This window comes from Pseudomonas sp. FA-1 (assembly GCF_056856075.1).
Genome location: NZ_JBWXTH010000004.1, coordinates 1 through 114,491 on the forward strand (window position 1 = coordinate 1; position 114,491 = coordinate 114,491).

102 protein-coding genes and 1 pseudogene (1 of these 103 running past the window's edge) are annotated in these 114,491 nt (G+C 64.0%); 64 read left to right on the top strand and 39 right to left on the bottom strand.

Translation table 11 applies throughout. The features are described 5' to 3' along the window. Positions 1-261: 261 nt before the first annotated feature. On the top strand, positions 262-1,464 hold the full coding sequence (locus AC1MHZ_RS08760; protein ID WP_084856118.1) for a GAF domain-containing sensor histidine kinase: 1,203 nt from the start codon (positions 262-264) through the stop codon (positions 1,462-1,464). Between the two features lie 3 nt (positions 1,465-1,467). Here AC1MHZ_RS08760 and AC1MHZ_RS08765 read toward each other — a convergent pair whose 3' ends face one another. The 7 genes from AC1MHZ_RS08765 to AC1MHZ_RS08795 form a co-directional block, all read right to left on the bottom strand. After that, a complete protein-coding gene (locus AC1MHZ_RS08765) occupies positions 1,468-2,337 on the bottom strand; it encodes an efflux RND transporter periplasmic adaptor subunit (RefSeq protein ID WP_084856116.1) in 870 nt (289 codons plus the stop codon). 12 nt (positions 2,338-2,349) lie between these two features. Beyond that, the gene (locus AC1MHZ_RS08770) at positions 2,350-2,556 is read right to left on the bottom strand and encodes a DUF1656 domain-containing protein (protein WP_084856114.1); all 207 of its coding nucleotides are present in this window, start codon (positions 2,554-2,556) and stop codon (positions 2,350-2,352) included. Beyond that, positions 2,543-4,531, bottom strand: a complete 1,989-nt coding sequence (locus tag AC1MHZ_RS08775; protein ID WP_084856112.1) for an FUSC family protein — start codon at positions 4,529-4,531, stop codon at positions 2,543-2,545. The genes AC1MHZ_RS08770 and AC1MHZ_RS08775 overlap by 14 nt, the downstream gene beginning before the upstream one ends. Positions 4,532-4,755: 224 nt before the next feature. Continuing rightward, entirely contained in the window at positions 4,756-4,872 is a 117-nt protein-coding gene (gene ccoM / locus AC1MHZ_RS08780; RefSeq protein ID WP_301178464.1) for a cytochrome c oxidase subunit CcoM, read from the bottom strand. 135 nt (positions 4,873-5,007) lie between these two features. Continuing rightward, positions 5,008-5,166, bottom strand: coding sequence for a hypothetical protein (locus tag AC1MHZ_RS08785; protein ID WP_172402998.1), 159 nt, complete (start codon positions 5,164-5,166; stop codon positions 5,008-5,010). A gap of 61 nt (positions 5,167-5,227) precedes the next feature. Further along, the gene (locus AC1MHZ_RS08790) at positions 5,228-5,554 is read right to left on the bottom strand and encodes an aspartate-semialdehyde dehydrogenase (protein ID WP_084856110.1); all 327 of its coding nucleotides are present in this window, start codon (positions 5,552-5,554) and stop codon (positions 5,228-5,230) included. A gap of 99 nt (positions 5,555-5,653) precedes the next feature. Continuing rightward, the gene (locus AC1MHZ_RS08795; RefSeq protein WP_482966272.1) at positions 5,654-6,349 is read right to left on the bottom strand and encodes a M949_RS01915 family surface polysaccharide biosynthesis protein; all 696 of its coding nucleotides are present in this window, start codon (positions 6,347-6,349) and stop codon (positions 5,654-5,656) included. A 123-nt stretch (positions 6,350-6,472) separates the two neighbouring features. Between AC1MHZ_RS08795 and rapA the strand changes: the two genes are divergently transcribed. Further along, on the top strand, positions 6,473-9,319 hold the full coding sequence (rapA, locus tag AC1MHZ_RS08800; RefSeq protein WP_324816603.1) for an RNA polymerase-associated protein RapA: 2,847 nt from the start codon (positions 6,473-6,475) through the stop codon (positions 9,317-9,319). 227 nt (positions 9,320-9,546) lie between these two features. Further along, positions 9,547-11,811, top strand: coding sequence for a putative bifunctional diguanylate cyclase/phosphodiesterase (locus AC1MHZ_RS08805; RefSeq protein ID WP_084856105.1), 2,265 nt, complete (start codon positions 9,547-9,549; stop codon positions 11,809-11,811). Here the strand turns inward: AC1MHZ_RS08805 and AC1MHZ_RS08810 are convergent. Further along, positions 11,711-12,598, bottom strand: a complete 888-nt coding sequence (locus AC1MHZ_RS08810) for an NAD(P)-dependent oxidoreductase (RefSeq protein WP_482966273.1) — start codon at positions 12,596-12,598, stop codon at positions 11,711-11,713. The genes AC1MHZ_RS08805 and AC1MHZ_RS08810 overlap by 101 nt on opposite strands. Positions 12,599-12,832: 234 nt before the next feature. Continuing rightward, entirely contained in the window at positions 12,833-13,138 is a 306-nt protein-coding gene (locus AC1MHZ_RS08815; protein WP_084856102.1) for a DUF2288 domain-containing protein, read from the bottom strand. Positions 13,139-13,494: 356 nt separating this feature from the next. Between AC1MHZ_RS08815 and AC1MHZ_RS08820 the strand changes: the two genes are divergently transcribed. The 8 genes from AC1MHZ_RS08820 to nhaA all read left to right on the top strand — a co-directional run bounded on the left by AC1MHZ_RS08820 (position 13,495) and on the right by nhaA (position 22,557). Then, on the top strand, positions 13,495-14,613 hold the full coding sequence (locus AC1MHZ_RS08820) for a branched-chain amino acid ABC transporter substrate-binding protein (protein WP_084856096.1): 1,119 nt from the start codon (positions 13,495-13,497) through the stop codon (positions 14,611-14,613). 186 nt (positions 14,614-14,799) lie between these two features. Further along, a complete protein-coding gene (gene livH, locus AC1MHZ_RS08825) occupies positions 14,800-15,723 on the top strand; it encodes a high-affinity branched-chain amino acid ABC transporter permease LivH (protein ID WP_084856094.1) in 924 nt (307 codons plus the stop codon). Then, on the top strand, positions 15,720-16,976 hold the full coding sequence (locus AC1MHZ_RS08830; protein WP_084856091.1) for a high-affinity branched-chain amino acid ABC transporter permease LivM: 1,257 nt from the start codon (positions 15,720-15,722) through the stop codon (positions 16,974-16,976). Before livH ends, AC1MHZ_RS08830 begins: the two co-directional genes overlap by 4 nt. Further along, positions 16,973-17,740 carry a high-affinity branched-chain amino acid ABC transporter ATP-binding protein LivG gene (gene livG, locus AC1MHZ_RS08835; RefSeq protein ID WP_084856089.1) on the top strand — a complete coding sequence of 256 codons (768 nt, stop codon included), beginning with the start codon at positions 16,973-16,975 and terminating at the stop codon, positions 17,738-17,740. Before AC1MHZ_RS08830 ends, livG begins: the two co-directional genes overlap by 4 nt. Next, positions 17,741-18,442, top strand: coding sequence for an ABC transporter ATP-binding protein (locus AC1MHZ_RS08840; RefSeq protein WP_043215137.1), 702 nt, complete (start codon positions 17,741-17,743; stop codon positions 18,440-18,442). 192 nt (positions 18,443-18,634) lie between these two features. Beyond that, a complete protein-coding gene (locus tag AC1MHZ_RS08845) occupies positions 18,635-19,309 on the top strand; it encodes a COG3650 family protein (RefSeq protein WP_084856087.1) in 675 nt (224 codons plus the stop codon). 103 nt (positions 19,310-19,412) lie between these two features. Then, a complete protein-coding gene (locus tag AC1MHZ_RS08850) occupies positions 19,413-21,026 on the top strand; it encodes an NAD(P)/FAD-dependent oxidoreductase (protein WP_465001788.1) in 1,614 nt (537 codons plus the stop codon). 355 nt (positions 21,027-21,381) lie between these two features. Then, positions 21,382-22,557, top strand: coding sequence for a Na+/H+ antiporter NhaA (nhaA, locus tag AC1MHZ_RS08855; RefSeq protein ID WP_253249325.1), 1,176 nt, complete (start codon positions 21,382-21,384; stop codon positions 22,555-22,557). Positions 22,558-22,623: 66 nt separating this feature from the next. On the opposite strand, the gene AC1MHZ_RS08860 is transcribed toward nhaA, so the two are convergent. The 6 genes from AC1MHZ_RS08860 to dinG form a co-directional block, all read right to left on the bottom strand. Continuing rightward, on the bottom strand, positions 22,624-23,088 hold the full coding sequence (locus AC1MHZ_RS08860; RefSeq protein ID WP_084856081.1) for an outer membrane lipoprotein: 465 nt from the start codon (positions 23,086-23,088) through the stop codon (positions 22,624-22,626). A gap of 109 nt (positions 23,089-23,197) precedes the next feature. Then, positions 23,198-23,845 carry a pyridoxamine 5'-phosphate oxidase gene (gene pdxH, locus AC1MHZ_RS08865; RefSeq protein WP_084856079.1) on the bottom strand — a complete coding sequence of 216 codons (648 nt, stop codon included), beginning with the start codon at positions 23,843-23,845 and terminating at the stop codon, positions 23,198-23,200. 19 nt (positions 23,846-23,864) lie between these two features. Next, positions 23,865-24,821 (bottom strand): OmpA family protein, encoded by a 957-nt coding sequence (locus AC1MHZ_RS08870; protein ID WP_084856078.1) that lies wholly within the window; start codon positions 24,819-24,821, stop codon positions 23,865-23,867. Positions 24,822-24,920: 99 nt separating this feature from the next. Beyond that, a complete protein-coding gene (locus AC1MHZ_RS08875) occupies positions 24,921-26,066 on the bottom strand; it encodes a serine hydrolase domain-containing protein (RefSeq protein WP_324813318.1) in 1,146 nt (381 codons plus the stop codon). Between the two features lie 159 nt (positions 26,067-26,225). Further along, a complete protein-coding gene (locus tag AC1MHZ_RS08880) occupies positions 26,226-28,466 on the bottom strand; it encodes a beta-galactosidase (protein WP_465001786.1) in 2,241 nt (746 codons plus the stop codon). A gap of 79 nt (positions 28,467-28,545) precedes the next feature. Next, entirely contained in the window at positions 28,546-30,690 is a 2,145-nt protein-coding gene (dinG, locus tag AC1MHZ_RS08885; protein WP_324813312.1) for an ATP-dependent DNA helicase DinG, read from the bottom strand. A gap of 98 nt (positions 30,691-30,788) precedes the next feature. Here dinG and AC1MHZ_RS08890 point away from each other — a divergent pair, with 98 nt between their 5' ends. Then, positions 30,789-31,253 (top strand): CopD family protein, encoded by a 465-nt coding sequence (locus tag AC1MHZ_RS08890; RefSeq protein ID WP_482966274.1) that lies wholly within the window; start codon positions 30,789-30,791, stop codon positions 31,251-31,253. Positions 31,254-31,342: 89 nt separating this feature from the next. Here the strand turns inward: AC1MHZ_RS08890 and AC1MHZ_RS08895 are convergent, their stop codons facing one another. The 4 genes from AC1MHZ_RS08895 to AC1MHZ_RS08910 all read right to left on the bottom strand — a co-directional run bounded on the left by AC1MHZ_RS08895 (position 31,343) and on the right by AC1MHZ_RS08910 (position 33,961). Further along, on the bottom strand, positions 31,343-32,101 hold the full coding sequence (locus AC1MHZ_RS08895; protein WP_084856069.1) for a collagen pro alpha-chain precursor: 759 nt from the start codon (positions 32,099-32,101) through the stop codon (positions 31,343-31,345). Then, positions 32,094-32,369: a DUF1145 domain-containing protein gene (locus tag AC1MHZ_RS08900; RefSeq protein WP_482966275.1), complete on the bottom strand. Its 276-nt coding sequence runs from the start codon at positions 32,367-32,369 to the stop codon at positions 32,094-32,096. Before AC1MHZ_RS08900 ends, AC1MHZ_RS08895 begins: the two co-directional genes overlap by 8 nt. Positions 32,370-32,466: 97 nt before the next feature. After that, a complete protein-coding gene (locus AC1MHZ_RS08905) occupies positions 32,467-33,183 on the bottom strand; it encodes a PA1041 family peptidoglycan-binding anchor lipoprotein (RefSeq protein ID WP_084856065.1) in 717 nt (238 codons plus the stop codon). Between the two features lie 85 nt (positions 33,184-33,268). Beyond that, positions 33,269-33,961, bottom strand: a complete 693-nt coding sequence (locus AC1MHZ_RS08910; RefSeq protein ID WP_084856063.1) for a PA1041 family peptidoglycan-binding anchor lipoprotein — start codon at positions 33,959-33,961, stop codon at positions 33,269-33,271. Positions 33,962-34,108: 147 nt separating this feature from the next. Between AC1MHZ_RS08910 and AC1MHZ_RS08915 the strand changes: the two genes are divergently transcribed. From AC1MHZ_RS08915 to AC1MHZ_RS08950, 8 genes are all read left to right on the top strand, one after another. Then, a complete protein-coding gene (locus AC1MHZ_RS08915) occupies positions 34,109-34,603 on the top strand; it encodes a DUF6231 family protein (RefSeq protein ID WP_084856061.1) in 495 nt (164 codons plus the stop codon). Positions 34,604-34,607: 4 nt separating this feature from the next. After that, a complete protein-coding gene (locus tag AC1MHZ_RS08920) occupies positions 34,608-35,084 on the top strand; it encodes a YchJ family protein (RefSeq protein ID WP_084856060.1) in 477 nt (158 codons plus the stop codon). 2 nt (positions 35,085-35,086) lie between these two features. Then, positions 35,087-35,563 (top strand): LEA/WHy family protein, encoded by a 477-nt coding sequence (locus AC1MHZ_RS08925; RefSeq protein WP_084856058.1) that lies wholly within the window; start codon positions 35,087-35,089, stop codon positions 35,561-35,563. A 7-nt stretch (positions 35,564-35,570) separates the two neighbouring features. Continuing rightward, entirely contained in the window at positions 35,571-35,771 is a 201-nt protein-coding gene (locus AC1MHZ_RS08930) for an SEC-C metal-binding domain-containing protein (RefSeq protein ID WP_023379046.1), read from the top strand. Between the two features lie 218 nt (positions 35,772-35,989). Next, positions 35,990-38,431: a penicillin acylase family protein gene (locus tag AC1MHZ_RS08935; protein WP_482966276.1), complete on the top strand. Its 2,442-nt coding sequence runs from the start codon at positions 35,990-35,992 to the stop codon at positions 38,429-38,431. Between the two features lie 122 nt (positions 38,432-38,553). After that, complete coding sequence (locus tag AC1MHZ_RS08940) at positions 38,554-39,564, top strand: ligase-associated DNA damage response exonuclease (RefSeq protein WP_084856055.1); 1,011 nt, start codon at positions 38,554-38,556, stop codon at positions 39,562-39,564. After that, positions 39,561-41,219 (top strand): ATP-dependent DNA ligase, encoded by a 1,659-nt coding sequence (locus AC1MHZ_RS08945; protein ID WP_482966277.1) that lies wholly within the window; start codon positions 39,561-39,563, stop codon positions 41,217-41,219. The genes AC1MHZ_RS08940 and AC1MHZ_RS08945 overlap by 4 nt, the downstream gene beginning before the upstream one ends. 106 nt (positions 41,220-41,325) lie before the next feature. Next, on the top strand, positions 41,326-42,441 hold the full coding sequence (locus tag AC1MHZ_RS08950) for a succinylglutamate desuccinylase/aspartoacylase family protein (protein WP_084856052.1): 1,116 nt from the start codon (positions 41,326-41,328) through the stop codon (positions 42,439-42,441). Positions 42,442-42,454: 13 nt separating this feature from the next. Here AC1MHZ_RS08950 and AC1MHZ_RS08955 read toward each other — a convergent pair whose 3' ends face one another. Both AC1MHZ_RS08955 and dcd read right to left on the bottom strand, forming a co-directional pair. Beyond that, the gene (locus tag AC1MHZ_RS08955) at positions 42,455-42,685 is read right to left on the bottom strand and encodes a hypothetical protein (RefSeq protein WP_084856050.1); all 231 of its coding nucleotides are present in this window, start codon (positions 42,683-42,685) and stop codon (positions 42,455-42,457) included. A 96-nt stretch (positions 42,686-42,781) separates the two neighbouring features. Continuing rightward, a complete protein-coding gene (gene dcd, locus AC1MHZ_RS08960) occupies positions 42,782-43,348 on the bottom strand; it encodes a dCTP deaminase (RefSeq protein ID WP_043213075.1) in 567 nt (188 codons plus the stop codon). A gap of 329 nt (positions 43,349-43,677) precedes the next feature. Between dcd and AC1MHZ_RS08965 the strand changes: the two genes are divergently transcribed. Further along, positions 43,678-43,887, top strand: a complete 210-nt coding sequence (locus AC1MHZ_RS08965; protein WP_003254922.1) for a cold-shock protein — start codon at positions 43,678-43,680, stop codon at positions 43,885-43,887. A 189-nt stretch (positions 43,888-44,076) separates the two neighbouring features. Here the strand turns inward: AC1MHZ_RS08965 and apbC are convergent, their stop codons facing one another. Continuing rightward, the gene (gene apbC / locus AC1MHZ_RS08970; RefSeq protein WP_084856048.1) at positions 44,077-45,171 is read right to left on the bottom strand and encodes an iron-sulfur cluster carrier protein ApbC; all 1,095 of its coding nucleotides are present in this window, start codon (positions 45,169-45,171) and stop codon (positions 44,077-44,079) included. Between the two features lie 158 nt (positions 45,172-45,329). On the opposite strand from apbC, the gene metG reads away from it, so the two are divergent. The 8 genes and pseudogenes from metG to AC1MHZ_RS09010 all read left to right on the top strand — a co-directional run bounded on the left by metG (position 45,330) and on the right by AC1MHZ_RS09010 (position 51,842). Next, complete coding sequence (gene metG / locus AC1MHZ_RS08975; RefSeq protein WP_084856046.1) at positions 45,330-47,369, top strand: methionine--tRNA ligase; 2,040 nt, start codon at positions 45,330-45,332, stop codon at positions 47,367-47,369. A 90-nt stretch (positions 47,370-47,459) separates the two neighbouring features. Further along, positions 47,460-48,002, top strand: a complete 543-nt coding sequence (locus AC1MHZ_RS08980) for an Rnf-Nqr domain containing protein (protein WP_465001784.1) — start codon at positions 47,460-47,462, stop codon at positions 48,000-48,002. Next, positions 47,999-48,841: pseudogene (locus tag AC1MHZ_RS08985) on the top strand (RnfABCDGE type electron transport complex subunit B); the annotation flags it as partial. The gene AC1MHZ_RS08980 and the pseudogene AC1MHZ_RS08985, both read left to right, overlap by 4 nt. Continuing rightward, positions 48,831-49,802 (top strand): RnfABCDGE type electron transport complex subunit D, encoded by a 972-nt coding sequence (locus tag AC1MHZ_RS08990; RefSeq protein ID WP_482966278.1) that lies wholly within the window; start codon positions 48,831-48,833, stop codon positions 49,800-49,802. The pseudogene AC1MHZ_RS08985 and the gene AC1MHZ_RS08990, both read left to right, overlap by 11 nt. Beyond that, entirely contained in the window at positions 49,799-50,401 is a 603-nt protein-coding gene (locus AC1MHZ_RS08995; protein ID WP_084856039.1) for an RnfABCDGE type electron transport complex subunit G, read from the top strand. The genes AC1MHZ_RS08990 and AC1MHZ_RS08995 overlap by 4 nt, the downstream gene beginning before the upstream one ends. After that, positions 50,394-50,918: an Rnf-Nqr domain containing protein gene (locus tag AC1MHZ_RS09000; protein ID WP_084856038.1), complete on the top strand. Its 525-nt coding sequence runs from the start codon at positions 50,394-50,396 to the stop codon at positions 50,916-50,918. The genes AC1MHZ_RS08995 and AC1MHZ_RS09000 overlap by 8 nt, the downstream gene beginning before the upstream one ends. 4 nt (positions 50,919-50,922) lie before the next feature. Beyond that, positions 50,923-51,561: an endonuclease III gene (nth, locus tag AC1MHZ_RS09005; protein WP_324813242.1), complete on the top strand. Its 639-nt coding sequence runs from the start codon at positions 50,923-50,925 to the stop codon at positions 51,559-51,561. A gap of 104 nt (positions 51,562-51,665) precedes the next feature. After that, positions 51,666-51,842, top strand: coding sequence for a PA3496 family putative envelope integrity protein (locus AC1MHZ_RS09010; protein WP_172402996.1), 177 nt, complete (start codon positions 51,666-51,668; stop codon positions 51,840-51,842). A 45-nt stretch (positions 51,843-51,887) separates the two neighbouring features. Here the strand turns inward: AC1MHZ_RS09010 and AC1MHZ_RS09015 are convergent, their stop codons facing one another. Further along, positions 51,888-52,520, bottom strand: coding sequence for a response regulator transcription factor (locus tag AC1MHZ_RS09015; RefSeq protein WP_084856033.1), 633 nt, complete (start codon positions 52,518-52,520; stop codon positions 51,888-51,890). A 370-nt stretch (positions 52,521-52,890) separates the two neighbouring features. Between AC1MHZ_RS09015 and AC1MHZ_RS09020 the strand changes: the two genes are divergently transcribed. Then, the gene (locus tag AC1MHZ_RS09020) at positions 52,891-53,352 is read left to right on the top strand and encodes a hypothetical protein (protein WP_084856032.1); all 462 of its coding nucleotides are present in this window, start codon (positions 52,891-52,893) and stop codon (positions 53,350-53,352) included. 57 nt (positions 53,353-53,409) lie between these two features. Here AC1MHZ_RS09020 and AC1MHZ_RS09025 read toward each other — a convergent pair whose 3' ends face one another. Continuing rightward, positions 53,410-54,627 carry an argininosuccinate synthase gene (locus tag AC1MHZ_RS09025; protein WP_013973956.1) on the bottom strand — a complete coding sequence of 406 codons (1,218 nt, stop codon included), beginning with the start codon at positions 54,625-54,627 and terminating at the stop codon, positions 53,410-53,412. A gap of 127 nt (positions 54,628-54,754) precedes the next feature. Beyond that, complete coding sequence (locus tag AC1MHZ_RS09030) at positions 54,755-55,720, bottom strand: flagellar protein MotY (protein WP_084856030.1); 966 nt, start codon at positions 55,718-55,720, stop codon at positions 54,755-54,757. A 130-nt stretch (positions 55,721-55,850) separates the two neighbouring features. Here AC1MHZ_RS09030 and pyrC point away from each other — a divergent pair, with 130 nt between their 5' ends. Then, on the top strand, positions 55,851-56,897 hold the full coding sequence (pyrC, locus tag AC1MHZ_RS09035) for a dihydroorotase (protein WP_084856029.1): 1,047 nt from the start codon (positions 55,851-55,853) through the stop codon (positions 56,895-56,897). Positions 56,898-56,953: 56 nt separating this feature from the next. Beyond that, positions 56,954-57,565 (top strand): ribonuclease T, encoded by a 612-nt coding sequence (gene rnt / locus AC1MHZ_RS09040; RefSeq protein ID WP_230381177.1) that lies wholly within the window; start codon positions 56,954-56,956, stop codon positions 57,563-57,565. Between the two features lie 184 nt (positions 57,566-57,749). Here rnt and AC1MHZ_RS09045 read toward each other — a convergent pair whose 3' ends face one another. Further along, a complete protein-coding gene (locus tag AC1MHZ_RS09045; protein ID WP_084856025.1) occupies positions 57,750-58,352 on the bottom strand; it encodes a peroxiredoxin in 603 nt (200 codons plus the stop codon). 215 nt (positions 58,353-58,567) lie between these two features. Here AC1MHZ_RS09045 and AC1MHZ_RS09050 point away from each other — a divergent pair, with 215 nt between their 5' ends. Both AC1MHZ_RS09050 and bfr read left to right on the top strand, forming a co-directional pair. Continuing rightward, a complete protein-coding gene (locus tag AC1MHZ_RS09050; protein ID WP_084856023.1) occupies positions 58,568-58,789 on the top strand; it encodes a bacterioferritin-associated ferredoxin in 222 nt (73 codons plus the stop codon). Between the two features lie 199 nt (positions 58,790-58,988). Continuing rightward, a complete protein-coding gene (gene bfr / locus AC1MHZ_RS09055; protein WP_084856022.1) occupies positions 58,989-59,462 on the top strand; it encodes a bacterioferritin in 474 nt (157 codons plus the stop codon). An 86-nt stretch (positions 59,463-59,548) separates the two neighbouring features. Here the strand turns inward: bfr and grxD are convergent, their stop codons facing one another. Then, entirely contained in the window at positions 59,549-59,884 is a 336-nt protein-coding gene (grxD, locus tag AC1MHZ_RS09060) for a Grx4 family monothiol glutaredoxin (protein ID WP_043206518.1), read from the bottom strand. Positions 59,885-60,323: 439 nt separating this feature from the next. Between grxD and argF the strand changes: the two genes are divergently transcribed. Next, entirely contained in the window at positions 60,324-61,244 is a 921-nt protein-coding gene (gene argF, locus AC1MHZ_RS09065; protein WP_084856018.1) for an ornithine carbamoyltransferase, read from the top strand. Next, positions 61,241-62,350, top strand: a complete 1,110-nt coding sequence (locus AC1MHZ_RS09070; RefSeq protein WP_084856016.1) for an ABC transporter ATP-binding protein — start codon at positions 61,241-61,243, stop codon at positions 62,348-62,350. Before argF ends, AC1MHZ_RS09070 begins: the two co-directional genes overlap by 4 nt. Before the next feature lie 179 nt (positions 62,351-62,529). Here the strand turns inward: AC1MHZ_RS09070 and ybaK are convergent, their stop codons facing one another. Then, entirely contained in the window at positions 62,530-63,000 is a 471-nt protein-coding gene (ybaK, locus tag AC1MHZ_RS09075; RefSeq protein WP_084856014.1) for a Cys-tRNA(Pro) deacylase, read from the bottom strand. Positions 63,001-63,302: 302 nt separating this feature from the next. Between ybaK and AC1MHZ_RS09080 the strand changes: the two genes are divergently transcribed. The 12 genes from AC1MHZ_RS09080 (at position 63,303) to AC1MHZ_RS09135 (ending at position 79,880) form a co-directional block, all read left to right on the top strand. After that, on the top strand, positions 63,303-64,154 hold the full coding sequence (locus tag AC1MHZ_RS09080; RefSeq protein ID WP_084856012.1) for an MIP/aquaporin family protein: 852 nt from the start codon (positions 63,303-63,305) through the stop codon (positions 64,152-64,154). 67 nt (positions 64,155-64,221) lie between these two features. Further along, positions 64,222-65,721, top strand: a complete 1,500-nt coding sequence (gene glpK, locus AC1MHZ_RS09085) for a glycerol kinase GlpK (protein ID WP_084856010.1) — start codon at positions 64,222-64,224, stop codon at positions 65,719-65,721. A gap of 218 nt (positions 65,722-65,939) precedes the next feature. Continuing rightward, positions 65,940-66,695 carry a DNA-binding transcriptional repressor GlpR gene (glpR, locus tag AC1MHZ_RS09090; RefSeq protein ID WP_084856008.1) on the top strand — a complete coding sequence of 252 codons (756 nt, stop codon included), beginning with the start codon at positions 65,940-65,942 and terminating at the stop codon, positions 66,693-66,695. Between the two features lie 159 nt (positions 66,696-66,854). Next, positions 66,855-68,429 (top strand): glycerol-3-phosphate dehydrogenase, encoded by a 1,575-nt coding sequence (gene glpD, locus AC1MHZ_RS09095; RefSeq protein WP_253249324.1) that lies wholly within the window; start codon positions 66,855-66,857, stop codon positions 68,427-68,429. A 131-nt stretch (positions 68,430-68,560) separates the two neighbouring features. Then, positions 68,561-72,700, top strand: coding sequence for an NEL-type E3 ubiquitin ligase domain-containing protein (locus AC1MHZ_RS09100; protein ID WP_482966279.1), 4,140 nt, complete (start codon positions 68,561-68,563; stop codon positions 72,698-72,700). A 304-nt stretch (positions 72,701-73,004) separates the two neighbouring features. Next, positions 73,005-73,925 carry a glutamate/aspartate ABC transporter substrate-binding protein gene (locus AC1MHZ_RS09105; RefSeq protein WP_084856003.1) on the top strand — a complete coding sequence of 307 codons (921 nt, stop codon included), beginning with the start codon at positions 73,005-73,007 and terminating at the stop codon, positions 73,923-73,925. Between the two features lie 145 nt (positions 73,926-74,070). Further along, on the top strand, positions 74,071-74,817 hold the full coding sequence (locus AC1MHZ_RS09110) for an amino acid ABC transporter permease (RefSeq protein WP_084856001.1): 747 nt from the start codon (positions 74,071-74,073) through the stop codon (positions 74,815-74,817). Next, the gene (locus tag AC1MHZ_RS09115; protein ID WP_084855999.1) at positions 74,818-75,489 is read left to right on the top strand and encodes an amino acid ABC transporter permease; all 672 of its coding nucleotides are present in this window, start codon (positions 74,818-74,820) and stop codon (positions 75,487-75,489) included. Continuing rightward, on the top strand, positions 75,486-76,220 hold the full coding sequence (locus tag AC1MHZ_RS09120; protein WP_043206506.1) for an amino acid ABC transporter ATP-binding protein: 735 nt from the start codon (positions 75,486-75,488) through the stop codon (positions 76,218-76,220). Before AC1MHZ_RS09115 ends, AC1MHZ_RS09120 begins: the two co-directional genes overlap by 4 nt. Positions 76,221-76,284: 64 nt before the next feature. Next, the gene (gene aauS / locus AC1MHZ_RS09125) at positions 76,285-78,189 is read left to right on the top strand and encodes a two-component sensor histidine kinase AauS (protein WP_084855997.1); all 1,905 of its coding nucleotides are present in this window, start codon (positions 76,285-76,287) and stop codon (positions 78,187-78,189) included. 13 nt (positions 78,190-78,202) lie between these two features. Further along, positions 78,203-79,528 (top strand): two-component response regulator AauR, encoded by a 1,326-nt coding sequence (aauR, locus tag AC1MHZ_RS09130; protein WP_482966280.1) that lies wholly within the window; start codon positions 78,203-78,205, stop codon positions 79,526-79,528. Between the two features lie 25 nt (positions 79,529-79,553). After that, positions 79,554-79,880, top strand: coding sequence for a GlpM family protein (locus AC1MHZ_RS09135; protein ID WP_368829702.1), 327 nt, complete (start codon positions 79,554-79,556; stop codon positions 79,878-79,880). Between the two features lie 69 nt (positions 79,881-79,949). On the opposite strand, the gene AC1MHZ_RS09140 is transcribed toward AC1MHZ_RS09135, so the two are convergent. Continuing rightward, the gene (locus AC1MHZ_RS09140; protein ID WP_482966281.1) at positions 79,950-80,948 is read right to left on the bottom strand and encodes an alpha/beta fold hydrolase; all 999 of its coding nucleotides are present in this window, start codon (positions 80,946-80,948) and stop codon (positions 79,950-79,952) included. A gap of 195 nt (positions 80,949-81,143) precedes the next feature. On the opposite strand from AC1MHZ_RS09140, the gene metR reads away from it, so the two are divergent. After that, a complete protein-coding gene (metR, locus tag AC1MHZ_RS09145; RefSeq protein ID WP_084855990.1) occupies positions 81,144-82,061 on the top strand; it encodes a transcriptional regulator MetR in 918 nt (305 codons plus the stop codon). Here metR and AC1MHZ_RS09150 read toward each other — a convergent pair. Next, positions 82,045-82,458 carry an NUDIX hydrolase gene (locus tag AC1MHZ_RS09150; protein WP_084855988.1) on the bottom strand — a complete coding sequence of 138 codons (414 nt, stop codon included), beginning with the start codon at positions 82,456-82,458 and terminating at the stop codon, positions 82,045-82,047. The two genes, metR and AC1MHZ_RS09150, sit on opposite strands and share 17 nt — an antisense overlap. A gap of 152 nt (positions 82,459-82,610) precedes the next feature. On the opposite strand from AC1MHZ_RS09150, the gene AC1MHZ_RS09155 reads away from it, so the two are divergent. The 3 genes from AC1MHZ_RS09155 to AC1MHZ_RS09165 all read left to right on the top strand — a co-directional run bounded on the left by AC1MHZ_RS09155 (position 82,611) and on the right by AC1MHZ_RS09165 (position 89,352). Next, positions 82,611-86,897: a DEAD/DEAH box helicase gene (locus AC1MHZ_RS09155; protein ID WP_482966282.1), complete on the top strand. Its 4,287-nt coding sequence runs from the start codon at positions 82,611-82,613 to the stop codon at positions 86,895-86,897. A gap of 167 nt (positions 86,898-87,064) precedes the next feature. Then, entirely contained in the window at positions 87,065-88,684 is a 1,620-nt protein-coding gene (locus tag AC1MHZ_RS09160) for an FMN-binding glutamate synthase family protein (RefSeq protein ID WP_084855985.1), read from the top strand. 155 nt (positions 88,685-88,839) lie between these two features. Next, positions 88,840-89,352 (top strand): YkgB family protein, encoded by a 513-nt coding sequence (locus AC1MHZ_RS09165; protein ID WP_482966283.1) that lies wholly within the window; start codon positions 88,840-88,842, stop codon positions 89,350-89,352. Between the two features lie 103 nt (positions 89,353-89,455). On the opposite strand, the gene AC1MHZ_RS09170 is transcribed toward AC1MHZ_RS09165, so the two are convergent. Further along, complete coding sequence (locus AC1MHZ_RS09170; protein ID WP_084855981.1) at positions 89,456-90,874, bottom strand: amino acid permease; 1,419 nt, start codon at positions 90,872-90,874, stop codon at positions 89,456-89,458. 420 nt (positions 90,875-91,294) lie between these two features. Between AC1MHZ_RS09170 and AC1MHZ_RS09175 the strand changes: the two genes are divergently transcribed. The 3 genes from AC1MHZ_RS09175 to AC1MHZ_RS09185 all read left to right on the top strand — a co-directional run bounded on the left by AC1MHZ_RS09175 (position 91,295) and on the right by AC1MHZ_RS09185 (position 95,906). Next, complete coding sequence (locus AC1MHZ_RS09175) at positions 91,295-94,417, top strand: transglycosylase domain-containing protein (RefSeq protein ID WP_084855979.1); 3,123 nt, start codon at positions 91,295-91,297, stop codon at positions 94,415-94,417. Between the two features lie 197 nt (positions 94,418-94,614). Continuing rightward, on the top strand, positions 94,615-95,148 hold the full coding sequence (locus AC1MHZ_RS09180) for a PadR family transcriptional regulator (RefSeq protein ID WP_084855977.1): 534 nt from the start codon (positions 94,615-94,617) through the stop codon (positions 95,146-95,148). Then, the gene (locus AC1MHZ_RS09185; protein ID WP_084855975.1) at positions 95,145-95,906 is read left to right on the top strand and encodes a siderophore-interacting protein; all 762 of its coding nucleotides are present in this window, start codon (positions 95,145-95,147) and stop codon (positions 95,904-95,906) included. Before AC1MHZ_RS09180 ends, AC1MHZ_RS09185 begins: the two co-directional genes overlap by 4 nt. 61 nt (positions 95,907-95,967) lie before the next feature. Here AC1MHZ_RS09185 and AC1MHZ_RS09190 read toward each other — a convergent pair whose 3' ends face one another. Together AC1MHZ_RS09190 and AC1MHZ_RS09195 are read right to left on the bottom strand one after the other, a co-directional pair. Beyond that, positions 95,968-96,609: a Pr6Pr family membrane protein gene (locus tag AC1MHZ_RS09190; RefSeq protein WP_084855973.1), complete on the bottom strand. Its 642-nt coding sequence runs from the start codon at positions 96,607-96,609 to the stop codon at positions 95,968-95,970. Continuing rightward, positions 96,610-96,831 carry a VF530 family protein gene (locus AC1MHZ_RS09195; protein ID WP_084855971.1) on the bottom strand — a complete coding sequence of 74 codons (222 nt, stop codon included), beginning with the start codon at positions 96,829-96,831 and terminating at the stop codon, positions 96,610-96,612. It abuts the gene before it with no gap. A gap of 181 nt (positions 96,832-97,012) precedes the next feature. Between AC1MHZ_RS09195 and AC1MHZ_RS09200 the strand changes: the two genes are divergently transcribed. The 7 genes from AC1MHZ_RS09200 (at position 97,013) to cmoB (ending at position 108,214) form a co-directional block, all read left to right on the top strand. Then, positions 97,013-99,052, top strand: a complete 2,040-nt coding sequence (locus AC1MHZ_RS09200) for a TonB-dependent receptor (RefSeq protein ID WP_482966284.1) — start codon at positions 97,013-97,015, stop codon at positions 99,050-99,052. A gap of 323 nt (positions 99,053-99,375) precedes the next feature. Further along, positions 99,376-100,722, top strand: a complete 1,347-nt coding sequence (locus tag AC1MHZ_RS09205; protein WP_482966285.1) for a carbohydrate porin — start codon at positions 99,376-99,378, stop codon at positions 100,720-100,722. 30 nt (positions 100,723-100,752) lie between these two features. Continuing rightward, positions 100,753-103,164, top strand: a complete 2,412-nt coding sequence (locus AC1MHZ_RS09210; RefSeq protein ID WP_465001775.1) for a glucose/quinate/shikimate family membrane-bound PQQ-dependent dehydrogenase — start codon at positions 100,753-100,755, stop codon at positions 103,162-103,164. A 234-nt stretch (positions 103,165-103,398) separates the two neighbouring features. Beyond that, on the top strand, positions 103,399-105,819 hold the full coding sequence (gene lon, locus AC1MHZ_RS09215; protein WP_084855963.1) for an endopeptidase La: 2,421 nt from the start codon (positions 103,399-103,401) through the stop codon (positions 105,817-105,819). A 217-nt stretch (positions 105,820-106,036) separates the two neighbouring features. Further along, positions 106,037-106,429, top strand: coding sequence for a protease inhibitor I42 family protein (locus AC1MHZ_RS09220; protein ID WP_084855962.1), 393 nt, complete (start codon positions 106,037-106,039; stop codon positions 106,427-106,429). An 88-nt stretch (positions 106,430-106,517) separates the two neighbouring features. After that, a complete protein-coding gene (gene cmoA, locus AC1MHZ_RS09225; RefSeq protein ID WP_084855960.1) occupies positions 106,518-107,261 on the top strand; it encodes a carboxy-S-adenosyl-L-methionine synthase CmoA in 744 nt (247 codons plus the stop codon). Continuing rightward, positions 107,258-108,214, top strand: coding sequence for a tRNA 5-methoxyuridine(34)/uridine 5-oxyacetic acid(34) synthase CmoB (gene cmoB / locus AC1MHZ_RS09230; protein WP_368829663.1), 957 nt, complete (start codon positions 107,258-107,260; stop codon positions 108,212-108,214). Before cmoA ends, cmoB begins: the two co-directional genes overlap by 4 nt. 98 nt (positions 108,215-108,312) lie before the next feature. On the opposite strand, the gene AC1MHZ_RS09235 is transcribed toward cmoB, so the two are convergent. Then, positions 108,313-108,516 carry a DUF2790 domain-containing protein gene (locus AC1MHZ_RS09235; protein ID WP_084855957.1) on the bottom strand — a complete coding sequence of 68 codons (204 nt, stop codon included), beginning with the start codon at positions 108,514-108,516 and terminating at the stop codon, positions 108,313-108,315. Between the two features lie 265 nt (positions 108,517-108,781). Between AC1MHZ_RS09235 and AC1MHZ_RS09240 the strand changes: the two genes are divergently transcribed. Next, entirely contained in the window at positions 108,782-109,456 is a 675-nt protein-coding gene (locus tag AC1MHZ_RS09240; RefSeq protein WP_084855955.1) for a heavy metal response regulator transcription factor, read from the top strand. Next, positions 109,453-110,835: a heavy metal sensor histidine kinase gene (locus tag AC1MHZ_RS09245; protein ID WP_368829662.1), complete on the top strand. Its 1,383-nt coding sequence runs from the start codon at positions 109,453-109,455 to the stop codon at positions 110,833-110,835. The genes AC1MHZ_RS09240 and AC1MHZ_RS09245 overlap by 4 nt, the downstream gene beginning before the upstream one ends. Positions 110,836-110,890: 55 nt before the next feature. Here AC1MHZ_RS09245 and pdxJ read toward each other — a convergent pair whose 3' ends face one another. From pdxJ to lepB, 5 genes are all read right to left on the bottom strand, one after another. Next, positions 110,891-111,613 (bottom strand): pyridoxine 5'-phosphate synthase, encoded by a 723-nt coding sequence (gene pdxJ / locus AC1MHZ_RS09250; RefSeq protein ID WP_411969630.1) that lies wholly within the window; start codon positions 111,611-111,613, stop codon positions 110,891-110,893. A gap of 62 nt (positions 111,614-111,675) precedes the next feature. Continuing rightward, on the bottom strand, positions 111,676-112,359 hold the full coding sequence (gene recO / locus AC1MHZ_RS09255; RefSeq protein WP_482966286.1) for a DNA repair protein RecO: 684 nt from the start codon (positions 112,357-112,359) through the stop codon (positions 111,676-111,678). Between the two features lie 151 nt (positions 112,360-112,510). Continuing rightward, positions 112,511-113,413 (bottom strand): GTPase Era, encoded by a 903-nt coding sequence (gene era, locus AC1MHZ_RS09260; protein WP_084855948.1) that lies wholly within the window; start codon positions 113,411-113,413, stop codon positions 112,511-112,513. Then, the gene (rnc, locus tag AC1MHZ_RS09265) at positions 113,406-114,095 is read right to left on the bottom strand and encodes a ribonuclease III (protein WP_084855946.1); all 690 of its coding nucleotides are present in this window, start codon (positions 114,093-114,095) and stop codon (positions 113,406-113,408) included. The genes era and rnc overlap by 8 nt, the downstream gene beginning before the upstream one ends. Before the next feature lie 164 nt (positions 114,096-114,259). Then, positions 114,260-114,491, bottom strand: the end of a protein-coding gene (gene lepB / locus AC1MHZ_RS09270; RefSeq protein WP_084855944.1) for a signal peptidase I. The gene runs 623 nt beyond the window's last position; 232 of the gene's 855 nt are visible here — the last part of the coding sequence; its start codon lies beyond the right edge, outside the window — the gene reads right to left on this strand; its stop codon occupies positions 114,260-114,262.

Sequence of the window (114,491 nt, forward strand, 5' to 3'; positions counted from 1 at the left end):
TGAATCTCAAGGAGTTTTGCGTTTCGACTGCGTCGGAAGTGGGGCGCATTATAGGCCCCTGAAACGGCACGTCAACCCTTTATTTCAATTATTTGAAATATTTAGATTGAAGGCCGCATTTAAAGGCGAACAGGTACCGGCCTTCAGAACTTCGGCATCTACCTGATCCAGACAACCCAAGACCGTTCGCCCACTTTTTCCATCCCGCCCCAGGCGCCCCGCTAGACTGATGCTTCTTACCGCCACGGACACTGCTCTGTCATGGCCAACGCCATCAGCGCCGACATCGCCACCATCGGCCGCATCAACGCAGTCCCTGCCCTTCTCCAGGTCATCTGCGAGACCACCGGCATGCGCTTTGCCGCCGTGGCACGGGTGACCGAGAACAGCTGGACCGCCTGCGCCGTACTGGACAACCTGGGTCTGGGCCTCAAGCCTGGCGACGAACTCGACGTCACCACAACCCTGTGCCAGGAAATCCGCAGCAGCCACCAGACCATCGTGATCGACCAGGCCAGTGAGGACGACCAGTACGCCCGGCATCACGCACCACGGGTCTACCGTTTCGAAAGCTATATCTCGGTGCCGGTGCTACGCACCGACGGCAGTTTCTTCGGCACCATCAGCGCCCTGGACCCCAGGCCCACCTCACTCAAGGGCAGCGCCATCCAACCCATGATGGAATCGTTCGCCCGCCTGCTGTCGATCCAGATAGAAAGCGAGGAAAGCGCACAGCGCACCGAACAGGCCCTACAGAAAGAGCGCGCCATGGCGGAGGTACGCGAGCAGTTCATCGCGGTACTCGGCCACGACCTGCGCAACCCATTGTTCGCCATCACGGCCGGGGCGGAGTTGCTCGTCCAGCGCTTGCAGGACGAGCGCAACCGAGCCATCGCCCGGCACATACATACCTCCGGCAGCCGCGCCGCCCAGCTGGTGCGCGATATGCTGGACTTCGCCCGCGGCCGCCTGGGCAGCGGCATCCCCATCAACCAGCAGCCCTGCCACGACCTGGCCGAGGCTCTGACCCATGTGGCCTCGGAGTTGCAACGGGTGCATCCACAACGGCAGATCCTGCTGAACATCGGCGACATCGGTGGGCTGCACTGCGATCGCGAACGCATCGCCCAACTGCTCTCCAACCTGATCGCCAACGCCCTGGCCCATGGCGCCGCCGAAGAGCCGGTCACCGTCACCGCGACCCTGCACGACGGGATCTTCGTACTCAGCGTGCACAACCTGGGCGAGCCGATCCCCGCGCAAGTCCTGGCACAGCTGTTCCAGCCCTTTTCCCGGCCACTCTCCAGCAGACCACAGCAAGGGCTGGGACTGGGGCTTTATATAGCCAACCAGATCGCCTTGGCCCATGGCGGCTCCATGGAGGTCGTATCGAATGCCCAGGTGGGGACGTTGTTCAGCTTCCGCCTGCCCGTCGACCGATCAAAGGTCAACGTGCGTCCATGACGCTCAATGTTCGGCCGGCGCCTCGTGCACCTGCACGCTGGCAGTCATCCCGGCACTGAGGTTGATGTCCTTGGGAATATGATCCAGGCGGATGCGCACCGGGATGCGCTGGGCCAGGCGTACCCAGTTGAATGTCGGTTCAACCTCAGGCAACAGTTGGCTGTCAGGATTGCTGTTGCTGTCGGTGATGCCGCGGCTGATGCTTTGCACATGGCCGTCGATCGCCTCGCCGGCGCCCATCAGCCAGACTTTCACCGGGTCTCCGACATGGATGCGCGGCAGCTTGGTCTCTTCGAAATAGGCCTGGATATAGAAGGTGGCATCATCCACCAGGGCCATGACCGATTGGCCGGTGTTGACATAGTTGCCCTGGGCCAGGCGCAGGTTGGTGATGTGCCCGCTGCGCGGGGCCCGGACTTCGCTGCGCTCAAGGTTGATCCTCGCCACCTGCAGCTGCGCCTGGGCTTCATGCAGCTCACCCCGTGCGACGGCAGCGTTGATCTGGGCATTCTCGCGCAGCTCGGCGCTGATCGCATCGGGGCCCAGGGCCGTGCGCCGCGCCGCCTCGCGCTCACGCAGGCGCAATTGGTGGGCGCGGGTCTCGGCCACGGCACTGGCTTGGTCGAAAGCGGCCTGGAAGCGCTCGCGGTCGATGCTCATGAGCAGATCGCCGGCCTTTACCTGCTGGTTGTCGCGCACCTTGAGCTCGCGCACCCAACCGGACACGTCCGGGGCGATGACCACCACGTCTGCACGCACCCGTGCATCACGGGTCCAGGGCGTGAGCATGTAGTACTGCCAAAGGTGATAGCCGGCGAATATGGCCAGAGCCACCACACAGAGGGTAACGAAGGCACGTACGGCTGTACGCATGGGTATCACTCCTTACAAAGGCCCCAGGACATGCACCACCAGGGACAGAACACAAACGAACAATGCCGCATCGAACAACGCCTCGTGCCAGATCCACCGACCCAGCGGCGTGGCCTGCACCACCAGGCGCAGCAGACCGGTGAGCAGCAGCGCCAGCAACGCATAGATCAGAAACGGACTGAGCAGCACACCGCCCAGTGCCCATTCACGCAACCCCATGGATCTCCTCCTGCCGATGGCACCACTTGCCCCAACTGCTGCGCAGTTGCAGCACCGCGCCAACGGCCAGGCGTAGCGGGTCGCTCGGCGGCTGACGGCGCAACGCCTCGATGAATTGCTCGGTCGCCGCGTCCAGGCGTTGGCTGCGCCCTGGTGCCGGCCCACTGGCCAGGACGGCCTCCAACTGCTGCAGGTAATGGCGTTCGGCTGGCCCCAGGGGTGCCTGGGCCACGGCCAGGCACATGCGCAAGTGCACCAGCTCGTCACCGATATCCAGTGCGTGCACGCCATCGTCCCAACGTTTGCGCTCGGCCTCCGGCAATTCACTGGCGTGCCTGGCCAACTGCATCAAGCGGTCGGCCATACGCCCACCGAACCAGCTGTCGGCACCACGCAGGTCGCGCCGGGTCAGGCGCACCAGGTCGCTCTGGGTCGCCGCCCGCAGGCGACGGCCGAGCCAGGCCGGGTGGCGTAGCACCACCAGGCGGAAGGCCATGACCGCGGCTCCAACGCCTAGCAACATGGCTTGGGCGCTATTGAGCATGGCCGCGACATCGAACTGCATGGTATTGAGCGGGGCCACCAACACGATGAAGTGCAGGCAATAGGACGTGGCAGTCGCACCAGTGCGCGGATGCGCCATGCCCAGGGCCCCCAGGAACAGCGGCACTCCCATCCCCAGGCAGAGCATGGCGAAACTGCTCCATTGCGGCAGGAGGATCTGCCCGACCAAAAAGGCCACGGGAATGGCCAGCAGGATGCCCCTCAGGAAGCTCAGGCCGATCTGCGCGCCATTCTCGCGGCTGGCGAACAGGCTGCAGACCACACAGGTCAGCACCAGCCCGCCCGGCGCCGCCGGCCACGCGGTGGCCAGCCAGAAACTGGCCATGGCCAGGAAGGCCAGGGCACTGCGTGAGCCAAACAGCAAGGCCAGCGGCAGGTCGCGATGGACTGCCAGGCCTTGGGGCACGTCCTTCGGCGCCCTGCCCTGTTCGGCGTCCTGCAAGGCCTGGGTCGCAGCCATGGCGACGTCCAGCAACAGGGCCATGCGCGCCAGGCAATAATGCTCGGCCGAGCTGATCTGCTCGTCATGGGCGGCATCCCAGATTCGCTGGCGCAACAACAACAGGCTGGGTGGGTCGGGCTCGGCCAGTTGCGCGCGCACCTCGTTCAACCAGGGCGCCAGCCGATCGGCCTCGGCTTCATCGAGCTGACGCCATTGGCGGCGCACCGAACGCGAGATACGCAGCAACACCATGAGCTTCTGGCTCAGCCCACGAATCGCCCTGGCCCGTTGGCGGCCACGGTTGCCTTCGAACCAAGCGTGTTCACGCTGGGCATCGATGGCGACGATCCGCCCGAGGATTTCAAGCAAACCCTTGCGCCCCTCGTCTTCGCCGCCCAGCATGGCGCTGGAGGCCTGCAAGCCGTTCTGCCAGGCCTGGCGCGCCTGGTCTGCGAGCTGCTGCTCGACGCGCATCGGCCAGAGCAAGGCGCTGGTGGCCGTGGCGCAGACGATCCCCAGGCAGATCTCGGTGCAGCGCGCTACGGCTTGGTCGAACACCTGCAAAGGATGGTTGATCGAGGGCAAAGCAATGATCGCCACGGTGTAACCCGCCAGTACGAACGAATAGGCCCAGGCACTGCGCAACTGGGTGGAGGCTGCGGTACACAACGCAAGCCACAACGCCAGGGTCAGCAGAAACAGCCAGGGCGCCTGGGCGAACAGGGCGATGAAGACCACCGACATGAACGTACCGACCAAGGTGCCGGCCAGGCGGGCCAGGCCCTTCTGCACCACCATGCCCGACAGCGGCTGGGCGACGATGAAAGCGGTCATCAGCGCCCATGAAGGCTGCTCCAAGCCCCAACGCATGGCCAACCACAACGCCAGGCCACCCCCAAGCACGGTCTTGATGGCGAACTTGAGGGCGAGGTTGCTGGGTGCGAACAGGGCCTGGAAGGTGATGGGCACGAATCGGACCTTGCGGGGGTGATGATTAAAAAGATAGACAACGGCGCAAGGATAAAGCGTGGCGAATTAATTAGCTAGCTAAGCATCATTCAAGGAAACACATCCCACACAAGCCCGCACCTACACAGGAATGCGTTGCCGCGAAGGCGTTGGGAAATTCCAGGCAAAAAAATGGGCGACCGAAGTCGCCCTAAATGCCTTGCGTGCTCGTGAACCTGGAAGGCTCAGCGCGGCTTGCGCTTGCTCGAATCCTTCCAGATGAAAATGCCCAGACCGGCGAAGAACACCAACATCAACCCGACCGTTACCACACCGGCGATAACCACATTGTCGAAGAACATGTCGGCCTCCCGTTTCGTCTGCCGTTGTCCGATGGGTGCAAGGTAGCGAATACGGGGGGAGGGAAAATTGACCGGAGTCAATGGTGGCCAGGGGCGGGCATGCGAGGCGGACGCAGGGTTGATCTACATCAAGTTTCAGCGCTTCTTCGGCTTGCCCTTGGGCTTTTTCTTCGGCTTGGCCAGCGGCATGGCCTGCTCGAACGCCTGGCGGACTTCATTCAGGCGCTTTTCCTTGAGGTCATGGATGCGTTTGGTGCGCTCGGCACCGAAATCGATCAGGTTGTCTTGGCTCATGGGCGGGCTCGACTGACAGCAGAGACTTGCATGATGAAGCCTGACGCCCGTGCTGACCAGCTCAGACTTCGATGTCCACCAACAACCCCTGGCGGGTACGCTCGCCCAGGGGCGCCACAGGCACGGTGTTGTCGGCATTGAGTTCGTCGCCGGGCAAGGCGCTGTAGCGCTCGTCCTGGTCCTTCTGCCGACGTTGCTGCTGGCGACGCTGCTCCTCGCGCAGCAACAGCGCCTGCTCCTGGGGATCGCGCTGGTGCTTGAGGTCGACGGTGCCGTCGCTGGAAGCAGGCTGGGCCGGGACCACCGGAGGAATATCCGGGGTCGGTTTGACCGGGTCCTGTTGCGAAGTCACCGGTGCGGCACTGAGCGGGATGATCGGCGGCAGCATGGAATGGTCTCCTGTGGCCACTGTATCGGCCGGCGATCACTTGCACTTGAGCACCGACCCACCGGATTGTGCAGCGCATCACAACATGCTGTACAACCGCTACTCGAGGTCTTCGTCCAACGGCTCGTCAGGTGGCGGACTGACTTCGCTCCAAGGCCGCTTGTAGACCTGCTGCCACACCGCCTCCATGTGCTCGCGTATTACCTGCGGTGCATTTTTCAACGATGCGCTGTCCTCCCGTTCGCCGCCGACAGGCTCCTCGCCAGCCGGAGTGATCAGCGATTGGCCGGTGATGGTGTAGGTCGCCTGGCCTTCACGCATCTCGATAGCGATGTCGTGCGGGTCGATGCCACCGCCGCAGAAGGCATGGCTGACCACGGTGAGCTCGGCGACGCCATCCTTGTTCAGGTCGCTGGCGTCACTGACATCGGTGTAGAAGTCTACGTCCAGGTCCAGCCCCGGGCAGCTGGTTTCCTGCTCGATCTGCCAGCGTGGGGCGAACACGTCCGCCTCGGCGCCGCGCCCGTACAGGGTGGCTTTGAGCATGACCTTGTCCACCTCCTGTTCGGTCTCGGCATCGGTGGCCTGGCCATCGATGCGGCTGAGCACCAGCAACCCTTCGCCGTCACGGTCACGGAAATGTACGCTCTTGAGCGGCGTCCGCACACCCAGTACTTCCAGCTGTTCAGTCGGAATCGGTGGCAGGGTTTCGAAGTTCTTCTGTTCACAGGCGGCCAGCAGCAGCACGCTGCCCATAGCCAGGGAGGCGTTCAACCAGCGGTGCTTTGCAGCCATGTGGTGTGGGCCCTCGTCGCAGGACGTTGTTCGTCGATGAAGCAGCTAGACTCTAGATTCTTTGGTCTACCGGCCCCTATCCGTTAACATAGTCGGCTTTTTCATCGCGGGAGTTCAGGCAGTATGGCGCAGCAGTATCAACCGGGGCAACGCTGGATCAGCGACAGCGAAGCCGAGCTCGGCCTGGGTACCATCCTGGCGCAGGATGGCCGCCTGTTGACCGTGCTCTACCCGGCCACTGGCGACACCCGCCAGTATTCCCTGCGCAATGCGCCGCTGACCCGTGTGCGTTTCTCGCCAGGCGACCAGATCACGCATTTCGAAGGCTGGAAGCTGACCGTGCGCGAAGTCGAGGATGCCGATGGGCTGCTGGTCTACCATGGCCTCGACGGGCAGAACCAAGCCCGCGTACTGCCGGAGACCCAGCTCTCCAACTTCATCCAGTTCCGCCTGGCCAGCGACCGCCTGTTCGCCGGGCAGATCGACCCGTTGTCCTGGTTCTCCCTGCGCTACAACACCCTGCAACACACCAGCAAGCAGATGCTGTCGACGCTCTGGGGCCTGGGTGGCTGCCGCGCGCAACCTATCGCCCACCAGTTGCACATCGCCCGCGAGGTCGCCGACCGGATCGCCCCGCGCGTATTGCTGGCCGACGAAGTGGGCCTGGGCAAGACCATCGAAGCCGGCCTGGTGATCCATCGCCAGTTGCTCAATGGCCGCGCCAGCCGCGTGCTGATCCTGGTACCGGAAAACCTCCAGCACCAGTGGCTGGTGGAAATGCGCCGCCGCTTCAACCTGCAGGTGGCACTGTTCGATGCCGAGCGCTTCATCGAAAGCGATGCCAGCAACCCCTTCGAGGATGCCCAGCTCGCCCTGGTGGCGCTGGAGTGGCTGGTGGACGACGAGAAAGCCCAGGACGCCCTGTTCGCGGCGGGCTGGGACCTGATGGTGGTCGACGAAGCCCACCACCTGGTCTGGCACGAAGAACAGGCCAGCCCGGAATATGCCCTGGTCGAACAACTGGCCCAGGTCATCCCCGGCGTGCTGCTGCTCACCGCCACGCCCGAGCAGCTGGGCCAAGACAGCCATTTCGCCCGCCTGCGCCTGCTCGACCCCAACCGCTTCCATGACCTGGCCGCCTTCCGCGCCGAAAGCGAGCACTACCGCCCGGTGGCCGAGGCCGTCCAGGAGCTGCTCGACGAAGGCCGCTTGTCGCCCAAGGCCCACGCCACCATTGCCGGTTTCCTCGGCGCCGAGGGCGAAGCCCTGCTGGGCGCGGTCAGCGACGGCGACAGCCAGGCCAGCGCTCGCCTGATCCGCGAACTGCTCGACCGCCACGGCACCGGCCGCGTGCTGTTCCGTAACACCCGTGCCGCGATCCAGGGCTTCCCCGAGCGCCAGTTGCACCCCTACCCGCTGCCCAACCCGCAGCAATACGTCGACCTGCCGAGCGGCGAGCGAGCCGAGCTGTACCCGGAAGTGGCCTTCCAGGCCCAGGGCGAAGCTGGCGACGACGAACGTTGGTGGCGTTTCGACCCGCGGGTGGACTGGTTGATCGACACCCTGAAGATGCTCAAGCGCACCAAGGTCCTGGTGATCTGCGCCCATGCCGAAACCGCCATGGATCTGGAAGACGCGCTGCGCGTGCGCTCCGGTATTCCGGCCACGGTCTTCCATGAAGGCATGAGCATCCTCGAGCGCGACCGCGCCGCAGCCTACTTCGCCGACGAGGAATTCGGTGCCCAGGTCCTGATCTGTTCGGAAATCGGCAGCGAAGGCCGCAACTTCCAGTTCGCCCATCACTTGGTGATGTTCGACCTGCCGGCACACCCGGACCTGCTCGAACAGCGTATCGGCCGCCTTGACCGGATCGGCCAGAAGCACACCATCGAGCTGCACATCCCCTACCTGCAGGACAGCCCGCAAGAGCGCCTGTTCCAGTGGTACCACCTGGGCCTGAACGCGTTCCTCAATACCTGCCCGACCGGCAATGCGCTGCAACACCAGTTCGGCCCTCGCCTGCTGGCGTTGCTCGAGGGCGGCGAGGCCAAGGCCTGGGATACGCTGGTGGGCGAGGCACGAAGCGAGCGCGAACGCCTGGAAGCCGAGTTGCATACCGGCCGCGACCGCTTGCTGGAGCTCAACTCCGGCGGTGCTGGCGAAGGCCAGGCGCTGGTCGAGGCGATCCTCGAGCAGGACGACCAGTTCGCCCTGCCGATCTACATGGAAACCCTGTTCGACGCCTTCGGCATCGACAGCGAAGACCATTCGGAAAACGCCCTGATCCTCAAGCCGAGCGAGAAGATGCTCGACGCCAGCTTCCCGCTGGGCGACGACGAAGGCGTGACCATCACCTACGACCGCAACCAGGCACTGTCGCGCGAGGACATGCAGTTCCTGACCTGGGAACACCCGATGGTCCAGGGCGGCATGGACTTGGTGCTGTCCGGCTCCATGGGCAACACTGCCGTAGCGCTGATCAAGAACAAGGCGCTCAAACCCGGCACTGTGCTGCTCGAGCTGCTCTATGTCAGCGAGGTGGTAGCCCCGCGCAGCCTGCAGTTGGGCCGCTACCTGCCTCCGGCCGCCCTGCGCTGCCTACTCGATGCCAACGGCAACGACCTGGCCCCACGCGTGGCGTTCGAAACCCTCAACGACCAATTGGAAAGCGTGCCCAAGGCCAGCGCCAACAAGTTCGTCCAGGCCCAGCGCGACGTGCTGGCCAAGCGTATCGCCGACGGCGAGGCCAAGGTCCTGCCGACCCACATCGAACGCGTGGCCGAGGCCCAGCGCCGCCTGGCAGCGCAGGCCGACGAGGAGCTTGCCCGCCTGACTGCGCTCAAGGCCGTCAACCCAAGCGTGCGCGACAGCGAGATCGAGGCCCTGCGCAAGCAACGTGAAGACGGGCTGGCCATGCTCGACAAGGCCGCCCTGCGCCTGGAGGCGATCCGCGTATTGGTCGCGGGCTGATGGCACGGTAACAAGGGCTGCTTTGCACCCCATCGCGGCCTTGTGCCGCGAGAGGGGCGCAACGCGCCCCTTCGGCCTTAGAACACCGCGCTATCGAGCCAATATCCAAATGGTTGAAATCAAAATGCCATTAACCAGGCTGGCTTGAACTCCCATTTCTATACTGCTGCTGAACGGTCTCCTCCGGCTTTTTGGGGACGAGTGAGAACTCGACGAAGAGGCGAGCAATGGAGTGGTTGGGACTGCACCTGTTCGACACCCTGCCGACAACCGGCCAAATCATCCTGGACTGCCGCCACGACCCCCTCCTGGTGTTGCTGGCCTATGGGATCGCATGCATCGCCTGCTTCGCGACCTTGGACATGACCGAGCGTCAGAGCCAGAGCGAAGACCCCACCGCTCGTCGACAGTGGCGCGTACTGGGTGCTTGCTGCCTGGCGGCGGGCATCTGGGCGCTGCACTTCACCAGTACCCTGGCCCTGCAAGCACCGGTGGAAGTGCGTTATGACGTTCCCCTGACCGGCTTGTCGCTGCTCGTCGCCCTGCTCGCTGCCTGGCTGGCGATGAACAGCCTCGACCGTGTCGACATGCGCCCTCGCCATTATGTGCAAGGCGCACTGCTCATCGGGCTGGGCATCACGGTGATGCACTACGTGGGCATGGCTGCGCTGAATACCAGCGCTCGCCCGTACTACCACCCGGAACTATCGTTGGCTTCGCTGGGCATCGCCATCGCCGCCAGCCTGGCGGCCTTGCTGATGGCGCGTGCTATCAGCAAGGGCAGCGGTACCCTGCACCTGGCCGGCAAATACGCGGCCAGCCTGCTCCTGGGCGGCGGCCTGCTGCTGACCCACTTCTCCAGCATGGCCGCCATGACCTTGGTGGCGCCCGCCGGCAGCCCCCTGCACTTGCCCACTACCGACAACAGCCTGCAATTGGCCCTGACTGTGGCCTTCATTACGCTGTTGATCAGCGGCAGCAGCATCAGTGCCGCCCTGGCAGACCGTAAGCTGCAAAGCAAGGAACATGACCTGCGCCGGGTCAACGTGCTGCTCAGCCAACTGGACCAGGCGCGCGCATCCCTGCAACAGGCGGCTCACTACGATGCCCTGACCAACCTGGTCAATCGTCGCGGGTTCAACCAGGTATTCGCCGAGCGCCTGGCCGAACTTTCCGCCAATGAGCGCATGCTGGCGGTGATGTTCCTGGATATCGACCACTTCAAGCGCATCAATGACAGCTTGGGCCATGCGGCGGGCGATGAGTTGCTCAAAGTGATTGCCGGCCATATCAAGGCCGCCACCCGCAACCACGACGTGGTGGCGCGCTTCGGTGGCGACGAGTTCTGCATCGTCACCAGCCTCAACAGCCGTGACGAAGCACGCCACCTGGCGCAACGCATCATGCAGCGGATGAAGGACCCGATCGACCTGGGGGGGCGGCGCATGGTCATGACCACCAGCATCGGCATCAGCATCTTCCCCGATGACGGGCGCACCGCCGAAGAGCTGCTCAAACACGCCGACCTCGCGCTGTACCAGTCCAAAGGCTGCGGTCGCAACAGCCTGAACTTCTTCAATAACAGCCTGAAGACCCGCGCGACCCTGGAGTTGCAACTGGAGGAGGAGTTGCGGGTCGCCCTGCTCGAGGAGCGCGGCCTGTGCGTGCACTACCAGCCGATCTTCGACCTGCACAACGGCCAGGTGGCCAAGCTGGAAGCCCTGGTACGCTGGCAACACCCCCAACACGGCCTGCTGAGCCCGGATCGCTTCATCGGTATCGCCGAGACCAATGGCCTGATCGCCGACCTCGACTTGTGGGTGTTGCGCCGTGCCTGCCAGGACCTGGCCTCGCTCCATCGCCAAGGCCATGCCGAGCTCAAGGTCACGGTCAACTGTTCGGCCGTGACCCTGGGCCGGGAGGAACTGCCCAACGAAGTGGAAATGGCCTTGTTCGAGGCGGGCCTGGCCCCAAGGCACCTGGAGTTGGAGGTCACCGAGAATGCGCTGATGGGCGATATCCAGCGGGTCGTCAGCTTGCTCAAGCGGGTACGCGCACAGGGTGTTGCCTTGTCGATCGATGATTTCGGCACCGGGTACTCATCGCTGGCCTACCTCAAGCGCCTGCCTCTGGATGTGCTGAAGATCGATCGTTCGTTCATCCAGGAAGTGCCCGGCAGCCAGAAAGACCGCGAGATCGTCCAGGCCATCATCGTCATGGCCCATACCCTGCACCTGCAAGTGGTAACCGAAGGCGTCGAGACCCTCGAACAACACGCGTTCCTCGCCGCCCATGGTTGCGACTACCTGCAGGGCTACCTGCTCAGCCGCCCGGTGGCGCTGGCCGAGCTGCGCTCGACCCTCGACCGCCTCGAGCGCCAGGCCGTAGGCTTCAACCCTTGTTGCGATACAGTTCGACCAGGGTCGCTGGATCTTTTTGCAGATACCCCTGGCTACCATGCAAGCGCATCAGTTGCGCGGCAAGGCCACTGACCGGCGTCGCCGAACCCTGCTCGCGGGAAAACTTCACCGCAGTATCCAGATCCTTGAGCAAGGTGCGTACATGCCACTTGATCGGTTCGAAGCGGCTCTCGGCCATCTGCGGCGCCAGGATCTGCAATGGCTTGGAATCGGCGAAACCGCCGGCCAGGGCTTCGGCGATCAGTCGTGCATTCACGCCAGACTGCTCGGCCAGGGCCACCACCTCGGCAATCACCAACGCATTGCAGGCGACGATCATCTGGTTGCAGGCCTTGGTCACTTGGCCTGCGCCGACTGCACCCATATGGGTCACCCGCTGCCCGAGCGTCAGCAGCACCGGGCGAGCCCGTTCCAGGTCACCCGCCTCGCCGCCCACCATGATCGCCAGGGTGCCCGCCTCGGCCCCAGGCGTGCCTCCGGAAACCGGGGCATCCAGCCAGGCCATGCCGCACAACGCCGCCAGTTCGGCCGCCATTTCGCGGGTAGCGGTTGGCTCCAGGCTGGAGAAGTCCACCAGCAACTGCCCCTGGCGCCCACCTTCGGCCACCCCTCCCTCACCGAACACCACTTCGCGCACCACCGACGTATCGGCCAGGCACAACAACACCATGTCAGTGTCGCGGCACAAGTCGGCAGGGGTTGCGGCCAGCCGTGCCCCGGCCGCTACCAGCCCGGCACATTTTTCAGGGCTGCGGTTCCATACCACCAAGGGGTAACCCGCCGCCAGCAAGCGCCGACACATCGGCAAACCCATCAGGCCGATCCCGGCAAACCCCAGCGTAGGCAATGCAGTACTCATGAGCGACTCCATAACAGATGAACAGGAAGCACGGAGGCCGATCATACATCGCTGCGCTGTCGCGCATGGCACACAGGGCGCAAGCGCAACGAGCCAGCTTCATTACGCATACCGTAAACTGTTACCGCAGTGCCGAATTCCCAGCGATTGTTACCAACGGCCACCTTGGCTGAACGTCGGCAAGCATTCGCCCCCACTGCGCTGTGCGTTTTTACGCACCAAAACGGCGCAGCGTCACTGGGTTTTCTTTTCTTGCATCACCACGAACGGCGAAACCACCACCGCCCAGATCACCGGATCACGGCTCTGAAGGTCTAGCGCCTGCTCCGCGGATACCGGCGCGACAGTGCCATCATTACGCCACTTGGCGAAGATCTCGCTGCGATTCTCGGCCATTGCCTCGGCAACTGCGATGAGGTCCAGGCTCGGGTCCACCCAAATCAGATCACCCTTCGCCCAGAAACGTTCCAGTGCCTTCCACTCGATGGTCGCCGTTTCGCCGAGCAATTTGGCATAGAGGGTGCTTGCTTGATCGGTCATGGGGTTCTCCACAAAAATTCGGCCATGAAAAAAGGCCGGCATTTTTGCAGAAAAACCCGGTTTCAAATATGTAATTTGATCGATTAACCCCGAAGTTGTGGGGCGGGGCCAAGGATGCAGGCAAAGTAATGGCGCTTTTCTGTATCTTTGTTTCGATCAGGCGACACCCTGGGAAACTGGCACTTTTCGCCCGCTTTTCAAGCGCTCGAAGGGCGCTCTACACTGTACCGGTACAGTTCCGGGACATGTTCCGGGGAAGGTGGGCTTGCGACATGGCGTAGCCGTGCCGGAGACCGCCCGATCTGTAGCCCTGGCCGCCAGGACTATAAGAATTACAACAGAATGAGTGGAGCACTATGATCAAGATTTCCAAGCTGTTCGCCGCAATGGTACTGGCCGGGGTTGCCAGCCATTCGTTTGCCGCCGATACCATCAAGATCGGTATCGCCGGGCCCAAGACCGGCCCGGTCACCCAGTATGGCGACATGCAGTTCGTTGGCGCCAAGCAGGCCATCGATGACATCAACGCCAAGGGCGGCATCGACGGCAAGATGCTCGAAGCCAAGGAATACGACGACGCGTGCGACCCTAAACAGGCCGTGGCCGTCGCCAACAAAGTGGTCAACGATGGCGTCAAGTTCGTGGTCGGCCACCTGTGCTCCAGCTCCACCCAGCCTGCGTCCGACATCTACGAAGACGAAGGCGTGATCATGATCACCCCGGCCGCCACCAGCCCGGAAATCACCGCTCGTGGCTACAAGCTGGTGTTCCGCACCATCGGCCTGGACAGCGCCCAGGGCCCGGCCGCCGGCAATTACATCGCCGACCACGTCAAGCCGAAGGTCGTCGCGGTCCTGCACGACAAGCAGCAGTACGGCGAGGGCATCGCCACCGCGGTCAAGCAGACCCTGGAAGGCAAGAACGTCAAGGTCGCGGTCTTCGAAGGCCTGAACGCCGGTGACAAGGACTTCTCCTCGATCATCCAGAAGCTCAAACAGAACAACGTCGACTTCGTCTACTACGGCGGCTACCACCCAGAGCTGGGCCTGATCCTGCGCCAAGCCCAGGAGAAAGGCCTGAAAGCCAAGTTCATGGGCCCGGAAGGCGTCGGCAACGACTCCATCTCGCAGATCGCCCAGAACGCCTCCGAAGGCCTGCTGGTCACCCTGCCCAAGTCCTTCGACGCCGACCCGGCGAACAAGGCCATCGTCGATGCCATCAAGGCCGACGGCAAGGACCCGAGCGGTCCGTTCGTGTTCCCGGCCTACTCCGCGGTCCAGGTGATCGCTGACGGCATCAAGGCCGCTGGCACCAGCGACGACGCCGAGAAAGTGGCCGCGGAAATCCACAAGGGCACCTTCAAGACCCCGACCGGCGACCTGTCGTTCGATGACAAGGGCGACCTCAAAGACTTCAAGTTCGTGGTCTACGAATGGCACTTCGGCAAGCCGAAGACCGAAGTCTCCCCTCAGTAACTGCGTGACTAATAGCTGACCGAGAAGCCCACTGTGCGAGCAGTGGGCTTTGTTTTACGAGGTTCATGGGCCTGATCCCCGCGATCCGGGGGCGGGTTCACCTGAAAATCTTAAAACCGTCACCCGCGGTTTCCTGGCCGTACCCCCTGCCAGTGAAATGCAAATCAGGTTTTTAGGAGCGCTGTAATGCCTGAGATCTACCATTTCTTCCAACAACTGGTTAATGGATTGACCATCGGCAGCACCTATGCCTTGATCGCCATCGGCTACACCATGGTGTACGGCATCATCGGCATGATCAACTTCGCCCACGGCGAGGTGTACATGATCGGTTCCTACGTGGCCTTCATCGCCCTGGCGGGCCTGGCCATGATGGGTATCGATTCGCTGCCCCTGCTGATGACCGTGGCCTTCATCGCCACCATCGTCGTTACCAGTGCCTATGGCTATAGTATCGAACGGGTTGCCTACCGCCCCCTGCGTAACAGCAACCGCCTGATCCCGCTGATTTCCGCCATCGGCATGTCGATCTTCCTGCAGAACACCGTCCTGCTTTCGCAAGATTCCAAGGACAAGTCCATCCCCAACCTGATCCCCGGCTCCATCTCCTTCGGGCCAGGCGGTGCCGAGGAAGTCCTGGTGTCCTACATGCAGATCCTGGTGTTCGTGGTCACCTTGGTGGCCATGACCTGCCTCACCCTGTTCATCTCCCGTTCCCGCCTGGGCCGCGCCTGCCGTGCCTGCGCCGAGGACATCAAGATGGCCAACCTGCTGGGCATCAACACCAACAACATCATCGCCCTGACCTTCGTCATCGGTGCCGCACTGGCGGCGGTGGCGGCCGTGCTGCTGAGCATGCAGTACGGCGTGATCAACCCCAACGCCGGTTTCCTGGTGGGCCTGAAGGCCTTCACCGCGGCGGTCCTGGGCGGCATCGGCAGTATCCCGGGCGCCATGCTCGGTGGCCTGGTGCTGGGCGTGGCCGAAGCCTTCGGCGCCGACATCTTCGGCGACCAGTACAAAGACGTGGTGGCATTCGGGCTCTTGGTTCTTGTCCTGCTGTTCCGGCCGACCGGCATCCTGGGCCGTCCGGAGGTTGAAAAAGTATGAACAGAAATCTCAAACAGGCGCTGTTCAGCGTCGCCCTGGTCTGGGCCGTGGCGTTCCCGGTGCTTGGCCTGAAACTCAGCATCGACGGCATCAACCTGGTGGTACACAGCCAGGGGCCGTTCACCCTCTCGATCATCGCCATCTGCTCGGTGTTGATGTTCCTACGCGTGCTGTTCGACAAACAGTGGAGCGCAGCGATGCGCGGTCGCTCGGAGCGCAAGTTGATCCCCGCGTCGGTCACCAACTACCTGACCCTGCCCAAGACCCAGCGTTGGGTCATCATGGGCCTGATCGTGGTGGCACTGGTCTGGCCGTTCTTCGGTTCGCGGGGCGCGGTCGACATCGCCACGCTGATCCTCATCTACGTGTTGCTGGGCCTTGGCCTGAACATCGTGGTAGGGCTGGCGGGCCTGCTGGACCTGGGCTACGTCGGTTTCTACGCCGTCGGCGCCTACAGCTACGCCCTGCTGTCGCACTACTTCGGCCTGAGCTTCTGGATCTGCCTGCCGATCGCCGGCCTGATGGCCGCGACCTTCGGCTTCCTGCTCGGCTTCCCGGTGCTGCGCCTGCGGGGTGACTACCTGGCGATCGTGACCTTGGGCTTTGGCGAGATCATCCGCCTGTTCCTGCGTAACCTCACCGGTCTGACCGGTGGCCCCAACGGCATCAGCAACATCGAGAAGCCGACCTTCTTCGGCCTGACCTTCGAACGTCGCGCTGCCGAAGGGATGCAGACCTTCCACGAGTTCTTCGGCCTGCAGTACAACTCGATCAACAAGGTCATCTTCCTCTACCTGGTCGCCCTGTTGCTGGCGTTGCTGGCGCTGTTCGTGATCAACCGCCTGCTGCGCATGCCGATCGGCCGCGCCTGGGAAGCGCTGCGCGAGGACGAGATCGCCTGCCGTGCACTGGGCCTGAACCCGACCGTGATCAAGCTGTCGGCCTTCACCCTGGGTGCCTGCTTCGCCGGTTTCGCCGGCAGCTTCTTCGCTGCCCGCCAAGGGCTGGTGACACCAGAGTCGTTCACCTTCATCGAGTCGGCGATCATCCTCGCCATCGTCGTGCTCGGCGGCATGGGCTCTCAGCTGGGCGTGATCCTCGCGGCCATCGTGATGATCCTGCTGCCGGAGCTGATGCGTGAATTCAGCGAGTACCGCATGCTGATGTTCGGTGCGCTGATGGTATTGATGATGATCTGGCGTCCGCAGGGCCTGCTGCCCATGCAACGCCCCCATATGGAGCTGCGTCGATGAGCCGCGAAATTCTGCAAGTCAGCGGCCTGAGCATGCGCTTCGGCGGCTTGTTGGCGGTGAATGGCGTGGGCCTGACCGTCAAGGAAAAACAGGTGGTGGCATTGATCGGCCCCAACGGTGCCGGCAAGACCACCGTGTTCAACTGCCTGACCGGCTTCTACAAGCCCAGCGGCGGCACCATCCTGCTCGATGGCCAGCCGATCCAGGGCCTGGCCGGGCACCAGATCGCCCGCAAGGGCGTGGTGCGGACCTTCCAGAACGTGCGCCTGTTCAAGGAGATGACCGCGCTGGAGAACCTGCTGATCGCCCAGCACCGCCACCTGAACACCAACTTCTTCGCCGGCCTGTTCAAGACGCCGAGCTTCCGCCGCAGCGAGAAAGAGGCCATGGAGCGCGCGCAGTACTGGCTGGAGAAGGTCAACCTGACCGAGTTCGCCAACCGTACCGCCGGCACCCTGGCCTACGGCCAGCAGCGCCGCCTGGAAATCGCCCGCTGCATGATGACCCAGCCCCGGATCATCATGCTCGACGAGCCAGCCGCCGGCCTGAACCCCAAGGAGACCGAGGACCTCAAGGCCCTGATCGCCTATCTGCGCGAATCCCACAACGTGACCGTGCTGCTGATCGAGCACGACATGAAGCTGGTGATGAGCATTTCCGACCACATCGTGGTGATCAACCAGGGCACGCCCCTGGCCGACGGCACGCCGGAAGAGATTCGCGGCAACCCTGATGTGATCAAGGCCTACCTGGGGGAGGCGTAAATGCTGAAGTTCGAGAACGTTTCCACCTTCTACGGCAAGATCCAGGCGCTGCACAGCGTCAACGTGGAGATCAACCAGGGCGAGATCGTCACCCTGATCGGCGCCAACGGCGCCGGCAAGTCGACATTGCTGATGACCCTCTGCGGCTCGCCCCAGGCACACAGCGGCAGCATCAAGTACCTGGGTGAGGAACTGGTCGGCCAGCCCTCCTCGCACATCATGCGCAAGAGCATCGCGGTCGTGCCGGAAGGCCGCCGTGTGTTCGCCCGCCTGACCGTGGAGGAGAACCTCGCGATGGGCGGCTTCTTCACCAACAAGGGCGACTATCAGGAGCAGTTGGACAAGGTCCTGCAGCTGTTCCCTCGCCTGAAGGAGCGCTACGTGCAGCGTGGCGGCACCATGTCCGGCGGCGAGCAGCAGATGCTGGCCATCGGCCGGGCGCTGATGAGCAAGCCCAAGCTGTTGTTGCTGGACGAACCCTCCCTCGGCCTTGCGCCGATCATCATCCAGCAGATCTTCGACATCATCGAACAACTGCGCCGCGACGGCGTGACGGTGTTCCTGGTGGAGCAGAATGCCAATCAGGCGTTGAAGATCGCCGACCGTGCCTATGTACTGGAAAACGGCAAGGTGGTGATGCAGGGTACCGGCGAGGCACTGCTGGTCGACCCGAAAGTGCGCGACGCCTATCTAGGGGGGTGACCGGGAAAAGGGCCTTCGGGCTAATGCCAGTCATTTAAGCCTTTGCATTTGGGGCTGCTTCGCAGCCCATCGCCTTCGGGCCCTTTTTCTGCCTGCCGCTATATCACCTATGCTGGCCGAAAACTTGTGATCCCGGCAAAGCCTGAGTAACGTGGCCAGCTCCTTGGCAAAAGATCCCCCGGAGTCCACCCCATGCGCCTCACCCCTCCCCTGCTGCTCGCCACCCTGCTGCCGCTGTTCGCGGGCTGCCAGTTGCTGGCGGACAAGCCTGCCGACCCGAACATCGGCACCCTGCGCATGCAGGGCGAGCTGAGCGCCGGGGGTGGCAAGCTGCTGTTCAAGCCGTGCACCGAAGCCCGCCGTTTCGTGGTCAATGACGTCGGTGCCACAGGCCTGTTGCAGGAGGCCGCCAACCTGGCCGACGACGCAGGCGACAAACTTTTCGCGGACGTGCGTGGGCGCCTGGCCGGCAGCAGGCAGGCCGACAATGATGGCCGTCTCGACGTGCAACGCCTGTATCGTCTGGAACCCTCCACCCGCGCCTGCGAAGACCCCAACTTCAAGCAGCTGACCTTGCGCGCCGATGGCCAGGAACCGTTCTGGTCGGTGAAGGCCAGCGGCAACGGCATGATCATCGAGCGCCCCGGCAAAGACCCACTGCCCCTGCCCTTCCTCGAAGAAGAAGTGCCCGGCGGCGGCCTGACCCTGAGCAGCGAAGCCAACGGCCAGCACGTGGAGCTGTGGGTCGCGCCGCAACGCTGCGTCGACAGCATGAGCGGCGCCGTGCGCCACCTGCGCGCCGAGCTACGCATCGACGGCCAGACCCTGCAAGGCTGCGGCTATTACGGCGGTGCCCGCGACAACTGATCGCCTGGGTACTTTTATCCTCCAGTCGGGGCAGCTAACAGCTTATACTTGGCGGTTTGTGTAAAGCCGCCGGCCGCCCATGGCCGGGATACTGGACCCTGCCATGCTACGAATCACCGAACTGAAGCTGCCCCTGGATCACGCCGACGAAGCGCTGCGCGAGGCCATCGTGCAACGCCTGGGCATCACCGATGAGCAGCTGCTCGGCTTCACCCTGTTCAAGCGCAGCTACGACGCGCGCAAGAAGAACAGCGAACTGCTGTTCATCTATACCATCGACCTGGAAGCGAGCAACGAAGCCGAGCTGCTACGCAAGTTCGCCGATGATCGCAACATCGGCCCGGCCCCGGACGTGACCTACAAGTTCGTCGGCCAGGCCCCGGCCGACCTGCAGGAGCGCCCGATCGTGGTCGGCTTCGGCCCGTGCGGCATCTTCGCAGGCCTGTTGCTGGCGCAAATGGGCTTCAGGCCGATCATTCTCGAACGCGGCAAGGAAGTGCGCCAGCGCACCAAGGACACCTGGGGCCTGTGGCGCAAGAGCGTGCTCAACCCCGAGTCCAACGTGCAGTTCGGCGAAGGCGGCGCCGGGACGTTCTCCGACGGCAAGCTGTACAGCCAGATCAAGGACCCGAACCATCACGGGCGCAAGGTCCTGGAAGAATTCGTCAAGGCCGGTGCGCCAGAGGAAATCCTCTACATCAACAAGCCGCACATCGGTACCTTCCGCCTGACCGGCATGGTCGAGCAGATGCGCCAGGACATGATCGCCTTGGGCGCCGAAGTGCGCTTCCAGCAGAAGGTCACCGACCTGCTGGTCGAAAATGGCCAGCTGACCGGCGTGGTATTGGAGAGTGGTGAGCAACTGCACTCGCGCCACGTGGTCCTGGCCTTGGGTCACAGTGCCCGCGACACCTTCCGCATGCTGCATGCCAAGGGTGTGTACATGGAAGCCAAGCCGTTCTCGGTCGGTTTCCGCATCGAGCACCCTCAGACGCTGATCGACAAGGCGCGCCTGGGCAAGTACGCCGGCCACCCGAAACTGGGCGCTGCCGACTACAAGCTGGTGTACCACGCCAAGAACGGTCGGTCGGTATACAGCTTCTGCATGTGTCCGGGCGGCACCGTGGTAGCGGCCACCAGCGAGCCAGGCCGGGTCGTCACCAACGGCATGAGCCAGTATTCGCGGAACGAGCGCAACGCCAACTCCGGCATCGTCGTCGGCATCGACCCGGAGCGCGACTACCCGGGCGGCCCGCTGGCTGGGATCGAGCTGCAGGAACGCCTGGAAGCCCATGCCTATGTCATGGGCGGCAGCAACTACCAGGCACCGGCACAACTGGTCGGCGATTTCGTCGCAGGGCGCGCCTCCACCGAACTGGGCAGCGTCGAGCCCTCCTACAAGCCAGGGGTCACCCTGGGCGACCTGGCACCCAGCCTGCCGGACTTCGCCATCGAAGCCATCCGCGAGGCCCTGCCGGCGTTCGACCGCCAGATCAAAGGCTACAACCTGCACGACGCGGTGCTGACCGGCATCGAGACGCGCACCTCATCGCCGGTACGCATCACCCGTGGCGCGGACTACCAGAGCCTGAACCTCAAAGGCCTGTACCCGGCCGGTGAAGGGGCCGGTTATGCGGGTGGCATTCTGTCCGCCGGCGTCGATGGCATCCGCATCGCTGAAGCCGTGGCCCGTGACATGCTGGGGCTCGATGGCTGAGTACCTGGCCATCGAACATGCAACCCGCTCCTCATAGAACAACGCAAGACTATTTGGTTTTGCGGACCCTGTGGGAGCGGCGGTGCGGCGGTCCGACTTGTCCCGCGATCAGGCCCGACCCGATGTCACCGTCGCCAAGCAAGGGCTTCGCCCTTGATCGCGGGGCAAGCCCGTGCCTACAAAACTACACAAAAATCAGAAAATTCCCCTCATCACACTTCCCAAAGTTCTCTAGGCTTCGCGAATCGGGCCGTAAAACCCTATGACAAAAGCGCAGGGCATCTGGGTTTCAAAGCCGTCACGCTAGGGTTTATCTTTTTCAACACCAAACCTGCTCATGGAGACCCGTTTGGCCGTGCGTAACCTTATTTCCCGTTTCCTCCAACTGGAAGCCGCCGGAGGCCTGTTGCTGATCGCCGCTGCCGTACTTGCGTTGATCATCAACAACTCCCCGCTTGCCTACCTCTATGGCGGGCTGCTCGATGTGCCGGTCGCGGTCCAGGTCGGCACCCTGCAGATCGCCAAGCCACTGCTGTTGTGGATCAACGATGGCCTGATGGCGCTGTTCTTCCTGCTGATTGGTCTGGAGGTCAAGCGTGAGATCGTCGAAGGCCACCTGTCCAAGCCGTCGCAGGTGGTGCTGCCCGCCACCGCCGCTATCGGCGGCATGCTGGTGCCGGCGCTGATCTACTGGTACATCAACCGCGACAACCCTACCGCCATCGCTGGCTGGGCCATCCCCACCGCCACCGATATCGCCTTCGCCCTCGGCGTGCTGGCACTGCTCGGCAAGCGGGTGCCGGTGTCATTGAAGCTGTTCCTGATGACCCTGGCGATCATCGATGACCTGGGCGCCATCGTCATCATCGCCCTGTTCTACTCCGGCAGCCTGTCGAGCCTGTCGTTGATGCTGGCCGGGGCGTGCCTGCTGGCGCTGCTGGCCATGAACCGGCTCGGCGTGGTGAAGCTGGCGCCCTACCTGCTGGTGGGCCTTGTGCTGTGGGTCTGCGTGCTCAAGAGCGGTGTGCATGCGACCCTGGCGGGTGTCGCCCTGGCGCTGTGCATTCCTCTGCGCACCCAGCATGCCGAGCCGTCGCCTCTGCTGCGCCTCGAACATGCCCTGCACCCCTGGGTCGCCTATGCCATCCTGCCCTTGTTCGCCTTCGCCAACGCCGGTGTATCCCTGGCTGGCATGACCGTGGACAGCTTCACCCACCCGGTGCCCATGGGCATCGCCATCGGCCTGCTGCTGGGCAAGACGGTCGGTGTGTTCGGCCTGACCTGGATCGCCATCAAGCTGCGCCTGGCGGCACTGCCCACTGGTGCGAATTGGGGGCAGGTGCTGGGCGTGGCCGTTCTGTGCGGCATCGGCTTCACCATGAGCCTGTTCGTCGGCTCCCTGGCCTTCGTGCCCGGCGCCAGCGACTTCGCCGGCATGGACCGCATGGGCATCCTCACCGGCTCGCTGTTCGCCGCGCTGATCGGTTATGGGATCACCGCGATGGCCAGTCGCAAGTTGCCAGGCAACTGATCGCCCGGGCAACAAAAAACCCCGACCGGCCTGGGCCGTGTCGGGGTTTTTTGTTGCCTTCGCCGATCAGTGGGTGACGCGGCTGGTGCCATCGACCGTCAGGATGCGTACACGCTCGCCGACGCGGAAGATCTCGTTCTGCTGCACTTGCTGCACATAGGCGCGCATGCTGCCGTCGTCTTCACGTACGGTGATCTCTACGCCTTGGGTGCGGGTCAGGCCTTCCTCGGCAGCGGAACCTGCCAGGCCGCCAGCAACAGCGCCGATCACCGCGGCAACGATGCTGCCGCGACCGCCACCGATGGCGCTACCGGCCACACCACCGACCACGGCACCTGCACCGCCGCCGATAGGGGTCTTGGTGCCCTCGATCTTCACAGGGCGCAGGGATTCGATGGTGCCCATGCGCACGGTCTGTACACGGCGGGCCTCGTCTCGGGAATAGCTGTCGCCGGACAGGTTCGACGCACAACCGCCGAGCAACAGCGACAGGGTGGTGAAGCTGGCCACCAGCAAAACGGATTTACGCATGGGAAACTCTCCATAAGTCAGGTGTCCATTAGACCCCGTGCGTTGACGACTGTCACGACACATACGTTATAAAACTGTGTTTATTCAGCGTTGGTACAGCCTACGAAGGTTAAGGCGCCAGGCGCTCACGCAGCCACTGGCCGTCCAGCTTGCGGTAGTTCAGGCGGTCGTGCAGCCGGCTGGCGCGCCCTTGCCAGAACTCGATGCGCTCAGGCAGCAGGCGGTACCCGCCCCAATGCTCGGGGCAATGGGGTTGGCTATCGGAGAAACGCGCTTCGGTGGCCTTGACCAGCCCTTCGAGCTCCTCACGACCAGCGATGACCCGGCTCTGGGGCGAGGCCCAGGCCCCCAGGCGGCTGCCCAGCGGGCGTACCTGGTAGTAGTCGTCGGACTCCTTGGCCGTGACCTTTTCCACCCGCCCTTCGATCCGCACCTGGCGCTCCAGTGCCGGCCAGAAGAACGTCATGGCGGCAAAAGGGTTGGCCAGCAAATGCTGGCCCTTGGCGCTGTCGTAGTTGGTGAAGAAGGTGAAACCACGCTCGTCGAGCCCCTTGAGCAGCAGCACCCGGCAATGCGGGCGACCTTCGCCATCGACAGTGGCGAGCGTCATGGCATTGGCCTCCACTGGCGCCTGCTCGGTCTTCACCGCCTCGCCGAACCATTGGTGGAACAGGGCGAACGGCTCTCCCGGGGCCTGGTCTTCGGTCAGGCCATCGCGGGTGTAGTCGCGGCGCATATCGGCCAGGGACTGGGTCATGACAGCGTATCCTTAACGGTCAGTTGGTCTTGGCAGAAGCCACTTTCTTCTCGGTGGTGGCCTTCTTGGCTGCCGGTTTTGCCGTGGCCTTCTTCTTCGCAGTGGTCTTGGCCGGCGCCTTGGCCTTGGCGGTGGTTTTTTTCGCCGCAGGCTTGGCCGCAGCCTTCGCTGCTGGCTTGGCAGCAGGTGCCTTGTCCTGGACCGCGACCATCGAGGCCGGCGCAGGGGCCGGAGCAGCCTGCTGGTACTTGGCCAGCAGCGCAACCATGGTGTTCTGCGGGGTCAGCAACATTTCCACGCGGCGGTTAAGGGCGCGGCCTTCAGCGCTGTCGTTGGCAGCACGAGGCATGACCGAGCCCATGCCCTTGAGGGTCAGGCGGTCACGCTGCAGGCCGCTGAGACGGAAGATCGCCGACACCGAGGCGGCGCGCTCGAGGCTGAGCTTCTGGTTGGCAGCGGCGGCGCCGCTGGTGTCGGCATGGCCCAGCACCAGCACGGCGGTCTTGGGGTCTGTTTCGACGGTCTTGGCCACGCGGGTGATCGGGCCCAGGGTCATCGGCAAAAGCATGTTCGGGCGGTCCGGGTTGTACGAACCATCCACCGGGATGGTCACCGCCAACACGTTGTCACGGCGTTCGAGCTCGAACTTGCTGCCCTTGATCGCTTCGCGCACCTTGGGCTCGTACTCGTCCAGCCAAGCCTGGGTGGCCTTCTGGTCGATCTTCGGCACCACCGGGCCCTTGGCCTGCTTATCGTCACCGCCGAATGGCCACCACCAGCGGCTGGAGCTCTCGGACTTGGCGTCGGCCTTGGCCACCTTCTCGGTCACGGCCTCCTTCACTTCCTGCTCGGCGACTTTGTCCGAGCCGAAGGGCCACCAGCTGAGGCCCGCGTCGCTCGACGCGTTCTGCGAGTGCTGGGCGCAACCGGTCGCGGCCAGGCACAGGGCGAGTGCTAAGGTTTTATGTGAAGACATCAGCGATACACCATGAATTAGAAAGAGATTTTGCCCACACACACCAGGCGTTGGCATTGAGGATAGTCAAAGGGTCCGGGCAATACCCGCATTACCCGATCAAAGGCAACTGGCAAGGACGCGCACCAGTTTCTGGGCCCGGGGGTCCATCAACACGTAGGGGCCAAGGGTATTGGTGACGAAACCGAAGGCCACGTCGTGCTCCGGGTCGGCGAACCCGACCGAACCACCGGCTCCCGGGTGACCAAAGGCACGCGGCCCCAGGCCGAAGGTGGCATTGGCCACGTCGGGCTGGTCGAGCATGCAGCCCAGGCCGAAGCGGGTCTGGGTCAACAGGGTGCGATCCTGGCCGAGGCTGTGTTCACGGGTCAGCTCATCGAGCAGCTCCGACTCCAAGAGGCTGCCGTCGAGCAGGCCGGCATAGAAGCCCGCCAGGCTACGGGCATTGCCATGGCCATTGGCTGCCGGTTGCTGCATGCGCCGCCATTCGGGCTTGTTGGTGCTGGTGAGGATGGCCGGCGGGTTGGTGAACGCCCGGGTCGACAGGGCCTCGGGCTCGCGCAGGGTGACCTGCAGCAGACGCTGGGCGGCCGCGTCGCCGGGGTTACCCTTGCCACGGGCGATGTGCGCCACGCGGTGGAATTCTTCGTCGGCCAGGCCCACATGGAAGTCCAGGCCCAGGGGCCGGGCGGTACGCGCCACGATGGATTCGCCAGGGCCGCGCCCATCGACGCGGCGGATCAGCTCGCCGATCAGCCAGCCGTAGGTGATCGCGGCATAGCCATGCTCGGTACCGGGCACCCACCAGGGCGCCTCGGCCGCGAGGGCATCGACCATGGCCTGCCAGTCGTACAGCGCCTCGGCCGGCAGCAGCTCACGGATAGCCGGCAGGCCGGCACGGTGGCTGAGCAGTTGGCGCAGGGTCACGGCCTCTTTGCCGGCCTGGGCGAATTCAGGCCAGTAGCGGGCCACGGGGGCGTCCAGGGCCAGCTTGCCCTCGCCTACCAGTTGCAAGGCCGTCACGGCGGTGAAGGTCTTGGTGCAGGAGAACAGGTTGGCAATGGTGTCGCTGTGCCAGGCTTCCCGTCCGTCCTTGTCGGCGCTACCGGCCCACAAGTCGACCACGGTTTCGCCGCCGACCTGGATGCACAACGCCGCACCCCGTTCCTGGGCATCTTCGAACAACGCGGCGAAGGCCTCGCGCACCGCCTCGAACTTCAGCTCATAGTGACCCTGGATCTGCACCCGACCGCTCTCCGTACGACTTTTCTCAACAAAGTCGTGCATTGTTCCAGTAGTTGGCCGATTTGCAAACTGAATGTGGCCGGATGGTCGTGCTTGATGGCAGACCAGTGTCTGCCCTCATTGCAGGGCAAGCCCCTCCTACAAGGGGCTGCGCCGTGTTCATCGTTGCGCCGGCTGCTCCAGTGCCTTGCGCAACTGATCCATGGCCTGCAGGTTGCTCTTGCGCACCGCTTCCACGAACCCGGCATAGGGCACATCGGTGATGGCCACCAGGCCAAGGTGCCCGTTCTCGCCGTCCAGCAGGCGGCCGGTGGCCGGCTGATCGAGGTACTGGAACCAGTGCGCCCCGACGATCATCGGCTGGGCCAGGGCCGCCTTGAGGAAATTGCCGTAGGCAGGCCCACGGTCCTCTTCGCGGGCGACTTCCAGCGGCCCTGGCCAGAACGGCCCACGGTCACGGGAACCGAACTGGAACTCCGACACCAGCACCGGCTTGTCCAGCTCGGCCAGGCGGGCGAAGTCGTAGCCATCTTCAGGCTTGAGGGTATAGAAGTTGAAGCTCAGCACGTCGCAGAACTCGGCGCAGGCCTTGACCGCCTCCGGTGTGCTGACCGCGTAACGGCCACCCAACAGCAGGTGGTTGGGGGCGTGCCATTTCAAGGCATCGGAAATGGTCTTGAAGTAGGTCTGGGCGAATACCTGCTGGAAATGCTGGTAGTCACGCTCGATTTCAGGGTGCTCGGGGCTGGGCAATGGCGCTTCGAAGCCTGGGTCCTCCATCAGCTCCCATGCCTGCAGGTCGATCCCCCAGGCCTTGGACAGCCCTTGCTGGTTGCGGTACTTGTCGCGCAACTGCTTGAGGAAGGCGCGTTTGGCAGGTACGTCGGTGGTCAGGCGCAGGGTGCCGTAGGCCAGGCCGTAGCGGGCCTTGGGGTCATCACCGGGCGCGGCCCAGGCCAATTCGTTGTCGGCGAAGTAGCCGATCAGCCAGGGGTCGTCACGGTGGTCACGGGCGGCGATGGCCACGGCGCGCTCGGTGGCCATGGCGAAACGCGGATCGAACGGGTCGGGCATGCGTCCCCACCAATCCATACCGGTGCTGATGCTGGTGTAGTCGCCGACGATCGACAGCGGCAAAGTGTAGGGCACCCGCCGGGCCTGCCCCAGGGCCGGATCGCTCCAGTTGCCCAGGGTATTGAAACCCCACGCCTGCAGGCGGTCCAGGGCGTGCCCCTGCCACCGGGCTGCATCCAGCGCCGCTGGCGGGCAGGCGGGCGCTGGCTGGCCCTGGGGGCTTGCCGGGCACGGCTGGCCGTAGGTGCGCTGCAGGTTCGCGGCATAGAAGTCGAACCAGCGGCCCTGCTTGAAGTTGCGCCCCTGGGACGAAGCATTGCCATCGTCGTTGTTGCCCTGGCCGTAGAAGGCAGCCAGCGGCTCGCCCTCGCCCGGTAAGGCCTTGAACATGCCCTCGCGGCCTTGCACATAGGTTCGCCCACCGTCGGCGGCCACGGCATTGACACCCAGCGAATAGAAAGGATGGCCATCCGGGGTGACCAGGTACCAGCGACCGTCGCGCTTCTCGGTGCGGAAGAAGCCCTTGGCTTCGAATGCAGGCCCGGCCAGCAGGCCGCCATAGGCATCCAGCTTGAATTTGCCACGCTCGGCGAGCCAGCCCTTGAGCTGTTGTTGCTCACGGCTGTCGGCAGCCTTGAGCTGTTCGTCGCGGGTGATTTTTTCCGGCCAGCGCCCTCGCGTCGACTGGCCATAGGCATCGAGCAAGCCTTCGTAGGCGGCCTTGAACGCCTGGTCGTCATCCTGGATGCCGACCTTCTCGATGAGCAGGCTCTGGGCGACCTTGGGGTCGGGAATGCTCAGGCTGACGGCAACCACCTGCTTGAGGTCGATGTCCCCGGCGCTGCTGGCCAGCAACAGGCGCTGCCCTTCGTATACCCATGGCATGGGCGGCCCTGCGCGCATGCCCTGGCTCAACGGCGAGCGCGCCTGCAGCGGCACCATCACCGTCTGCGCAGGCCCCGCGGGCAGGTCGACCCGGCTGGTCAGGGTGCGCCCGTCGCTGCTCTGTACCGTGACATCCACCGTCAAGGCCCAGTCCATGGCGCTTTGCAGGCGCAAGGTCAGTGCTTGGCCAGCCGACCAGTCCCAGGCGCCACTTTGCGGGCTCAGGCGCAAGGTCGGCCGTTGCACCGGGTCGAACACCACGCGCCGCAGCACCTCGCCCTCGGCGGTCTGCTCGGCGTTGTACTGCGGCATACGGGCATCGACGGTGGTCACGTTGACCACGGAGGCCGGGCGCACGAAGCTGAACAACGTCTGCTGCCCAGCCAGCAAGGGCGGGCTGAGCAACAGGGCAAACACGGCAGGCAGGGTACGGCGGATCATAGGGTTGCAGCTCTCCTTCAGGGCACTGGGGCCCGCGACAGGTCATAGACAACGGGGGCGGAGCTTCGTGCTCCGCCCGTCAGGAAATCTCTCGCCGGAACGGCGGCAGCGCATTGAGGATAGCCTTGCCGTAGCGCTGGGTGACCAGGCGGCGGTCAAGCAAAGTGATGACGCCACGGTCCTGCTCGGTCCGCAGCAAACGGCCGCAAGCCTGGATCAGACGCAGCGAGGCGTCGGGCACGGCGATCTCCATGAACGGATTGCCACCACGGGCCTCGATCCACTCGGCCAGTGCTGCTTCGACCGGGTCGTCCGGCACGGCGAAGGGGATCTTGGCGATCACCACGTGCTCGCAATACGCGCCTGGAAGGTCAACCCCTTCGGCGAAGCTGGCCAGGCCGAACAGCACGCTGTGCTGGCCATCGTCCACCCGCGCCTTGTGCTTGTTCAGGGTTTCCTGCTTGGACAGGTTGCCCTGGATCAGTACCAGCTTGCGCCAGTCCCGGTCCAGGCCGTCGAAGACGTCCTGCATCTGCTTGCGCGAAGAGAACAGTACCAACGCACCGCGGGCCTCCTCGAGCATCTTCGGCAGCTCGCGAATGATCGCCGCGGTGTGGCCCGGTACATCCCGCGGGTCGGCCCCCAGGTCAGGGACCCGCAGCAGCCCGGCGTCGCCATGGACGAAGGGGCTGGGCACCACGCAGGTGACCGCGTCGCGGGGCAGCCCCGAACGCATGCGGAACCGGTCGAACTTGCCCAGTGCGGTCAGGGTCGCAGATGTCACCAGGGCGCCATGGGCCACGTTCCACAGGCTGCGCCGGAGCATCTCGGCCGCCAGGATGGGGCTGGCATTGACTTCGATATCGAACAGCGCACCGCTCTCGGCCAGGGTGAGCCAGCGGGCCATGGGGGGGCTGTCTTCCGGGTCTTCGGCGGTGAAGGCAGTCCACAGTTCCCAGTTGCCTTGGGCACGGGTCACCAGGCTACCGAACAGTGGGTACCATTCTTCGGCCTGGTGGCTGGCGATACCGATGTTGACCTCACCATCCATGCCTTCCTTGAGCAGATCGGCCAAACGGGTGAACAGGTCGTTGAGACGGGCGAAGCCTTTCTTCAGCTCGATACCGACTTCGCGGATCTGCTCCGGCACCACGCCACCTTCGAAGCGGTAGCGAGGGCGCTCGCGCCCCTCCATGTCCTCGCCGGGGCGGAAGTCCGCCACCTGCTCGCACAGGGTGAACATGAACTGCTGCTGGGTGCGGACCTCCCGCGCCAGCTCCGGCACCTGTTCGATCAGCTTGCCCAGGTCGCCGGGCAACGGGTGCTGGGCCAGCAGCTTGGTCAGGTTCTTGGCCGTCTGCTCCAGCCAGTCGGCGGTGGAGCGCAGGCGCGAATAATGGGCGAAATGGCCGATGGCCTTGTCGGGCAAGTGGTGGCCTTCGTCGAAGACGTACATAGTGTCGCGCGGGTCGGGCAACACAGCCCCACCGCCCAGCGCCAGGTCGGCCAGAACCATGTCGTGGTTGGTGACGATGACGTCGACCTTGCCCATGCCCTCGCGGGCCTTGTAGAACACGCACTGCTGGAAGTTCGGGCAATGCCGGCCGGTGCATTGGCTGTGGTCAGTGGTCAGGCGAGCCCAGTCCTGGTCTTCCAGCGCCTCGGGCCAGCTGTCACGGTCGCCGTCCCAGCGGTTGCCGGCGAGCTTTTCGATCATGCTGTTGAACAGCTTCTGGCTCTTTTCATCGACTTCGATGCGAAAGCCTTCTTCCTCGAAGAGCTGGGCGGTGGCCGACTGAGCGTGGCCTTCCTGCAGCAGGATGTCGAGCTTGGACAGGCACAGGTAGCGTCCGCGGCCCTTGGCCAGGGCGAAGCTGAAGTTCAGGCCGCTGCTGCGCATGAGGTCGGGCAGGTCCTTGAAGACGATCTGCTCCTGCAGGGCGACGGTGGCGGTAGCGATCACCAGGCGCTTGCCGGCTGCCTTGGCGGCCGGGATCGCAGCCAGGCTGTAGGCGACCGTCTTGCCGGTACCGGTACCGGCTTCCACCGCGACCACGGCGGGCTCACCGGCACGGCGCCCTTCGTCGTCACAGGCGATGTCGCCGAGGACCTTGGCCACTTCGGCGATCATCAGGCGCTGGCCGTAGCGGGGCTTGAGGCTCTTGGCTTCGAGAAAACGCGAATAGGCGCCCTGGATGGTGGCTTTGAGTTCGTTGCTGATCATGGTCTGCAGGCGCCCGAAGGGCTGGATGAATTTTCAGTGTTTCGCATGGGCCGGCTATCATACCCCTCTATCGACCTTTATGCCCCATGGAGAACCATATGCTTGCCTTTGCCCTGCCCTACACACTGCACGTCCTGGCAGCCCTGGTCTGGGTCGGCGGCATGTTCTTCGCCTGGCTGGTGCTGCGTCCGGCAACGGTTGCAGCGCTGGAAGGGCCGGCACGGCTGAAGCTGTGGGTGGAAGTTTTCCGACGCTTCTTCGGATGGGTCTGGCTGGCAGTGGCGGTCCTGGCGATCAGTGGTATCGGGATGTTGCACATGCGGTTCAACGGCTTCGAGACGGCGCCCCGCTATATCCAGGTGATGATCGGCGGGGCGATCGTCATGTTTGCGTTGTTCATGCGGGTCCAGGCGCTCTTGCTGCCGGAACTGCGGGCGGCGGTGCAGGCCCAGGACTGGGCAGCGGGGGCGTCGGTGCTGGGGCGGATTCGACGGATGGTCGGGATCAACCTGTTGATGGGGATGCTGGTCGTGGCAGTGGCGAGTTCGCGGGTTCTGGTTTGAGGGAGTCGGCAGGGTCATGTTGATGGAATGACTGCCCAGGCCCTATCGCGGGACAAGCCCGCGATTGCGCCCCAAGGGCCCACACCTGCTTACAACCGCTGCAGAATCAGCTCCCCGGCAGCCCCAGCCAACCCCGGCTGCCCAGCGACGCCAGGCCGACCATCGGCCCCCGCCTCGGTGCGGTAGACCAGGCACCCTTTGCTGCTGCCGCCCAACCCTGCCTTGCCGGCAGCCCCTGGTTTACCGGGCGCGCCACCCTCCAGGCGAACCTCGATACGTGCCTGTGGGAAGCCTGCCGGCACGGCCAGGAGGATCCGACCGCCCGAGGCACCGTCGTGCCCGTCGCCCCCGTCGTCGCCATCCGCACCACGGCCCGCCTGGCCCCAAGTGCAACCACCGGCTTTGCCATTGGCGCCATCGAGCCCGGCATAGCCCGGCGCCCCTGCCCCGCCTCGGGCGTCGATGGACAACCGCTCGGCCTGCAAGCCGTTCAGGCGCAGGTCCAGGTCACGCCCCGGCCGGGCGGCCCGTTCATAGGTACCCGGCGCTCCGGTGGCAGTGATTTCGCTTCCTTGCCCCAGCACGGCGGCGCCGGTCTCGATCCGCAAGGGCTTCTCGGCAGGGGTGACGGCGATCCGCGCATCGCGCCCCAGCACCAAGTGGTCGACTTTCAATTCGCTCAGTGTCGCCGGCAACAACAAGGTCGCCGAGTCCGCCACCTGCAGGCGCTCCAGGTGCACGCTGCCCGTCTTGTTCGGCAGGCGCAGCACCGAGTGGGCGGCAACGTCCAGGCTCTGGGCCTGGGCCAGGGGGCTGGCCAGCGCCAGCCAAAGCATCAACTTACGCATGGCGGGGCGCCTCCAGGGGCTTGGGAATGGACATCACATGGAAAATGCCGGTGAGCAGGATCTGCAAGCGATCGAACCAGCGATGGCTGCGCCCGCGCAGGCTGCCGTTGAAAAACAACATCTCCAGGCAATGCAGCCCCAGCAGGACGATGCCCGCAGCGTTGATCAGCAAATTGAACGGCAGTGGCTGTGGCATGAACAGATTCACCAGCACCACCCACCAGAACACCACCGTCAGAGCCTTGCCCAGGCCCAGGATGAATTTCATGCCCCGCCCCCTGTCTTGTCTTGTTGTTATGGCTGCGGCCCGTTCGGGCAGGCCGCCGGCCAACAGTAAACCCATGCCAGGATAGGCGCCAGAGGTGTCAGTTCAGGTGCAGCTCCACCCGCCGGTTCCGCGCCTGGCCTTCGTCGGTGTCGTTGTCGGCCACAGGCTCCGCTTCCCCACGCCCTTGGCTGGTCACCTTGGCTGGGGCAAGGCCCTGGCTGATCAGATATTCGGCAACGCTGCTGGCACGGCGTTCGGACAGCGCCTGGTTGTAGCTGTCCGAGCCGACGCTGTCGGTGTGGCCGATGACCTTGACGCTGATCACCGTCGGGTCGTTGAGCTTGGGCAACAGGCTTTGCAGACGCTGCTGGGCGCCAGCAGTCAGCTCGGCGGAGTCGAAGGCGAACAGGACCTGCCCCTGGTCATCGAGGGTGATCACCTCAGGCGCCGGCGCTGGTGCCTCGGCCTTGGCGGGCGGGTACTGCGGCAATGGGCAACCCATATGGTCGACCCGGGTATCGGCCGGCGTGTCCAGGCAGCGGTCGCGGCGGTCGAACACACCATCACCATCCTCGTCGCCGTCTTGGGCATAGCAGATCAAGCCACCGGCGATCGCACCGGCAGCGCCGGCTCCAGCCGCCCAGGCGGAACTCTCGATGGCGCCCAGGCCACCGCCGACCAACCCGCCCAGCAGGCTGCACAGCGGCCATGTTCGTTGATTGAGGGGCGCGCTGCCATCGCTGTGGGTGGCACACCCGCCCAGCAAGCTCGTGGCCACCAGCAGCGGCAATGCCGCCTTCGACATGACACCCATGATGAATGCTCCTGTGTCACCGGCCACGGCCGGTCACTCGAATTGGGAGCGCCCATGCCACTGCTCAAGGCATGGGCGCAGGCCGTCAGCGCTGGATCTTGATCTCGGTACGACGGTTCATGGCACGGCCATCGGCGGTCGCGTTGTCGGCCACCGGCTGGGTCTCGCCAGCACCTACCACCGAGACGAAGCTGCTGCGCGGTACGCCGCTTTCGACCAGGTAGTCGGTCACCGAGTGGGCACGGCGCTCGGACAGTTTCTGGTTGTAGCTGTCGGAGCCGACACTGTCGGTATGCCCGGTCACAGTCAGGCGGGCGCTCGGCGCTTCCTGTTTCAGGCGCGTGGCGATGGTGTTCAAGCGCTCCTTGTCGGCTGCGGTCAGACGTGCGGAGTCGAATTCGAAGTGCACGTCACGGATGACGATGACTTCTTCCTTCTGCACCACCACTTCCTCGACCACCGGGGCCGGCTCCGGCGGGCAGCCATTGGCATCGACCTGCACCCCGGGCGGGGTACCCGGGCACTTGTCGCGGCTGTCCGGCACGCCGTCGCCATCCTCGTCGCCATCGCCATGGGCCCAGCAGTAGCCCGCCGCCAGGCCACCGCCCAGCAGCGCGCCCCACCCAGCCCAGCTGGAGCTCTCGATGGCGCCCAGGGCAGCGCCGCCCACACCCCCGACGGCAGCACACTTCGGCCAGTCGGTTTTTTGCAAACCTGCACATCCAGTCAACACACTGGTGAGCAGGACCAGGGGTATCGCTGTGCGTACTATGCTCATCTTGTTGCTTCTCCTAGGGGGAATCGGCATAAGACCGATCCTTCGGAGTAAAGACCGCGCATTCCCTCTCTGCCAGCAATAAGCCATGCCTCTTTGCCGACCGCCCCGGGCCCGCTAGTCTAGGGCCCACCTGAACGAGGATTGGCAATGACCGACGGTTTCTCCCAGCGCACCCCACAGCAGGCCCTCGCCGCCCTGCTCGAGCGTTTCACGCCCCAGCGCCTGTTGCTGGTGGGCACGCGTTTTCCGGCCCTGGAGGCATTTGCCCAGGCCCACCCCGAGGTGCACATCGAAACGGTCGCACCGGGCCCGCTGCCGCCCGAGGCCGCCGCCCAGCGTTTCGACCTCGCGGTCCTGGTGGACTGCCTCGAACACCTGCCCAAGCGCACCGGCCTGGAGCTGCTCGGCGGCATCCGCAACCTCAATGCCAGCCGGGTCGCCGTGCTGGCGGACCTGCAGGCCTGCGGCTGGCATGACACCGACTTCTTCGCCCTGGCGCTGTCAGCCAGCGAGAAATTCCGCCGCGACGACCAAGTGCTGAGCCTGTTCACCTATGATCTACATGACTACAAGCAGGTCCCGGACTGGCTCAACGCCAAGTTCTGGGCCAACCCTGAAAACTTCGGCAAGTATTGGTGGTGATGCAATGAGTGTCTCGGTCTGCCCTTGCGGCAGCGGCAACCTGCTCGACGCGTGCTGCGGGCGTTATCACGCCGGCACCCCGGCACCCGACGCCCAGACGCTGATGCGCTCGCGCTACAGCGCCTATGTGCTGGGCCTGGTGGACTACCTGGTGGCGACCACCCTGCCCGCCCAGCAGGCAGGCCTGGATCGCGCGGCCATTGCTGCGTGGAGCGCCCAGAGTACCTGGCTGGGCCTGGAGGTCGAGCACGCCGAGGTGCTCGGCGGCCAGCCCGAGCACGCCTTCGTAAGCTTCACCGCCCGTTGGCACGACCAGCAAGGCGACCACCAGCACCATGAACGCTCCGCGTTCGTCCAGCACGACGGCCGCTGGTACTTCATCGATCCGACCGTAGGTCTGAAGGCCGGCCGCAACGACCCCTGCCCCTGCGCCAGCGGGCAGAAATTCAAGAAATGCTGCGCCAGTTACATCGGTAGCTGACCATGATCCCCTCGGCCCGCCTGCTCCTCCTCACCCTTTCATTGGCACTGGTGGCGGGCTGTGCCGGCTGGGGCGGCGACAGCTGGCGCCAGCCGCAGATCCAGCTGGTCAAGGTCGAGACCGTCAAGGCCCGCCTGCACCAGCAGGAGTTCGTGCTCCACCTGCGGGTGGACAACCCCAACGACAGCCGCCTGTTCATTCGCAACCTGGCCTACTCGGTGAAACTCAACGAACTGCTGCTGGCCCAGGACGAGGCCAGCCTCTGGCGCAGTGTCGGCGGCCATGCCACGCGCACCTTCAAGATCACCGCGCGGACCAACCTGTGGCAGCACCTCAAGCCGCTGGCCAAGCTGCTCAAGAGCGAACAACCCCTGCATTACCGCCTGCAGGGTGAGCTGAACACCGGGCTGATCGTCCCTCGGGACCTGCACTTGTCGCGCAGTGGTGAGATAATCCCCGGCGATCTTCAACCGGAGTAACCCCGCAATGACCCAACAACCCCATGTCCATGGCCCCGACTGCAACCACGGTCACGACCACCACGACCACGACCACGGCCATGTGCACGGCCCGCACTGCAACCACGGCCACCAAGAGCCGGTGCGCAACGCCCTGAAGGACGTCGGCCGCAACGACCCGTGCCCGTGCGGTAGCCAGAAGAAATTCAAGAAGTGCCACGGGGCCTGACGTCAGCAGACATGTCCTGCGGGCCGCTTCGCGGCCATCGCGGGACAAGCCCGTGGGGGAGCAGGCCGGCCCGGCGATAGCCATGGCACCTGTTCCTGCAGACTTCGGCCATTGGGCAGCCCCCCGAAAATAAAAGGCTCCAGGCACCTTGCATGGCGACTGCGCGCTCACTAACGTAGCGCCTTTGAACCCCCGCCACGCCTAGCAGGAGCCTCGTCATGGCCGCCGCCGCCCTTCCTCCCTTCCGCCCTCGGTTCGGTACTGCCGCCGCGTTGTTCGGCATGCTCGGCCTTGCCGGCTGCCAGACGGGCGGCTACCAGGACAGCCTGCCTCCGAGCACGGGCGTACAACCGCTCAAGGGCCTGGCACAGAACGTCTCGGTACGCCGCAACGCCATGGGCGCGCCACTGATCGAAAGCAGCAGCTTCCATGACGCGCTATTCAGCCTGGGCTATATCCATGCCGGTGACCGCATCGAACAGATGGTCGCCATGCGCCTGCTCGCACAGGGCCGCCTGGCCGAGCTGGCAGGCCCCGAGGCGCTGGGCGTCGACCGTTTGATGCGCGCCGCCAACCTCAAGCAAAGCGCCGGGCAGCTGTATGCCGATGCCTCGCCGCGCCTGAAGCGCTTCTTCGAGGTCTACGCTCGCGGGGTCAATGCCTACCTGTTCCGCTACCGCGACCGGCTGCCGGCACAGCTCGCCCGCAGCGGCTACCGCCCGGAGTACTGGAAGCCCGAGGACTCGGCACTGGTGTTCAGCCTCTATGCCTTCAGCCAATCGGTGAACCTCCAGGAAGAGCTCGCCGCCCTGGCCCTGGCGCAAAAGGTCGGCACCGACAAGCTGGCCTGGCTGCTGCCGGGCGCGCCGGACGAACCGCTGGCCGAAGCCGAGCTGGACAAACTCAAGGGCCTGAACCTGGCGAGCCAGCTGCCGGGCCTGGATGCCCTGGCCAGTGCAAGCCAGAAACTCGCCGACCTGGGCCTGCTCGGCAGCCCGGGCTCGGCCAACCTGGCCCTGGGCCCACAGCGCAGTCGCAGCGGCAAGAGCCTGTTGGCCAGCGACAGTCGCGCCAACTGGGCCCTGGCCCCCGTGCAGATCCATACCAGCAAGTACCAGGTCGCCGGCCTGTCGCTGCCAGGCCTGCCCATCGTACTGGCTGGCTACAACGGCAAGCTGGCCTGGAGCAGCAGCGCGGTCATGGCCGACAACCAGGACCTGTACCTGGAACAACTGCGCCGCCAAGGCAACCAGATGAGCTACCTGGCCGATGGCAAGTGGCAGCCGGCGCGGGCTCGCAGCGAGACCTTCTTCATACGTGGCCAGCGCCCGCAGCGCGAAGTGATGTACGAAACTCGCCACGGCACCCTGCTCAGCCAGCCGACCAACGCCGGCCTGGGGCTTGCCCTGAACCTGCCGCAGCTCAAGGGTGACGCCAGCCTGGATGCCTTGTTCAACCTGACCCGCGCGCCGTCGGTGGAGCGCGCCTTCGACACCACCCGCGAAGTCGGTGCCGCAGCGCTGAACTTCGTTTTCGCCGAACCCCAGCACATCGGCTGGCAGGTCAGCGGCCGCTACCCCAACCGCCGTGAAGGCCAGGGCCTGCTGCCCTCGCCAGGCTGGGACGGGCGCTACGACTGGGACGGCTTTGCCGACCCGATGCTCCACCCCTACGACCAGGACCCTACCGCCGGCTGGATCGGCCATGCCAACCAGCGCAGCCTGCCCCGTGGCTACGGCATGCAATTGTCCAACACCTGGTACTACCCCGAGCGCGCCGAGCGCCTGGCCCAGCTGGCGGGCAACGGTCGTCATGACAGCCGCAGCCTGATGGCCTTGCAGAATGACCAGGTCACCCTGCTAGCGGACAAGCTTAAGCAAATGTTCGACGCGCCGGGCATGGCCCAGTCCCTGGCCCAGGCCATCGATGCGCTGCCCGCCGCCCAGCGTACCCAGGCTCGCGAGGCCTTGGCGACGCTCAAGGCATTCGATGGCCGCCTGAGCCCGGTCTCGGCCGATGCCGCGCTGTACCAACTGTTCCTCCAGGCCGTAGCGCGCCAGACCTTCCTCGACGAACTCGGCCCGGAATCCAGCCCGGCCTGGCAGGCGTTCGTCGGCAATGCGCGCCTGTCCTACTCGGCCCAGGCCGACCATCTGCTCGGGCGCGAAGACAGCCCGTTCTGGGATGATCGCAGCACGGCGCAAACAGAAGACAAGCCCACCATCCTCGCCCGCAGCCTGGCGGCAGCGATGGAAGCCGGCAACACGCAACTGGGGCCCGACCGTCGCGCCTGGCAATGGGGCCGGTTGCACCAGTACCGCTGGCCGGCACCAGCCTACCATGGGCTGGGCGATGCCATCAGCCGGGGGCCCATGGCTGCAGGCGGCGACTTCAGCACCCTGGCCCTGACGCCCTATGCCTGGGGCAGCAGCTTCGACACCAGCCTGCCGGCCTCGGCACGCATGATCGTCGACTTCGGCCAGGCCGAACCGCTGCAGGTGCTGACCAGCAATGGCCAGTCCGGTAACCCGGTCAGCCGCCATTTCAGCGACGGCCTGGACGCCTGGTTCAAGGGCCGCTTCATGAGCCTGCCCCTGCAACAGCAGAACTTCTCCCGCGCCTATGGCAGCCAACGCCTCACCTTGGTGCCTGGCCGCTGAAGCCACTCTTCCCCGATCGCAGACGCGTACGGGCAGCCCAGCTGGGCTGCCCGTATTCTTTCGAACTTCCCACACCACCTCGCGCTCTGAGCTAGCAAGCCCTCAGCCAGCCGACGCGCCCCATGGACCTTGTCATCGCCCGTCCCGAAGGCCTGTACTGCCCGCCCGGTGACTTCTACATCGACCCCTGGCAGCCGGTGGACCGAGCCGTCATCACCCACGGCCACGGCGACCACGCCCGCCCGGGCAATCGCCGCTACCTGGCTGCCGAGCCCAGCGCCGGCATCCTGCACAGCCGCCTAGGGAACATCGACCTGCAGACCCTGCCCTATGGCGAGCGGCTCGAGCACAATGGCGTGACCTTGAGCTTCCACCCAGCCGGCCATGTGCTGGGCTCGGCCCAGGTACGCTTGGAATACCAGGGGGAAGTCTGGGTCGCGTCGGGCGACTACAAGGTCGAGCCCGATGGCACCTGCGCGCCGTTCGAGCCAGTGCGCTGCCATACATTCATCAGCGAGTCGACGTTCGGCTTGCCGATCTACCGCTGGCCACCCCAGGCCGAGGTGTTCGCACAGATCAACGCCTGGTGGAGGGCCAATCGCGACCAGGGCAAAGCCAGCGTGCTGCTGTGCTACGCCTTCGGCAAGGCCCAGCGCATCCTTCACGGCCTGGATGCCGGCATTGGCCCGATCCTCGTGCATGGCGCCATGGAGCCGCTGAACCGGGTCTATCGCGAGGCCGGCATACGCCTGCCGGATACCCACTACGCCGGGGACATTCCACGTAACGACCCACGCTTGCGCCAGGCCCTGGTCCTGGCCCCGCCCTCGGCCGCCGGCAGCAGCTGGATGAAACGCTTCGGCGACTACAGCGACGGCTTCGCCAGCGGCTGGATGCGCCTGCGTGGCACCCGGCGCCGGCGCGGGGTGGACCGAGGCTTCGTGCTCTCCGACCATGCCGACTGGCCAGGACTGCTGTGGGCGATCGAGCAAACCGGCGCCGAGCGGGTCATGGTCACCCATGGCTCGGTCAATACCCTGGTGCGCTACCTCGGTGAGCAAGGCCTGGACGCACGGGCCTTCGTGACCGAATACGGCGACGAAGACGATCCGATCGGCGAGGCGGCACCATGAAGGCCTTCGCCAACCTCTATCTGCAGCTGGACGCCACCACTTCCAGCAATGCCAAGCTCGCGGCCCTGCAAGCCTACTTCGCCCAGGCACCCGCGCAAGATGCGGCCTGGGCCGTATATTTCCTGGCGGGCGGGCGCCCGAGGCAAATGGTACCGACCCGTCTGCTGCGCGAGCTCACGCTGACAATGTCCGGCCTGCCGGACTGGCTGTTCGAGGAAAGCTACCAGGCGGTGGGCGACCTGGCCGAGACGCTCTCGCTGCTGCTGCCGGAAAACCCACACGGCAATGACGAGGGTCTGGCCCATTGGGTCGAGGTGCACCTGCTGCCGTTGCGCGGGCAGCCGCCAGAGGTGATCCGTCAACGCCTGCCCGTCTTGTGGGCGCAGTTGGACCGGCCAAGCCTGATGTTATGCGTGAAGCTCATCACCGGGAGCTTCCGGGTGGGGGTGTCCAAACTGCTGGTCACTCGGGCCCTGGCCCAGTTAGCAGGCCTGGATGCCAAGCGCGTGGCCCAGCGTCTGGTCGGCTACACCGACCTTAGCCATCGCCCAACGCCGCAGCGCTACCTGCAGTTGGTGGCTGCCGAATCGGCCGATGAACACCAGCAGCGCGGTGGCCAGCCCTACCCGTTCTTCCTGGCCCATGCGCTGCAGGCCCCCCTCGAGCAATTCGACGCTCTGCTCGGCCCGGTGGATGCCTGGCAGGTGGAATGGAAGTGGGATGGCATCCGCGCCCAGGTGGTCAAGCGCGACGGCCAGTTGTGGATATGGTCCAGGGGCGAGGAACTGGTCACCGAGCGCTTCCCCGAACTGCATAGCCTCGCCGCTACGTTGCCTGATGGTGTGGTGCTCGATGGCGAAATCCTGGTCTGGAAGCCCCGTGCCAGCGCCGCTGACATTGCCGTGCAGCCTTTCGCCCTGCTGCAGCAGCGCCTGGGGCGAAAGACCCTGGGCAAGAAACTGCTCGCCGACGCCCCGGTGGTGCTGCAAGCCTACGACCTGCTCGAATGGCAAGGCGAAGACTGGCGCAACCGACCGCAGCATGTACGCCGGGCGCAACTGGAGGCGCTGTTGCGCGAACATCCCCTGACGCCGGTCGTGCTCTCCCCTTTGCTGCTGGCCGACGACTGGTCGGCGCTGGCGCGCCAACGCGAGCGCTCTCGCAGCCTCGGCGTCGAAGGCTTGATGCTCAAGCAGCGCGATGCCCTCTATGGCGTGGGCCGGACCAAGGACATGGGCCTGTGGTGGAAATGGAAAATCGACCCCTTCAGCGTCGATGCGGTGCTGATCTACGCCCAGCGCGGCCATGGTCGGCGCGCCAGCCTGTACAGCGACTACACCTTTGCCGTCTGGGATGGTCCGCCGGATACGCCGGGGCGCACCTTGGTGCCATTCGCCAAGGCCTATTCCGGCCTGAGCGACGAAGAGATGCGCCAGGTCGATGCGATCATCCGCAAGACCACCGTGGAAACCTTCGGCCCGGTGCGCAGCGTGACCCCGACCCTGGTGTTCGAACTCGGCTTCGAGGGTATCGCCCTGTCCAAGCGCCACAAGAGCGGCATCGCCGTACGCTTTCCTCGCATGCTGCGTTGGCGCCACGACAAGCCGGTCGAGCAAGCCGACGACCTGGCCACCTTGCAGGCACTGCTGACCTGAACGGGGATAGCGCCGGACAAGGAGGCTGCGCAACAGCCGAAGTTATGCTTCTATCTTTGTGCCGACTGTTATCGCAGACCGTTTTCGCCACTCAGCCAGGACCACCATGCATCATTCGACCCACGACCTGCTGTCTCCCGTCCCGGGCATCGCCCGCCAGCTCCATAGCTTCCACTTCGGCCCGCGCGGTGGCGGCAAGGTCTACATCCAGGCCTCGCTGCACGCCGACGAACTGCCCGGCATGCTGGTGGCCTGGCACCTCAAGCGCCGCCTGGTCGAGCTGGAACAGCAAGGCCGGCTGAACCAAGAGGTGATCCTGGTTCCCGTGGCCAACCCGGTCGGCCTGGAGCAGGTGCTGCTGGATGCGCCCCTGGGGCGTTTCGAATTGCAAAGCGGGGAAAACTTCAACCGCAACTTCGTCGACCTGTCGGACAGCATCGGTGACCAGATCGAAGGCCACCTGACCCAGGACCCGGAACACAACCGGGCGTTGATCCGCGAATACCTGCGCCGCGGGCTGGACGCCCATCCTGCTCGCACCCCGTTGCAATCCCAGCGCCTGACCTTGCAGCGCCTGGCCTGCGATGCCGACATCGTGCTCGACCTGCACTGCGACTTCGAGGCGGTGGAACACCTGTACACCACACCTGAAGCCTGGCCCCAGGTCGAGCCACTGGCCCGCTACCTGGGTGTCCAGGCCAGCCTGCTGGCCACCGATTCAGGGGGCCAATCGTTCGATGAGTGCTTCAGCCTGGTGTGGTGGCAGTTGCAGCAGCGCTTCGGCAAGCACTTCCCAATCCCCATGGGCAGTTTCTCGGTGACGGTAGAGCTGCGCGGCCAGGCCGATGTCTGCCACGACCTGGCAGCCAAGGATTGCCAGGGCATCCTCGATTTCCTGACCCATGCGGGGGTCATCGAGGGCCAGGCCAAAGCGTTGCCGCCCCTGGCCTACCCGGCAACACCACTGGCTGCCGTCGAACCGGTGATGGCACCGTTGGGCGGTTTGCTGGTATTCCACGCCAAACCCGGGCAATACCTGGAAGCCGGCCAGTTGATCGCCGAAGTCATCGACCCGCTGAGCGACCGGGTGACTGCGGTGCACAATGTCCAGGCAGGCTTGCTCTATGCGCGCAGCGTAAGACGCATGGCCACGGCAGGCATGGTCATTGCGCACGTGGCGGGCGAGCAGGTCTGCCGCAGCGGTTACCTGCTGGCCAACTGAGACGGCGTGGGGCTCAAGCCACCGGCGAGGGAGGCGGTTCGTCCGGCAAGGTGGGTTCGCCCGGCTCCATGGGTGGCGATTCGCCTGGTTCGGGTGGTTGCGGGGTATCAGGGTCGGGCTGGTGGGGCACGCCACCGGCCTGCACCGGCGTCGGCGGATGCGCCAGCAGGGACCATGCCAGCAACCCGATCTGGTTGGGCTGGAGGACGGCCAGCTTCGCGCTGATAGCGGGATGGAGTTTCATTGGCTGCTCCTGGCGATAGCCGGCACGCGCCATGCGCACCGGACCGTTCTAACCATTGGAGTGCCTGGCGCGCGAGGAATTCCCCGCGCTCGTCACTCAGGTGCGTGGCAGGGTGACGCCGCGCTGGCCCTGGTACTTGCCGCCACGATCCTTATAGGACACTTCGCATTCTTCATCGGATTCGAGGAAGAGCATCTGCGCCACGCCTTCGTTGGCATAGATCTTGGCCGGCAGGGTGGTGGTATTGGAGAACTCCAGGGTTACGTGGCCTTCCCACTCAGGTTCCAGCGGGGTGACGTTGACGATGATGCCGCAGCGGGCATAGGTGCTCTTGCCCAGGCAGATGGTCAATACGTTGCGCGGAATGCGGAAGTATTCGACGGTGCGGGCCAGGGCGAAGGAGTTCGGCGGGATGATGCATACGTCGCTCTTGACGTCGACGAAGCTGCCGGCATCGAAGTTCTTCGGGTCGACGGTGGCCGAATTGATATTGGTGAACACCTTGAATTCGTCGGCGCAGCGCACGTCGTAGCCGTAGCTGGAGACGCCGAAGGAAATGACCCGGCTGTCTTCGCCGCCGCGCACCTGGCGCTCGACGAACGGTTCGATCATGCCGTGTTCCTGCGCCATGCGGCGAATCCACTTGTCCGATTTGATGCTCATCGCGGGAGTGTCCTGAGAGTGCAAGGTGAAAAACGAGACGCGCATCTTACCGGTCCCGGCGCCCGCGGCAAAGTTCCATCCTGCAATCCCGCGCCGGACGGGAGCTGTAGCCACCGTCGATCCGAATTTCGACAAAGCCGTCATTGACCATTGGCAGGTCGGGGAAAGTGGGTTAAGGTGGCGCCACTGTGCTGCACGTGACACCGAGAATCTCTAGTTTGATGCACGATTCCTATCGGCCCATCGCTGAATTTTCTGCTCTCTTTGCGCTCAGTCCCGGCCAGGGCGTTTCCTGTGCCGAAATCTACTTTGTCCAAGGAGACAGAAACATGTCCAATCGCCAATCCGGTGTTGTCAAGTGGTTCAACGATGAGAAGGGCTACGGCTTCATCACCCCTCAGTCGGGTGACGACCTGTTCGTACACTTCAAAGCCATCCAGGCTGACGGCTTCAAAACCCTGAAAGAAGGCCAGGCTGTTACTTTCGTCGCTACCCGCGGCCAGAAAGGCATGCAGGCTGAAGAAGTTCAAATCGCCTAAGTCGATTTGCTTCCTCGCTTTCAAAAAAACCCGCCTCCGGCGGGTTTTTTTATGCCTGGCCGATCGATAAATCGGTGCTGGCTCCTTCGCGGGTAAACCCGCTCCCACAACGGGCGCGCACTATCGCCAGCATGTGCCGACCTTGTGGGAGCGGGTTTACCTGCGAAGCAGACGACTCACCCTTGCGGGTCAGTCCTCGCTGATGGTGATGTTCGGCATCGCCGGCGCCGCCGCTTCCTGCAGCACGATCCGCGCCCCCACCTGGCGGGCCAGTTCCTGGTAGATCATGGCGATCTGGCTTTCCGGCTCGGCGATGGCCGTAGGCTTGCCGTTATCGGCCTGCTCGCGGATCAGCATCGACAGCGGCAGGGAGGCCAGCAGTTCGACACCATACTGGGCCGCGAGCTTCTGGCCACCACCTTCGCCGAACAGGTGCTCGGCATGGCCGCAGTTCGAGCAAATGTGCACGGCCATGTTCTCGACCACGCCCAACACCGGGATGTTGACCTTGCGGAACATCTCCACGCCCTTCTTCGCATCCAGCAACGCCAGGTCCTGCGGGGTGGTGACGATCACCGAACCGGCGACGGGCACCTTTTGCGCCAGGGTCAGCTGGATGTCGCCGGTGCCAGGTGGCATGTCGATCACCAGGTAGTCGAGGTCATCCCAGGCGGTCTGGGTCACCAGTTGCAGCAACGCCCCGGAGACCATCGGGCCGCGCCAGACCATCGGCGTGTTGTCATCGGTGAGAAACGCCATGGACATGACTTCCACGCCGTGGGCCTTGATCGGCACGAACCACTTCTGCTCGCGCACCTGCGGCCGGGTCCCCTCGGCGATGCCGAACATCACGCCCTGGCTCGGGCCGTAGATATCGGCATCGAGGATGCCCACCCGGGCCCCCTCGCGGGCCAGGGCCAGGGCCAGGTTGGCGGCGGTGGTCGACTTGCCGACCCCGCCCTTGCCCGAGGCCACGGCGATGATGTTCTTGACGTTGGCCATGGCCGGCACCTGGGCCTGGCCCTTGTGGGTGCCGACCACGCAATCGATCGAAACCGTGGCCGCGCTCACGCCGTCGAGGTTTTCGATGGCGGTGCCCAGCACCTGCGCCCAACCGTTCTTGAACAAACCGGCGGCATAGCCCAGCTGCAAGCGTACGTTGACCTGCCCGCCCTGGATGTCGATGGCGCGCACGCAACCGGCGCTGACCGGGTCCTGGTTCAGGTAGGGGTCGGTGTACTGGCGAAGCACGCCTTCGACGGCGGCATGTGTGACGGCACTCATGGACACTCCCAATGGCAAACGAATATGGAACAGGCGCCTATGCTAACCGTCAATCGTCAGCAGATGCGTCCTTGGGGTGAAATATATTCGCCAGCCCTTTATAGTGGCCGATCTTCTTCATTTTCCATCCCGTTGCCAGATCAAGTAGCCAAGCCACCATGTCCGAGCCACGCCAGATTCTCGTCACCAGCGCCCTGCCCTATGCCAATGGTTCCATCCACCTTGGCCATATGCTCGAGTACATCCAGACGGACATGTGGGTTCGCTTCCAGAAGCTGCGCGGCAATCAGTGCATCTATGTCTGCGCCGACGACGCCCACGGCTCGGCCATCATGCTGCGTGCAGAGAAGGAAGGCATCACCCCCGAGCAATTGATCGCCAACGTCCAGGCCGAGCACAGCAGCGACTTCGCCGATTTCCTGGTCGATTTCGATAACTTCCACTCGACTCACTGCGAAGAGAACCGCGAGCTGTCGAGCCTGATCTACACCCGCCTGCGTGAAGCAGGGCACATCGCCACCCGTTCGGTCACCCAGTACTACGACCCCGAGAAGGGCATGTTCCTGGCCGACCGCTTCATCAAGGGCACCTGCCCCAAGTGCGCGGCCGAAGACCAGTACGGCGACAACTGCGAGAAATGCGGTGCCACCTACGCGCCCACCGAGCTGAAGAACCCCAAGTCGGCCATTTCCGGTGCCACGCCGGAGCTGCGCGACTCCCAGCACTTCTTCTTCAAGCTGCCTGACTTCCAGGCGATGCTGCAGCAGTGGACCCGCAGCGGCACCCTGCAGGACGCCGTTGCCAACAAGCTGGCCGAGTGGCTGGACTCGGGCCTGCAGGAGTGGGACATCTCCCGCGACGCACCGTACTTCGGCTTCGAGATCCCGGGCGAGCCGGGCAAGTACTTCTACGTCTGGCTGGACGCACCGATCGGCTACATGGCCAGCTTCAAGAACCTGTGTGCACGCCGCCCGGAGCTGGACTTCGACGCGTTCTGGAAAGAAGACTCCAAGGCCGAGCTGTACCACTTCATCGGCAAGGACATCGTCAACTTCCACGCCCTGTTCTGGCCGGCCATGCTCGAAGGCGCAGGCTTCCGCAAGCCGACCGCCATCAACGTGCACGGCTACCTGACGGTCAATGGCGCCAAGATGTCCAAGTCGCGCGGCACCTTCATCAAGGCGCGCACTTACCTGGACCATCTGCAGCCGGAATACCTGCGTTACTACTACGCCTCCAAGCTGGGCCGTGGCGTCGATGACCTGGACCTGAACCTCGACGACTTCGTGCAGAAGGTCAACTCCGACCTGGTCGGCAAGGTGGTCAACATCGCCAGCCGCTGCGCAGGGTTCATCCACAAGGGCAATGCAGGCGTTCTGGTCGCCGGCGATGCCGCCCCCGAGCTGAGCGAAGCCTTCCTGGCCGCCGCCCCGTCCATCGCCGAAGCCTACGAAAACCGCGACTTCGCCCGTGCCATGCGTGAAATCATGGCCCTGGCCGACCGGGCCAACGCCTGGATCGCCGACAAGGCGCCGTGGTCGCTGGCCAAGCAGGAAGGCAAGCAGGACGAGGTCCAGGCCATCTGCGCCCAAGGCATCAACCTGTTCCGCCAACTGGTGATCTTCCTCAAGCCGGTACTGCCGGTCCTGGCGGCCGATGCCGAGGCCTTCCTCAATGTCGCGCCGCTGACCTGGAACGACCACCTGTCGCGCCTGGAAAACCACACGCTCAACCCGTTCAAGGCCCTGATGAGCCGTATCGAGCCGGCCAAGATCGAAGCCATGGTCACCGCCAGCAAGGAAGACCTTGCCGCCGCCGAAGCCGCAGCTCCCGCCGGCAACGGTGAACTGGCCAAGGATCCGCTGTCGCCGGAAGTGGAGTTCGACACCTTTGCCGCGGTCGACCTGCGCGTGGCACTCATCGTCAAGGCCGAGGCGGTCGAGGGTGCCGACAAGCTGCTGCGCCTGACCCTGGACATCGGTGACGAACGCCGCAACGTGTTCTCCGGCATCAAGTCGGCCTACCCCGACCCCGCCAAGCTCGAAGGCCGCCTGACCATGATGGTGGCCAATCTCAAGCCACGGAAGATGCGCTTCGGCGTGTCCGAAGGCATGGTCATGGCGGCCGGCCCTGGCGGTGAAGAAATCTACCTGCTGAGCCCCGACAGCGGCGCCAAGCCAGGTCAGCGCATCAAATAAGCAGCGCGTCTTGCCCCGGCCTTCGGCCGGGGCATTTCCATCTGCGGGCGCGTGCCATACTGTCGGCACCTCCCAGCCATCGGCCTTCCCATGAGCGACTACGTCCTGGTACTGGTCAGCGCTGCGCTGGTCAACCACCTGATCCTGCAGCGGTCGCCGCTTTCCCGCCCGCAGCTTCACGTAGTGGGTGCCTGCAGCGCCCTGGCGGTGATGCTGGGCCTGATCGTTGGGCAACTGCTGCAAGACCTGATATTTATCCTGCAATGGCAGGACCTGCAGTTGTTCCTGTTGTTGCCCTTGCTGGCATTGCAAGCCTTAGGCCTGCCCAAACTGTTCGGGCAGTTGCGGCCCGCTTGGCGGGTGGACAACCTGCCGTCCCTGCTGCTGGGCAACACCCTGGTGCTAGGCTTGCTATTGCAACTGGGCACGCTTGGCCAATGGCTCCCGTCACTCGGCTGGGGCCTGGCCGGGGGGCTGGGGTTCTGGCTTGCCCTGGCCCTGTTCGATGACCTGCGCCAACGCACGGATAACGACGACATGCCCATTGCCCTGCGCGGCCTGCCCATCGAACTGATCGGCGCAGGCGTGATGGTCATGGCGTTCTCCGGCTTCAACGGATTATTCACACAATGAGTCTGATTCAACGCATCGACGCCCTGCTTCCACAAACCCAGTGCGGCAAATGCGGCCACGCCGGTTGCCGGCCCTATGCCGAAGGACTGGCCGCTGGCGAAGCGATCAACAAATGCCCACCGGGCGGCGCAGAAACCATTGCCGCCCTGGCTCACCTGCTCGATACCCCGGTCATCGACCTAGACCCGGGGCGAGGCAGCGCACCGCCCCAGGTGGCCTATATCCGCGAGGCCGAATGCATCGGCTGCACCAAGTGCATCCAGGCCTGCCCAGTGGACGCCATCGTCGGTGCCGCGAAGCTGATGCATACGGTCATCGCCAACGAATGCACAGGCTGCGACCTGTGCCTGGCGCCCTGCCCGGTCGACTGCATCGACCTGCTGCCTCTGCCGGACAACATCATCCCGATCGTTGGCGGGCTGGCCCAGACGCCACACCAGCAGGCTGCGCGCACCCAGCGCCGCGACCACGCGCGACGGCGTCATGAACAACGCAACGCCCGGCTGCAACGCGATGAAGCACGTCGCCAGGCCGAGCGATTGGCGCGCAACCCACGGCCGGCCGCCCCTACGGTAGGTGATGGCGACGCCGCGCCGGATCCGATCAAAGCTGCCATCGAACGGGTCAAGGCGCAAAAAGCCGCCAGCAGTGACGCCGCCTTGAAGCAGGCGAAGATCGCCGCCGCCATGAGCCGCGCCCAGCTGAGCAAGGCCCGCAGTGCGTTCGGCAGCTCACCGAGCGAAGCCCAGCTCGACCAGTTGCGCACCCTGGAGAAGGCGGCCGAGCAGGCTCAACGACACCTCGACGCCCTGCAGGCCGGGCCGGGCCATGCCAGCGCCTGACCCGCGGCTGCGCAGGGCCATGGGCCTGGTGCTGCTGGCCTGTGCGCCCGGCTTGCTGGCCCTGTTCTGGCTGCACGGCTGGGGCGTGTTGTTCAACCTGCTGCTCTGTGCCGGCACCGCCTTGGGCTGCGAAGCCTTGCTGCTGGCCCTGCGCGGTCAAGCGCCGCTGCCTGCGTTGGCAGATGGCAGCGCGCTGGTCAGCGCCGTGCTGTTGGCCGCAGCCCTGCCCAGCCTGGCACCGTGGTGGTTGCCGGTCATCGCCACGAGCGTGGCGATCGGTATTGGCAAGCAAGCCTTCGGCGGTGTCGGGCGCAACCTGTTCAACCCGGCGATGGTCGGCTATGCCTTCGTCCTGCTGAGTTTCCCCCTGCAGATGAACCAATGGCCAGGCCAGCCGGCAGATTTTATGGAGGCGGTGCAGCATCTGTTCGGCGCGCCGGTGCACGTCGATGCCTGGGCCACTCCGACGGCGCTGGACGGGCTACGCCACAATCGCAGCCTCACCCTTGAGGAACTGTTCGCCCAACACCCAGGCTTTGGCACGATCGGCGGGCGCGGCAGCGAGTCGGTGAACCTCGCATTCCTGGTCGGCGGGCTGTTCCTCTGGCAACGCAAGGTCATCGCCTGGCATGCCCCTGCAGGCCTGCTGGCCGGTATATTCCTGTTCAGCCTGCTGTGCTGGAACGGCTCGGGCTCCGATTCCAATGGCTCGCCGCTACTGCATCTATTCTCCGGCTCGACCATGCTGGCGGCGTTCTTCATCGCCACCGAACCGGTATCCGGGCCCCGCAGCGCCTTGGCGCGCCTGGTGTTCGGCTTCGGCGCGGGGCTGCTGATCTATCTGATCCGCACCTGGGGCAGCTATCCCGACGGCACGGCGTTCGCCATCCTCCTGATGAACCTCGCCGTACCGGCCCTGGAACGCCAGGCCGCACGCCATTCACAGGCCAGCCCATGAACCCTTCGGCGCGCAGTGCCGTACTGCTGGTGCTGATTGGCATCTTTTCGCTGGGCAGTACCCTGGCCTGGCGACATTGGACAGCGCCAAGCCGCCTGGAGGCCGAGCGACAGTTGCATAACCTGCGCTGGTTGCAGGCACTGCCTGCGGGTAGCTTCGACAACCAACCCCTGCAAGCTCCCGTGGCCTTGGGCGACACACACCTGCCCCACAGCCGCTTGCTGGCTGGCTACAGGGCGACCCTGGACGGCAAGCCGAGCGCTGTGCTGCTGCACAGCCAGACACAGGGGTATGCGGGGCCGATCACCTTGGCGATCGCCATAGACCCAGCCGGACGCCTGGTCGGCACTCACGTCCTTGAACAACAGGAAAGCCCAGGCCTCGGGGACCAGTTGGTCGATCCACGCATCCATTGGTTGGACCAGTTCACAGGCCGCACCCAGGAAGGCGCCTGGGCCATCAAGCGCGACAATGGCGACTATGACCAACTAGCCGGTGCCACGGTCACCTCCCGCGCGGTGATCGACGCCCTGCAGGATGCCCTGCGCTATTTCGATGCTCACCGCGCCACCCTACTGGAGGCACATACCGATGAATAGATTCTGGCTACCCGGCATCAGCGTACTTGCCTTGGCTGGTGCGACGTCGACCTTGGCACAGGCCACTACCATCGGGTTGTGTAGCGTGCTGCTCCTGAGCCTGCACCAGGCGTTGCTGATACCACTGCGCCGCTGGCTCGCTGGGCCCTGGCGTTTGCTGGCCAGCCTGTTGCTGCTCGCAGCGCTTGCCAGCAGTCTGCAACTGGGCCTGCAGACCTGGGCCCTGCCGCTGGCCCATTCACTTGGCCACTATCCAGCCCTGCTCTGCATACAATGCCTGATGGCGGACCAGTTGTGGCCGGACGGGCTCGGCTGGCGGCGCCTGGGCCTTTTGCTGAGCAGCCTGCTGATGCTGTGCATACTGCTCGGTGCCTGCCGTCAATGGTTGGCGACCGGGGTCGGCGTGCATTTGGCAAGCCTGGCACCGGGTGGATTGATGCTGCTCGGCGGCTTGCTGGCCCTGTACAATCGCTTGCGTCCGGGGCCAGCCCCCTCACGTCGTCAAGGAAGCCTTTGAGCCCATGAATGCCGCCAAACGCCTGGAGATCTTTCGCAGGCTGCACGAAGACAACCCCGACCCAAAGACCGAACTGGCCTACACCACCCCTTTCGAATTGCTCATCGCCGTCATCCTGTCCGCCCAGGCGACGGATGTCGGGGTGAACAAAGCCACCGCACGGCTGTACCCCGTGGCCAACACACCGCAGGCCATCCATGCCTTGGGCGTCGAAGGGCTGAGCGAATACATCAGGACCATCGGCCTCTACAACAGCAAGGCCAAGAATGTCATCGAGACCTGCCGCCTGCTGATCGAACGCCACGGCGGTGAAGTGCCGCAAACCCGCGAAGCCCTCGAGGCGCTGCCAGGGGTTGGCCGCAAGACCGCGAACGTCGTGCTCAACACCGCCTTTCGCCAGCCGGCCATGGCGGTCGATACGCATATCTTCCGGGTCAGCAACCGGACGGGTATCGCGCCCGGCAAGACGGTACTGGAGGTGGAAAAGAAATTGCTCAAGTTCGTACCCAAGGACTACCTGCTCGACGCCCACCATTGGCTGATCCTGCACGGCCGCTATGTATGCCAGGCGCGCAAGCCCCGTTGTGGCGCCTGCCGTATCGAGGACCTGTGCGAGTATAAACAGAAGACTTCTGACGATTGAGACAATAGAAGGAAATGGTTGTATACGATTGAAAAAATCTTTTTTACCGGAATCGGGTTTCTCGCTATAAGGACGGCCAATGGCCCCTTGGCTTGGAGTAACTCATGAGCACCGATAAAGACGAACTGTCGATCGACGATGAATTTCCTACCTCGGAAGACGATATCGAGCCCCAGGTGGAAACGGCGAAAACCAACCTGAGCAAACGCCGTACCATCGACAACCTCCTCGAGGAGCGGCGTCTGCAGAAACAACTCGCCGACTTCGACTACGACCTGTAGCCCGCCGGGCATCTTGAAAGCCTCCCTTGCGGAGGCTTTCCTGTTTCAGGGCCGCGACAGGCCGTGGCGCTGGGCAAGTTCGATGAGGTCGACCAGGGAACGGGCATTGAGCTTGAGCAACAGGCGTGTCTTGTAGGTACTGACCGTCTTGTTGCTGAGGAACATGCTGTTGGCGATCTCCTTGTTGCTCTTGCCGCTGGCCAGCTCCTTCAACACCATGACCTCTCTGCCGGAAAGACGCTGGACCATTTCCTCCTCGGTGCCGCCCTTGGCACACCCACGCGTCTTGTGCAGGGCCTGGTTGGGGAAATAGCTGTACCCGGACAGTACGGCCTTGATCGCGCTGAGCAGTTCGGTCAGGTCCTGCTGCTTGCACACATAGCCCGCCGCGCCCGCCTGCATGCAACGCATGGAGAAATGCCCCGCGGCCTGAGACGTCAGAACCAGCACCTTGCTGGCTGGGCTGATGCTCGACAGCCGACCAATGACCTCCAGCCCATCGAGTTTCGGAATACCGATATCCAACACTACGATGTCGGGTTGGTATTCCCGGATCAACTGCAAGGCATCCACACCGTTATCGGTTTCCGCCACGACGTCATACCCATGCCGTTCCATCAACATGCGTACGGCCAGACGAATAACCGGATGATCATCCACGATAAGCACTTTATTCATGCGATATCCATTGATTCATTATTCTTGCTCCGAGCTAACACGATAACCGAGCACGCCACGCCATGGCGCGGCGGATTGCGGCATATGACCAAGCAGAGACGAGACCTACATCAATTGCGGAAATTTCCTACAATCGAACACTTTATAAGTTGTCGAGTTATGTAGGTGTGAGACCAAAAGTTAACAACGATAAATAAACATTTCCTAGTCGCAAGCCGGCGAGACGCACGAACGACTAATCTATGTTTCAGGGTAACTAGACGCAGCGGCAAAGGTGATTTTGGCGTTATGGCTTCCAGGGAAATATCTCTATCTTCAGCCGACCGCGAAAACAGGCGAGAGATAAGCAAATATTTGCGGGCCAAGCACCATGCAACAGACAGACTCCATCAGTCCCTTGGCGATCATCGCCATATTCGCAGGCATCATCGAAGCCTCCGCCCTTGCGTCCCTGCCCTTTCTCAGCGAGAACAGCCAGAAGACCTATACATGGTTTCTGGTGGGCTTTCCGTTCTTCCTGACCATGCTGTTTTTCCTGACCTTGAACTTCAACTATCACTCCCTGTACCAGCCCAACAGAACCGCTCGCCGAAGCAAGCCCCACGCACAAGTGCCCAGTACGCCGCCTGCGGAAAAGGCGAGCACATCGACGATGACCATCACGCTCTCAGGGCCCGACACGCGCAAGATGATCGAGCAGCATATATTGCGTACCCTCACCCGCCGCCATCCCCATGCTCGCCGTTGGGTGCTCTACAACCTCGACACCCGGACCCGTATCCAGCTGTCGGTCAAGGCGCTGGGCGAGCCCGACGAGGCGATCGACCGCTGATAAATAAAAAACCCGGCGCCAAGGCCGGGTTTTCAGGTAACGCTCGCCAGGATGAGATCAGAGCAGCGAGCGGCCCTTGTTGGCGGCGATGCGCATACGCAGGGCGTTGAGCTTGATGAAGCCCGCAGCATCGGCCTGGTTGTAGGCGCCGCCGTCTTCCTCGAAGGTCGCGATGTTGGCGTCGAACAGCGAATCGTCCGATTTGCGACCGACAACGGTGACGTTGCCCTTGTACAGCTTCAGGCGAACGACGCCGTTCACGTTGACCTGCGAGGCGTCGATCATCTGCTGCAGCATCAGACGCTCCGGGCTCCACCAGTAGCCGGTGTAGATCAAGCTGGCATACTTGGGCATCAGCTCATCCTTCAGGTGAGCGACTTCGCGGTCCAGGGTGATCGACTCAATGGCGCGGTGGGCCTTGAGCATGATGGTGCCGCCAGGGGTCTCGTAGCAGCCACGGGACTTCATGCCGACATAGCGGTTCTCGACGATGTCCAGGCGACCGATACCGTTGGCACCACCGATGCGGTTCAGGTCGGCCAGGACGGTAGCCGGGGTCTTCTCGACGCCGTCGATGGCGACGATGTCACCGTTGCGGTAGGTGAGCTCGATGTAGGTAGCCTGATCCGGGGCGTTCTCCGGGGACACGCTCCAGCGCCACATGTCTTCTTCGTGCTCGGTCCAGGTATCTTCCAGGACACCGCCTTCATAGGAAATGTGCAGCAGGTTGGCGTCCATCGAGTACGGCGACTTCTTCTTGCCGTGGCGCTCGATCGGAATGCCGTGCTTCTCGGCGTAGTCCATCAGCTTCTCGCGGGACAGCAGGTCCCACTCGCGCCATGGCGCGATGACCTTGACGCCCGGCTTGAGTGCATAGGCGCCCAGCTCGAAACGCACCTGGTCGTTGCCCTTGCCGGTAGCGCCATGGGAAATGGCGTCGGCACCGGTTTCGTTGGCGATCTCGATCAGGCGCTTGGCGATCAGCGGACGGGCAATGGAAGTACCCAGCAGGTACTCGCCTTCATAGACGGTGTTGGCGCGGAACATCGGGAACACGAAGTCTCGCACGAACTCTTCGCGCAGGTCATCGATGTAGATCTCTTTGACGCCCATTGCCTGTGCCTTGGCGCGGGCCGGCTCGACCTCCTCGCCCTGACCCAGGTCAGCGGTGAAGGTCACCACTTCGCAGTTGTAGGTATCCTGCAGCCACTTGAGAATCACCGAAGTATCAAGGCCGCCGGAATACGCCAGTACGACCTTTTTTACGTCCGCCATGCCATCACTCCACGGGGTTGTACGGAAAGCGGTTGATTCTACCGGCCCCATTGAAATATTTACAATGGGGCGACAGCTTGTGATGACAAAGCGACAGGAACAGTCAAGAGCGCGACCCTCGTCGCGATCAGGATTTTTTTTCTGCCGGTGCCTGCGCCGGCGCTGGGCCAGGCGTCGCTGGAGCTGCGGCAGCGGGCGCCGGGGTGGGCTCTGCCGAGGACTTTTCCACCGGCTTCTCTACCGGGGCGACACGCTCCAGCTGGATGTTCACCCGGCGGTTGCGCGCCCGGTTGGCGGCACTGTTGTTCCGGGCCAAGGGGTAACGTTCGCCGTGGAAGCGCACGGTGATCTGCTCATCCGGCACACCATGGGCCTTGAGGTAGTCGGCGACCGCCAGGGCGCGGCGGCGTGAGGTGTCGCGGTTGGTCAGGCGGCTGCCGCTGTTGTCGGCATGGCCATCGAGCTCGATGTGGTTCACCGACGGGTCGGCCTTGAGGTAATCGAGGATCACGTCCAGGCGTGCCCGCGCCGCGCTGTCCAGCTCGATACCGCGTGGGAACCCGACCTGGGTCTGGCGGATCTGGTCGAAGTTCATCGGCAGCAGCTTGGCGGCACATGCCTGGTAGTCGCCGTAGGCCTTGGCGAAGCTGACCGGCAATACATGCACCTCCATGGGTCTGCCGCCCTCGCCGGCATGGTTGCGCACCACCGTGCTGCGCCCGTCGAGCAGGCCGTTGATCAGCCGGCTGGCCTGCCCCTGGGACGATGTGAACAACACCCCGCTGCGCCCCATGCGCACGCCCCCGAGATTGATGTCGCCCCGGCCAGGTTGCCAAGGTGCTGCCGCCGCCAGCAAGGTCGCATTGCCCGCCCCCAGCGCATTGCTGTCCGATCGCAACTGGAAGACCGCCTGTTCGCCGGCACGGCGGACGAACTCACCGCTGCCGAAACCGTCGATCGGCTGGGACAGCCGACATTCGAACTGGTCCCCCTCGACGTTCCAGGCGACGTTCTCCACGCGCGTCTGGAAGGTCAATGCCCCGGCCGGCAGGCTGGCAAACAGGGAAAGAAGGGCTAGGTAACGCTGGCGCACAGGTGGCTCCACAGATTCTGACGGCTTACCTGCAGGCTATCGGACGCCACCGGGAAAACTTGATAGCCGTGCTCCTACCGGGGTTTTCCGGTAGCATTGGCCCTTGAGTTCGACCCGCCTGGAATCTCCAATGTCCGATCGCCTGACCCTCCTGCGTCCCGACGACTGGCACATCCATCTGCGCGATGGTGCCGTCCTGCCCCATACCGTTGGCGACGTGGCGCGTACCTTCGCCCGCGCCATCATCATGCCCAACCTGGTCCCGCCGGTACGCAACGCCGTCGAGGCAGGTGCCTATCGCGAGCGCATCCTCGCCGCGCGCCCGGCGGGCAGCCGCTTCGAGCCGCTGATGGTGCTGTACCTCACCGACCGCACCAGCGCCGAGGATATCCGCGCGGCCAAGGCCAGCGGTTTCGTGTACGCCGCCAAGATGTATCCGGCCGGCGCCACCACCAACTCTGACTCGGGCGTGACCAGCATCGACAACATCACGCCGGCGCTCGAGGCCCTGGCCGAAACCGGCATGCCACTGCTGGTGCACGGCGAAGTGACCCGTGCCGAGGTCGATGTGTTCGACCGCGAGAAGCGCTTCATCGACGAGCACCTGGCCCGCGTGGTCGAGCGCTTCCCCACGCTGAAAGTGGTGTTCGAGCACATCACCACCGCCGATGCCGCGCAGTTCGTCCTGCAGGCCCCGGCCAACGTCGGCGCGACCATCACCGCGCAGCACCTCTTGTACAACCGCAACCACATGCTGGTCGGCGGTATTCGCCCGCACTTCTATTGCCTGCCGATCCTCAAGCGCAACACCCATCAGGTGGCGCTGCTGGACGCAGCCACCAGCGGCAACTGCAAGTTCTTCCTCGGCACCGATTCGGCGCCCCATGCCCGCCACGCCAAGGAAGCCGCCTGCGGCTGCGCCGGCTGCTATACGGCCTACGCTGCCATCGAGCTGTATGCCGAGGCCTTCGAACAGCGCAATGCGCTGGACAAGCTCGAAGGTTTCGCCAGCCTGCACGGCCCGGCGTTCTATGGCCTGCCGGCGAACACCGACACCATCACCCTGGTTCGCGACGAGTGGACCGCTCCCGACAGCCTGCCATTTGGTGACAACACCGTGGTTCCGCTGCGCGCCGGTGAAAAACTGCGCTGGCGTCTGCTGGAGGAGAAGGCGTGAGCGAAGCGTTCTACGAAGACGACCAGGAAGGTCAAGGCAGCAGCGTTCGCCACCCGATGGCCGAGCGCTTCCGCGGTTACCTGCCCGTGGTGGTGGATGTGGAAACCGGCGGTTTCAACAGCGCCACAGACGCGCTGCTCGAAATCGCTGCCGTCACCATTGGCATGGACGAGAAAGGCTTCCTGTTCCCGGAGCACACCTACTTCTACCGGGTCGAGCCCTTCGAAGGGGCCAACATCGAGCCGGCGGCCCTGGAGTTCACCGGTATCAAGCTGGACCACCCACTGCGCATGGCGGTTAGCGAAGAAACCGCGCTTACCGACATTTTCCGTGGGGTGCGCAAGGCATTGAAGGCCAATGGTTGCAAACGGGCCATCCTGGTCGGCCACAACAGCAGCTTCGACCTGGGCTTCCTCAATGCCGCTGTGGCGCGCAACGACCTCAAGCGCAATCCCTTCCATCCTTTCTCCAGCTTCGACACGGCCACCCTGGCTGGCCTGGCCTATGGCCAGACTGTCCTGGCCCGGGCCTGCCAGAGTGCCGACATCGATTTCGATGGGCGTGAAGCCCACTCGGCACGCTACGACACCGAGAAAACCGCCGAGCTGTTCTGCGGCATCGTCAACCGCTGGAAGGAAATGGGCGGCTGGCGCGACTTCAACGACTGACCAGCCTGAGCCCCTGGGGCTGCTTTGCGGCGCTATCGCTGGCAAGCCAGCTCCCACAGGGGGTTCGCAAGTCTTGAGAGCGGCGCAGGACAGGTGGGGGCTTGCTGGCACCAGGCTGCCCAGAGCACCGCTACAGGCATAAAAAAACCGGCCATGATGGCCGGTTTTTTTATTCGCGTAGCAATTACAGCTTGCCAGCGTTCTCGCTCAGGTAGGCAGCAACGCCTTCCGGCGAAGCGGTCATGCCCTTGTCGCCTTTCTTCCAGTTGGCAGGGCAGACTTCGCCGTGCTCTTCGTGGAATTGCAGGGCGTCGACCAGGCGCAGCAGTTCTTCCATGTTGCGGCCCAGCGGCAGGTCGTTGACGATCTGCGAACGGACAACGCCGTTCTTGTCGATCAGGAAGGCGCCACGGAAGGCTACGCCGCCTTCGGACTCAACGTCGTAGGCCTTGCAGATGTCGTGGGAGATGTCTGCAGCCAGGGTGTACTTGACCGGGCCGATGCCGCCGTTGTTGACGGGGGTGTTACGCCAGGCGTTGTGGGTGAAGTGCGAGTCGATCGACACGCCGATCACTTCCACGCCGCGCGCCTGGAAGTCAGGGATGCGATGGTCCAGGGCGATCAGCTCGGATGGGCAGACGAAGGTGAAGTCCAGTGGGTAGAAGAACACCAGGCCGTATTTGCCCTTGATGGCCGAAGCCAGGTTGAAGCTGTCGACGATCTCGCCGTTGGCCAGTACGGCCGGAACGGTGAAGTCGGGGGCTTGTTTACCAACGAGTACGCTCATTCGTTATCTCCTTGATGGTGGTGAAATCAGATACCCGGGAGGGTCGACCTGCCCCGGCATCCAGCAAAGGTTGCCCATCATACACGGCTTCTGGTGACAGGCCGAATCCAACCGCCGGTCGCACCGACACAAGGCTGGAGGAAAGTTCTTTGACACGCATTCTCATTACCATTAAGCTCCACCCCATCGAGCCTCTACCCTGATGGTCTGATCTTATGTATGTGTGTCTTTGTGTCGGCGTCACCGACGGACAGATTCGCGATGCGATCTATGAAGGATGCTGCAGCTACAAGGAAGTCCGGGCCGCCACCAATGTTGGCAGCCAATGTGGCAAATGTGCATGCCTGGCCAAGCAGGTGGTCCGCGAGACCCTGACCGAACTTCAGGTCAGCCAGCAGGCCGCCCTGCCCTACCCCGTTGAATTCAACGTGGCGTAAATCACCGAATTCGAAGAGCCGGACCCAGTGTCCGGTTTTTTTATGCCTTCAATTCAATAAGTTAGCGTTCTAACGCGGTTCACAAACATTCTTATTCCTATTAATTTTCACTTACTATTCAATAACTTAGGTTTGACAGAGGCCCAGGTCGGGCTCAGACTTCCTGTATTGGCATACTTCAACAGGGCAGGAACCCGACATGAAAGGCGACGTAAGCGTCATCCAGCATCTCAACAAGATCCTCGGAAACGAGCTGGTCGCGATCAACCAGTACTTCCTCCACGCGCGGATGTACGAGGACTGGGGCCTGAACAAACTCGGCAAGCACGAGTACAAGGAATCCATCGACGAGATGAAGCACGCTGACAAATTGATCAAGCGTATTCTTTTCCTCGAAGGCATCCCCAACGTGCAGGACCTGGGCAAGTTGCTGATCGGCGAACACACCAAGGAAATGCTCGAGTGCGACCTGAAGATCGAACAGAAAGGCCTGGTCGACCTCAAGGCGGCCATCGCCCATTGCGAAACCGCCGGTGACTTCGGCTCCCGCGAACTGCTCGAAGACATCCTGGAGTCCGAGGAAGAGCACATCGACTGGCTGGAGACCCAACTGGGCCTGATCGACAAGGTGGGTATCGAGAACTACCTGCAATCGCAGATGGGTGAGGAATAAACCTAGGCGGGCAGGCGACGCGTTTCCTGCTCCATGAAAAAGCCCCGCCTAGGCGGGGCTTTTTCATGCCTGCGACAAAAACCGGATCAGGCTTCGGAGGCCTTGGCCTTGGCGGCGGCTTCCTTGATCAGGGTCTGCAGCTCACCCTTTTCGAACATTTCCAGCATGATGTCGCTGCCGCCGACCAGCTCGCCACCGACCCACAGTTGCGGGAAGGTCGGCCAGTTGGCGTACTTGGGCAGGTTGGCGCGGATTTCCGGGTTCTGCAGGATGTCGACGTAGGCGAACTTCTCGCCACAACCCATAACGGCCTGCGCAGCACGCGCCGAGAAGCCGCACTGTGGGGCATTCGGCGAGCCTTTCATGTAAAGCAGAATGGTGTTGTTGGCGATCTGCTCTTTGATTGTTTCGATGATATCCATGAAGCACCTCGGCTGAACTTTCCGACGCGATCGTCGGCACGGTGACGCATTGTAACGGAAAGCCGAGCTGCATGCTCGGCCTTGCCAGTCCCGTTGCGGCCTGCGCATGCACAGGGGCGTCGCAAGGGATTTGTCGAGGCTGGACGCTTCGGACTTCACGACACCGGCGGCATGATTCGCGACGCAGGGTTTGCCAAAGGGCGGACAAGCCGTGTACAACCCACCTGTGGAAAATAAAAAACAGTACGCTCACAAGGGCTTACGACATTCCTTGCAACAGAGCTGCTGTGCCCCCTCTTGGTTTCAGGCGACATTTAATTATAGTATTGCGCCTTCCCCCTATTCCGTCCGCCCCGTGCGGCTTACGCCGCAGGTCGTTCCCGTTGTCAACAAAACCATACGGTCGACCTGCAAACCGTTGCAGATAAGGTAGTCAATCATGAGCGCTAGGCACTTTCTCTCCCTGATGGATTTCACCGCTGACGAACTGCTCGGCGTGATCCGTCGAGGCATCGAGCTGAAGGACCTGCGCAAGCGAGGCGTGCTGTTCGAGCCACTGAAGAACCGCGTGCTGGGAATGATCTTCGAGAAGTCCTCCACCCGTACCCGGGTGTCGTTCGAGGCCGGCATGATCCAGCTCGGCGGCCAGGCCATCTTCCTCTCGCCCCGCGATACCCAATTGGGCCGTGGCGAGCCGATCGCCGACAGCGCCATCGTCCTGTCGAGCATGCTCGATGCGGTGATGATCCGCACCCATGCCCACAGCACCCTCACCGAATTCGCCGCCAACTCCCGCATCCCGGTGATCAACGGCCTGTCCGACGAATCGCACCCCTGCCAACTGCTGGCCGACATGCAGACCTTCCTCGAGCACCGCGGCTCGATCCAGGGCAAGACCGTGGCCTGGATCGGCGATGGCTTCAATATGTGCAATTCCTACATCGAGGCGGCCCTGCAGTTCGATTTCCAGCTGCGCATCGCCTGCCCGGAAGGCTACGAGCCCGATCCACGCTTCCTCGCCCTGGGCGGTGATCGCGTGCAGGTCATTCGTGACCCCAAGCAAGCCGTGCAAGGTGCCCATCTGGTGACCACGGATGTCTGGACTTCCATGGGCCAGGAGGAGGAAACTGCACGGCGCCTGGCGCATTTCGCGCCTTACCAGGTCACCCGCGAACTGCTCGACCTGGCGGCACCCGACGCCCTGTTCATGCACTGCCTGCCCGCCCATCGTGGCGAGGAAATCAGCCAGGACCTGCTCGACGACCCTCGCTCGGTCGCCTGGGACCAGGCTGAAAACCGCCTGCATGCACAGAAGGCCCTCCTGGAATTCCTTGTAGAACCGGCTTACCACCACGCATGAGTCAACCGCTATTGCTCAACCTGCGCGACCTGGCCTGTGGCTATGGCGACCAGCGCATCGTCCAGAACCTCAATCTGCACCTGAACGCAGGCGACATCGGTTGCCTGCTGGGCTCCTCAGGTTGCGGCAAGACCACCACCCTGCGCGCGATCGCAGGCTTCGAGCCAGTGCACGAAGGCGAGATCCAGCTGGCCGGCGAAGTCATCTCCCGCGCAGGGTTCACCCTGGCACCGGAGAAGCGCCGGATCGGCATGGTGTTCCAGGACTACGCCTTGTTCCCCCACCTGACCGTGGCGCAAAACATCGCCTTTGGCCTTGGCAAGCATCCACGCCCGAACGAGGTGGTCGAGGAAATGCTCGAGCTGGTGAAGCTCGGCGGCCTGGGCGGGCGCTACCCCCACGAGCTTTCCGGCGGCCAGCAGCAACGGGTGGCCCTGGCCCGGGCCCTGGCACCGGAGCCGCAGTTGCTGTTGCTCGACGAGCCCTTCTCCAACCTGGACGTGGAGCTGCGTCGGCGCTTGAGCCATGAAGTGCGCGACATCCTCAAGAGTCGAGGCACCAGCGCCATCCTGGTCACCCATGACCAGGAAGAAGCCTTTGCCGTCAGCGACCAGGTCGGGGTATTCAGGGAAGGCCGCCTGGAACAGTGGGACACGCCCTACAACCTCTACCATGAGCCGCAGACCCCCTTCGTCGCCAGCTTCATCGGCCAGGGCTACTTCATCCGTGGCCAGATGAGCAGCCACGAGGCGGTCAAGACCGAGGTGGGCGAACTGCGCGGCAACCGTGCCTACACCATGGCGCCGGGTAGTTCGGTGGACGTGCTGCTGCGCCCGGACGATATCATCCACGCGCCGGACAGCGACCTGCGGGCGAATATCGTCGGCAAGAGCTTCCTCGGTGCCTCGACCCTGTACCGACTGCAGCTGCCCACCGGCAGCCAGTTGGAAGCGATCTTCCCGAGCCACGTCGACCATCAGGTCGGTCAGGAAATCGGCATCAATGTGGCCGCCGACCACCTGGTGCTGTTCCCGGTACCAGGCAGTGTAGCGGCGCAACTGCCGCGGCAGGAAAACGGGGTTCGCCGCTACAGCTCGGCGACCTGATCGCCGTTTCGGTTGCTGCGCGGTCTTGTGGGCTTGTCCCGCTGATCGGGCGCGCAGCGGCCGTCAATCAGCCAACTCATTCTACTTGATGAATTGCAGTTGCTGGTTTTACGGCCGCTGCGCGCCCGATCGCGGGACAAGCCCGCTCCTACAGAGGTTGAGCGCTGTGGCTGAAGCCTTCAGCCCCGGCCGATCTCGGCGAACGTCCCTTGGGTATGCTCGGCCAGCACCGTTGCGGCCAGTTCTACCTCCAGCCCACGCCGCCCGGCGCTCACATGGATGCTGTCAAATTGCTGTGCCGATGCATCGATGAACGTGCGCAGGCGCTTCTTCTGCCCCAGCGGGCTGATCCCGCCCACCAGGTAGCCGGTTGAACGCTGTGCTACCGCCGGGTCCGCCATTTCGCACTTCTTGACTCTCGCTGCCTGCGCCAGCGCCTTGAGGTCGAGCGTGCCGCCTACCGGTACCACCGCCACCAGCAATTCCCCCTTCTCACTGCTGGCCAACAGGGTCTTGAACACACGCTGCGGATCAAGCCCCAGTTTTTCCGCCGCCTCAAGGCCATAGGACGCAGATTTCGGATCATGTTCATAGCTGTGCACGCGATGTTCGGCACGCGCCTTCTTCAAAAGGTCGAGGGCGGGGGTCATGTACGGCTCCAATCGGTGGCAAGTCGGCGGCTACTTTAGGCCAATTCCTACAGCCCGACCAGCGTAGCGCCAACGCGTCAGTCTGGCCCGGGAGTTACGACCGAGCTATGCATCCAGAATGTGACCAAGCGTTCACTTTCGACCTTTGACATCAGCGTTTCTTGTCTATATTTTTTCGTTTCTGAATAAATGACACTTTTTTAAAGGTGCATTCCTACACTTGTCCGGCGTCAACGGGGATAGACACCGGACCTTGCTGTCGAGCGCCCAGTGCCTCACAACAACAAGAAACGAGGTCATACATGACGACTGCTCTACGACAACCGACCCTGTCCGGCCAATGCATGGCCGAATTTCTCGGCACCGCACTGCTCATCTTCTTCGGCACCGGCTGTGTTGCAGCGCTCAAGGTCGCCGGCGCCAGCTTCGGGCTCTGGGAAATCAGCATCATCTGGGGGGTCGGTGTCAGCATGGCGATCTACCTCACCGCCGGCATTTCCGGCGCGCACCTGAACCCGGCCGTGAGCATTGCCCTGTGCCTGTTCGCCGGCTTCGACAAGCGCAAACTGCCGTTCTACATCCTCGCCCAGGTCTGCGGCGCCTTCTGCGCCGCCGCGCTGGTCTATGGGTTGTACAGCAACCTGTTCTTCGATTTCGAACAGGCCCATGCCATGGTCCGCGGCAGCGAAGCCAGCCTGGAACTGGCGTCGGTGTTTTCCACCTACCCACACCCGGCCCTGTCCATCGCCCAGGCGTTCCTCGTCGAAGTGGTGATCACCGCCATCCTCATGGCAGTGATCATGGCCCTGACCGACGACAACAACGGCCTGCCCCGAGGCGCCATGGCGCCGCTTTTGATCGGCCTGCTGATCGCGGTGATCGGCAGCGCCATGGGCCCTCTGACCGGCTTTGCGATGAACCCGGCACGCGATTTCGGGCCTAAACTGATGACATTCCTGGCCGGCTGGGGCGAGATAGCCTTTACCGGCGGGCGCTCCATTCCCTATTTCCTGGTTCCGGTGTTCGCACCGATCCTCGGCGCATGCATGGGGGCAGCCCTGTACCGAGGCCTGATCGCCCGCAACCTGCCGATGGCGCAAACCGCGAACCCGCAAACAGACGACAACCCACAGGGCGATACCCAGGCTTCCTGAGGCCAGCGCGCCGGCAAGACACCCGGCCACCCCCTGACCACTCCCTATTTTGTGCAAGGCCACCGACATGACAGATTCCCAGGACAAGAACTACATCATCGCCCTGGACCAGGGCACCACCAGTTCGCGGGCCATCATTTTCGACCGGGACGCCAACGTGGTCGGCACCTCCCAGCGCGAGTTCGTGCAGCATTACCCACAAGCCGGCTGGGTCGAGCACGACCCGATGGAGATCTTCGCGACCCAGAGCGCGACCATGGTCGAGGCCCTGGCCCAGGCCGGCATCAGCCATGCCCAGGTCGCCGCCCTGGGTATCACCAACCAGCGTGAAACCACGGTGGTCTGGGACAAGGAAACCGGGCGCCCGGTATACAACGCCATCGTCTGGCAATGCCGGCGCAGCACCGAGATCTGCGAGCAGCTCAAGCGCGACGGCCACGAAGCCTACATTCGCCAGGCCACCGGCCTGGTCACCGACCCCTACTTCTCCGGCACCAAGCTCAAGTGGATCCTCGACAACGTCGAAGGGGCCCGGGAACGTGCGGAGCGCGGCGAGCTGTTGTTCGGCACTGTCGATACCTGGCTGATCTGGAAGTTCTCCGGCGGCAAGGTACATGTCACCGACTACACCAATGCCTCGCGTACCCTGATGTTCAACATCCACACGCTGCAATGGGACGAGAAGCTCCTGCAGATCCTCGGCATCCCTCGCCAGATGCTGCCCCAGGTGCGTCCCTCCTCCGAAGTCTACGGCCATACCAAGAGCGGTATCGCCATCGCCGGCATCGCCGGTGACCAGCAGTCTGCCCTGTTCGGGCAGATGTGCGTGGAGCCCGGCCAGGCCAAGAACACCTACGGCACCGGTTGCTTCCTGCTGATGAATACCGGCGACAAGGCAGTGACCTCCTCCCACGGCCTGCTCACCACCATCGCCTGCGGCCCACGCGGCGAAGTGGCCTATGCGCTGGAGGGCGCGGTGTTCAATGGCGGCTCAACCGTGCAGTGGCTGCGCGACGAGCTGAAGATCGTCAATGACGCCTACGACACCGAGTATTTCGCCAGCAAGGTCAAGGACAGCAACGGCGTCTATTTGGTACCGGCCTTCACCGGCCTGGGCGCACCCTACTGGGACCCTTATGCCCGCGGTGCCCTGTTCGGCCTGACCCGGGGTGTCAAGGTCGACCACATCATCCGCGCCGCCCTGGAGTCGATCGCCTACCAGACCCGCGACGTGCTCGACGCCATGCAACAGGACTGCGGCCAGCGCCTGAGCGAACTGCGCGTGGACGGCGGTGCGGTGGCCAACAACTTCCTCATGCAGTTCCAGGCCGACATTCTCGGCACCTGCGTTGAGCGGCCGAAAATGCGCGAAACCACAGCCTTGGGCGCTGCCTACTTGGCGGGCCTGGCCTGTGGCTTCTGGAGCGGCCTGGACGAATTGCGAGACAAGGCGATCATCGAACGTGAGTTCAGCCCGCAATTGGACGAAGCGCAGAAGGAAAAGCTCTACAAAGGCTGGCGCAAGGCCGTGGACCGAACCCGCGATTGGGAAGATCACGAGGCCTGAGCCTGCAGATCTCGTCTGCCTGGCCCGACCGATCGCCGGCAAGCCGGCTCCCACTTGTATTGCGCTGCGGTTGTAGACACCGCCGAACCTGTGGGAGCCGGCTTACCGGCGCTAGGACCAAGGCAGGCAATACGCCGAACCTGAGGTAGCAGACTGGCCGTCATCCTCTTCCTACGGCATCATTGCAGAATTTGTCCGGCTGCCCCCAAGGACCGCCCATGAATCTGCCTCCCCGCCAACAACAAATCCTCGAACTGGTGCGCGAGCGTGGTTACGTCAGTATCGAAGAAATGGCGCAGCTGTTCGTCGTCACCCCCCAAACCATCCGCCGCGATATCAACCAGCTCGCCGAAGTGAACCTGCTGCGGCGTTACCACGGCGGCGCGGCATACGACTCGAGCATAGAGAACACCGCCTATGCCATGCGCGCCGACCAGATGCGCGACGAGAAGCAGCGCATCGCCGAAGCCGTGGCCCAGCAAATTCCTGACCATGCTTCATTGTTCATCAACATCGGCACCACCACCGAATCCATTGCCCGTGCACTGCTCAACCACAGCCACCTGAAGGTCATCACCAACAACCTGCACGTGGCCGCGATCCTGGGCGCCAAGGACGACTTCGAGGTGCTGGTGGCCGGCGGCACGGTACGGCGCGACGGCGGTGTGGTCGGCCAGGCCAGCGTCGACTTCATCAACCAGTTCAAGGTCGACTTCGCCGTGGTCGGCATCAGCGGCATCGACGAGGATGGCAGCCTGCTGGACTTCGACTACCAGGAAGTGCGGGTCTCCCAGGCGATCATCACCAACGCCCGCCAGGTGATCCTGGCCGCGGACTCGAGCAAATTCGGCCGTAACGCCATGGTTCGCCTGGGCTCGATCAGCCTGGTCGATTGCCTGGTGACGGACCAGCAGCCCACCCCTGCCCTGACCCAACTGTTGAACCAGCACAAGATTCGCCTCGAAGTGGTCTGAAAGTGCCAATCGCGGGCCTAGCCGGACCGCGATTGGCTTGTCAGGTCCGGCGCTGATGTTCGGTATTGTTCATTTCTTTGTCATCAGATCAGTTTTTTCTATAGAGACTGACTGGCGGACGCCTTTTCGTTGCGCTAGTATTTTCGAAAACGAACATCAATGTTCACTTTCGATGTGAACCGCGCCCAGGAGGCCCTTGCCGTGTCCCACTCCGCTCCGTCCCTGCCCCCGCTCGCCGATTGCTACGACCTCGCCGTGATCGGTGGCGGCATCAATGGCGTGGGCATTGCCGCCGACGCGGCCGGTCGCGGCCTGAAGGTATTTCTGTGCGAAAAGGACGACCTGGCAAGTCACACCTCCTCGGCCAGCAGCAAGTTGATCCACGGTGGCCTGCGCTACTTGGAACATTACGAGTTCCGCCTGGTTCGCGAGGCTCTGGCCGAGCGCGAAGTCTTGCTGGCCAAGGCACCGCACATCGTCAAGCCGATGCGCTTCGTCCTGCCCCATCGCCCACACCTGCGCCCGGCCTGGATGATCCGCACCGGCCTGTTCCTCTACGACCACCTGGGCAAACGCAAGCGACTGGGTGCTTCGCGCAGCCTGCGCTTCGGCCCTGGGAACCCGCTCAAGCCAGCCATCACCCGCGGCTTCGAATACGCAGACTGCGCAGTGGACGACGCCCGCCTGGTGGTGCTCAACGCCATGGCCGCCCGTGAGAAAGGCGCGCATATCCACACCCACACCCGCTGCCTGCGCGCCGAGCGCGTCGGCGGCGTGTGGGAAGTCGAGCTGCTGCATGCCGATGGCCGTCAGCAGAGCATTCGTGCCCGTGCGCTCGTCAATGCCGCCGGGCCCTGGGTGGCCAGCTTCATCAAGGACGACCTCAAGCTGGAAGCGCCCTACGGCATCCGCCTGATCCAGGGCAGCCACATCATCGTCCCGCGCCTGTACGAGGGCGAACACGCCTACATCCTGCAGAACGAAGACCAGCGCATCGTGTTCGCCATTCCCTACCTGGAGCGCTTCACCCTGATCGGCACCACCGACCGCGAATACCGCGGCGACCCGGCCACGGTGGCGATCACTGACACCGAAACCGACTATTTGCTCAAGGTGGTCAACGAACACTTCAACCACCAGCTTGGCCGCACGGACATCCTGCACACCTATTCCGGCGTGCGTCCGCTGTGCAACGACGAATCGGACAATCCCTCCGCCGTGACCCGCGACTACACCCTGGCGCTGTCCGCCAGGGAAGGCCAGGCGCCGCTGCTGTCGGTCTTCGGCGGTAAGCTGACCACCTACCGCAAGCTGGCCGAGTCGGCGATGGTCGAACTCAAGCCATTCTTCACCCAGATGCGCGAAAGCTGGACCGCCACCGCGCCGCTGCCTGGCGGTGAAAACATGACCACCGTCCAGGCCCTGGTGGATGCCCTGCTGGCACGCCACGGCTGGCTGCCTATGGACATCGCCAAACGCTGGGCAGTGACCTACGGCAGCCGTGTATGGCAATTGCTCGAAGGCGTGCAAGGCCCTGAAGACCTGGGCCAGGCGATCGGCGGCGGGTTGTTCGCTCGGGAAGTCGACTACCTCTGCCGCTACGAATGGGCCTGCGATGCAGAAGATATCCTCTGGCGGCGTACCAAGCTGGGCTTGTTCACCAGCGCAAGTGAAAAGCAAGTGCTCGAGCAATACCTTCAACGCGAACGCCAGGCGCGCACCCAGGCAGCCTGACTGAAGGCGCGGGGAAGTGGCCCTCAATGACGGTACATGGCTGTAGGCGTGCATGAGCGCATTCACTATGTACCGCCAGGCCCCCTTTACGACTTGGTGTTCTAGGTCCTTTAGGACCTGGAGCCCATTGCATGACAAGCACCGAAACCTTCCCCAGCACCTCGGTCGACAATCTGATCGCCCAGCAGCTTCCCGCCTGGTTCATCAACGCCGAGCCCAAGCACCTGGATGCCTATCGACAGGCGCTGCAAGCGCAACAACACGTCACCGATAACCTGCAGCACCTGCTTGGCAGAATCCCGGCAATCGAAGACTTCGCCGCCTCCCACCTAGAAAAAGCGCTGCTCTTGGAGGGGCTCGGACACATCGACCCACGACGCGCCCATGTAGTGGTCAGAGAAACCTTTGAACTGGCCTCAGCTGCGGAGAAACTGCACAGACCGAGCGTCACCTACACCACACGGCAGAGCCTTGTTGCCGCCGCCTTGCATAATTACGAAGCACACGAAACCCAGCCATGGCTGCTGCGCAAGGCGCACCTGGTCGATGCGCAGGAACGCCAGCTGACCATGACCTTCGAGCGCTTTGCCACGCTGTGCCGCACCCTGGACATCGGCGGGAAGTACCAATCGCTTTTGAAAGGCATCCTCGAACCCAAGGCAGGCCGCGGGCAACCGACGAACCAGGCCCGCGCACACGTGGAGCAGATGTTTCAGGATGGCGTGCGTACGCGCATGCTGGCAGCACTATACGAAGGACGGTTCAAGGCGCAGCTGGATGAAAAAGACCTGCTGCGGTTGCTGCCGATGTTGCAGGCCCCCACGCAGCCCCACCCTGGAAAAGGCACGCTGACACCACGCCAGCTCTACCTATTGGGCACATGCATGGTAGGCATCGTCGCCTTCGAGTGGCGGCTGGCTCCGAACGCCGATATCGATGAAATCATTCTCTGGATTCCTGATGACCCTGAAAAGAGCGTGCGTCATTACGATTCGTGGAACCAGGTATACAACGATTTGGCCAATCGCCTGAAACACCGAGCCCTGCGTGAATTTTTCAAGCGCTTCATCAAGGCGCAGGACCGAAGCCGGTTCGACACGACGCTTTCACGTCTATTGGCGCAGACACCGAGTGACAAGCCCCTGGAACTGGACGGGCGCCACCTGGCTGTCGAGGGCAACGTATTCGTTCATGTACGCAGGTCGCTGATCGACAGGATCTATCAGGACGCGGCCTATATTGCCGTCCCCACCGACATCGAAGACCGCTTGAGCAGGCACAAGCGTCTGCAAGGCATGCTCGGCGCCGGCTTGGACCTCCTCGGGCTGGCTGCATTCGTTGTTCCCGTGGTGGGCCATATCCTGTTGATCGTCAGCGCCGCGCAGCTGCTCGATGAAGTGTATGAAGGCTATCAGGACTGGCGTGTGGGCGATCGCCAGGGAGCGCTGGATCATCTGTTCGTCGTCGCACAGGGGCTGGCACTCGCAGGGTTGACCGCAGGCGCGATACAGACGCTCAAGCGGGTGCCGCTTGTGGACAGTCTGGCGCCAAAACTGCTTCCCGAAGGTGGTATCCGGCTGGTTCGAGAGGCTCATTACCTCCCCCTCGAAGAGAGCGCGTCGGTGCTGCTGGAAGGGTTGCAAGGAAGGCATTTCGCCGGGCTCTTGTCGACCGATGCCCAGATCTTGCTCGACGCCACGGGCCTGTCCACCGACCAGTTGCGTCGCCTGTGCCTGGAGCAGGCCGCGCCGCCGGCACGGCTCCTCGATATCCATGAACGCATGAAACTGCATGCAGAAAATCCTGACCTACGCGGCACGGCGCTCGACGAACACCTGGCCACATTGCACCCGCCTGTTTCAGCAGAGCAGAAGGCGTTGACCACGGCGTTCGAACGCCTGTCACCGCGGGGAGCGCAGGAAGTCATCGAGCACAGCAGTTCGGCCCAGCTGGAACACTTGCGCACGTCTGGGCGTGTGCCACTGAGCATGGCCGAACGCGCACGCTGGTATGTACGTGACAGTCGTGTCGACCAGGCGTGCCTTGGCATTCGCCTGCAGGCGCTGGCCAACTCCGATAGCGAAAGGTTGGCCCTGGGGCTGATCGAACACATGGCGCCTTGGCCAGCATCGGTGCGCGTCGAACTACGGGCAGGCAACCCGGAAGGGGCCGTGCTGTATGCAAGCCAAGATGAGGAGGCGACCAAGGTCTTTACTATCGTCAAATCCGAGCACGGTTATGCGCTCGCAGGTGACCCGCACCCTGCCTCCAGGCCCAACGCGCCCTTTCTCGACACCCTGTTGCACTGCCTTGACGATCAACAGAAGGCCAAGCTGGGCAGCGCTCGGTTGCAGGTACGGCAATTACGTGGGGCGTTGGTCAAGGCAGCTGCCGAAGATCGCCGACGTGCGGCGAAACTGGTCGGCCTCGCACCGATCGGCGCCGACGTAAAGCCTCCCAGGCGTTTTGCCGATGGCAGGCTTGCCTATACGCTCAGCGGTGGCGGTGAAAGCAGTCGCCAAGCCATTCGGCGAGGCATCCATCAAATCTTTCCGACCCTCAGCGAACTGCAGCTCGACGCCTACCTGCAAGCCGTACGTCAGCGAGGCGAGAACCTGTGGACCCATTATCAGATGCTGCAGCGCCAGCTTACCGAGCTGCGCGAGGCCTTGCGGGCATGGCAGGCTGACTGGCAGACCCCGCTCCAAGCCATCCGCCGCCGCCGTATCGCCGACACCTTGCGCCGCAGTTGGCGGCGCAAGCTGGTCGATGCCAACAACGAGTATGAATTGACCATCGACGGCGAATACTCCAGCACATTACCGAACCTGCCCGAGGGTATCGACTATGTACATGTGCGCCACCTGGCATTGCGCAACATGAATCTGGAAACGATCGATGCGCAGTTCCTCACGCGCTTCCCCAACCTCATCGACCTGGACCTTAGTGGCAACCGGTTGACCCAAGTACCTATAGGCATCGAGAACCTCACCCAACTCAGGCGCGTGAACCTGGAAAACAACCAGATCGTACTCGACGCAGAAGCCAGCAGCCGCTTGGCTCAATTGCAGCACCTGAATACGCTGGCATTGAGCTACAACCCGCTCAACGGCATGCCGGACCTTTCCGGCTTGCCCCACATGCATGACCTGCGCCTGCGCGCCACCGGGCAGGCCGAGATCGGCCAGGTTCACCAGAACGCGGCGCTGCGCGCCCATGTCGACCTGCGCGACAACAGGATCAGCGAGCTGCAGCGAGAAATGCACGGGCTGAGCCTGCGCCTGCGGCGGCTGAATCTACATGACAACCCCCTGAACGAACGCAGTGCCCAGTACCTGGACGAAGCACGCGATATCGCCGAAGCGGGGGCGCGGGGCAGCGCCTACCATGCCCACGAGGTCGTCGATGCACATACTCGCTCGACCTGGGTCGCGTCCAGGAAGGCGCAGCTTCGTGCCCAACGCGAGGCCACCTGGGATCGCCTGATCGAAGAGCCCGGCTCGGGCGGGTTGTTCAGGTTTCTTGCCGACTTTGCCGAAAGCGAGGATTTCCAGACCTATCCACGTCATTACCGCCGGCGCGTATGGCACATCCTGGAAGCCTGCGAACACAACGAGGCGCTGCGCGAACAATTGTTCCGCGAGGCCGATGGGCCGCGCAGCTGCGACGACCGCCTGTTGCTGATGCTCAATCAGCTGGAAGTGGGTGTTCTGGCCTACCAGGGTCTGGAAGGGGTACCGGTCGCGAGGCGGGAAAGTCGCTTGCTGCACCTGGGGTGGCAACTGCATCGTCTGGACCTGCTCGATGACCTTGCCAACAATCACGTGCAGAGGTTGCGCAGTGCCGGGCGCGCCGTCGACGAAATCGAGGTGCGGCTATTCTACCGCTCGCGGCTTGCTGGGGCGCTCGACCTGCCTGCAGCGCCCGATGAGATGCATTTCGCGTCGTTCGCGGATGTATCAACAGCAGACCTGGGCCGAGCACAACTGGAAGTGCTGAGGGCCGATACAGCCGTGGCCATGCTGGACGCGCTCGCCAATCGGCCCTACTGGCAGAATTATCTGCGCGAACGCTTCCCGGAACGTTTCGAGGCGATAACCGCGCCGTATCATGCGCGACTGGAAGCACTCAGGGAGCATGCCATAACCGGGCAGGAACGCGGCTACGAAGATCGAGCAAGGGCGTTGATGCATGAACTTGCAGAAGAAGAATCGACCCTGATGCGCACCTTGACGACCGAAGCCTGGGCGCGTTCGAACGCATCGCACTAGCGGCTTTTGCCATTACGATCAGGCCGGCGGCATGCCGGCCCGCTCGGAGCATCGCAGGCATCCCGATGTTCGGGTTTCCGAACGAAACCATCGCACCCATTCGGAAATCCGTACGAGCCCTACCTCCTTCGATGCCTCAAAAAAGATTGATCCGCCGTATTTTCGGGACGTTATGATCAATGTCAGGGCTTGGCACGACTCATGCTCTACACTCATTAGCCGAATGCACCCGCTTCTTGCTGTATTCGTAGAACGAAGAGTCCGCCAACGGCTCCATAAAAAAAACAACGTCGAGGAAAATTTGATGCGTATCGTTCGTCAACTGTTGGGCGCCGCCATCGCGGCCGCGGTCATCGCTTCGCCGGCCATGGCTGAAGAGCTGACCGGCACCCTGAAGAAGATCAAGGATTCGGGCACCATCACCCTGGGCCACCGCGACTCCTCCATTCCGTTTTCCTACCTGGCAGGCAAGCCACAGCCCGTGGGCTACTCCCACGACATCCAGCTGGCCGTCGTCGAAGCGCTGAAGAAACAGCTCAACGTGCCTGACCTGAAGGTGCGCTACAACCTCGTCACCTCCCAGACCCGCATTCCGCTGGTGCAGAACGGCACCGTGGACCTGGAGTGCGGCTCCACCACCAACAACGTCGAGCGCCAGCAACAGGTCGGCTTCTCGGTGGGCATCTTCGAAGTCGGTACCCGCCTGCTGACCAAGGTCAAGGACGGTCAACCGGCCTACAAGGACTTCCCGGACCTGGCCGGCAAGAACGTAGTGACCACCGCCGGCACCACGTCCGAGCGCATCCTCAAGGCGATGAACGCCGACAAGCAGATGAAGATGAACGTGATCTCCGCAAAAGACCACGGTGAAGCCTTCAACATGCTCGAAAGCGGCCGCGCCGTGGCCTTCATGATGGACGACGCCCTGCTGGCCGGCGAAATGGCCAAGGCACGCAAGCCTGCCGACTGGGTCATCACCGGCACGCCGCAGTCCTACGAGATCTACGGCTGCATGGTGCGCAAGGGTGACGAGGCGTTCAAGAAAGCGGTCGACGACGCCATCATCGCCTACTTCAAGTCGGGCGAAGTCAACAAGAGCTACGAGAAGTGGTTCCAGCAGCCGATCCCGCCAAAAGGCCTGAACCTGAACTTCCCGATGAGCGAAGAGCTGAAAAAACTGATCGCCGAGCCGACCGACAAGGCAGCGGACGAGAAGAAGTCCTGAACCTCAGCCAGTGGCCGGGGGCTCGAGCCGAGCCGTAATCAACCCGACAGGCCACTCATTAGTGTCTAACCTTTCAACCGAGGGCGTTCGCCGCCCTCGGTTGCTCGAAGGTGCCCGTGAAACAACCGTCTGAGGGGAAATCCCGATGAATTACAACTGGGACTGGGGCGTGTTCTTCAAGTCCACCGGCGTGGGTAGCGAAACCTACCTGGACTGGTACATCGCCGGTCTGGGCTGGACCATCGCCATCGCCATCTCCGCCTGGATCATCGCCTTGCTGCTGGGCTCGCTGCTCGGTGTGATGCGCACCGTGCCGAACCGCCTGGTATCAGGCATCGCCACTGCCTATGTGGAGCTGTTCCGCAACGTACCGCTGCTGGTGCAGCTGTTCATCTGGTACTTCCTGGTACCCGACCTGCTGCCCGAAGGCCTGCAGGAATGGTTCAAGCAGGACCTGAACCCGACCACCTCGGCGCTGATCAGCGTGGTCATCTGCCTGGGCCTGTTCACCGCCGCGCGGGTCTGCGAACAGGTGCGCACCGGCATCCAGGCCTTGCCCCGTGGCCAGGAAGCCGCTGGCCGAGCACTGGGCTTCAGCCTGCCACAGATCTACATGAACGTGCTGCTACCCCAGGCCTATCGGATCATCATCCCACCGCTCACTTCGGAATTCCTGAACGTGTTCAAGAACTCCTCGGTGGCCTCGCTGATCGGCCTGATGGAACTGCTGGCGCAAACCAAGCAGACCGCCGAGTTTTCGGCCAACCTGTTCGAAGCCTTCACCCTGGCCACGCTGATCTACTTCACCCTGAACATGGGCCTGATGCTGTTCATGCGCCTGATCGAGAAGAAAGTCTCGGTACCGGGCCTGATTTCCGTGGGGGGCAAGTAAATGGACATGGATTTCAGCGAAATCATCCCCGCCCTGCCGGCCCTCTGGGAAGGCATGGTGATGACCCTCCAGCTGATGGTCATGGGCGTTGTAGGCGGCATCGTACTGGGCACCCTCCTGGCGCTGATGCGCCTGTCGTCGAGCAAGCTGCTGTCGAACCTGGCCGGAGCCTACGTCAACTATTTCCGCTCCATCCCACTGCTGCTGGTGATCACCTGGTTCTACCTGGCGGTGCCGTTCGTGCTGCGCTGGATCACCGGCGAAGACACCCCGGTGGGCGCCTTCACCTCCTGTGTGGTGGCGTTCATGATGTTCGAGGCCGCGTACTTCTGCGAAATCGTGCGTGCCGGCGTGCAGTCGATCTCCAAGGGCCAGATGGGCGCCGCGCAGGCACTGGGCATGACCTACGGCCAGACCATGCGCCTGATCATCCTGCCCCAGGCATTCCGCAAGATGACTCCGCTGCTGCTGCAACAGAGCATCATCCTGTTCCAGGACACCTCACTGGTCTACACCGTGGGCCTGGTGGACTTCCTCAACTCGGCCCGCTCCAACGGCGACATCATCGGGCGCTCCCATGAGTTCCTGATCTTCGCCGGTGTCGTCTACTTCCTCATCAGCTTCTCCGCTTCGTGGCTGGTCAAGCGTCTGCAAAAAAGGATCGCCGTATGATTTCCATCAAGAACGTCAACAAGTGGTACGGGGACTTCCAGGTGCTGACCGACTGCAGCACCGAGGTCAAGAAAGGCGAGGTGGTGGTGGTCTGCGGCCCGTCCGGCTCGGGCAAGTCCACCTTGATCAAGTGCGTCAACGCCCTGGAGCCATTCCAGAAAGGTGACATCGTGGTCGACGGTACCTCTATCGCCGACCCCAAGACCAACCTGCCCAAGCTGCGCTCGCGGGTAGGCATGGTGTTCCAGCACTTCGAACTGTTCCCACACCTGTCGATCACCGAGAACCTGACCATCGCCCAGCGTAAGGTGCTCGGCCGCAGCGAAGCGGAAGCCACCAAGAAGGGCCTGGCCCTGCTCGATCGCGTCGGCCTGGGCGCCCATGCCAAGAAGCATCCCGGCCAGCTCTCCGGCGGCCAGCAGCAACGCGTGGCCATCGCCCGCGCGCTGTCGATGGACCCGATCGTCATGCTGTTCGACGAGCCGACTTCGGCGCTGGACCCGGAGATGGTCAACGAAGTGCTGGACGTGATGGTGGAACTTGCCCACGAGGGCATGACCATGATGTGCGTGACCCACGAGATGGGCTTTGCCCGCAAGGTGGCCAACCGGGTGATCTTCATGGACAAGGGCAGCATCATCGAGGATTGCCAGAAGGAAGACTTCTTCGGCAACCCCGAAGGCCGCCATGAGCGCACCCAGCATTTCCTCAGCAAGATCCTGCAGCACTGAGTCGGCTCGTGCCGCTGCCCGGTGCATCCGGGCAGCGGACGCTGGTCGTGACAAGGCCACTGTGATGAAATGCGACCCCTCGCTCCTTCGCCCTGCCCAACCTGTCGTGAAATCCCGCCTGATTCGCCAATTGCTGCTGCCGCCCCTGATCATCCTGTTGATGGTCGGCCTGGGCCTGGCCGGCTACCTGATCAGCGAGAGCAACGGCATCCGCACCCTGAGCGAAAACGGCGAGCGCCAGCTCGAGCTGCATGCGCGCACAGTCGAGAGCGAAATCAGCAAGTACACCTACCTGCCGAGTCTGCTGGAGCTCGAAGACAGCGTCTCGCGCCTGCTCACCGACCCCGACGGTGGTTATCGCCAGACCGTCAATGAATACCTCGAAGGCCTGAACCGCCGCAGCCGCAGCCGGGCCATCTTCGTACTCGACACCAGCGGCCGGGTCCAGGCCACCAGCAACTGGCGCGACGCCGACTCCTTCCTGGGCGAGGACCTGTCGTTCCGCGCCTATTTCCAGGATGCCGTGCGCGGCGAGCCTGGCCGCTTCTATGGCATCGGCAGCACCACCGGCGAAGCCGGCTACTACCTGGCCCACGGGCTGGAGGAGCACGGCAAGATCATCGGCGTGGCGGTGATCAAGGTGCGTCTGGACACCCTCGAGGAGCGCTGGCAACGGGCGCGCCTGGAGGCGTTCGTCAGTGACGAGAACGGCATCATCATCCTCTCCAGCGACCCGGCCCGCCGGCTCAAGTCGGTACGCCCACTCACCCCGCAGATCAAGGAACGCCTGGCGCGCAGCCTGCAGTACTACTGGTGGCCGCTGAACGAGTTGCAACCCTTGGCCCGCGAAACCCTGGCCGACGGCGTAGAAAAGCTCACCTTCCCCGCCAACAGCGAAAGCGGCCAGGGCAGACCCCAGAACATGGCCTACCTGGCCCAGACCCGGCGCCTGGTCGATACCCCCTGGCATTTCACCCTGCTCACGCCGCTGCAGGACCTGCACCGCGAATCCATGGTACAGGGCATCCTGGTGGGCGTGGCCTTCGCCCTGTTGACGATCCTGGCCATCGCCTGGAACGAACGGCGCAAGGTAATCGCCACCCGCCTTGCCGCTCGCGAAGCCCTGGAAGAAGCCAACAGCCAACTGGAGCGGCGCATCGCCGAGCGCACCGCCGACCTGCGCGCCAGCAACGAACGCCTCAAGGGGCAGATTCGCGAGCGCCGGCATGCCGAACAGACCTTGCGTCACGCCCAGGACGAACTGGTGCAGGCCGGCAAGCTGGCAGCCATCGGGCAGATGTCCACCAGCATTGCCCATGAGCTCAACCAGCCGCTGGCCGCCCTGCGGACATTGTCGGGCAACACCGTGCGCTTCCTCGAACGCGGCGCCCTGGAAACCGCCAGTACCAACCTGCGCACCATGAACGACCTGATCGACCGCATGGGGCGTATCACCGCCAGCCTGCGCTCTTTCGCCCGGCGCGGCGACGACAGCGGCCAGGCCTCGCTCCACAAGGCCGTGGAGGCCAGCCTGCAGGTGCTGGGCAACCGCATCGCCCGCTGCAACCTGCAATTGCATCGCCAGTTCGAAGACCAGCTATTGGCCATCGACCAGACCCGCCTGGAGCAGATCCTGGTCAACCTGATCGGCAACGCCCTGGACGCCATGGCCAGCCAGCCCCAACCACAACTCTGGCTGGAAGGCGAAATACAAGGCGACAAATACCGCCTGCGGGTGCGCGACAATGGCCATGGCATCGATGCCGAGGCCCGCAAGCACCTGTTCGAACCCTTCTTCACCACCAAGCCCGGCGAGCACGGCCTGGGCCTGGGCCTGACCCTGTCGGCGAGCCTTGCCGCCGCCGCCAAGGGGTCCCTGGGCGTCGAGCATCCCGCCAGCGGCGGTACCGCCTTCGTCCTCGCCCTGCCCCTGGTCACGCCCACCGGCACATCGGCTGAACCACTATGAATAAAGGGTCCCCATGAACCAAGCACCCTTGACCGTCCTGATCGTCGAAGACGACCCCCACGTGCTGCTGGGTTGCCAGCAGGCACTGGCGCTGGAGGACATCGCCTGCGAAGGCGTGGGCAGCGCTGAACAGGCGTTGGAACGCATCGGCGACGATTTCGCCGGTATCGTCGTCAGCGACATCCGCCTGCCGGGCATGGATGGCCTGGAACTGCTCGGCCGCCTCAAGGCGCGCGATCGCAGCCTGCCCGTGGTGCTGATCACCGGCCACGGCGATATCGACATGGCTGTCGGTGCCATGCGCAACGGCGCCTACGACTTCATGGAGAAACCGTTCTCCCCGGAGCGCCTGGTGGAGGTAGTACGCCGCGCCCTGGAGCAACGCGGCCTGTCTCGTGAAGTGCATGCCCTGAGGCGCCAGCTGGCTGGCCAGACCACCCTCGAGGGCCGCATCATCGGCCGCTCTGCGGCCATGCAGAGTCTGCGCGAACTGATCGCCAATGTCGCCGATACCTCGGCCAACGTGCTCATCGAAGGCGAAACCGGTACCGGCAAGGAGCTGGTCGCCCGCTGCCTGCACGATTTCAGTCGGCGCCAGGGCCAGCCCTTCGTTGCGCTCAATTGCGGTGGCCTGCCGGAGAACCTGTTCGAAAGCGAGATCTTCGGTCATGAAGCCAACGCCTTCACCGGTGCCGGCAAGCGGCGTATCGGCAAGATCGAACATGCCAATGGCGGCACGCTGTTCCTGGACGAAGTGGAGAGCATGCCGATCAACCTGCAGATCAAGCTGCTGCGCGTGCTGCAGGAACGCACCCTGGAGCGCCTGGGCTCGAACCAGAGCATCCCGGTGGACTGCCGGGTGATCGCCGCCACCAAATCTGACCTGGACGCCATGGGCCAGACCGGCCAGTTCCGCAGCGACCTGTACTACCGCCTGAACGTGGTCACCCTGGAACTGCCGCCCTTGCGCGAGCGCCGCGAAGACATCCTGCAACTGTTCGAGCACTTCCTCCAGCAGTCGGCCTTGCGCTTCGACCGCGAAGTGCCGGAGCTCGACAGCCAGACCGTGTCGCGCCTGATGGCCCATGACTGGCCCGGTAATGTGCGTGAGCTGCGCAACGTCGCCGAGCGCCATGCCCTTGGCCTGCCGGCCTTCAAGAAAAGCGCGGGCGGCGCCAGCCAAGGGCTGGGGTTCGCCGAGGCAGTGGAGGCCTTCGAGCGCAACCTGCTGAGTGACGCCCTGCAACGCACCGGCGGCAACCTCAGCCAGGCCAGCCAGGAGTTGGGCATGGCCAAGACCACCCTGTTCGACAAAGTGAAGAAATACGGCCTGAGCTGAACCAAGGAATGCCAACGTGGACCTGATACTCAAGGCCAGCCTGGGCGCCACCGTCGTGGTGCTCCTGGCCATTCTTTCCAAGACGCGCAACTACTACATCGCCGGGTTGGTGCCACTGTTTCCGACTTTCGCCCTGATCGCGCATTACATCGTCGGCAAGGGCCGGTCATTGGCGGACCTGAAGACCACCATCCTATTCGGCATGTGGTCGATCATTCCCTATTTCATCTACCTGGCGGCCTTGTACGTGCTGGTCGACAGAATGCGCCTGGAGGCCTCGCTGGCCCTGGCCACAGTGGCCTGGCTGGTGGCGGCGACGGTGTTGGTCACTTTGTGGATGCGCTTTCATTGAAACAGCTGGGGCCGCGTTGCGGCCCAATCGCGGCACAAGGCCGCTCCTACAGGGTCTGTGACGGTCCGGTTACAGAAGCCCTGCCACGTGCCTTGGCGCTTGGCGATGCGATTTCAGGTAAGGCAGCACCGCCGCCAGCAACGGCCCCTTGAACGGCTCCTGGAAGCGATGGGCCAGGCCCGGAATCAATCGCAGCTGGCTGCCCTGGATATGCGCCGCCAGGTGCACCCCATGCATCACCGGCAACAGCGGATCGGCCGTGCCGTGCACCACCAACGTCGGCACGCGCAGTTGGTTGAGCAGCGCCACCCGGCTGGGCTCGGCGAGGATCGCCATGATCTGGCGCTTGACGCCGTCCGGGTTGAACGCCCGGTCATAGGCGTCCGCAGCCTGTTGCAGCAACGCTGCGCGCTCGTCGGCGATATCGGGGCTGCCCAAGGCGGCCAGCAGGTCGGCCTGGTGCTCGATGGCCATAGCCCGGTTGGGCGCATCGCGGCGCGCCAACAGTTGCACCAGCGCCGGGCTGGGCGCCGGCAGGCCTGCGTCGCCGGAACTGGACATCACCAGCGTCAGGCTACGCACGCGCTGTGGGGCCATGGCTGCCAGATGCTGGGCGATCATGCCACCCATGCTGACCCCCAGTACATGGAACTGCTCCACCTCCAGCGCATCCATGAGCCGCAAGCCGTCGGTGGCCATATCGGTCAAGGTATAGGGTGCAACCACCGGCAACCCCAGCTTGTAGCGCAGCAATTCTACGGTCAGGCTGGCCGAGGCCGGCGCTTGGTTCCAGCGTGACAAGCCGACATCGCGATTGTCGTAGCGAATGACGCGAAAACCCTGCCGGCACAGGGCCTCGACCACATCGTCGGGCCAATGGATCAACTGCCCCCCCAGGCCCATGACCAGCAGCAATACAGGGTCCGACGGCGCACCGACGCTTTGGTAGACCACGCTCAGCTCGCCCAGCTCGGCCCGTTGCACCGGCACCTGGGCGTCGCAGCGCTGAGCCGCCGCAGCGGCTGGCACACTGACCAACAAGAATAAAAAGACCAATAAAGCCCGCATGAAAGAAACACCAGAATGCAGATCCCCAGTAGAGCGCGAGTCTGATGAAATCCCTTCGAGCGCGCTGCCACAAAACCATGACAGTTTGATTAAGGCTGCCGGGCGGTCATCTGCGCCGTACTCGACAGCAACGCACAACATGAGGGAAACTCAAGCATCTGCACCCATTGTCCAGTGTTACCCCCGGAGTCATCTGTGCTGGAAATCCGCCACCTGAAAACCCTTCATGCCCTGCGCGAGGCCGACAGCCTGGTGGAAGCCGCCGAACGCCTGCACCTGACCCAGTCGGCCCTCTCGCACCAGTTCAAGGAACTGGAAGAGCGCCTGGGCATGACCCTGTTCGTGCGCAAGTCCAAGCCGATCCGCTTCACCAGCGCCGGCCTGCGCCTGCTGCAGTTGGCCGACGCCACTCTGCCCCTGCTGCGTGGTGCCGAGCGTGATATCGCACGCCTGGCGGGCGGCACTGCAGGGCGCTTGCATATGGCCATCGAATGCCACAGTTGCTTCCAGTGGCTGATGCCCACCATCGACCAGTTCCGCGACGCCTGGCCGGAAGTGGAGCTCGACCTGGCCTCAGGCTTCGCCTTCGCCCCACTGCCGGCCCTGGCCCGTGGCGACCTGGACTTGGTGGTGACCTCCGACCCGGTGGACCTGCCCGGCATCACCTACGTGCCACTGTTCACCTACGAGGCGATGCTCGCCGTGGCCAACCAGCACCCGTTGGCCGGCAAGCCCTATATCGTGCCCCAGGACCTGCTGGACCAGACCCTGATCACCTACCCGGTGGAGCGCGACCGCCTGGACATCTTCACCCGCTTCCTGGAGCCGGCCGATATCGAGCCGGCTGCGGTGCGCACTTCGGAGCTGACCGTGATGATGATGCAACTGGTGGCCAGCGGCCGTGGCGTATGCGGCATCCCCCATTGGGCACTGCACGAGTACAGCTCGCGGGGCTACGTCAAGGGCAAGCGGCTGGGCGAAAAGGGCCTGTTCGCCACGCTCCACGCTGCGGTGCGCACCGACATGCTCGATGCGCCGTACATGCGCGACTTCCTGCTGACGGCCAAGGACACCTCGTTCTCGACCCTCGACGGCGTCAGCGCGGTGCGTTGAGCACCTGGCGATAGAGCGGCAGGATCAAGTCGCGGGTCAGGGGCGCCAGCTCAAGGTCCGGGGCCTGATCAGCGGCCAGCCAGACCACTTCTTCGATCTCTGCTGCCGGGGCGACGTCCTCGGCGCTGTCGACCCGGAACAGCTCGGCCTGGACTTCAAAGCCTGGCTCATTGGCGGCCGGTGCGCTGAACTGGCCAAGATAGACCGCTTGTGTGGGGTCCAACCGCAGCCCCAGCTCCTCATGCAGCTCACGCACCAACGCCGCTTGGGGCGACTCGCCAGCATCGATCTTGCCACCGGGCTGCATGAACGCCTGGGTGCCACGCTTGCGAACCAGCAGGGTACGGCCTTGCGGGTCGATCAGCAGGGCGGCGGCGATACGGATGGTCTTGGACATTGAGGGGCTCGCTGGACAACGGAAGACGGCGGGCAAGGATCCCATGCACGTCGGGGGCTGACAAGCTGCCCGCTCCTACAGAAGGGCCGCGGCAGACGGTCCAGGACGAACGGCCCCTTGCCAACCCGACCTTCACCCGCCATAAACAACACATGAACCTCCCAGCCCAGCAGCACCCCGTGCTCGACCTGTTCCACCCCGCCATCGGCGCCTGGTTCCGGCAGCACTTCGCCACGGTCACCGACGCCCAGGCCCGGGCCTGGCCGCTGATTCACGCCGGCCAGTCGATGCTGCTCGCTGCGCCGACGGGCTCAGGCAAAACCTTGAGTGCCTTCCTGGCCGTGCTCGACGAGCTGTTTCGCCAAGGCCTGAAGCATGGCGGCGAGCTGCCCCCGCACACCCAGGTGGTCTATGTATCGCCACTCAAGGCGCTGTCCAACGACATTCGCCTGAACCTCGACCTGCCGCTGGCCGGCATCGGCCAGGCGCTGCGAGATCAAGGGTTGAAGGCGCCGCGCATCACCACTGCCGTGCGCACCGGTGATACACCGCAAAAAGAACGCGCAGCCATGCGCAAGCTGGCACCGCATATCCTGGTGACCACGCCCGAATCGCTCTATGTGCTGCTCGGCTCGGCCTCCGGCCGCAAAGGCCTGGCAGCCGTGCACACGGTGATCGTCGATGAGATCCACGCCCTGGCCGGCAACAAGCGAGGCTGTCACCTGGCCCTGACCCTGGAGCGCCTGCAGGCGCTGTGCGGCCGGCCCCTGCGGCGCATCGGCCTGTCCGCTACGCAGCGCCCCGTGGAGCGGGTGGCGCAGTTTCTGGTCGGTCACCAGCGTCCGTGCGCCATCGTCGACGTCGGCCATGCGCGCCACCGCGACCTGGCCATCGAAGTCCCGCCGGTACCGCTGGGGGCGGTAATGGCCACCGATGTCTGGGGCCTGGTCTACGACCGTATCGCCGCGCTCGCCCGAGAGCATCGCACCACCCTAGTGTTCGTCAACACCCGGCGCCTGGCCGAACGCCTGACCCGGCACCTGAGCGAGCGCCTGGGCCAGGATGCCGTGGCGGCGCACCATGGCAGCCTGGCCAAGGAACACCGCCTGGCAGCCGAACAGCGTCTGAAGGCAGGCCAGCTGCAGGTGCTGGTGGCCACCGCCTCGCTGGAGCTGGGCATCGACATCGGCGAAGTCGAGCTGGTCTGTCAGATCGCCTCGCCCGGCTCGATCTCGGCGTTTCTGCAACGTGTCGGACGCTCCGGGCACCAGGTCGAAGGCATCCCCAAGGGGCGGCTGTTCCCGACCTCGCGGGACGACCTAATCGAATGCGTGGCCTTGCTCGAAGGTGTGCGCCAGGGCGAACTCGATCAACTGCAGATACCCCGCGCACCGCTGGACGTACTGGCCCAGCAGATCGTCGCCGAAGTGAGCAACCAGCCCTGGCCGGAGCAGGCCCTGTACGACTGCCTGCGCCAGGCCATGCCCTATGCCGGGCTGGACCCAGCGCACTACCAGGCGCTGCTGCGCATGCTCGCCGAGGGCTACAACGGCCGCCAGGGCGTGCGCAGCGCCTACCTGCACCGCGATGCCGTCAGCGCCACCCTGCGCGGGCGCCGCGGCAGCCAGCTGACGGCGTTGACCAGCGGCGGCACCATTCCCGAGACCGCCGACTATGCCGTGCTGCTCGAACCCCAGTCGCTGAACATCGGCAGCGTCAACGAAGACTTCGCCGTGGAAAGCATTGCCGGCGATATCTTCCAACTGGGCAACGCGTCCTATCGCATTCTGCGGGTCGAGCCTGGCCGGGTACGAGTCGAAGATGCCCATGGCCTACCGCCGACCATTCCATTCTGGCTCGGCGAGGCTCCGGGGCGCAGCGATGAGTTGTCCGCCGCCGTCGCCCGCCTGCAGGCGCAGGTCGACGAACGCTTGCAGGCCAGCGGCGGACAATTCGAACCGGTACTGGCGTGGTTGCAGCAGGCGTTCGGGCTGGAAGAAGGCAGCGCCAGCCAGTTGCTCGACTATCTCGGGCAGGCCTGGCGGGTGCTCGGCGCCCTGCCCTCGCAGGAAACGCTGGTGATGGAACGCTTCTTCGACGAAACCGGCGGCACCCAATTGATCATCCATTCGCCCTACGGCAGCCGGATCAACCGCGCCTGGGGGCTGGCGCTGCGCAAACGCTTCTGTCGTACCTTCAACTTCGAGCTGCAGGCCGCGGCCAGCGAAGACGCGATCGTGCTGTCGCTGTCCACCAGCCACAGCTTCGAGCTCGATGAAGTCTGGCGCTACCTGGCCAGCCGCAGCGCCGAGCCGATCCTGGTCCAGGCCCTGCTCGACGCCCCACTGTTCGGCGTGCGCTGGCGCTGGAACGCCGCCGTAGCCCTGGCCTTGCCGCGTTATGTCGGCGGGCGCAAGGTGGCGCCACAGATCCAGCGGATGAAGAGCGAAGACCTGATCGCGGCGGTGTTCCCCGACCAGATCGCCTGCCTGGAGAACATCGCCGGCGAACGGCAGATCCCGGACCATCCGCTGGTGGAACAGACCCTGGACGATTGCCTGCACGAGGCCATGGACAGCGAAGGCTGGCTGGCCCTGCTGCGACGCATGGAACAGGGCGAGATACGCTTGCTCGCCCGCGACCTGCCCGCACCCTCCCCCTTGGCTGCGGCCATTCTCAATGCCCGGCCCTATACCTTCCTGGACGATGCCCCGCTGGAGGAGCGCCGGACCCAGGCGGTACTCAACCGGCGCTGGAACGAAGTGCACAGTGGCGATGACCTGGGGGCATTGGATATCGAGGCCATCGCCGCCGTGCAGGCCGAGGCCTGGCCACAACCGGGCAATGCCGACGAGATGCACGAAGCCTTGATGAGCCTGGGCGCTATCACTGCTGGGGAAATCCACCAGGGCAACGACTGGCCAGGCCTGCTGGCCCCGTTGGCCCAGGCAGGCCGTGCGTGCCTGCTGCGCAGCGGCGAAACGGCCCTGTGGCTGGCGCGCGAACGCCTGAGCCTGCTGCTGGCGTGCTACCCAGATGCCAGTCTGGAACCTTCGCTGGGCCTGCTGCCGGGGTTCGACCAGCCTTTGCAAAGAGATACCGCGCTGGTCGAGCTGTTGCGCGCGCGGCTCAGCGGTTTCGGCCCGCTGACGGTGGCCCAGATTACTGCACCACTGGGCCTGGCCGGCAGTGATGTCGAACAGGCCCTGGTCCGCCTGGAAGTGGAAGGCTATGTCCTTCGCGGTCACTTCAGCCCTGGCCAGCAGAACCTGCAGTGGTGCGAGCGGCATCTGTTGGCGCGCATCCATCGCTACACGGTCAAGCGCCTGCGTCGGGAAATCGAGCCGGTGACCCTGCAGGACTACATGCGCTTCCTGTTCGACTGGCAGCACCTGGCGGCCGACGAACGCCTGAGAGGGCCGCAGGCAGTGGCCGAAGTACTCGGCCAGTTGCAAGGCTTTCCCAGCGCGGCTGGGGCCTGGGAGGCCGAACTGCTGCCCGCCCGGATCAAGGACTACAGCCCGCACTGGCTCGACGATGCCTGCCGCAGTGGCCAATGGGCCTGGAGCCGCCTGGCGACGACGCTGTCCAGCAGCACCCTGTCCAGCACACCGCTGGTACTGTTGCCGCGCGAGTACCTGGGCCTCTGGCGCAGCCTGGCACCAATGCCCGCGCTCGATGACCTGGCGCCACGGGCGCAACGGGTGTACGAGACACTGCAGACCCAGGGCGCCCTGTTCTTCGACGAGCTCACCCAGGAAGCCCACCTGCTGCCCAGCGAACTGGAAACCGCATTGCAGCAATTGGTGGGCGCCGGGCTGGTCGGAGCCGACAGCTTCACGGGCCTGCGCAGCCTGATCACACCCGCCGCCAAGCGCACCTCACGCAACAGCCGTCGCGGGCGCCCGCCGATGGCCAGCGACATGGCTCAGGCTGGGCGCTGGGCGTTGCTGCGTCGTGGCAATACCATGCCGGACGCCGACCAACGCCTGGAACACGTTGCCCGGACCTTGCTACGCCGCTACGGCGTGATCTGCTGGCGCCTGTTGGAGCGCGAGAGCGACGTGCTGCCTCCCTGGCGCGACCTGTTGCGTTGCTACCACCGGTTGGAGGCCCGGGGCGAAATCCGCGGCGGGCGATTCATTGCCGGGCTGGCCGGGGAGCAGTTCGCCCTGCCGGAGGCGGTCGCGCTGCTGCGCCAGGTACGACGCCGGGCAGCGGAAGGCGGGCTGGTGATGATCAGCGCCTGTGATCCGTTGAATCTGCTGGGGACGCTGTTGCCAGGCAGCAAGGTGCCTGCGGTGGTCGGCAACCGGCTGCTGTACCGCGACGGCGTGCCGGTGGCCACACGGGTGGCGGGGCGCTACGAGTATCTGCTGGAGGCATCGTCCGCAGAGCAGGAGGCCTGGCGGCAGCGCCTGTTGCGCGATATCGCCTGAATCCATACGACCGCATCGCGGGACAAGTCCGCTCCCAAAGGCCAGCGCCGATGACTGATCTTTCATCTTCCCGGCCCGCTATCGGCTGGCAATGCGCTACCCAATGGAGCTATGGTCGGGGCCTGCCCAGGCCCTGAGCCTGACCGAGCCATCCGCAAGGACCCCGTATGAGCCTGTCACTTCTCAGTCGCTATGCCTTTTTCGCCGCCTGTGTCCTGTTCACCCTGGCGAGCCTGCCCTTCCTGCACCACGAATGGCTGTGGCCGTTCACCCTCGCCACCGCCGTGCTTAGCCTGATCGGCCTGTTCGACCTGCTGCAGCAACGCCACGCGGTGCGGCGCAACTACCCGATCCTGGGCAACATCCGCTACCTGGTCGAAGCGATTCGCCCGGAAATCCGCCAGTACCTGCTCGAAGCCGACAGCGATGCCCTGCCCTTCTCCCGCGCCCAGCGTTCGCTGGTGTATGCCCGGGCCAAGAACGAAGCGTCGGACAAGCCCTTCGGCACCTTGATCGACGTATACGAATCAGGCTTCGAGTTCATCGGCCACTCCATGCGCCCGGCGCCCCTGGCTGATCCAGCAAGCTTTCGCGTGACCGTCGGCGGCCCGCAGTGCAGCCAGCCGTACTCGGCCTCGATCTTCAACATTTCGGCCATGAGCTTCGGTTCGCTGAGCGCCAACGCCATCCGAGCGCTCAACCAGGGGGCCAAGCTCGGCAATTTCGCCCATGACACCGGCGAAGGCAGCATCAGCCCTTACCACCGCGAGAATGGCGGCGATCTGGTCTGGGAGCTGGGTTCAGGCTACTTCGGCTGCCGCACCCCGGACGGGCGCTTCGACCCCGAGCGTTTCGCCGAACAGGCGCGCGACCCGCAGGTGCGCATGATCGAGATCAAGATGAGCCAGGGCGCCAAGCCCGGCCACGGCGGCATCCTGCCCAAGCACAAGGTGACCGAGGAAATCGCCGCCACCCGCGGCGTGCTGATGGGCGAAGACTGCATCTCGCCATCGCGCCACAGTGCCTTCTCCACGCCCATCGAGATGATGCAGTTCATCGCCCGCCTGCGTGAGCTGTCCGGCGGCAAGCCGGTGGGCTTCAAGTTCTGCCTGGGCCACCCCTGGGAATTCATGGGCATCGCCAAGGCCATGCTGGAAACCGGCATCCTGCCGGACTTCATCGTGGTGGACGGCAAGGAGGGCGGCACAGGCGCCGCACCGGTGGAGTTCACCGACCATATCGGTGTGCCATTGCGCGAAGGTCTGTTGTTCGTGCACAACACCCTGGTGGGCCTGAACCTGCGCGACAAGATCAAGCTCGGCGCCAGCGGCAAGATCGTCAGCGCCTTCGACATCGCCAGCGTACTGGCCATCGGCGCCGACTGGGCCAACGCGGCTCGCGGCTTCATGTTCGCCATTGGTTGTATCCAGTCGCAGAGCTGCCACACCAATAAATGCCCCACCGGTGTAGCGACCCAGGATGCCCTGCGCCAGCGCGCGCTGGTGGTACCAGACAAGGCCCAACGCGTGCTCAACTTCCACCACAACACCTTGCGCGCCCTGGCCGAGATGCTTGCCGCGGCAGGCCTGGAACACCCGGCACAGCTGGAGGCCAAGCACCTGGTGCGGCGTATCTCCGCCACCGAGATCAAGCTGTTTTCGCAGATGCACGTGTTCCTCAAGCCAGGCGAGTTGCTCACCGGTGAGGTCAACGGGCAATTCTATTCACGCATGTGGCAGATGGCCCGGGCCGACAGTTTCGAGCCGCATAGTGAAATAGCCGCCTGAGGCGACCATGCCCGGTGCGCCTGTTCCGGGAACAGGTGCATCGGGTAATTCAGAGAATATTCCTACAACAAGCAGGGCCAGATCCTACCCACCCGTTAAATGGTCGTTAATCCGCGAACGACACGCTCGGTGCCTCTCATCCAGGAGTGCGCATCATGAGCCCAACCGACAATCCGACCTCTCCCGTTACCCGTACCGCATCGCTCCCGCAGCAACTGCTGCAAATAGGCAGGCACATCGCTGTGCTGGGCGTGGTCATGCCCATGTTGATGATCGGCCTGCTCAAGTTCACCTTCATCGAAGTCGAGGCGCTCAAGCCGCTCATCAGCCAGACGCCTTGGCTGGCCTGGTTGTACGCAGTATTTGGCGAGGCAGGGACATCCCACCTGCTGGGGGTGGTGGAGATACTGGCCGCCATGCTGCTAATAGCCAGCCGATGGTCGGTCAGGGCAGCCATTGCCGGTGGAGCGCTGTGCACGCTCACCTTCGCCACGACACTGTCGATCATGCTGGCCGTGCCGATCTGGGAGGCTGCTTCAGGCGGATTCCCCTGGCTCAATCGCGCGGGCAGTTTCCTGATCAAGGACCTGGCGCTGCTGGGTGTGAGCCTTGTGGTATTGGCTGAGGGGCTAGCTCGCCATCAAGCTCGGAAAATCACCCGCCCCTAGCCACTCCATTGATGGCACAAGGCTGCTCCTACAGGGCTACGCAATCGCCTGTGAGCAGCCTTGTGCCGCGAATGGGCCGCAAAGCGGCCCCGAGGGCATGGGATCAGGAAGCGGTGCTCGCCGCACCTTGCGCGTCTTTCGGCGCCAGGCGGAACGCGTAGTACAGCACCGTCAGCAGGACCAGGAACGCCGGGCCGATGTACAGGGCCACACGGGTGTCCTCGAAATAGGCCATCAGGCCCACCACCAACACCAGGAAGGCCAGGGCCAGGTAGGAGCTCAGTGGCCACAGCCACATGCGGTACTTCAGCGCCTGACGCTCGGCGGTGGACAAGCCGGCACGGAACTTGAGCTGGGCCAGCAGGATCATCACCCACGTCCAGATCGCACCGAAGGTGGCGATCGAGGTCACCCAGACGAACACTTTCTCCGGCACCAGGTAGTTCGCCAGCACGCCCAGCAGCAAGGCACCGATCGACAGCAGCAGCGCATTGCGCGGCACGCCGCTTTTCGAAGTGCGGGCGAAGGGCGCCGGGGCCTGGCCGTTCTGCGCCAGGCTGTAGAGCATGCGCCCGGTGCTGAAGATGCCGCCGTTGCACGAGGACAGTGCGGCGGTGATCACCACGAAGTTGATGATACCGGCGGCGGTCTTGATACCCAGGCGCTCGAAGGTCATCACGAACGGGCTGCCCTGACTGCCGATCTCGTTCCAGGGGTAGATCGACAGGATCACGAACAGCGCACCGACATAGAAGAGCAGGATGCGCCAGAACACCGAGCCGATGGCCTGTGGGATGGTTTTCTGCGGGTTGCGTGCTTCACCGGCGGTCAGGCCGATCATCTCTACGCCCAGGTAGGCGAACATGACCATCTGCAGCGACATCAGCACGCCGGTCACACCGTTGGGCATGAAGCCGCCATTGCTCCACAGGTTGGAGATACCCACAGCCACGCCGTCGTTACCGAAGCCGAAAGCGATGATGCCGATACCGCCCAGGACCATGGCAATGATGGTGACGATCTTGATCAGGGCGAACCAGAACTCGAACTCGCCGAACGCCTTGACCGCGATCAGGTTGATCGCCCCCATGCTGCCCAAGGCGGCCAGGGCCCAGATCCAGCGCGGCACGTCGGGGAACCAGATACCCATGTAGATGGCCACCGCGGTGATTTCCGCGACACAGGTCACCAGCCACAGGAACCAGTAGTTCCAGCCAGTGAGGAAGCCCGCCAGCGGGCCGAGGTAGTCCTGGGCATAGCGGCTGAAGGAGCCGGCTACCGGGTTGTGCACGGCCATTTCGCCGAGCGCGCGCATGATCACCAGGATGGCCAGGCCACCGATGATGTAGGAAAGCATGATCGCAGGACCGGCCATTTCGATGGCCTTGGCTGAACCGAGGAACAGGCCTACACCGATACAGGCGCCCAGCGCCATCAGACGGATGTGCCGTTCGCCCAGCTCGCGCTTGAGTGGGCCGCCCTGGGCGGTCTCACCATGGGCAGGGTGGTTGCCGACTGGCATAGCAATACAACCTCATTTTGTTATTGGATTGACCTTCGCGCAGAACCGGCCAGGCCGATGGGCGTGGCGTCGTCTTGCCGGGCGGGCCTCGTGGGCCGGCCTGTCCGCCGGTGAACGGCAGGACGAAGGGGTCGAGCAGTATAGGAATCCGCCTGTAGGGCTTTTCACTATATAAACAGGGAAATTTGGAGAGAATTCTCGGCCCAAAACCCTTTCACCGAAGGCATAAATTCCTTCCGCCCCACCCTTGCGAAGAATGGGGGCGGCTACCATAGCAACATTGCCCAAGAATGGAAGCCGCACCAAAGCCGTATATTCCTACCTAGGATTTCACTGCTTCTTACAAATTTTTCACCAAACCCTGCCAACGTCTAAGCTTCAGACAAAGCAAGACGAAAAAACTGGCCGGATTTGAAGACTATGGGCGCACTGTGGCAATCGGAACCAACCAGAACGGAAGCACCCGAGACACATCTGGCTGAGGCTCCATTGCCCAAGACTCCACGCCAGCGTCGGCTGTGGTGGCGGCTGATCGTGCTCATCGTGCTGCTGGCGATCATCGCAATAGGCTTTGCCGCCTATGACGAAATGCGCACCTCGAAACTGCAGGCGCGCGAATTCAGCCGGCTGGCCAGCACCCTTACCTACTCGCTCGAACCCGGCCCGAGCGACGCCATCGTGTATCCAGGGGATGGGCCCTTCGACAAACGCCTGGGCTACAGCGCACTGGGCGAATTCCTGCCGCGCCTGCTCAAGCGTGACTATCTGATCAGCGAGCAGGTGCGCTTCTCGCCGGCCTTGATGAACTATGTCGAGCACGGCCTGTTCGTGCCCTACGTGGAAAAGATCCAGACCGGCCTGTCGATCACCGACTGCCGGGGCGAGGACCTGTACCACTACAACTACCCTCAGCACCTGTACCCGGACTTCGCCTCGATCCCTCCGGTGGTGGTCAACAGCCTGCTGTTCATCGAGAACCGCGACCTGCTCAAGCCCGACGACCCGCATAACAACCCGGCGGTGGACTGGCCGCGCTTCGCCAAGGCCGCCTACAGCCAGGTCGCCAAGTACCTGGCCTTGCCCGGCCAGTCGGCCGGTGGCAGTACCCTGGCGACCCAACTGGAGAAATACCGCCATTCGCCGGACGGCCTGACCGTCTCCGGCGCCGAGAAGATCCGCCAGATGATTTCCGCCAGCGTGCGCGCCTACCTGGGCGGGCCGGACACCACCGAGGCACGGGAGCGCATCGCCCGCGACTACCTCAACAGCGTGCCGCTCTCGGCGGTGCCGGGCCACGGCGAAGTACATGGTATGGCCGAAGGCCTGCGGGTCTGGTACGGCGCCGACTTCGACCAGGTCAACCAGGTGCTCTCCTCCACCGCCACCGACCCTGAGAGCATGGCTGCCCGGGGTTTGGCGCTGCGCCAGGTTCTGTCGCTGATGATCGCCCAGCGCAGGCCCTCCCATTACCTGTCCAAGGGCCGGGTTGAGCTGGCCGAGCTCACCAATGCGCATATCCGCGTGCTGGCCGCCAACGGCGTGATCGACCGGCCCCTGGCCGATGCCGCGCTGGCCAGCAAGGCGGTGTATCGCGACTGGGTGGCCCAACCGACCATCGTTCCGATCATCACCAACAAGGGCATCAGCCTGGCCCGCAACCGCCTGGCGGCCATGCTCAACCGCCCGCTGTACGACCTGGACCGGCTCGACGTGTCCGCCACCAGCACCCTGCAGGCCGACTTGCAGATGCAGGTCAGCCAATACCTGAAGAACCTCTCCGACCCCGAGTTCGCCGCGCAGATGGGGCTGATCGGCGAACGCTTGCTGACCACCAAGACCACCGACCAGGTGCGCTACAGCTTCACCCTGTTCGAGCGCACCGCCGACGGCTCGCGGGTACGGGTACAGACCGACAGCACCGACCAGCCCTTCGACATCAACGAAGGCAGCAAGCTGGAGCTGGGCTCCACCGCCAAGCTGCGGGTACTGACCACCTACCTGGAGATCATCGCCGAGTTGCACGACAAGTACGCCGGCAAGCCCGTGGCCGAGCTGAAGAAAGTGCCGGTGGCCGAACTCGACCGTATCACCCAATGGTCGCTGGAATGGCTGATGCAGAACAGCAAGGACCAGAACCTCGACGCGATGCTCGATGCGGCCCTCGAGCGCAAGTACTCGGCCAACACCGGCGAAGCCTTCTTCACCGGCGGTGGCATGCACGTGTTCAACAACTTTCGCAAGGAAGACAACAGCCGCAATCCGACCCTCAAGGATGCCCTGCGCGAATCGATCAACCTGCCGTTCATACGCCTGATGCGCGACCTGGTGCGCTACGTCACCTACCAGCAGCCCTACAACCGCGAGCCACTGCTCAAGGACGACTCCGACCCACGCCGTCAGGAATACCTGGCGCGCTTCGCCGACAAGGAAGGCACCAACTACCTGATGCGTTTCTGGCGCAAGTACCAGCGCAAGACCTCCCAGCAGCGCCTGGACACCTTCCTCGACAGCATGCGCGTGACGCCGCAGCGCCTGGCCGCCGTGCACCGCTACCTGTTCCCCGAAGCGGGCCAGGAGACCTTCAACGCCTTCGTCCGCGCCCACAGCGCCAATGACAAGAAGGCCCTGGCCAAGCTCACCGACGGGCGCCTGTCGGAAATGTACGACGCCTACGGCCCGGGCAAGTACGACCTGCCGGACCAAGGCTACATCGCCAAGGTACACCCGCTGGACCTGTGGCTGCTGGGCTACCTGTTGAAGAATCCTGGCGCCTCGCTCACCGAGATGGTCAACGCCAGCCGCTTCGAGCGCCAGGAGGTCTACAGCTGGTTGTTCAAGAGCCGCCACAAGGGCGCCCGCGACAGCCGCATCCGCACCATGGTCGAGATCGAAGCCTTCCTGGACATCCACCAGCGCTGGAAGCGTGTGGGCTACCCGTTCGACCATCTGGTGCCGTCGCTGGCCACCGCCATTGGCAGCTCCGGCGACCGTCCGGCGGCCCTGGCCGAACTGGTGGGCATCATCCAGAACGATGGCGTGCGCCTGCCCACCTTGCGCATCGATACCCTGCATTTCGCGGCCAACACGCCCTACGAGACCAAGCTGATCAGCGACCCGGACCGTGGCCAGCGGATCCTCCCGGTGGCGGTGGCCCGGGCCCTCAAGGGGGCGATGTCCCAAGTGGTGGACGCCGGTACCGCACGGCGCATTTCCGGCAGCTTCAAGCTGCAAGACGGTACGTCGCTGGTCATGGGCGGCAAGACCGGCACCGGTGACAACCGCATCGAAAGCTTCGGTGCAGGCGGCCGGCTGATCGGCTCACGCTCGCTTAACCGCACCGCCACCTTCGTGTTCTTCCTGGGCGAGAACCACTTCGGCACCCTTACCGCCTTCGTCCCGGGCCGCACGGCAGAAGCCTTCACCTTCACCTCGGCCCTGCCGGTGCAGGTCCTCAAAGGCATGGCACCGATTCTCATGCCTTACCTGGAACCAGGCAGCGCCACCGAGTGCAAGGCACCGCAGCTGGCAGCTCGTGTGCAATAAACAGGGGCCGCTTCGCGCCCCATCGCCGGCAAGCCGGCTCCCACCAGTCCGGTGCTGCTGGTGTAGACACCCCTGAGCCGGCGATTGGGTCGGATCTATCAAAAATACTGATGAGAATTATCCGCATTTAGAGCCTTGTGCTGAGATATATCTTGAGTAATATCTTGCGATATATCTAAACCCGAAGGCACCCGCCAATGCGTGACCACGACCCCTTCGAGCGCCGCCCCAGCCGCGGCGAACGCGGCCCCCGGGTATTCGCCCCCGGCGATCTCAGGCTGCTCATGCTGTCGATGCTGGCCGAGCAACCAGGTCATGGCTATGACCTCATCCGCCAGATCGAAAGCCTCTTCGACGGCAGCTACACCCCCAGCCCTGGCGTCATCTACCCCACCCTGAACTACCTGGAAGAGGCCGAATTGATCACAGGCCACGTGCAGGGCAGCAAGCGCCTCTATGCCATCACCGAGGCTGGCCGCCGGGCCTTGGCCGACCAGGCCGTGGCGCTCGATGGCGTACGCATGCGCATCGAGGTGAGCAAACGCGCCCTGCGCGGCCACGACCGCCCGCCTGAAATCCACGAGGCGGTAGGCAATCTGCGCCATGCCCTGCACATGCACAGCGGGCACTGGAGCAACGAAGAAATCGAGCGCGTGCGCAAACTGCTCAACGATACGGCCAAGGCCATCGCCTCCGGCCCGGATGAACCTGTCATGGAGAACACCCCATGAGCGACACCATTGTTCGCGTCAACCACGAAATCCGCCAACGCCGCCTGCAGGTCCTGCGGGTCATCGACCTGACTCCGCGCATGCGCCGCATCACCCTCGCAGGCCCGGAACTGCAAGGTTTCACCAGCCTCGGCAGCGACGATCACATCAAGCTGCTGTTCGCCCGAAACCCGGACGAACAACGGGCCATCGACGCCCGGACCCTCGGCCGTGACGGCGGCGCCCGCCCGACCATGCGCGAATACACGCCACGGCGCATCGACCTGGCGGCCAACGAACTGGACATCGATTTCGTGCTGCACGGCGACGGCCCCGCCTCGACCTGGGCCGCCCAGGCCACCCCCGGCCAGACCCTGGATATAGCAGGCCCACGCGCCTCGATGGTGGTGCCGGACATCTTCGACAGCTACCTGCTGATCGGCGACGAAACCGCCCTGCCCGCTATCGGCCGGCGCCTGGAGGAATTACCTGCCGGCCGCCAGGCGCTGGTGCTGGTCCAGGTCGAGAACGAGCAGGAGCGCCAGTCGTTGCCGAGCAAGGCGCAGGTCGAGGTGATCTGGGTCCACCGGCATGAGCAAGACCTGCTGGCCCTGGTGAAAACCCTGGCACTACCGCAAGGTGCGCTGTACACCTGGGTCGCGCTGGAGAAGACCCTCACCCGCCAGGCCAAGGCGCTGTTGCTGGAGAAGGGCGTGCGTGAAGATGCGCTGAAAGCGGCAGCCTACTGGCGCCTGGACGGCAGTGCCGACGACGAATGAAGAATGCCGTCGGTGCGGTTCTGTAGAAATGGGCTCGCCCCACGATGGGGCCAGCGCCGCCTCAACAGGCTCGCGCCAAACGCCGCCCCTGCCACCGATCCAGCCCGATCAACACCAACCCGATCCCCCAGAAGCCGACCAGCACCCCAAGGGCATTGAGCATCACCTGCCCATAGCCAAGGCTGGTCACGTCGATGAACGGGTAGGCGTACACGCCGATTTCACTTCCCCGCCACAAGGCATAGGCAAAATACAGCGCTGGGTACAGGCTCCACGCCGCCAGGTGCCACAACCGCAGGCTGCCCTTTGGCACCCTGCACCACCAGTACAGCACGCACAACAGCGGCATTACATCGTGCAGCAGTTCATCGGCCAGCCATTGCCAGCCCTGGGGCTGCCACAGGTGGCGCAGCAACACGCTGTAGGCCAGCGCCACCAGCACGATGCTCGCAGTGATACCCGAGCCCACCATGGGCGACAGGAAGAACCGCCGCGCGCCTGATGCCCGGCCGAACGCCGCGTAGCTGAGCAGCGTGGCAACCAGGGTGTTGGTCAGGACGGTGAAATAACCAAAGACATTGATCAGCCCGCCGACCAGGCTGGCCTGCTCCTGCCAACGCGCCCAGAGCACCAGATAGACCTGTATGGCAAGGCCGCTCCAGCCCAGCAATGCGCTCAAGCTCAGCCAGGGATGTCGCCGCATTCAGCTCGCCCGTTGCAACTTCACGTAGAGCTGCTCGACCTTTTCCCGGGCCCATGGCGTCTTGCGCAGGAACGTCAGGCTCGACTTGATGCTCGGGTCGCTCTTGAAGCAACGGATATCGATGCGCGCGGCCAGGCCCTGCCATTGGTAGTGGGCAACCAGCTCGGTAAGGATCTGCTCCAGGGTCTTGCCATGCAGCGCGTTGTGTTGGGCCGTGCCCATGGTTGTGCTCCAGCGGGTAAAGATGCGCACCTTACACGAGTGTAGTGGGCCGGTGGGCTACCGAGCACTGCTGCGTTGCGTGGCGAGCCGAAAACCGCTGGCCAGAGGGAAACGGTTTGTGCTGGAATAGTGATGTTATATTGTAACAACTGTCATTTCTGCCAAGGAACGCCACAGTCCCATGCTGTACATCCCGCTGCGTCTTTCTCCCCTTGCCGTTGCCCTCTGGCTCGCCTCCACGCCCGGCCAGGCGGCGGAGCTCGAACCCCAGGTCATCACCGCGAACCCGCTGGGCAATCGTGAACTCGCCACGCCCACTACCGTCCTCGAAGGCGACGCCTTGCTTCAACAGCAACAAGGCAGCCTCGGCGAAACCCTCAACAAGCAGCCCGGCGTCGCCTCCACCTGGTTCGGCCCTGGCGCCAGCCGTCCGGTGATCCGCGGCCTGGATGGCGACCGCATCCGCATCCTGCGCAACGGCGTCGGCGCCCTGGATGCCTCGTCCCTCTCCTACGACCATGCCGTGCCGCTGGACCCTGTGAACGTGGAGCGCATCGAGATCATCCGTGGCCCGGCCGCCCTGCTGTACGGCGGCAATGCTATCGGTGGGGTGGTCAATACCTTCGACAACCGCATCCCCGACGCACCCATCGAGGGCCTGCACGGGGCCGGCGAGCTACGCTACGGCGGCGCCGACACCACCCGCAGCAGTGCCGGCAAGCTCGAGGCGGGCAATGGCGCCTTCGCCCTGCACCTGGACGCCAACAGCCGCCAGTTCAACGATCTGCGCATTCCCGGGTACGCTCGCAGTTCCAAGGTGCGCGATATCGACGAGCCCGGCAGCCGGCACCGCCTGGAAAACAGCGATGGGCGCCAGGATGGTGGCGCGATCGGCGGCGCCTACCACTGGGACCACGGCTATACCGGCCTGTCCTACAGCCGCTATGACAGCAATTACGGCTCGGTTGCCGAACCGGGCGTACGCCTGGACATGCAGCAGGACCACTACGGTTTCGCCTCCGAGCTACGCGACCTGGACGGCCCGTTCAGTTCGGTCAAGTTCGATGCCGGCTACACCGACTACCAGCACCGCGAGATCGAAAGCGGCGAAGTCCACACCACCTTCAAGAACAAAGGCTACGAAGCCCGCCTCGAAGCCCGTCACCAGCCGCTCGGGCCATTCGAGGGGGTGATTGGCGCCCAGGTCAGCCGCAACGAATTCTCCGCCTTGGGCGAGGAAGCGTTCGTTCCGCACACCGATACCGACAGCCTGGCGCTGTTCCTGCTGGAGCAGTGGCAAGCCAGCGAACGCCTGGCTCTGAGCCTCGGCGCACGCCTGGAACATACACGGGTCGACCCCGATGCCAAGGGCAACGAAACGTTCATCGGCACCGACAGCACTGCCAGCTTCAACGCCGCCAGCCTGTCCTCGGGCGCGGTGTACCAGCTCGACCCGGTCTGGTCGCTGGCCGCAAGCCTCGGCTATACCGAGCGTGCGCCGACCTTCTACGAGCTGTACGCCAATGGCGCCCATGTCGCCACGGGCGCCTATGAAGTGGGTGACCCGAACCTGGACAAGGAAAAGGCTCTCTCCACCGACCTGGCCCTGCGCTTCGACAATGGCACGCATAAGGGCAGTGTCGGCGTGTTCTATAGTCATTTCCGCAACTACATCGGCCTGATCGGCACGGGCAACCTGCGCGAAGGTCATGACCATGACCACGAGGGACACGACCATGAACATGACCATGGCGAGCTGCCCGAGTACCTGTACCAGGGCGTGCGGGCCCGCTTCTACGGCATCGAGGCCCAGGACCGCTGGCAACTGCTCGAGAACCGCTACGGCAGCTTCGCCCTGGAACTGTCCGGCGACTACACCCGCGCCAAGAACCTCGACAGCGGCGAAGCGCTGCCGCGCATCGCACCGCTACGCCTGAACACCGGGTTGGTCTGGGAACGGGACCGCTGGCAGGCACGGGTGGACGTGCAACATGCCGCTTCGCAGCATCGCAAGCCCGCCAACGAGACCAGCACCGATGGCTACACCACCCTGGGCGCCAGCTTGGGTTACCGCTTCGACATCGGCCAGAGCCAATGGCTGGCCTTCGTACGCGGCGAGAACCTGACCGACCAGACAGTACGCTATGCCAGTTCGATCCTGCGGGACGTGGCGCCGGCGGCCGGGCGCAGTGTGCAGGTGGGGTTGCGCACCTCGTTCTGACGTTGTGCTGCCCCTGTGGAGCGGCCTTGTGCCGCGATCGAGGGCGAAGCCCTTGCCAGGCGACGACGATATCAGGTCGGGCCTGATCGCGGGACAAGCCCGCTCCTACAGGGACTACCTGCACTCAGCTCGGTGCCGTACTGTTACTCCCCAAGCAACAATCCACTGCGACATTTTGTCTTTTTTTCTTACAAGTTCCCCTATATCCTCCACGCCGCACGCTGAAACGCTTCATCCCTGAACCTTGCAGCCGTTTCCATCGAAGGGCCCGTCCGTTCGATGCGATTGCCGTTGCCCAATAATCAAAAAGATAGCGCTATCTCATGTTCCAACTGCCCAATATCCGCTTCTCGAGCCTTGCCCTCGCCACCCTCCTCTGTGGCCTGCCCTCCACCAGCGGCGCCCATGAAATGTTCGCCAGCGACTCGCCCTGGATGCTCGGCGACTGGAACGGGACCCGCAGCGAACTGCTGGAAAAAGGCTACGACTTCACCTTCGGCTACACCGGCGAAATGGGCAGCAACCTGCATGGCGGCTACGACCATGACCGCACCGCGCGCTACAGCGACCAGTTCACCTTCGGTAGCCACCTGGACCTGGAGAAGATCCTCGGCTGGCACGACACCGAATTCCAGCTGACCATCACCGAACGCCACGGCCAGAACATCAGCAACGACCGCATCAACGACCCGCGTGTCGGCGGTTTCACCTCGGCCCAGGAAGTCTGGGGACGCGGCGAAACCTGGCGCCTGACCCAGCTGTGGATCAAGCAGAAGTACTTCGATGGCGCTCTGGATGTGAAATTCGGCCGCTTCGGCGAAGGCGAGGACTTCAACAGCTTCCCCTGCGACTTCCAGAACCTGGCGTTCTGCGGCTCCCAGGTGGGCAACTGGGTGGGCGGCATCTGGTACAACTGGCCGGTCAGCCAGTGGGCACTGCGGGTGCGCTACAACCTCAACGACGAGCTCTACGCCCAGGTCGGCGTGTTCGAGCAGAACCCCTCGAACCTGGAGTCGGGCAACGGCTTCAAGCTCAGCGGCAGCGGCACCCAAGGCGCCGTCATGCCGATCGAACTGGTATGGAGCCCACGGGTCAATGGACTTAAAGGGGAATATCGCGCCGGCTACTACTACAGTAATGCCAAGGCACAGGATGTTCTGAAGGACAGCGATGACCAGCCAGCAGCCCTGAGCGGCCAGGCCTACCGCAGCAGCTCGAGCAAGCATGGCTTCTGGCTCGGCGCGCAGCAGCAGGTGACCTCGCTGGCTTCCGACCAGTCCCGCGGCCTGAACCTCTTTGCCAATGCCACGATGCACGACAAGAAGACCAATGCCATCGATAACTATGTTCAGGCAGGTGTGGTGTACAAAGGGCCTTTCGATGCCCGCGCCAAGGACGACATCGGCTTCGCCCTCGCCCGCGTGCACGTCAACCCCGGTTACCGCAAGAATGCCCGCCTCATCAACCAGGCCGCGGGCCTGGACGACTACGACAATCCCGGCTACCTGCCCGTGCAGGACACCGAATACAGCGCCGAACTCTACTACGGCATCCACCTTGCCGACTGGCTCACCGTACGCCCCAACCTGCAGTACATCCGTCATCCGGGCGGTGTGTCGCAGGTCGACGCCGCCCTGATCGGCGGCCTGAAGATCCAGAGCAGTTTCTAACCCCACCCTTCGACCTACGGAGAACATACGATGAGCACTGACGGTGCCAAGAATGGAACCCGCTGGCTACCGCGCCTTCTGGGCGTGCTGCTGTTGCTGATGGGCCTGGCCCTGCTGGCCGGTGGCATCAAGCTGAGCCAGCTGGGAGGTTCCCTGTACTACCTGATCGCCGGCATTGGCTTTGCCTTGTCCGGTATCCTCCTGCTGGCCATGCGCCGCATCGCCCTGGGCCTGTACGGCCTGGTGCTGCTGGGCAGCACCGCCTGGGCCCTGTGGGAAGTGGGCCTGGACTGGTGGCAACTGGTGCCGCGCCTGGCCATCTGGTTCGCCATCGGCGTGCTGCTGCTGCTGCCCTGGGCCCGTCGCCCGTTGGTCGGTCCTTCCTCCAAGGTCAACACAGCCCTGTTGAGCGTCGCGGTCGTCGCGTCCGGCGCCAGCGCCCTGGGCAGCCAGTTCACCCACCCGGGCGAAGTGTTCGGCGAACTGGGCCGCGAGAGCAGCGAGATGGCCAGCGCCGCACCGGCCATGCCGGACGGTGAGTGGCAGGCCTACGGCCGTACCGAACACGGCGACCGCTATTCGCCGCTGCGCCAGATCACCCCGCAGAACGCTTACCGCCTGGAAGAGGCCTGGCGTATACGCACAGGCGACCTGCCGACGGAAAACGACCCGGTGGAGCTGACCAACCAGAACACACCGCTGAAGGTCAATGGCAAGCTCTACGCCTGCACCGCCCACAGCAAGCTGCTGGCCCTGGACCCGGACACCGGCGCTGAGATCTGGCGCTACGACCCGCAGGTCAAGAGCCCGGTCGGCACCTTCAAGGGCTTCGCCCACATGACCTGCCGCGGCGTCTCCTACTACGACGAGAACCGCTATGTCAGCCGTGACGGCAGCCCCGCGCCGAAGATCTCCGAGGCCGGCCAGGCCGTGGCCCAGGCCTGCCCGCGTCGCCTCTACCTGCCCACCGCCGATGCGCGCCTGATCGCCATCAACGCCGACACCGGCAAGGTCTGCGAAGGCTTCGCCAACCAGGGCGTGATCGACCTGACCCGCGGCATCGGCCCGTTCACCGCCGGTGGCTACTACTCCACCTCGCCCGCAGCGATCACCCGTGACCTGGTGATCATCGGCGGCCACGTGACCGACAACGAGTCGACCAACGAGCCGTCCGGCGTCATCCGCGCCTACGATGTGCACGACGGGCGCCTGGTGTGGAACTGGGACAGCAACAACCCGGACGACACCGCGCCCCTGGCCGACGGCAAGATGTACAGCCGCAACTCGGCCAACATGTGGTCGATCGCCAGCGTCGACGAAGAGCTGGGCATGATCTACCTGCCGCTGGGCAACCAGACCCCCGACCAGTGGGGTGCAGACCGCACCCCAGGCGCCGAGAAGTACAGCGCCGGCATCGTCGCCCTGGACCTGGCTACCGGCAAGGCGCGCTGGAACTACCAGTTCACTCACCACGACCTGTGGGACATGGACGTGGGCAGCCAACCGACCCTGGTGCACCTGAAGACCGACGACGGCGTCAAGCCGGCGGTCATCGTGCCTACCAAGCAAGGCAGCCTGTATGTGCTCGATCGCCGCGACGGCACCCCGATCGTGCCAATCCGCGAGATCCCGGTACCCCAGGGCGCAGTGAAAGGCGACCGCACCTCGCCGACCCAGGCCCGCTCGGACCTCAACCTGCTCGGCCCTGAGCTGACCGAACAGGCCATGTGGGGCGCCACGCCGTTCGACCAGATGCTGTGCCGCATCCAGTTCCGCGAACTGCGCTACGAAGGTCAGTACACCCCGCCGTCCGAGCAGGGCTCGCTGGTCTACCCAGGCAACGTCGGTGTGTTCAACTGGGGCAGCGTCTCGGTCGACCCGGTGCGCCAGCTGCTGTTCACCTCGCCGAACTACATGGCCTTCGTCTCGAAGATGGTGCCGCGTGAGAAAGTCGCCGCCGGCAGCAAGCGCGAGAGCGAGACCAGCGGCGTGCAGCCGAACACCGGTGCGCCGTACGCGGTGATCATGCACCCGTTCATGTCGCCGCTGGGCGTGCCTTGCCAGGCGCCGGCCTGGGGCTATGTGGCCGCCATCGACCTGTTCACCAACAAGGTCGTGTGGAAGCACAAGAACGGCACCACCCGCGACAGCACCCCAGTACCGATCGGCCTGCCCGTGGGCGTACCGAGCATGGGCGGCTCGATCGTCACCGCAGGTGGCGTGGCTTTCCTCAGCGGCACCCTGGACCAGTACCTGCGTGCCTATGACGTGAACAATGGCAAGGAACTGTGGAAAGGCCGCCTGCCGGCCGGCGGCCAAGCCACACCGATGACCTACACCGGCAAGGATGGCAAGCAGTACGTGCTGGTCACCGCTGGCGGCCATGGTTCGCTGGGCACCAAGATGGGTGACTACATCATTGCCTACAAGTTGGCCGAGTAACGTTCCCGAGCCCCGCCTGCGGGGCTCATTGGCCTGAACCGCCTCATCGCCGGCAAGCCGGCTCCCACCTGTCCTGCGCTGTTTTCAGAAACACCGCCATACCTGTGGGAGCCAGCTTGCCGGCGATGAGGCTCGTGCAGGTCACGCACGGATGAAACCCTCCCTCTCGTCTACCATTGAAACCTGCCAACCACCGCCCCATCTAAGCACCATAGTCATTCACGCAGGTGCCCCATGAGCGACCAGCAGGATCTTCCGGACCACCCAGACGAACACGAAACAGTCGAACACCTCGAAGCCAAGGCCACACCTGGCCACCACCTCGCCCTGCCCGGCCAGCAACTGCCGGACAAGGTCTACGTGATCCCGATTCACAACCGCCCGTTCTTCCCGGCCCAGGTCCTGCCGGTGATCGTCAACGAAGAACCCTGGGCGGAAACCCTCGACCTGGTGGCCAAGACGCCACACCATGCCCTGGCGCTGTTCTTCATGGACGAGCCCGCCGAAGACCACCGCCATTTCGACACCTCGGCCCTGCCGCAGTACGGCACCCTGGTCAAGGTCCACCATGCCAGCCGCGAGAACGGCAAGCTGCAGTTCGTCGCCCAGGGCCTGACCCGGGTGCGCATCCGCACCTGGCTCAAGCACCATCGCCCGCCCTACCTGGTGGAGGTGGACTATCCGCGCCAACCGGCCGAGCCCACCGACGAAGTGAAGGCCTACGGCATGGCCCTGATCAACGCGATCAAGGAGCTGCTGCCGCTCAACCCGCTGTACAGCGAAGAGCTGAAGAACTACCTCAACCGCTTCAGCCCCAACGACCCGTCGCCCTTGACTGACTTCGCCGCGGCGCTGACCTCCGCCACCGGTTCGCAGTTGCAGGAAGTGCTCGACTGCGTGCCGATGCTCAAGCGCATGGAGAAAGTCCTGCCGATGCTGCGCAAGGAGGTCGAGGTCGCACGCCTGCAGAACGAGATCTCCGCCGAGGTCAACCGACAGATCGGCGAGCACCAGCGCGAGTTCTTCCTCAAGGAACAGCTCAAGGTCATCCAGCAGGAGCTGGGCCTGACCAAGGACGACCGCAGCGCCGACCTCGAGCAGTTCCAGCAACGCCTGGAAGGCAAGACCCTGCCGGAGCAGGCGAAAAAACGGATCGACGAAGAGATGGGCAAGCTGGCGATCCTCGAGACCGGCTCGCCCGAATACGCCGTCACCCGCAACTACCTGGACTGGGCCACCGCCCTGCCCTGGGGCGTGTACGGCCAGGACAAGCTCGACCTCAAGCACGCGCGCAAGGTCCTCGACCAGCATCATGCCGGCCTCGACGACATCAAGGAGCGTATCCTCGAATTCCTCGCCGTCGGAGCCTGGAAGGGTGAGATCAGCGGTTCCATCGTGCTACTGGTGGGCCCGCCCGGGGTGGGCAAGACCAGTATCGGCAAGTCCATCGCCGAGAGCCTCGGCCGGCCGTTCTACCGCTTCAGCGTCGGCGGCATGCGCGACGAGGCAGAGATCAAGGGACACCGGCGCACCTACATCGGTGCCCAGCCAGGCAAGCTGGTGCAAGCGCTGAAGGACGTCGAGGTGATGAACCCGGTGATCATGCTCGACGAGATCGACAAGATGGGCCAAAGCTACCAGGGCGACCCGGCCTCTGCCTTGCTCGAGACCCTCGACCCCGAGCAGAACGTCGACTTCCTCGACCACTACCTGGACCTGCGCCTGGATCTGTCCAAGGTCCTGTTCGTGTGCACCGCCAACACCCTGGATTCGATCCCCGGCCCCCTGCTCGACCGCATGGAAGTGATCCGCCTCTCCGGCTACATCACCGAGGAGAAACTGGCGATCGCCAAACGTCACCTGTGGCCCAAGCAACTGGACAAGGCCGGCGTGGCCAAGAGCAGCCTGAGCATCAGCGACAGCGCCCTGCGCACGGTCATCGAGGGCTACGCCCGCGAGGCCGGTGTCCGCCAGCTGGAAAAACAGCTGGGCAAGCTGGTGCGCAAAGCGGTGGTCAAGCTTCTGGAGAACCCCGACGCCAAGCTCAAGATCGGCACCAAGGACCTGGAGCCGGCCCTGGGCATACCGGTGTTCCGCAGCGAGCAGGTGCTGGCCGGCAAGGGCGTGATCACAGGCCTGGCCTGGACCAGCATGGGCGGGGCCACCTTGCCGATCGAGGCCACCCGTATCCATACCCTCAACCGTGGCTTCAAGCTCACCGGCAAGCTGGGCGATGTGATGAAGGAATCCGCCGAAATCGCCTACAGCTACGTCAGCTCCAACCTCAAGCAGTACGGGGGCGACCCGAGCTTCTTCAACGAAGCCTTCATCCACCTGCACGTACCCGAGGGCGCCACGCCCAAGGATGGCCCCAGCGCCGGCATCACCATGGCCAGCGCCCTGCTGTCCCTGGCCCGCGACCAGGCGCCGAAGAAAGGCGTGGCCATGACCGGCGAGCTGACGCTGACCGGGCAGGTACTGCCGATCGGTGGCGTGCGCGAGAAGGTGATCGCGGCACGCCGGCAGAAGATCTTCGAGCTGATCCTGCCGGAAGCCAACCGCGGTGACTTCGAAGAACTGCCCGACTACCTGCGCGAAGGGTTGACGGTGCATTTCGCCAAGCGCTTCGCCGACGTGGCGAAGGTATTGTTCTGATGCTGTAAAACGCCCATCGCCGGCAAGCCGGCTCCCACCTGTCCTGCGCTGCTTTCAGAGACACCGCTATACCTGTGGGAGCCGGCTTGCCGGCGATTGGGCCAGCCTCAGCGCTGGCCATATGTGTGGGGCTTGTCCCGCGAGCGGGCCGGCCAGGCAACACAAAACGCCACCCGGTTCGGTTATCCTCAGGCCATCGCCAGCCTACGGAGCCACCATGACCACCTTTCGTCTGCTCGCCCCCCTGGGCCTCGCCCTGCTCACCGCCTGCGCCCAGCACCCTACGCACACCGTCGAACTGGACGCCGAGAGCGAATGTCCCCAACACCTTCAGGTCGGCCAGAACCTGACCCTGACCCTACCCAGCAACCCCAGCACCGGGTACCGCTGGCTGGTGCAGAACCCTGCACCGGAGGTCCTGCAAGGCATGGGGCCGGAGGTCTACAACACCCCTGAGGAGGCCGGTATCGTCGGCAGTGCCGGGACATCCACCTGGCGCTTCCAGGCCAAGGCCAGCGGCGAGGGGCACCTGATCCTGGTCTACCAGCAGCCCTGGGCGCCGGAAGTACGGCCGGTGCAAACCTTCGACTGCGCGATCCAGGTGCAATAACGGCTGTTTCCGATCAGTCGGTCATGCATCCGCGTCACGGTTTGGCTAAAATGCCCGCCCTTCATATCGCCAGCCAGCCGGACCCACCGTGAGCAAAGAACCCGACCGCCTTTTCGCCCAGCCCCTGGAGCAGGTGCCAGACTTCGTCTTCAACGAGGATGTGGTGCGCGTGTTCCCGGACATGATCAAGCGCTCGGTGCCCGGTTACCCGACCATCGTCGAAAACCTCGGCGTGCTCGCCGCCCGCTTCGCCCAGCCGAACACCGCTCTGTACGACCTGGGCGCTTCGCTGGGGGCAGTGACCCAATCGCTGCGCCGCCATGTGCGCAACGATGGCTGCCGGGTCATCGCGGTGGACAACTCCGCGGCCATGGTCGAACGCTGCCGCCAGTACCTGACTGCACAGGACTCGATGTTCCAGGAACTGCTGCCGGTGCAGGTGCTCGAGGCGGATATCCTCACCCTGCCCCTGGAACCGGCCTCGGTGGTGGCGATGAACTTCACCCTGCAATTCATCGCGCCCGAGCGACGCCTGCAACTGCTCGGCCGTATCCGCCAGGCCCTGCTGCCCGGCGGCGCGCTGATCCTTTCCGAGAAGCTGCGCTTCGAGGACGACCAGGAGCAGACGCTGCTCAACGAACTGCACCTGGACTTCAAGCGGGCCAATGGCTACAGCGAACTGGAAATCGCCCAGAAGCGCAGCGCCATCGAGAACGTGATGAAACCCGACACCCTGCAAACCCACACGCAGCGCCTGCGCGACGCGGGGTTCTCCAAGGTCGTCCCCTGGTTCCAATGCCTCAACTTCGCTTCACTGATTGCCCTGCCATGATCGATCTCTCTCCCCTCGTCCGCCGCCTGGCGGGAACCCCGCTTGCCGCTTGGTCCCAAGGCCTGCAGGCACAACTGCAGGCCAAGCTGGAAAAAGGCCACGGTGACCTCGACCGCTGGCGCGGCGCCCTGGAGGCCCTGCCGCAGTTGACGCCGAGCGAGATCGACCTGGCCAACGGCCTGCGCCTGGACTGCGCCTGCGACCAGGCCACCCGTACCCGCATGCATGACGCTCTGATGGGCCTGTCGCCGTGGCGCAAGGGGCCGTTCGACCTGTTCGGCGTGCACGTGGACACCGAATGGCGCTCGGACTGGAAGTGGTCGCGGGTCAGCCCGCACCTGGACCTCAAGGGCAAGCGCGTGCTCGATGTCGGCTGCGGCAACGGCTACTACCAGTGGCGCATGCTCGGTGCCGGTGCCGACATGGTGATCGGCGTCGACCCGAACTGGCTGTTCTTCTGCCAGTTCCAGGCGGTGCAGAAATACCTGCCCGACCTGCCCGCCTGGCACTTGCCGTTCGCCCTGGAAGAGCTGCCGGCGAACCTGGAAGGCTTCGACACCGTCTTTTCCATGGGGGTGTTCTATCACCGACGCTCGCCCATCGAGCACCTGCTGGCGCTCAAGGACTGCCTGGTCAAGGGCGGCGAGCTGGTACTGGAGACCTTGGTGATCGAGGGTGACGAACACCAGGTGCTGGTGCCCGAGGACCGTTACGCGCAGATGCGCAATGTCTGGTTCCTGCCGTCGGTGCCGGCGCTGGAGCGCTGGCTGCGCCGGGCCGGGTTCAGCGATGTGCGCTGCGTGGATGTCAGCGTCACCAGCGTGCAGGAGCAGCGCAGTACCGACTGGATGCGCTACCAGTCGCTGGAGCACTTCCTCGACCCGAACGACCATAGCCGCACGGTCGAAGGCCTACCGGCGCCGCGCCGCGCTACCTTGCTGGCACGCAAATAAAAAGGGCGTCCCGTCAGCCATTGCGCGTTCATAGCAGCGGCTCTCGGAACGCCAAACACACCTTCGACAGCGGAGCACCTGCGAAGGCGACGACACCGTCAATCCTTGGCCAGCTCGCGGGTCTTCTCCTGCGCCTTGCGCTCCCGCGCGACCACCGCTCGCTCCTTGTCGCCATGGACACGCTGCTGGTCTTGCCGGAACGCTTCCCAGAACTGGCGGGAACGCTCAGCACCGCCTTCGGCCAGCGCCACAGTGCTGCCCAGGGTGAGTACGGCGAGCAACAGATACTTGGTCAGGTTCATCGTGTTTGCCTCGTGTGATAGCCATTCATGGAGCCATCCTAGCGAGGCACAGCTAACGCCAAGGTGAGGCGGACATTACAGTGCTGCAAGGCTTGCCCCCTCGCACGGCCCTCGAAAGGCACCGGCCTATCGCCAGGATGACCGCTGCATTACAAATCCGTTATCCGCGGCCCCTCGCCATTCGCATGCCGTAACATCCCTGCCCTTGACCCTGATCCTGCTACAGGGTCGAGAATCGCCGCCTTTCACCACACGAGCCCTGCCCATGCGCCTACTGATCATCGAAGACGAGTTGCGTACCGCCGATTACCTGCAACAAGGCCTGCGCGAGAACGGCTACGTGGTCGACTGTGCCCACACCGGGATCGATGGCCTGCACCTGGCCCGGCAGCAGCCCTACGACCTGGTGATCCTCGACGTCAACCTGCCGGAACTCGACGGCTGGAGCGTGCTGCAACGCCTGCGGGCCGAGTCGTCCACGCGCATCATGATGCTCACGGCTCACGGTCGCCTGGCCGATCGGGTCCGGGGGCTGGACCTGGGCGCCGACGACTACTTGCTCAAGCCGTTCGAGTTTCCCGAACTGCTGGCACGTATCCGCACCCTGTTGCGGCGCAACGACCAACACCTGCAACCGAGCACACTGCGCGTTGCCGACCTGGAGCTGGACCCCGGCCGCCACCGCGCCTTCCGTGCCGGCCGGCGTATCGACCTCACCGCCAAGGAGTTCGCCCTGTTGCACCTGTTGATGCGCCAGAGCGGCGAAGTCCTGTCGCGCACACAGATCATCTCGCTGGTCTGGGACATGAACTTCGACTGCGACACCAATGTCGTGGAAGTGTCGATCCGGCGCCTGCGGGCGAAGATCGACGACCCGTTCGAAGACAAGCTGATCCACACCCTGCGCGGTGTCGGCTATGTGCTCGAGGCTCGTCCGTGAAGCAGGCAAGCCTGTCCCTGCGCCTGGGCCTGTCGGTGACCCTCATGGGCGCCGCGCTGGTGTTGCTACTGGCTTGCCTGGCCGTATTCGCCCTGGACCATGAACTGGACAGCCGAGCACGCAAGGACCTGACGCGCAAGATGCTGCAGGTCGAGCACAACCTGCGCGTGGACCTGCGCAACGAAGACCTGGGCCGGCGTGCCCATCCCTTGCTCGACCTGGTCATGGGCCATGACAACCTGAGCCTGAGCGTGCTGGCCCTGAACGGTCGCCACCCTTTGCTGTTGAGCCTGGGCCCAGCCTTGGCGGCCCAGGCGAGCCAGCTGCCAGTCGAATCACGACTGACCTTCCATGCCTGGGCCGACAGCGCCGGCAACCAGTTCCTCACGGCCACCCGACTGATGCGCCTGCGCGACGACACGCCCGTGCGGGTGATGATGTCGCTCAACCGCGCCGACGACAGCGCCCTGCTCCAGGCCTACCTGCACTCGACCCTGCTCGCCTTGCCGCTGCTGCTGCTGCTGATCGGCTTCAGTGCCTGGAAGCTGGTTCAACGCGGCCTGCGCCCGTTGCGCCACTTCCGCCGCGTCGCCGGCCGGGTGTCGGCCCAGGAGCTGGAGCATCGTCTGCCCGACAGCGACCTGCCCCATGAACTGGCCGAGCTGGCCAGGGCCATCAATGTCATGCTCGACCGCCTGGACCAGGGCGTCAGCCAGCTGTCCCAGTTTTCCGATGACCTGGCCCACGAATTGCGCACACCTATCAGCAACCTGATGGGCAAGGCCCAGGTCACCCTGGCCCGCGAGCGCGACGCCCCTCGTTACCGGGAGGCCCTGGAGGAAAGCGTCGAAGAACTGACCCGGCTCAACCGCATCATCAACGACATGCTCTTCCTCGCCCAGGCCAGCCAGCCGCAGGCTCAGCTCTCCCAGGTGCCGCTGGCACTGGCCGAGGAAGCCGGGCGAGTCGTCGAACTGTTCGCCTACAGTGCCGAGCTCAAGGGGGTCGAACTGCGCTTGCGAGGCTGGGGCACGGCACTTGGGGACCGGCTGATGTTCCAGCGGGCACTGTCCAACCTGCTGAGCAATGCCATCCGACACAGCCCGGAGAACCAAGTGGTGGAGGTAGCGATCGAGCGTCGAGGCGACGAAATCAGGCTGGCGGTGGAAAACCAGGGGCCGGGCATTGCCCAGGCACACCTGCCGCACCTGTTCGAACGTTTCTATCGGGCAGGGAGTGGGCGCTCCCGGCAGGAGGGCGGAACAGGCCTGGGGCTGGCGATCGTGAAGTCGATCATGCAGTTGCATGGAGGGCGGGTCGAGGTCAGCAGCCAGAGCCAGGGGCCGACGCGGTTCGCCTTGGTGTTTCGGGCAGAATGATGTTTGCCGTCTGGCCTGATCGCTGGGCAAGCCCGCGATCAGGCCGTGCGAAAAATCAGCGGGAAGCCGCTACGATCAACGCCTTCATCTCCGCCACCGCCGCCTTGAAGCCGACGAACAGGGCATGGGCCACCAGCGCATGGCCGATGTTCAGTTCGTTGATGCCCTTGATCGCCGCCACCGCCTCGACGTTGTGGTAGTGAAGGCCGTGGCCGGCATTGACGATCAGCCCCTGTCCCACGCCAAAGGCCACGCCATCGACGATACGCTGCAGCTCGTCGGCCACTTCGGTCGGCGTCTGGGCATCAGCGTAACGGCCGGTGTGCAGTTCGACCGCAGGTGCGCCGACGCGACGCGAGGCCTCGATCTGGCGCTCGTCCGGGTCGATGAACAGGGAAACCTCGGCCCCCGTACGCGCCAGACGCTCTACGGCAGCCTTGATCCGCGCCTCCTGGCCGGCGACATCCAGGCCGCCTTCGGTGGTGAGCTCCTGGCGGGTTTCCGGCACCAGGCAAATGTGCGCCGGGCGGATTTTCTCGGCGAAGGCCATCATCTCTTCGGTGACGCCCATTTCGAAGTTCATGCGCGTCTGCAGCACGTCCTTGAGCAACAGCACATCGCGCTCCTGGATGTGCCGGCGGTCTTCACGCAGATGCACGGTGATGCCATCGGCCCCCGCCTCCTCGGCATCCAGCGCGGCCTTGACCGGGTCCGGGTAACGGGTGCCCCGGGCTTGGCGCAGGGTCGCCACGTGGTCGATGTTGACGCCGAGAAGCATGCGGTTGCTATGAGTCACGAAAGGGCTCTCCTGAAGTGTGAGCCCCACAGCATACGATGTGCTCAGCGCTTGCGAAACAGTTCCCGACTCACCAGGGGCTTGGGGCCCAGATGCACCGCCAGGGCCTGGCGCATGAGGCGCTTGGCCGCCAGCAAGGCGCCAGGCGCCGCCCAGTCGGCCTGGCCCAGTGCCAGCAACTCGGCTCCGGTGAACAACCCAGGCTGCGCCAGGTACACCCGCTCCAGGCCCGCATCCACCTGCAAGCGGTACAGCCCAGTGCTTTCGATCCGGTCGTCGTTGATGTCGTGGTCCAGGGCGAAGGCATACCCCAGTTCGTCCAGCAGGCGCCACTCGAAGGCACGCAGCAGTGGTTCCAGCGCGCGGCCAGCGGCCAGGGCCTGGAGCGTCAGGGTGTAGTGTTCGAACAAGCCAGGGTGCGGGGCCTCGGCCGGCAGCAGGCGCATCAGCAACTCATTGAGATAGAGCCCGCTGAACAGGGCATCGCCATGCAACCAGCCGGCAATGCCGATACTGTCGAGGCGGCCGACGTTCTTCAGCTCGCCGCGTCCGCGCAGCTCCACCTCCAGCTCCACGAACGGGCGTACCAGGCTGCCACCCTTGCCCCGGGCACGGCGCAGCACCGCCCGCACGCGCCCCTGCGGCGTGAAGAAGTCCACCAGCGCACTGGTTTCCTTGTAGGCACGGCTATGCAGCACGTAGGCCGGCTGGCCGACTGGTTGTTCCATGGAAATCACTCGCCCCGGTTCGGCACATGCCCCTGTAGGAGCGGCCTTGTGCCGCGAAAGGGCTGCGAAGCGGCCCCATGTTCAAGGGCCGTTCTGCGGCCCTTTCGCGGCACAAGGCCGCTCCTACAAGGGGCGTGGCCGGCCTGTGGCGTTACAGGTCGCCGTAGCCCAGCGAGCGCAAGGCGCGCTCGTCGTCGGACCAGCCGCCCTTGACCTTGACCCAGAGGTTGAGCATGACCTTGGCGTCGAACAGCAGCTCCATGTCCTTGCGCGCCTCGGAACCGATGCGCTTGATGCGCTCGCCCTTGTCGCCAATGATGATTTTCTTCTGCCCGTCACGCTCGACCAGAATCAGCGCGTGGATGTGCAGCACATGGCCCTGCTGCTTGAACTCTTCGATTTCCACGGTGATCTGGTACGGCAGCTCCGCCCCGAGTTGGCGCATGATCTTCTCGCGGACCAACTCAGCGGCGAGGAAGCGGCTGCTGCGGTCGGTGATCTGGTCTTCCGGGAAGAAGTGCTCGTTCTCCGGCAGGTGCTTGGCGATCAGCGCCTCGAGGGCCTCGAGGTTGTGCCCCTGCTGGGCGGAGATCGGCACGATCTCGGCGTTCGGCAGTTGCTGCTGCAGCCATTGCAGGTGCGGGATCAGTTCGGCCTTTTCTTCCATGCGGTCGGTTTTGTTGACTGCCAGGATCACCGGACCGGTGACGTACTGGACCCGCTCGAGCACCAGCTGGTCCTCATCGGTCCAGCGGGTACGGTCGACCACGAAGATGACCACGTCGACGTCCTTCAGGGCCGCCGAGGCGTTGCGGTTCATGTAGCGGTTCAGGGCCTTGTCGTTGGCCTTGTGCATGCCGGGGGTGTCGACGTAGATCGCCTGCACGTCACCCTCGGTCTTGATGCCGAGCATGTTGTGGCGGGTGGTCTGCGGCTTGCGCGAGGTGATTGCCAGCTTCTGGCCGAGGATATGGTTGAGCAGGGTCGATTTGCCCACGTTGGGGCGGCCGACGATGGCCACGTAGCCGCAGCGGGTCGGGTTGCTATCAGTCATTGCCATTCTCCACGCCCAGGGCGATCAATGCGGCGGCGGCGGCGACCTGCTCGGCGATACGCCGGCTCACGCCCTGGCCACGGCTCTTGTTGTTCAGCAGCACCACCTCGCATTCGACGAAGAAGGTGCGGCAGTGCGGTTCGCCCTGGATGTCCACCACTTCGTAGCGTGGCAGTTCGCAGGCACGCGACTGCAGGAACTCCTGCAGGCGGGTCTTGGGGTCTTTGTTGGTATCGACCAGGGTCAGGCCGTCGAACTCACCGGCCAGCCAGGCCAGGATGCGCTCACGCGCTGCCGCCATATCGGCGTCCAGGTAGATCGCACCGATCAATGCCTCCAGGGCATCGGCCAGGATCGACTCACGGCGAAAGCCGCCGCTCTTGAGCTCACCCGAGCCCAGGCGCAGGTACTCGCCCAGGTCGAAGCCACGGGCCAGGCGGGCCAGGGTCTCGCCCTTGACCAGGCGTGCGCGCAATCGCGACAGCTGGCCTTCCCGGGCCTGGGGGAAACGCTCGAACAGCGCTTCGCCGACCACGAAGTTGAGGATGGCATCGCCCAGAAACTCCAGGCGTTCGTTATTGCGCCCGGCATAGCTGCGATGGGTCAAGGCCAGCAGCATCTGGTCCTGGTTCTTGAAGGTATAGCCGAGCTTGCGCTCCAGGCGAGCAAGGGAAGCACTCATGGGGCCACCCGTGGGTTGTTCAACGCGTTGTTCAAATCAACATCCTGAAAGACTGTTTGGCTGTGGTCCGCCACCTTGTGGGCGGCAGAATCTCTCGATCCCTGAGAACACAGCCTATGTCAGAAATGCATTCGGCGCTGTCTGCCAGACAGCGCCGTTGGGTATCAATGGATCAGGCCGACCCGCGACAGGTTGGGGAAGTGGCTGAGCTTAGGCTCCGGCCAGCTCATCCAGACCGCGAAGGCCTTGCCGACGATGTTCCGATCCGGAACCATGCCGTGCAGTTCCTTCGGAATGTTCGGATCGTCCCAGTAACGGCTGTCGTTGGAGTTGTCGCGGTTGTCGCCCATCATGAAGTAATGGCCGGCGGGCACGGTCCATTGCTGGTCCGGCGGC

Bases quoted from the DNA above. Each gene is read 5' to 3' on its own strand.
- recO (WP_482966286.1), bottom strand. From the start codon at position 112,359: ATGGAACAACCAGTCGGCCAGCCGGCCTACGTGCTGCATAGCCGTGCC.
- AC1MHZ_RS09170 (WP_084855981.1), bottom strand. From the start codon at position 90,874: ATGCCAGTCGGCAACCACCCTGCCCATGGTGAGACCGCCCAGGGCGGC.
- argF (WP_084856018.1), top strand. From the start codon at position 60,324: ATGAGCGCTAGGCACTTTCTCTCCCTGATGGATTTCACCGCTGACGAA.
- AC1MHZ_RS09185 (WP_084855975.1), top strand. From the start codon at position 95,145: ATGAGCGACACCATTGTTCGCGTCAACCACGAAATCCGCCAACGCCGC.
- cmoB (WP_368829663.1), top strand. From the start codon at position 107,258: ATGATCGATCTCTCTCCCCTCGTCCGCCGCCTGGCGGGAACCCCGCTT.
- AC1MHZ_RS09195 (WP_084855971.1), bottom strand. From the start codon at position 96,831: ATGGGCACGGCCCAACACAACGCGCTGCATGGCAAGACCCTGGAGCAG.
- AC1MHZ_RS09235 (WP_084855957.1), bottom strand. From the start codon at position 108,516: ATGAACCTGACCAAGTATCTGTTGCTCGCCGTACTCACCCTGGGCAGC.
- AC1MHZ_RS09210 (WP_465001775.1), top strand. From the start codon at position 100,753: ATGAGCACTGACGGTGCCAAGAATGGAACCCGCTGGCTACCGCGCCTT.
- bfr (WP_084856022.1), top strand. From the start codon at position 58,989: ATGAAAGGCGACGTAAGCGTCATCCAGCATCTCAACAAGATCCTCGGA.
- AC1MHZ_RS09200 (WP_482966284.1), top strand. From the start codon at position 97,013: ATGCTGTACATCCCGCTGCGTCTTTCTCCCCTTGCCGTTGCCCTCTGG.
- apbC (WP_084856048.1), bottom strand. From the start codon at position 45,171: ATGAGTGCCGTCACACATGCCGCCGTCGAAGGCGTGCTTCGCCAGTAC.
- AC1MHZ_RS08990 (WP_482966278.1), top strand. From the start codon at position 48,831: ATGCCAGCGCCTGACCCGCGGCTGCGCAGGGCCATGGGCCTGGTGCTG.
- glpD (WP_253249324.1), top strand. From the start codon at position 66,855: ATGTTCACTTTCGATGTGAACCGCGCCCAGGAGGCCCTTGCCGTGTCC.
- AC1MHZ_RS09025 (WP_013973956.1), bottom strand. From the start codon at position 54,627: ATGGCGGACGTAAAAAAGGTCGTACTGGCGTATTCCGGCGGCCTTGAT.
- AC1MHZ_RS08930 (WP_023379046.1), top strand. From the start codon at position 35,571: ATGACCCAACAACCCCATGTCCATGGCCCCGACTGCAACCACGGTCAC.
- AC1MHZ_RS08935 (WP_482966276.1), top strand. From the start codon at position 35,990: ATGGCCGCCGCCGCCCTTCCTCCCTTCCGCCCTCGGTTCGGTACTGCC.
- AC1MHZ_RS09175 (WP_084855979.1), top strand. From the start codon at position 91,295: ATGGGCGCACTGTGGCAATCGGAACCAACCAGAACGGAAGCACCCGAG.
- rnt (WP_230381177.1), top strand. From the start codon at position 56,954: ATGGCCGAGCGCTTCCGCGGTTACCTGCCCGTGGTGGTGGATGTGGAA.
- AC1MHZ_RS09115 (WP_084855999.1), top strand. From the start codon at position 74,818: ATGGACATGGATTTCAGCGAAATCATCCCCGCCCTGCCGGCCCTCTGG.
- rapA (WP_324816603.1), top strand. From the start codon at position 6,473: ATGGCGCAGCAGTATCAACCGGGGCAACGCTGGATCAGCGACAGCGAA.
- pdxJ (WP_411969630.1), bottom strand. From the start codon at position 111,613: ATGCTTCTCGGCGTCAACATCGACCACGTGGCGACCCTGCGCCAAGCC.
- AC1MHZ_RS08820 (WP_084856096.1), top strand. From the start codon at position 13,495: ATGATCAAGATTTCCAAGCTGTTCGCCGCAATGGTACTGGCCGGGGTT.
- AC1MHZ_RS09010 (WP_172402996.1), top strand. From the start codon at position 51,666: ATGAGCACCGATAAAGACGAACTGTCGATCGACGATGAATTTCCTACC.
- AC1MHZ_RS09015 (WP_084856033.1), bottom strand. From the start codon at position 52,520: ATGAATAAAGTGCTTATCGTGGATGATCATCCGGTTATTCGTCTGGCC.
- nth (WP_324813242.1), top strand. From the start codon at position 50,923: ATGAATGCCGCCAAACGCCTGGAGATCTTTCGCAGGCTGCACGAAGAC.
- AC1MHZ_RS09165 (WP_482966283.1), top strand. From the start codon at position 88,840: ATGAGCCCAACCGACAATCCGACCTCTCCCGTTACCCGTACCGCATCG.
- AC1MHZ_RS08955 (WP_084856050.1), bottom strand. From the start codon at position 42,685: ATGAAACTCCATCCCGCTATCAGCGCGAAGCTGGCCGTCCTCCAGCCC.
- era (WP_084855948.1), bottom strand. From the start codon at position 113,413: ATGACTGATAGCAACCCGACCCGCTGCGGCTACGTGGCCATCGTCGGC.
- AC1MHZ_RS08785 (WP_172402998.1), bottom strand. From the start codon at position 5,166: ATGAGCCAAGACAACCTGATCGATTTCGGTGCCGAGCGCACCAAACGC.
- AC1MHZ_RS08940 (WP_084856055.1), top strand. From the start codon at position 38,554: ATGGACCTTGTCATCGCCCGTCCCGAAGGCCTGTACTGCCCGCCCGGT.
- AC1MHZ_RS09120 (WP_043206506.1), top strand. From the start codon at position 75,486: ATGATTTCCATCAAGAACGTCAACAAGTGGTACGGGGACTTCCAGGTG.
- AC1MHZ_RS08850 (WP_465001788.1), top strand. From the start codon at position 19,413: ATGCTACGAATCACCGAACTGAAGCTGCCCCTGGATCACGCCGACGAA.
- AC1MHZ_RS09160 (WP_084855985.1), top strand. From the start codon at position 87,065: ATGAGCCTGTCACTTCTCAGTCGCTATGCCTTTTTCGCCGCCTGTGTC.
- AC1MHZ_RS08840 (WP_043215137.1), top strand. From the start codon at position 17,741: ATGCTGAAGTTCGAGAACGTTTCCACCTTCTACGGCAAGATCCAGGCG.
- AC1MHZ_RS09080 (WP_084856012.1), top strand. From the start codon at position 63,303: ATGACGACTGCTCTACGACAACCGACCCTGTCCGGCCAATGCATGGCC.
- AC1MHZ_RS09045 (WP_084856025.1), bottom strand. From the start codon at position 58,352: ATGAGCGTACTCGTTGGTAAACAAGCCCCCGACTTCACCGTTCCGGCC.
- AC1MHZ_RS08900 (WP_482966275.1), bottom strand. From the start codon at position 32,369: ATGAAATTCATCCTGGGCCTGGGCAAGGCTCTGACGGTGGTGTTCTGG.
- AC1MHZ_RS09150 (WP_084855988.1), bottom strand. From the start codon at position 82,458: ATGTCCAAGACCATCCGTATCGCCGCCGCCCTGCTGATCGACCCGCAA.
- glpK (WP_084856010.1), top strand. From the start codon at position 64,222: ATGACAGATTCCCAGGACAAGAACTACATCATCGCCCTGGACCAGGGC.
- AC1MHZ_RS09070 (WP_084856016.1), top strand. From the start codon at position 61,241: ATGAGTCAACCGCTATTGCTCAACCTGCGCGACCTGGCCTGTGGCTAT.
- AC1MHZ_RS08965 (WP_003254922.1), top strand. From the start codon at position 43,678: ATGTCCAATCGCCAATCCGGTGTTGTCAAGTGGTTCAACGATGAGAAG.
- AC1MHZ_RS08915 (WP_084856061.1), top strand. From the start codon at position 34,109: ATGACCGACGGTTTCTCCCAGCGCACCCCACAGCAGGCCCTCGCCGCC.
- AC1MHZ_RS08765 (WP_084856116.1), bottom strand. From the start codon at position 2,337: ATGCGTACAGCCGTACGTGCCTTCGTTACCCTCTGTGTGGTGGCTCTG.
- AC1MHZ_RS08890 (WP_482966274.1), top strand. From the start codon at position 30,789: ATGCTTGCCTTTGCCCTGCCCTACACACTGCACGTCCTGGCAGCCCTG.
- AC1MHZ_RS09140 (WP_482966281.1), bottom strand. From the start codon at position 80,948: ATGCGGGCTTTATTGGTCTTTTTATTCTTGTTGGTCAGTGTGCCAGCC.
- dinG (WP_324813312.1), bottom strand. From the start codon at position 30,690: ATGATCAGCAACGAACTCAAAGCCACCATCCAGGGCGCCTATTCGCGT.
- AC1MHZ_RS08945 (WP_482966277.1), top strand. From the start codon at position 39,561: ATGAAGGCCTTCGCCAACCTCTATCTGCAGCTGGACGCCACCACTTCC.
- AC1MHZ_RS08810 (WP_482966273.1), bottom strand. From the start codon at position 12,598: ATGAGTACTGCATTGCCTACGCTGGGGTTTGCCGGGATCGGCCTGATG.
- AC1MHZ_RS09190 (WP_084855973.1), bottom strand. From the start codon at position 96,609: ATGCGGCGACATCCCTGGCTGAGCTTGAGCGCATTGCTGGGCTGGAGC.
- AC1MHZ_RS09020 (WP_084856032.1), top strand. From the start codon at position 52,891: ATGCAACAGACAGACTCCATCAGTCCCTTGGCGATCATCGCCATATTC.
- AC1MHZ_RS08805 (WP_084856105.1), top strand. From the start codon at position 9,547: ATGGAGTGGTTGGGACTGCACCTGTTCGACACCCTGCCGACAACCGGC.
- lon (WP_084855963.1), top strand. From the start codon at position 103,399: ATGAGCGACCAGCAGGATCTTCCGGACCACCCAGACGAACACGAAACA.
- livG (WP_084856089.1), top strand. From the start codon at position 16,973: ATGAGCCGCGAAATTCTGCAAGTCAGCGGCCTGAGCATGCGCTTCGGC.
- aauS (WP_084855997.1), top strand. From the start codon at position 76,285: ATGAAATGCGACCCCTCGCTCCTTCGCCCTGCCCAACCTGTCGTGAAA.
- AC1MHZ_RS08905 (WP_084856065.1), bottom strand. From the start codon at position 33,183: ATGGGTGTCATGTCGAAGGCGGCATTGCCGCTGCTGGTGGCCACGAGC.
- glpR (WP_084856008.1), top strand. From the start codon at position 65,940: ATGAATCTGCCTCCCCGCCAACAACAAATCCTCGAACTGGTGCGCGAG.
- pyrC (WP_084856029.1), top strand. From the start codon at position 55,851: ATGTCCGATCGCCTGACCCTCCTGCGTCCCGACGACTGGCACATCCAT.
- AC1MHZ_RS08950 (WP_084856052.1), top strand. From the start codon at position 41,326: ATGCATCATTCGACCCACGACCTGCTGTCTCCCGTCCCGGGCATCGCC.
- AC1MHZ_RS09220 (WP_084855962.1), top strand. From the start codon at position 106,037: ATGACCACCTTTCGTCTGCTCGCCCCCCTGGGCCTCGCCCTGCTCACC.
- grxD (WP_043206518.1), bottom strand. From the start codon at position 59,884: ATGGATATCATCGAAACAATCAAAGAGCAGATCGCCAACAACACCATT.
- AC1MHZ_RS08795 (WP_482966272.1), bottom strand. From the start codon at position 6,349: ATGGCTGCAAAGCACCGCTGGTTGAACGCCTCCCTGGCTATGGGCAGC.
- ccoM (WP_301178464.1), bottom strand. From the start codon at position 4,872: ATGTTCTTCGACAATGTGGTTATCGCCGGTGTGGTAACGGTCGGGTTG.
- AC1MHZ_RS09155 (WP_482966282.1), top strand. From the start codon at position 82,611: ATGAACCTCCCAGCCCAGCAGCACCCCGTGCTCGACCTGTTCCACCCC.
- AC1MHZ_RS08870 (WP_084856078.1), bottom strand. From the start codon at position 24,821: ATGTCTTCACATAAAACCTTAGCACTCGCCCTGTGCCTGGCCGCGACC.
- AC1MHZ_RS08925 (WP_084856058.1), top strand. From the start codon at position 35,087: ATGATCCCCTCGGCCCGCCTGCTCCTCCTCACCCTTTCATTGGCACTG.
- AC1MHZ_RS09180 (WP_084855977.1), top strand. From the start codon at position 94,615: ATGCGTGACCACGACCCCTTCGAGCGCCGCCCCAGCCGCGGCGAACGC.
- AC1MHZ_RS09000 (WP_084856038.1), top strand. From the start codon at position 50,394: ATGAATAGATTCTGGCTACCCGGCATCAGCGTACTTGCCTTGGCTGGT.
- AC1MHZ_RS08770 (WP_084856114.1), bottom strand. From the start codon at position 2,556: ATGGGGTTGCGTGAATGGGCACTGGGCGGTGTGCTGCTCAGTCCGTTT.
- AC1MHZ_RS08995 (WP_084856039.1), top strand. From the start codon at position 49,799: ATGAACCCTTCGGCGCGCAGTGCCGTACTGCTGGTGCTGATTGGCATC.
- ybaK (WP_084856014.1), bottom strand. From the start codon at position 63,000: ATGACCCCCGCCCTCGACCTTTTGAAGAAGGCGCGTGCCGAACATCGC.
- AC1MHZ_RS08845 (WP_084856087.1), top strand. From the start codon at position 18,635: ATGCGCCTCACCCCTCCCCTGCTGCTCGCCACCCTGCTGCCGCTGTTC.
- AC1MHZ_RS09105 (WP_084856003.1), top strand. From the start codon at position 73,005: ATGCGTATCGTTCGTCAACTGTTGGGCGCCGCCATCGCGGCCGCGGTC.
- metG (WP_084856046.1), top strand. From the start codon at position 45,330: ATGTCCGAGCCACGCCAGATTCTCGTCACCAGCGCCCTGCCCTATGCC.
- rnc (WP_084855946.1), bottom strand. From the start codon at position 114,095: ATGAGTGCTTCCCTTGCTCGCCTGGAGCGCAAGCTCGGCTATACCTTC.
- AC1MHZ_RS08830 (WP_084856091.1), top strand. From the start codon at position 15,720: ATGAACAGAAATCTCAAACAGGCGCTGTTCAGCGTCGCCCTGGTCTGG.
- AC1MHZ_RS08860 (WP_084856081.1), bottom strand. From the start codon at position 23,088: ATGCGTAAATCCGTTTTGCTGGTGGCCAGCTTCACCACCCTGTCGCTG.
- AC1MHZ_RS08895 (WP_084856069.1), bottom strand. From the start codon at position 32,101: ATGCGTAAGTTGATGCTTTGGCTGGCGCTGGCCAGCCCCCTGGCCCAG.
- AC1MHZ_RS09205 (WP_482966285.1), top strand. From the start codon at position 99,376: ATGTTCCAACTGCCCAATATCCGCTTCTCGAGCCTTGCCCTCGCCACC.
- aauR (WP_482966280.1), top strand. From the start codon at position 78,203: ATGAACCAAGCACCCTTGACCGTCCTGATCGTCGAAGACGACCCCCAC.
- AC1MHZ_RS08815 (WP_084856102.1), bottom strand. From the start codon at position 13,138: ATGACCGATCAAGCAAGCACCCTCTATGCCAAATTGCTCGGCGAAACG.
- AC1MHZ_RS09050 (WP_084856023.1), top strand. From the start codon at position 58,568: ATGTATGTGTGTCTTTGTGTCGGCGTCACCGACGGACAGATTCGCGAT.
- AC1MHZ_RS08880 (WP_465001786.1), bottom strand. From the start codon at position 28,466: ATGATCCGCCGTACCCTGCCTGCCGTGTTTGCCCTGTTGCTCAGCCCG.
- AC1MHZ_RS09240 (WP_084855955.1), top strand. From the start codon at position 108,782: ATGCGCCTACTGATCATCGAAGACGAGTTGCGTACCGCCGATTACCTG.
- AC1MHZ_RS08920 (WP_084856060.1), top strand. From the start codon at position 34,608: ATGAGTGTCTCGGTCTGCCCTTGCGGCAGCGGCAACCTGCTCGACGCG.
- AC1MHZ_RS09110 (WP_084856001.1), top strand. From the start codon at position 74,071: ATGAATTACAACTGGGACTGGGGCGTGTTCTTCAAGTCCACCGGCGTG.
- AC1MHZ_RS09100 (WP_482966279.1), top strand. From the start codon at position 68,561: ATGACAAGCACCGAAACCTTCCCCAGCACCTCGGTCGACAATCTGATC.
- dcd (WP_043213075.1), bottom strand. From the start codon at position 43,348: ATGAGCATCAAATCGGACAAGTGGATTCGCCGCATGGCGCAGGAACAC.
- pdxH (WP_084856079.1), bottom strand. From the start codon at position 23,845: ATGACCCAGTCCCTGGCCGATATGCGCCGCGACTACACCCGCGATGGC.
- AC1MHZ_RS08980 (WP_465001784.1), top strand. From the start codon at position 47,460: ATGAGCGACTACGTCCTGGTACTGGTCAGCGCTGCGCTGGTCAACCAC.
- AC1MHZ_RS08790 (WP_084856110.1), bottom strand. From the start codon at position 5,554: ATGCTGCCGCCGATCATCCCGCTCAGTGCCGCACCGGTGACTTCGCAA.
- AC1MHZ_RS08910 (WP_084856063.1), bottom strand. From the start codon at position 33,961: ATGAGCATAGTACGCACAGCGATACCCCTGGTCCTGCTCACCAGTGTG.
- livH (WP_084856094.1), top strand. From the start codon at position 14,800: ATGCCTGAGATCTACCATTTCTTCCAACAACTGGTTAATGGATTGACC.
- AC1MHZ_RS08760 (WP_084856118.1), top strand. From the start codon at position 262: ATGGCCAACGCCATCAGCGCCGACATCGCCACCATCGGCCGCATCAAC.